The 115,343-nt window shown below is 29.6% G+C and carries 99 protein-coding genes, 2 tRNA genes, 1 pseudogene and 1 riboswitch (1 of these 103 running past the window's edge); of the genes and pseudogenes, 40 read left to right on the top strand and 62 right to left on the bottom strand.

All coding sequences use genetic code 11. The annotated features are described in order from the left end of the window. The 3 genes in view from XO10_RS10085 to XO10_RS10075 are tightly spaced (at most 34 nt apart) and all read right to left on the bottom strand, a layout consistent with a single transcriptional unit that may run on beyond the window. Positions 1-2, bottom strand: a 2-nt sliver of a protein-coding gene (locus XO10_RS10085) for a hypothetical protein (RefSeq protein WP_175418570.1). It extends 1,435 nt beyond the left edge of the window; just 2 of its 1,437 coding nucleotides fall inside the window; its start codon straddles the left edge of the window (only 2 of its three bases are visible, at positions 1-2); the stop codon falls past the left edge of the window. A gap of 34 nt (positions 3-36) precedes the next feature. Further along, complete coding sequence (locus XO10_RS10080) at positions 37-804, bottom strand: outer membrane lipoprotein-sorting protein (protein ID WP_014297478.1); 768 nt, start codon at positions 802-804, stop codon at positions 37-39. Further along, on the bottom strand, positions 801-3,533 hold the full coding sequence (locus tag XO10_RS10075; protein ID WP_175421461.1) for an RND family transporter: 2,733 nt from the start codon (positions 3,531-3,533) through the stop codon (positions 801-803). The genes XO10_RS10080 and XO10_RS10075 overlap by 4 nt, the downstream gene beginning before the upstream one ends. Positions 3,534-3,699: 166 nt before the next feature. Here XO10_RS10075 and XO10_RS10070 point away from each other — a divergent pair, with 166 nt between their 5' ends. Next, complete coding sequence (locus XO10_RS10070; RefSeq protein WP_014297476.1) at positions 3,700-4,449, top strand: transposase; 750 nt, start codon at positions 3,700-3,702, stop codon at positions 4,447-4,449. Positions 4,450-4,481: 32 nt separating this feature from the next. On the opposite strand, the gene XO10_RS10065 is transcribed toward XO10_RS10070, so the two are convergent. Together XO10_RS10065 and XO10_RS10535 are read right to left on the bottom strand one after the other, a co-directional pair. Continuing rightward, on the bottom strand, positions 4,482-5,822 hold the full coding sequence (locus XO10_RS10065) for an NCS2 family permease (RefSeq protein WP_014297475.1): 1,341 nt from the start codon (positions 5,820-5,822) through the stop codon (positions 4,482-4,484). Between the two features lie 164 nt (positions 5,823-5,986). Beyond that, positions 5,987-6,088: riboswitch (purine riboswitch) on the bottom strand. Between the two features lie 8 nt (positions 6,089-6,096). After that, positions 6,097-7,806 carry an HD-GYP domain-containing protein gene (locus XO10_RS10535; protein ID WP_217671720.1) on the bottom strand — a complete coding sequence of 570 codons (1,710 nt, stop codon included), beginning with the start codon at positions 7,804-7,806 and terminating at the stop codon, positions 6,097-6,099. A gap of 225 nt (positions 7,807-8,031) precedes the next feature. On the opposite strand from XO10_RS10535, the gene XO10_RS10055 reads away from it, so the two are divergent. The 8 genes from XO10_RS10055 to XO10_RS10020 all read left to right on the top strand — a co-directional run bounded on the left by XO10_RS10055 (position 8,032) and on the right by XO10_RS10020 (position 17,503). Then, complete coding sequence (locus XO10_RS10055; protein ID WP_175418568.1) at positions 8,032-9,126, top strand: CheR family methyltransferase; 1,095 nt, start codon at positions 8,032-8,034, stop codon at positions 9,124-9,126. Positions 9,127-9,136: 10 nt separating this feature from the next. Next, positions 9,137-9,880 (top strand): hypothetical protein, encoded by a 744-nt coding sequence (locus XO10_RS10050; RefSeq protein ID WP_014297472.1) that lies wholly within the window; start codon positions 9,137-9,139, stop codon positions 9,878-9,880. A 5-nt stretch (positions 9,881-9,885) separates the two neighbouring features. Continuing rightward, positions 9,886-11,643 (top strand): response regulator, encoded by a 1,758-nt coding sequence (locus XO10_RS10045; protein WP_014297471.1) that lies wholly within the window; start codon positions 9,886-9,888, stop codon positions 11,641-11,643. After that, positions 11,644-12,189: a chemotaxis protein CheB gene (locus tag XO10_RS10040; RefSeq protein WP_175421488.1), complete on the top strand. Its 546-nt coding sequence runs from the start codon at positions 11,644-11,646 to the stop codon at positions 12,187-12,189. Between the two features lie 4 nt (positions 12,190-12,193). Continuing rightward, positions 12,194-13,594: a diguanylate cyclase gene (locus XO10_RS10035; RefSeq protein ID WP_014297469.1), complete on the top strand. Its 1,401-nt coding sequence runs from the start codon at positions 12,194-12,196 to the stop codon at positions 13,592-13,594. Positions 13,595-13,596: 2 nt separating this feature from the next. Continuing rightward, positions 13,597-14,886 (top strand): methyl-accepting chemotaxis protein, encoded by a 1,290-nt coding sequence (locus XO10_RS10030; RefSeq protein WP_014297468.1) that lies wholly within the window; start codon positions 13,597-13,599, stop codon positions 14,884-14,886. 124 nt (positions 14,887-15,010) lie between these two features. Then, the gene (locus XO10_RS10025) at positions 15,011-16,672 is read left to right on the top strand and encodes a formate--tetrahydrofolate ligase (RefSeq protein ID WP_014297467.1); all 1,662 of its coding nucleotides are present in this window, start codon (positions 15,011-15,013) and stop codon (positions 16,670-16,672) included. Between the two features lie 18 nt (positions 16,673-16,690). Next, positions 16,691-17,503 carry a bifunctional 5,10-methylenetetrahydrofolate dehydrogenase/5,10-methenyltetrahydrofolate cyclohydrolase gene (locus tag XO10_RS10020; protein ID WP_014297466.1) on the top strand — a complete coding sequence of 271 codons (813 nt, stop codon included), beginning with the start codon at positions 16,691-16,693 and terminating at the stop codon, positions 17,501-17,503. A 30-nt stretch (positions 17,504-17,533) separates the two neighbouring features. Here the strand turns inward: XO10_RS10020 and XO10_RS10015 are convergent, their stop codons facing one another. Further along, entirely contained in the window at positions 17,534-18,799 is a 1,266-nt protein-coding gene (locus tag XO10_RS10015) for a hypothetical protein (protein ID WP_014297465.1), read from the bottom strand. Position 18,800: 1 nt separating this feature from the next. Then, the gene (locus XO10_RS10010; protein ID WP_175421460.1) at positions 18,801-21,959 is read right to left on the bottom strand and encodes a hypothetical protein; all 3,159 of its coding nucleotides are present in this window, start codon (positions 21,957-21,959) and stop codon (positions 18,801-18,803) included. A 164-nt stretch (positions 21,960-22,123) separates the two neighbouring features. Between XO10_RS10010 and XO10_RS10005 the strand changes: the two genes are divergently transcribed. Continuing rightward, positions 22,124-24,712, top strand: a complete 2,589-nt coding sequence (locus XO10_RS10005) for an ATP-binding protein (RefSeq protein WP_175421459.1) — start codon at positions 22,124-22,126, stop codon at positions 24,710-24,712. Further along, the gene (locus tag XO10_RS10000; RefSeq protein WP_175421458.1) at positions 24,709-25,065 is read left to right on the top strand and encodes a response regulator; all 357 of its coding nucleotides are present in this window, start codon (positions 24,709-24,711) and stop codon (positions 25,063-25,065) included. The genes XO10_RS10005 and XO10_RS10000 overlap by 4 nt, the downstream gene beginning before the upstream one ends. Before the next feature lie 29 nt (positions 25,066-25,094). On the opposite strand, the gene glmM is transcribed toward XO10_RS10000, so the two are convergent. Beyond that, entirely contained in the window at positions 25,095-26,411 is a 1,317-nt protein-coding gene (glmM, locus tag XO10_RS09995) for a phosphoglucosamine mutase (RefSeq protein ID WP_175418565.1), read from the bottom strand. Between the two features lie 113 nt (positions 26,412-26,524). Between glmM and XO10_RS09990 the strand changes: the two genes are divergently transcribed. After that, positions 26,525-28,012, top strand: a complete 1,488-nt coding sequence (locus XO10_RS09990; protein WP_175421457.1) for a carboxypeptidase M32 — start codon at positions 26,525-26,527, stop codon at positions 28,010-28,012. 39 nt (positions 28,013-28,051) lie between these two features. On the opposite strand, the gene fliD is transcribed toward XO10_RS09990, so the two are convergent. From fliD to rsmH, 9 genes are all read right to left on the bottom strand, one after another. Then, positions 28,052-29,920: a flagellar filament capping protein FliD gene (fliD, locus tag XO10_RS09985; protein ID WP_014297459.1), complete on the bottom strand. Its 1,869-nt coding sequence runs from the start codon at positions 29,918-29,920 to the stop codon at positions 28,052-28,054. Between the two features lie 18 nt (positions 29,921-29,938). After that, complete coding sequence (locus XO10_RS09980) at positions 29,939-30,331, bottom strand: flagellar protein FlaG (RefSeq protein ID WP_014297458.1); 393 nt, start codon at positions 30,329-30,331, stop codon at positions 29,939-29,941. 82 nt (positions 30,332-30,413) lie between these two features. Next, on the bottom strand, positions 30,414-31,241 hold the full coding sequence (locus XO10_RS09975; protein WP_014297457.1) for a PHP domain-containing protein: 828 nt from the start codon (positions 31,239-31,241) through the stop codon (positions 30,414-30,416). Positions 31,242-31,243: 2 nt separating this feature from the next. Continuing rightward, a complete protein-coding gene (locus XO10_RS09970; protein WP_014297456.1) occupies positions 31,244-35,245 on the bottom strand; it encodes a diguanylate cyclase in 4,002 nt (1,333 codons plus the stop codon). 20 nt (positions 35,246-35,265) lie between these two features. Then, positions 35,266-36,354: an HD family hydrolase gene (locus tag XO10_RS09965; RefSeq protein WP_014297455.1), complete on the bottom strand. Its 1,089-nt coding sequence runs from the start codon at positions 36,352-36,354 to the stop codon at positions 35,266-35,268. A gap of 4 nt (positions 36,355-36,358) precedes the next feature. Then, positions 36,359-37,324, bottom strand: a complete 966-nt coding sequence (locus XO10_RS09960; RefSeq protein WP_175421456.1) for a DNA polymerase III subunit delta — start codon at positions 37,322-37,324, stop codon at positions 36,359-36,361. Next, complete coding sequence (locus tag XO10_RS10640; protein ID WP_014297453.1) at positions 37,321-39,000, bottom strand: penicillin-binding transpeptidase domain-containing protein; 1,680 nt, start codon at positions 38,998-39,000, stop codon at positions 37,321-37,323. The genes XO10_RS09960 and XO10_RS10640 overlap by 4 nt, the downstream gene beginning before the upstream one ends. Positions 39,001-39,004: 4 nt before the next feature. Then, the gene (locus XO10_RS09950) at positions 39,005-39,280 is read right to left on the bottom strand and encodes a hypothetical protein (RefSeq protein WP_014297452.1); all 276 of its coding nucleotides are present in this window, start codon (positions 39,278-39,280) and stop codon (positions 39,005-39,007) included. 16 nt (positions 39,281-39,296) lie between these two features. Next, entirely contained in the window at positions 39,297-40,184 is an 888-nt protein-coding gene (gene rsmH / locus XO10_RS09945; protein ID WP_014297451.1) for a 16S rRNA (cytosine(1402)-N(4))-methyltransferase RsmH, read from the bottom strand. A 264-nt stretch (positions 40,185-40,448) separates the two neighbouring features. Here rsmH and pulA point away from each other — a divergent pair, with 264 nt between their 5' ends. Beyond that, on the top strand, positions 40,449-43,043 hold the full coding sequence (pulA, locus tag XO10_RS09940; RefSeq protein WP_075780773.1) for a type I pullulanase: 2,595 nt from the start codon (positions 40,449-40,451) through the stop codon (positions 43,041-43,043). A gap of 41 nt (positions 43,044-43,084) precedes the next feature. On the opposite strand, the gene XO10_RS09935 is transcribed toward pulA, so the two are convergent. The 6 genes from XO10_RS09935 to XO10_RS09910 form a co-directional block, all read right to left on the bottom strand. Next, a complete protein-coding gene (locus XO10_RS09935) occupies positions 43,085-43,360 on the bottom strand; it encodes a hypothetical protein (RefSeq protein ID WP_014297449.1) in 276 nt (91 codons plus the stop codon). 82 nt (positions 43,361-43,442) lie between these two features. After that, positions 43,443-44,594, bottom strand: coding sequence for a 23S rRNA (uracil(1939)-C(5))-methyltransferase RlmD (gene rlmD / locus XO10_RS09930; protein WP_175418558.1), 1,152 nt, complete (start codon positions 44,592-44,594; stop codon positions 43,443-43,445). A 15-nt stretch (positions 44,595-44,609) separates the two neighbouring features. After that, a complete protein-coding gene (gene bcp / locus XO10_RS09925; RefSeq protein WP_014297447.1) occupies positions 44,610-45,086 on the bottom strand; it encodes a thioredoxin-dependent thiol peroxidase in 477 nt (158 codons plus the stop codon). 304 nt (positions 45,087-45,390) lie between these two features. Further along, positions 45,391-47,265 carry a tRNA uridine-5-carboxymethylaminomethyl(34) synthesis enzyme MnmG gene (mnmG, locus tag XO10_RS09920; protein ID WP_175421455.1) on the bottom strand — a complete coding sequence of 625 codons (1,875 nt, stop codon included), beginning with the start codon at positions 47,263-47,265 and terminating at the stop codon, positions 45,391-45,393. Between the two features lie 41 nt (positions 47,266-47,306). After that, positions 47,307-48,002, bottom strand: coding sequence for a rhomboid family intramembrane serine protease (locus XO10_RS09915; RefSeq protein WP_175421454.1), 696 nt, complete (start codon positions 48,000-48,002; stop codon positions 47,307-47,309). Positions 48,003-48,092: 90 nt separating this feature from the next. Beyond that, the gene (locus XO10_RS09910; protein WP_175421453.1) at positions 48,093-48,752 is read right to left on the bottom strand and encodes a phosphatidic acid phosphatase; all 660 of its coding nucleotides are present in this window, start codon (positions 48,750-48,752) and stop codon (positions 48,093-48,095) included. 252 nt (positions 48,753-49,004) lie between these two features. Between XO10_RS09910 and XO10_RS09905 the strand changes: the two genes are divergently transcribed. The 6 genes from XO10_RS09905 to XO10_RS09880 all read left to right on the top strand — a co-directional run bounded on the left by XO10_RS09905 (position 49,005) and on the right by XO10_RS09880 (position 55,774). Next, positions 49,005-49,853: a 50S ribosomal protein L11 methyltransferase gene (locus tag XO10_RS09905; protein ID WP_175418556.1), complete on the top strand. Its 849-nt coding sequence runs from the start codon at positions 49,005-49,007 to the stop codon at positions 49,851-49,853. After that, positions 49,820-50,341 (top strand): DUF501 domain-containing protein, encoded by a 522-nt coding sequence (locus tag XO10_RS09900; protein WP_175418555.1) that lies wholly within the window; start codon positions 49,820-49,822, stop codon positions 50,339-50,341. Before XO10_RS09905 ends, XO10_RS09900 begins: the two co-directional genes overlap by 34 nt. Then, positions 50,289-51,110 carry a GGDEF domain-containing protein gene (locus tag XO10_RS09895; protein WP_014297441.1) on the top strand — a complete coding sequence of 274 codons (822 nt, stop codon included), beginning with the start codon at positions 50,289-50,291 and terminating at the stop codon, positions 51,108-51,110. The genes XO10_RS09900 and XO10_RS09895 overlap by 53 nt, the downstream gene beginning before the upstream one ends. Then, complete coding sequence (gene uvrC, locus XO10_RS09890; RefSeq protein WP_175421452.1) at positions 51,100-52,833, top strand: excinuclease ABC subunit UvrC; 1,734 nt, start codon at positions 51,100-51,102, stop codon at positions 52,831-52,833. Before XO10_RS09895 ends, uvrC begins: the two co-directional genes overlap by 11 nt. Positions 52,834-52,848: 15 nt before the next feature. Then, entirely contained in the window at positions 52,849-54,315 is a 1,467-nt protein-coding gene (locus XO10_RS09885) for an ATP-binding cassette domain-containing protein (RefSeq protein ID WP_014297439.1), read from the top strand. A 79-nt stretch (positions 54,316-54,394) separates the two neighbouring features. Further along, positions 54,395-55,774 (top strand): Do family serine endopeptidase, encoded by a 1,380-nt coding sequence (locus XO10_RS09880; protein ID WP_014297438.1) that lies wholly within the window; start codon positions 54,395-54,397, stop codon positions 55,772-55,774. 23 nt (positions 55,775-55,797) lie between these two features. Here the strand turns inward: XO10_RS09880 and XO10_RS09875 are convergent, their stop codons facing one another. Then, complete coding sequence (locus XO10_RS09875; protein WP_014297437.1) at positions 55,798-56,508, bottom strand: tetratricopeptide repeat protein; 711 nt, start codon at positions 56,506-56,508, stop codon at positions 55,798-55,800. Positions 56,509-56,655: 147 nt separating this feature from the next. Here XO10_RS09875 and XO10_RS09870 point away from each other — a divergent pair, with 147 nt between their 5' ends. The 14 genes from XO10_RS09870 (at position 56,656) to XO10_RS09810 (ending at position 70,723) form a co-directional block, all read left to right on the top strand. Further along, the gene (locus XO10_RS09870; protein WP_014297436.1) at positions 56,656-57,096 is read left to right on the top strand and encodes a Fur family transcriptional regulator; all 441 of its coding nucleotides are present in this window, start codon (positions 56,656-56,658) and stop codon (positions 57,094-57,096) included. Positions 57,097-57,419: 323 nt separating this feature from the next. Beyond that, positions 57,420-58,196 (top strand): transporter substrate-binding domain-containing protein, encoded by a 777-nt coding sequence (locus XO10_RS09865; protein ID WP_175418554.1) that lies wholly within the window; start codon positions 57,420-57,422, stop codon positions 58,194-58,196. Positions 58,197-58,199: 3 nt separating this feature from the next. Further along, positions 58,200-58,940: an amino acid ABC transporter permease gene (locus tag XO10_RS09860; protein ID WP_254871474.1), complete on the top strand. Its 741-nt coding sequence runs from the start codon at positions 58,200-58,202 to the stop codon at positions 58,938-58,940. Beyond that, entirely contained in the window at positions 58,937-59,635 is a 699-nt protein-coding gene (locus XO10_RS09855; protein ID WP_014297433.1) for an amino acid ABC transporter ATP-binding protein, read from the top strand. Before XO10_RS09860 ends, XO10_RS09855 begins: the two co-directional genes overlap by 4 nt. Before the next feature lie 83 nt (positions 59,636-59,718). After that, complete coding sequence (locus tag XO10_RS09850; protein WP_175421451.1) at positions 59,719-60,984, top strand: AAA family ATPase; 1,266 nt, start codon at positions 59,719-59,721, stop codon at positions 60,982-60,984. 72 nt (positions 60,985-61,056) lie between these two features. Beyond that, positions 61,057-62,133 (top strand): RNA-binding domain-containing protein, encoded by a 1,077-nt coding sequence (locus XO10_RS09845; protein WP_217671718.1) that lies wholly within the window; start codon positions 61,057-61,059, stop codon positions 62,131-62,133. A gap of 17 nt (positions 62,134-62,150) precedes the next feature. Then, positions 62,151-62,465, top strand: coding sequence for a hypothetical protein (locus XO10_RS10530; RefSeq protein WP_217671716.1), 315 nt, complete (start codon positions 62,151-62,153; stop codon positions 62,463-62,465). 369 nt (positions 62,466-62,834) lie between these two features. Continuing rightward, positions 62,835-63,959, top strand: a complete 1,125-nt coding sequence (locus XO10_RS09840; protein ID WP_175421450.1) for a citrate/2-methylcitrate synthase — start codon at positions 62,835-62,837, stop codon at positions 63,957-63,959. After that, on the top strand, positions 63,952-65,199 hold the full coding sequence (locus tag XO10_RS09835; protein WP_175421449.1) for a 3-isopropylmalate dehydratase large subunit: 1,248 nt from the start codon (positions 63,952-63,954) through the stop codon (positions 65,197-65,199). The genes XO10_RS09840 and XO10_RS09835 overlap by 8 nt, the downstream gene beginning before the upstream one ends. Before the next feature lie 2 nt (positions 65,200-65,201). Next, on the top strand, positions 65,202-65,699 hold the full coding sequence (locus XO10_RS09830; protein ID WP_075780825.1) for a 3-isopropylmalate dehydratase small subunit: 498 nt from the start codon (positions 65,202-65,204) through the stop codon (positions 65,697-65,699). A 6-nt stretch (positions 65,700-65,705) separates the two neighbouring features. After that, positions 65,706-66,485: a pyrroline-5-carboxylate reductase gene (gene proC, locus XO10_RS09825; protein ID WP_175418543.1), complete on the top strand. Its 780-nt coding sequence runs from the start codon at positions 65,706-65,708 to the stop codon at positions 66,483-66,485. Between the two features lie 14 nt (positions 66,486-66,499). Next, positions 66,500-67,744 (top strand): glutamate-5-semialdehyde dehydrogenase, encoded by a 1,245-nt coding sequence (locus XO10_RS09820; protein ID WP_075780758.1) that lies wholly within the window; start codon positions 66,500-66,502, stop codon positions 67,742-67,744. A gap of 3 nt (positions 67,745-67,747) precedes the next feature. After that, positions 67,748-68,797 (top strand): glutamate 5-kinase, encoded by a 1,050-nt coding sequence (proB, locus tag XO10_RS09815; RefSeq protein ID WP_014297420.1) that lies wholly within the window; start codon positions 67,748-67,750, stop codon positions 68,795-68,797. An 813-nt stretch (positions 68,798-69,610) separates the two neighbouring features. Further along, positions 69,611-70,723, top strand: coding sequence for an NADP-dependent isocitrate dehydrogenase (locus XO10_RS09810; RefSeq protein WP_175421448.1), 1,113 nt, complete (start codon positions 69,611-69,613; stop codon positions 70,721-70,723). A 39-nt stretch (positions 70,724-70,762) separates the two neighbouring features. Here the strand turns inward: XO10_RS09810 and XO10_RS09805 are convergent, their stop codons facing one another. The 10 genes and pseudogenes from XO10_RS09805 to XO10_RS09765 form a co-directional block, all read right to left on the bottom strand. Continuing rightward, positions 70,763-71,947, bottom strand: coding sequence for an ABC transporter ATP-binding protein (locus XO10_RS09805; RefSeq protein WP_014297418.1), 1,185 nt, complete (start codon positions 71,945-71,947; stop codon positions 70,763-70,765). Further along, positions 71,947-72,954, bottom strand: coding sequence for an ABC transporter ATP-binding protein (locus tag XO10_RS09800; RefSeq protein ID WP_014297417.1), 1,008 nt, complete (start codon positions 72,952-72,954; stop codon positions 71,947-71,949). The genes XO10_RS09805 and XO10_RS09800 overlap by 1 nt, the downstream gene beginning before the upstream one ends. A 17-nt stretch (positions 72,955-72,971) precedes the next feature. Further along, positions 72,972-73,835 (bottom strand): ABC transporter permease, encoded by an 864-nt coding sequence (locus XO10_RS10755; RefSeq protein WP_368494265.1) that lies wholly within the window; start codon positions 73,833-73,835, stop codon positions 72,972-72,974. A gap of 396 nt (positions 73,836-74,231) precedes the next feature. Further along, positions 74,232-74,342, bottom strand: a pseudogene (locus tag XO10_RS10750) (ABC transporter permease); the annotation flags it as partial. A gap of 10 nt (positions 74,343-74,352) precedes the next feature. Further along, positions 74,353-75,390 carry an ABC transporter permease gene (locus XO10_RS09790; RefSeq protein ID WP_014297415.1) on the bottom strand — a complete coding sequence of 346 codons (1,038 nt, stop codon included), beginning with the start codon at positions 75,388-75,390 and terminating at the stop codon, positions 74,353-74,355. Positions 75,391-75,531: 141 nt separating this feature from the next. Beyond that, positions 75,532-77,367 (bottom strand): ABC transporter substrate-binding protein, encoded by a 1,836-nt coding sequence (locus XO10_RS09785; protein ID WP_175421447.1) that lies wholly within the window; start codon positions 77,365-77,367, stop codon positions 75,532-75,534. A 235-nt stretch (positions 77,368-77,602) separates the two neighbouring features. Continuing rightward, positions 77,603-79,459 carry an ABC transporter substrate-binding protein gene (locus XO10_RS09780; protein WP_175421446.1) on the bottom strand — a complete coding sequence of 619 codons (1,857 nt, stop codon included), beginning with the start codon at positions 79,457-79,459 and terminating at the stop codon, positions 77,603-77,605. 28 nt (positions 79,460-79,487) lie between these two features. Next, entirely contained in the window at positions 79,488-80,291 is an 804-nt protein-coding gene (locus XO10_RS09775; RefSeq protein WP_175421445.1) for a L,D-transpeptidase, read from the bottom strand. Positions 80,292-80,305: 14 nt separating this feature from the next. Beyond that, positions 80,306-81,466, bottom strand: coding sequence for a diaminopimelate decarboxylase (gene lysA / locus XO10_RS09770; protein ID WP_175418541.1), 1,161 nt, complete (start codon positions 81,464-81,466; stop codon positions 80,306-80,308). A gap of 17 nt (positions 81,467-81,483) precedes the next feature. Beyond that, positions 81,484-82,554, bottom strand: a complete 1,071-nt coding sequence (locus XO10_RS09765; RefSeq protein WP_075780756.1) for a D-alanyl-D-alanine carboxypeptidase/D-alanyl-D-alanine-endopeptidase — start codon at positions 82,552-82,554, stop codon at positions 81,484-81,486. A gap of 269 nt (positions 82,555-82,823) precedes the next feature. On the opposite strand from XO10_RS09765, the gene XO10_RS09760 reads away from it, so the two are divergent. Further along, entirely contained in the window at positions 82,824-83,468 is a 645-nt protein-coding gene (locus XO10_RS09760) for a class II glutamine amidotransferase (protein ID WP_254871480.1), read from the top strand. Positions 83,469-83,509: 41 nt separating this feature from the next. Here XO10_RS09760 and XO10_RS09755 read toward each other — a convergent pair whose 3' ends face one another. The 20 genes from XO10_RS09755 to metG are packed head-to-tail and all read right to left on the bottom strand — an operon-like array spanning position 83,510 to position 102,096. Then, on the bottom strand, positions 83,510-85,777 hold the full coding sequence (locus XO10_RS09755) for an outer membrane protein assembly factor (protein WP_175421443.1): 2,268 nt from the start codon (positions 85,775-85,777) through the stop codon (positions 83,510-83,512). Beyond that, the gene (locus tag XO10_RS09750; protein WP_014297407.1) at positions 85,778-86,326 is read right to left on the bottom strand and encodes an ATP-binding protein; all 549 of its coding nucleotides are present in this window, start codon (positions 86,324-86,326) and stop codon (positions 85,778-85,780) included. Beyond that, positions 86,314-87,039, bottom strand: coding sequence for a PHP domain-containing protein (locus XO10_RS09745; RefSeq protein WP_175421442.1), 726 nt, complete (start codon positions 87,037-87,039; stop codon positions 86,314-86,316). The genes XO10_RS09750 and XO10_RS09745 overlap by 13 nt, the downstream gene beginning before the upstream one ends. A gap of 4 nt (positions 87,040-87,043) precedes the next feature. Further along, complete coding sequence (locus tag XO10_RS09740) at positions 87,044-87,376, bottom strand: hypothetical protein (RefSeq protein ID WP_014297405.1); 333 nt, start codon at positions 87,374-87,376, stop codon at positions 87,044-87,046. A 10-nt stretch (positions 87,377-87,386) separates the two neighbouring features. Further along, entirely contained in the window at positions 87,387-88,322 is a 936-nt protein-coding gene (locus XO10_RS09735) for a CBS domain-containing protein (RefSeq protein WP_175421441.1), read from the bottom strand. Beyond that, positions 88,322-88,690, bottom strand: a complete 369-nt coding sequence (locus tag XO10_RS09730; protein ID WP_014297403.1) for a DRTGG domain-containing protein — start codon at positions 88,688-88,690, stop codon at positions 88,322-88,324. The genes XO10_RS09735 and XO10_RS09730 overlap by 1 nt, the downstream gene beginning before the upstream one ends. Beyond that, positions 88,687-89,370, bottom strand: coding sequence for an FAD-dependent thymidylate synthase (thyX, locus tag XO10_RS09725; RefSeq protein ID WP_014297402.1), 684 nt, complete (start codon positions 89,368-89,370; stop codon positions 88,687-88,689). The genes XO10_RS09730 and thyX overlap by 4 nt, the downstream gene beginning before the upstream one ends. Further along, positions 89,357-90,559: a lipopolysaccharide assembly protein LapB gene (locus XO10_RS09720; protein WP_014297401.1), complete on the bottom strand. Its 1,203-nt coding sequence runs from the start codon at positions 90,557-90,559 to the stop codon at positions 89,357-89,359. Before XO10_RS09720 ends, thyX begins: the two co-directional genes overlap by 14 nt. Positions 90,560-90,569: 10 nt before the next feature. Continuing rightward, a complete protein-coding gene (locus XO10_RS09715; RefSeq protein WP_014297400.1) occupies positions 90,570-91,949 on the bottom strand; it encodes a DUF342 domain-containing protein in 1,380 nt (459 codons plus the stop codon). A gap of 3 nt (positions 91,950-91,952) precedes the next feature. Continuing rightward, entirely contained in the window at positions 91,953-92,363 is a 411-nt protein-coding gene (locus tag XO10_RS09710; RefSeq protein WP_014297399.1) for an ATP-binding protein, read from the bottom strand. Between the two features lie 11 nt (positions 92,364-92,374). Beyond that, positions 92,375-93,175 (bottom strand): epoxyqueuosine reductase QueH, encoded by an 801-nt coding sequence (locus XO10_RS09705; RefSeq protein WP_014297398.1) that lies wholly within the window; start codon positions 93,173-93,175, stop codon positions 92,375-92,377. After that, positions 93,168-93,689, bottom strand: coding sequence for a ComEA family DNA-binding protein (locus XO10_RS09700; RefSeq protein ID WP_050899167.1), 522 nt, complete (start codon positions 93,687-93,689; stop codon positions 93,168-93,170). Before XO10_RS09700 ends, XO10_RS09705 begins: the two co-directional genes overlap by 8 nt. After that, positions 93,676-94,458: a hypothetical protein gene (locus XO10_RS09695; RefSeq protein ID WP_014297396.1), complete on the bottom strand. Its 783-nt coding sequence runs from the start codon at positions 94,456-94,458 to the stop codon at positions 93,676-93,678. Before XO10_RS09695 ends, XO10_RS09700 begins: the two co-directional genes overlap by 14 nt. Next, entirely contained in the window at positions 94,455-95,453 is a 999-nt protein-coding gene (locus tag XO10_RS09690) for a 3-dehydroquinate synthase (protein WP_014297395.1), read from the bottom strand. The genes XO10_RS09695 and XO10_RS09690 overlap by 4 nt, the downstream gene beginning before the upstream one ends. 7 nt (positions 95,454-95,460) lie before the next feature. Beyond that, complete coding sequence (locus XO10_RS09685) at positions 95,461-96,429, bottom strand: histone deacetylase family protein (protein ID WP_014297394.1); 969 nt, start codon at positions 96,427-96,429, stop codon at positions 95,461-95,463. Then, a complete protein-coding gene (gene rpiB, locus XO10_RS09680; RefSeq protein ID WP_014297393.1) occupies positions 96,426-96,869 on the bottom strand; it encodes a ribose 5-phosphate isomerase B in 444 nt (147 codons plus the stop codon). The genes XO10_RS09685 and rpiB overlap by 4 nt, the downstream gene beginning before the upstream one ends. Continuing rightward, on the bottom strand, positions 96,847-97,311 hold the full coding sequence (locus XO10_RS09675) for a helix-turn-helix domain-containing protein (RefSeq protein WP_075780755.1): 465 nt from the start codon (positions 97,309-97,311) through the stop codon (positions 96,847-96,849). The genes rpiB and XO10_RS09675 overlap by 23 nt, the downstream gene beginning before the upstream one ends. A gap of 2 nt (positions 97,312-97,313) precedes the next feature. Then, the gene (locus XO10_RS09670) at positions 97,314-97,688 is read right to left on the bottom strand and encodes an archease (protein ID WP_014297391.1); all 375 of its coding nucleotides are present in this window, start codon (positions 97,686-97,688) and stop codon (positions 97,314-97,316) included. After that, entirely contained in the window at positions 97,681-100,110 is a 2,430-nt protein-coding gene (gene gyrA / locus XO10_RS09665) for a DNA gyrase subunit A (RefSeq protein WP_014297390.1), read from the bottom strand. Before gyrA ends, XO10_RS09670 begins: the two co-directional genes overlap by 8 nt. A gap of 21 nt (positions 100,111-100,131) precedes the next feature. Further along, positions 100,132-102,096, bottom strand: coding sequence for a methionine--tRNA ligase (metG, locus tag XO10_RS09660; protein ID WP_175421440.1), 1,965 nt, complete (start codon positions 102,094-102,096; stop codon positions 100,132-100,134). A 187-nt stretch (positions 102,097-102,283) separates the two neighbouring features. Between metG and XO10_RS09655 the strand changes: the two genes are divergently transcribed. The 3 genes from XO10_RS09655 to XO10_RS09645 all read left to right on the top strand — a co-directional run bounded on the left by XO10_RS09655 (position 102,284) and on the right by XO10_RS09645 (position 104,264). Continuing rightward, a complete protein-coding gene (locus XO10_RS09655; protein ID WP_175418546.1) occupies positions 102,284-104,035 on the top strand; it encodes a proline--tRNA ligase in 1,752 nt (583 codons plus the stop codon). Positions 104,036-104,064: 29 nt separating this feature from the next. Beyond that, positions 104,065-104,154, top strand: a tRNA-Ser gene (locus XO10_RS09650). A 33-nt stretch (positions 104,155-104,187) separates the two neighbouring features. Beyond that, positions 104,188-104,264 (top strand) — tRNA-Arg (locus tag XO10_RS09645). 410 nt (positions 104,265-104,674) lie between these two features. Here the strand turns inward: XO10_RS09645 and XO10_RS09640 are convergent. The 8 genes from XO10_RS09640 to XO10_RS09605 are packed head-to-tail and all read right to left on the bottom strand — an operon-like array spanning position 104,675 to position 112,418. Beyond that, complete coding sequence (locus tag XO10_RS09640) at positions 104,675-106,096, bottom strand: HD domain-containing phosphohydrolase (RefSeq protein ID WP_175421439.1); 1,422 nt, start codon at positions 106,094-106,096, stop codon at positions 104,675-104,677. Positions 106,097-106,107: 11 nt separating this feature from the next. Beyond that, positions 106,108-107,427 (bottom strand): sensor histidine kinase, encoded by a 1,320-nt coding sequence (locus XO10_RS09635; protein WP_175421438.1) that lies wholly within the window; start codon positions 107,425-107,427, stop codon positions 106,108-106,110. Between the two features lie 10 nt (positions 107,428-107,437). Continuing rightward, positions 107,438-108,865, bottom strand: coding sequence for an ABC transporter substrate-binding protein (locus XO10_RS09630; RefSeq protein WP_175421437.1), 1,428 nt, complete (start codon positions 108,863-108,865; stop codon positions 107,438-107,440). 45 nt (positions 108,866-108,910) lie between these two features. After that, positions 108,911-109,696: a peptide chain release factor N(5)-glutamine methyltransferase gene (gene prmC, locus XO10_RS09625; RefSeq protein ID WP_171814215.1), complete on the bottom strand. Its 786-nt coding sequence runs from the start codon at positions 109,694-109,696 to the stop codon at positions 108,911-108,913. Between the two features lie 35 nt (positions 109,697-109,731). Beyond that, positions 109,732-110,037, bottom strand: coding sequence for a metal-sulfur cluster assembly factor (locus tag XO10_RS09620; RefSeq protein ID WP_014297383.1), 306 nt, complete (start codon positions 110,035-110,037; stop codon positions 109,732-109,734). Then, a complete protein-coding gene (locus XO10_RS09615) occupies positions 110,021-111,061 on the bottom strand; it encodes a peptidyl-prolyl cis-trans isomerase (RefSeq protein WP_014297382.1) in 1,041 nt (346 codons plus the stop codon). Before XO10_RS09615 ends, XO10_RS09620 begins: the two co-directional genes overlap by 17 nt. Continuing rightward, the gene (locus XO10_RS09610) at positions 111,058-111,756 is read right to left on the bottom strand and encodes a MazG family protein (protein ID WP_014297381.1); all 699 of its coding nucleotides are present in this window, start codon (positions 111,754-111,756) and stop codon (positions 111,058-111,060) included. Before XO10_RS09610 ends, XO10_RS09615 begins: the two co-directional genes overlap by 4 nt. Further along, entirely contained in the window at positions 111,756-112,418 is a 663-nt protein-coding gene (locus XO10_RS09605) for a ribonuclease HII (protein WP_014297380.1), read from the bottom strand. The genes XO10_RS09610 and XO10_RS09605 overlap by 1 nt, the downstream gene beginning before the upstream one ends. A gap of 154 nt (positions 112,419-112,572) precedes the next feature. Between XO10_RS09605 and XO10_RS09600 the strand changes: the two genes are divergently transcribed. From XO10_RS09600 to XO10_RS09590, 3 genes are all read left to right on the top strand, one after another. Continuing rightward, positions 112,573-113,760 (top strand): pyridoxal phosphate-dependent aminotransferase, encoded by a 1,188-nt coding sequence (locus tag XO10_RS09600; RefSeq protein WP_014297379.1) that lies wholly within the window; start codon positions 112,573-112,575, stop codon positions 113,758-113,760. 11 nt (positions 113,761-113,771) lie between these two features. Then, on the top strand, positions 113,772-114,404 hold the full coding sequence (locus tag XO10_RS09595; RefSeq protein WP_014297378.1) for a class II aldolase/adducin family protein: 633 nt from the start codon (positions 113,772-113,774) through the stop codon (positions 114,402-114,404). A 111-nt stretch (positions 114,405-114,515) separates the two neighbouring features. Beyond that, on the top strand, positions 114,516-115,343 hold an 828-nt coding region (locus XO10_RS09590), incomplete at its 3' end, for a cache domain-containing protein (protein ID WP_175418536.1).

The following is a 115,343-nucleotide window of genomic DNA, read 5'->3' as shown; positions in this document are numbered from 1 at the left end:
ATACTCTCGCCTCCAAAATCTTATTTTTTATTTTTATTATTGATACTTCAAAACAGGTTTTGAGATATTTCTCTTGTTAAAGAATTTCTTTGTAATTGGAATATCAAATTCAACATTTTTAATAATAAGTATTGTTGAGTGATTTTCTTCAATGTTGTTTAATTCTATTCTTGTTGCGAGAATATGACCCGAATAATCTTTTACATCGCTAAATGTCATTACCTTTATTAATTCTCCATTTTTGTTATAAAAATCTATTTTTTTAAAGAGCATGTTTTCTTTTTCTATTAACGCTACTATCTTTCCATAATCACTGTCCTTTTCATGTGGAATTATTTCTACTGTATATGATTTATCATCTTCATTTATAAGATTTGCATCGTAATCGCCGTTTTGTTCGTTGTATAATAATGAAATATCGTTGTATTTAAAGTCTGAACCTACAAATTTTCCATTTTTTGCACCGCCGGAAATCCTCTTTGTTTTTCTATATGCTGGCATATAAAGGTAAATTTCATCGTCTGATAATGTGAGCAATGTAATTCTTTTTACTTCTGATGGCTTATTAAATCTTACAAGCGCAAGTGTGTCGTCGCCATCATGCATAATATACATATCAAATTCCCTTTCCCTGATATTTCCATTAGCGTCTTTTAACTGCATGATCACAAGTGATTTTTCTGTTTTGAAATTATCGTGTGCATCTTTCAATTGATCCAATACTTCCTGCCCTGTAATTGCAAATGCGGAAACAACTGTTAAAATAATTACTGTGAGTAATACCAATCCCTTTTTGTAGTTCATGCTTTCTCCTCCTCCATTTTTAATTTTCTTTTTAGTAATGATTCTTTTGAGAATTTATTTAAAAGATTTTCATTAAGCATTGTCATTAATATAGGGAATATTGTTAAAGTCAATATAGGAGCCACTAACATAGCTGTTGCAGTTAAAATACCAAACTGACTTAACATACCTATTTCTGAGAATATAAATGTTGCAAATCCAAGAATAACTGCAAGAGAGTTAATTAATATAGCCCTTCCAGAGGTTGCTGATGTTCTTATTGCAGCCTTAAACTTATCCTTTGTAAGCCTATATTCTTTCTTAAATCTTGTTAAATAGTGTATTGTGTAATCTATACCTGTACCAATAGTAATTGATGCAATTGTTACTGTTGCTGCATTTAATGAAATACCTGTTAGCCCCATTATTCCAAAGTTGACAATTATAGTAAGAGTAATAGGAATTAATGCGAGTATTCCAAGAACCACAGAATGCATTTGAATTGCAAATAATATAAATACAAGTGCATAGGCAAGCATCATACTTTCTTTTTGATTGTCAAATACCATATCATTAACCTTGTTTGTTAATACCGGAATACCGGTAACCCTTACCAATAACTTCTTATTTCCCCCTGGAATTACAACTTCCTCATCATTTACATATTGTGAAAGTTCTTTTATATAATTTTCTTTTAATCCTGTATTTAATGATTTCAAAGTATTTTCCACATATAATGCCTTTAATGTTGGTTCGTAATCATATACAAAATATTCATAATATTCTGAAATATATTCATCCACTGATTTTGGATCTTTTAAATATGCATTGAATGTATTCATGTCAATTGTTTCTTCACCATATTCAGCAAGATAATTATTAAATAGATTTAATATCATTGTTTTATCCATTCCTGAAATTATCTCGTTTATATCAGCCTTTCTTGCTTTTAACATTGTATTTAAAACTTCTTCTGTATATGTTCCATTTCTTGCTGCTATGAATTGTTTAAGTTCGTGTTCAAATGCTTTTATGTGTTCTGGATTTCCAACGTCAAATTCTTCTGTATTGTAATCTGTATAGATATAATCATTAATATATTTTCTTAAGTCATTTTCAAGGATTTTAACCTTGTTAAAACTCTTGGTGTTTACCATCATTTGAGAAATTCCCTCGTTCTTTTCAGCGGATAATATCTTATCTATTCCTTCACTACCTTCAATCATCATATAATCCTGTTCCATTGCTGCGTTTGAACCAGGAATGTACTTTACGCCTGTAAATCCTTCTGTTAGATTTGCAACAACATCACCTATATTTGAAATCTGTGAAATAACATCATAATTCTTTGCAAATAATGAAATATCTCTAATAGATCTATTAAAGTAGAAATCCCTGAATGTATTGTCTCCTTTAGCCACTAAATCAACGAATATATAATCATTTCCACCATAATTATTTCTTAAGAACTTAGAACTTTTAACCATTTGTGTTTTGTCGCTCATGAAATTTTCTATTTGCATATCAGATTTGATTTTTGGAATATAGAATGTTGTAAATAATACAAGAATTGCTATTATGGACAATGTAATGGCTCTATGATGTACAATCTTATCTGTAAAGTTTCTTAAAAACGGACTTTCTCCGTCTTCAGATAATGTTACCTTCGACTTTGGCTTGAAAATTAAAAGCATTGCTGGAACAAATATAGTTGCCATTAGTAATGCTAAAGCTATACCAAGTGAGGTAAATATTCCCAATTGCCACACAGGAGTAAGATCAGCTGTTAACAATGATAAGAATCCTGCGATAGTTGTTAATGCACTTAAAACAACTGCTGTTCCTACATGCTTCAATGTTTCATTTACAGCTTTTTCTGCTGAAATACCCTTATGCAATTCTTCATAATATTTACTGATAATATGAATTGAATATGCTGTTCCTATACCAACAACTGCAATTGGCACTGCTGATGTTGTTATGTTAAAGTCTATTCCCAACAATTCCATTATTCCAACTGTCCATATATCAGCAAGCAAAACTGAAATGATAGGCAATAACACACCTGCTATGTTCTTATAACTAAAATAAAGAACAGCCATAACGAGAATTAAAACAATAGGAATTAACTTTAATAAATTATCTTTTACTATTTCCTCTATTTCTCTATTCGCAATTGCTGTACCAAAGATATAATAATCAACACCTGCATCTTTAAATACATTTTCAACCTTTAAACCTGCTGATTTCTCTTCAACATCCTTTTTTAATCCAATTGCAAATAATACGCTTTTTTCGTTATCTGATATAAATTTTCCTTTAATCATATCATCGTTTTTTAATTCATTTTTCAATTCTTCTGGACTATACGATTTAATGCTTGAAAAATCAAATGTTGATTCAAGGTTTCCAACTGAAATATCTCCATCTTCTGTTGTGCTAATCCTTGGAGCATTAACAGGTGAAATAACATTATCAACTACATCAAGTTTCTTTAATTCTTCCGTGAGTTTATATATCTCTGGAAAGTGTTTATACACATCGTCATACTTTACTGCTGTTAAAATCATGCCGTTTAAACCAAATGTATCTGCCACTTCGTCATAAATCACCTTGTCAGGATCATCTTTTGGAACATAACTTGATATATTATCATGAACACTGACCTTTGCTGCATAAATACCAAAAACAATTGTTAAAACCGCTACAAGAATAACTATAAATATAGAATTTTTACGGTTTAACTCCATCTTATCTCCTCCTCCTTTTGGTGGCAATTATTGAATACTTATCTTCACGTTTATAATATATACTCCTCAAATGTTTCAAAATTATTTAAGGATTAAGAATTTTTTGGTGGCAGATAATTAAGACTTAATTAATGTGGTAAAATATAAAATGAAAGGAGAGATAAAAATGGATTTGATAAAAAAATTAAAAGATGATAGCAGCGCAGAAAGATTTTTAATAGAAGCTGGAATATTGAATATAAAAAGCGAATGTCCATATTGCGGAAGCAAAGAAGTTTATACAATAAGAAGAAATCATTTTAAATGCAAATCATGCAGGAGAGAATGGTCAAGATACAATGGTACTATTTTCAAGGATATAAGAATTAAACCTTTGAAGTTTGTAAGAATTGTTCATGAATTAGCCGAAGGAAAAATGATAAAAAAAATCTCTGAAGATTTAAATGTTTCCTATAATACCGTTTTAAAAATACGAAAGCTTATTTTAAAACGATTTATAAAAAGGATATTTGGTGTCGAAGATGTAGGAGATTTTTTTGCTGTTGGTATAAAATATAAAGATAATAATATAGATATGAAATATTTCGAGGAATGTAATATTGAAAACTTAAAAAATATTGAAAACGAAAAGCTTGGAAGGTTGTATATTTTTAAAGATATAAATAATTACGATGTTTTCATAATCTTTTCTGAAAAACCCATTAAAATACTCGAAAAAAATTCCAAAAAAATTAATTTACAGGAAGCTCGTAAAGAATTCCATGAGTTTATAAAACATTTCTCAGATAGCGTGGTAAAAGGAAAACTATCCAATGGTAATTCACTGTTGTTTGCACTGGCACAATCTCATGTTGTAAGCACTCATGGTAATGAACGCTTATTCTATATTTTTTTAGAATTATTAAAACAAAAATAAGGGCTGTTTCAAAAGAAACAGCCCTTGATTTATTAATGTTGTAAATATATAAGGTAATATACAAATGCAATTGCAAGTACCCAGTTTAACCAGTGAATTTCCTTACCTTTTCCTGATAATACCTTAACTAATGGATATGCTATTAAACCAAGAGCAATACCATTAGCAATAGAATATGTCAATGGCATCATTATAATTGTTATAAATGCTGGAACAGCTTCTGTTGTATCTTCCCATCTGATTTTTGTTAAGTTTTTCAACATTAAAGAACCAACAAAAATCAATGCTGGTGCTGTTGCTGCAGCTGGAATTGTTAATCCTAAAGGTGAGAAGAATAACATAAGAAGCATTAATACAGCTACAGTTACTGATGTTAAACCTGTTCTTCCACCCTGTGCAATACCTGTTTCACTTTCAATATATGTTGTAACTGTTGAAGTTCCAAATAATGCACCTACAGAAGTACCTATAGCATCAGCCATATATGCTCTATTTGATCTTGGGAAGTCTTCTCCATCTTTTATAAATCCAGCACTTTGAGCTAAACCTGTTAATGTACCAAGTGTATCAAAGAAGTCAACAAAGAAGAAGGTTAATACCACAACCCAGAATGAACCACTTACTAAATCACCCCATGAAAGTTGAAGTTTCATAAATGTTGGTGAAATATCAGGAATCTTTCCGATTATTCCCTGATAATGTGTAACTCCAAAAATTGGGAAAGCACCTATTATTGTTGATATAATAATACCAAGAAGAATCGATCCTGGAACTCTTAACGCAAATAAAACAGCTGTTATAATTAAACCAATTATTGCAACTAATGCATTTGGATCAGTTAAATCTCCCAATCCAACAAATGTTGCAGGATTAGCTACTATAATACTTGCATTTTTCATACCGATAAATGCGATAAATAAACCTATACCTGCACTTGTGGCAAATTTTATATTTTGAGGAATAGCTTTTACAACAAAACTTCTTGCCCCTGAAGCTGTTAATAAAATAAATACAAGACCTTCAACAAAAATTGCACCCAATGCAACCTGCCATGGAATCCCCATTTTCAAAACTACAGTATAGGTAAAATATGCATTTAAACCCATACCTGGAGCAAGAGCAAATGGATAATTAGCATATAATCCCATTACCAATGTTGCAGCTGCTGCACCAAAAATTGTAGCAACCATTACAGCACCAAAATACTGAGTATAAACATCGCTTCCAACTTCTGCACCTGGAGCCATAGCTGTTACCAGAATACTTGGATTAACAAATAAAATATAGGCCATACTTAAAAAAATAGTAATACCAGCAAGGATCTCAGTTGTTACAGTTGTACCGTTTTCTCTTAACTTAAAGAACTTTTCCACCCCATAACACCTCCTGAGTTTTAAAAAATATAATATACCTTTAACATTATTGTATAAGTAATAGTTTACAAAATTATTTCTAATTTATTTAAATTAAATAAAATTTAATATTTTAATCATAAAAAACAAAAGCATCCCCCAGGAAGAGAGATGCTTTATTACAATTATATTATCTCTCTTCCTGTAGTCAGACAGTTTACGGCTGTCTGGTAGAGACTCCCAAGCCATATTCCCGGGATTATACAGGAAGAATCCTTGTTCACCTATTTACTTTTCATACCTTACCATTTTCTGTTTCGCCATGATCTTTTATATCATTATTTTTTTCCTTTTTAACTTCATATTTTTCCTGATATTCTTCAAAAATTTTATTAAATTCTTCATGATACTTTTTAAACACTTCTAATACCTCTGGATCAAATATAGAAGGTTTGGTTTTAAAATCACCGTTAACTATAATATTATAAGCTTCTTCATGAGAGTATCCAGCTTTATACGGTCTATCGCTTCTCAATGCATCATAAATATCAGCAAGCGCAACAATACGAGCTTCAATAGGAATCTCCTCTCCTTTTAACCCAAAAGGATATCCAGAACCATCATATTTTTCGTGATGATATAATGCTATATTTTTAGCCATCTGGAAATATTCATCATTTCCAAATATTTCTTCAGCATATAATGTATGTTTTTTCATTTCCTCGTATTCTTCAGCCGTCAGCCCTCCAGGTTTATTCAATATATCATGATTTATCATCAATTTACCAATATCGTGTAAAGGTGCGTATGTTTCAATATCATTTACAAATTTCGCATCAAAACCCATTTTTTCTGCTATTACCCGCGAATATTTTGCAACCCTATCAATATGAAAACCTGTTATTTCATCATATTTTTCAGCTATTGCAGAAAGATGCGAAGAAAATTTTCTATAAGAAACCCCAAGATCATTATATGCATCTTCCACCTGATTATATAAATCTTCAAGTTCTTTATTTGTAGCTTCTAATTCTTCTGTTGATGCACTAATTTCATCAAATAATTCTATCATTTCTTTTATAGCTAAAAATTCAACTTCTTTTAATTCTTCTAATTCAGTAAAATGGAATTTTTCTTTTTTTATTGGTTCCAGAATATTCACAAAATCATTTTCAGACAAAATCATAAAACTCTGTCTATCCATAATTCTTAATTCTTTTAAGAAACTTTCCATGCTCTTTATTATTTTATTAAATTCCTGTTCAAAGGTTTCCATAAGACTTAAATTTCTTTTTTTGAACCACAAATTCACATAAATCAATAATAATATAATTATCGAAATAAAAATATTGTATATAACATATTTTGTAATATCAATAGAGGTCACAAGAGTTATATTTTTCCATTTCTTCTTTAAGTTAAGATATATCCTGAAGTTATCAGTTGTAATAAAATTAAATTTATTAATATTCAAATCAGATAAAATCAATTCTCCTGATTCATCAATTATCGAAAAATAGTAAGTTGAATTATGCAGTAAATTTAAAGCATTTAATTCACCTATTAAATATAAGGAATTATATTTACTTACAATATATATTTTCTCAGGTTCATTTGAAAATAGCTCAGTTTTTAAAATTAATGTATCCATATTCTTCATATTTTGCAGTTTAAAAAGAAGTATCTGATTAATATATTTATCTTCAAACAATTCATCTGGTAGCGTTTTTCTAACCTTTCCTGTTTGTTCAACAGCATAAAATCTTTTAATGTTAATGTCTTTAAGCAACTTTTCATCATCAATAATGCTAATATACTTTAAATGATAAAAATAATGATTCATAACATCTGAAAAAGCGTCATAATTATTCTGCGAGTAATTAGAAAGATTGCTATATGACATATAAAACGAAAAAGTCCAGATTAATATAATAATTGCGAAAAATACAACATTCTGGATAATAGATTTTTTAATATAACTATGCAAGATATCTCCAAACTTCATTCTTGAGCCCCTTTGATTTTTATATTAATATATCATTGATATATTAATTCAGTGTAAATTATAACAAAATCCCCCGCAAAAAAAATTACGGCATGGAAACAAAAAATTTAAATCTGTTCCAAAAATAGAAAATATTTTCTTTTTTATCTATTTGCAAAAATAATTTATTATTTTTAATATTCTTGGTATAATAGAAGTGGAGATGAATTTTTAGAGGGGGATAATATGATTGATACTAAATTAAAACATATAATAAATAAATATAGCTTAAGTTTTGATGAAAAAAAATTTCAAAATGTAAAAAAAATTATTCAATATTTAGGAGAATTGGACGAAGAAATACTGGAAAATATAATTCTTGAAAATTATACCATTGGAGAATCCTATTTTTTCAGAGATGAAAATCTATGGAATATATTAAAAAGAAAAATCCAGACAAAAAATAATTGGGATATTTTAAGCCTTGGTTGTTCAAGGGGAGAAGAGGTTTATACAATGTCTTTTATATTAAATGATTCTGGAATAAATTATTCCATAAAAGGTGTTGATTTATCTTATGAACGCATCCAACAGGCAATAAAAGGGGAATACAAATTCTGGAGTGTTAGATTTCTTAAAAAGGATTTAATTGAAAAATATTTTGAAAAAAAAGATAACTTTTTTTATGTAAAAAATAATTATAAAAGGGATATATCCTTTATGCAAAGAAATATAATATTGGAAGCAAAGGATAATTCGAAAACATATGACATTATATTTATTCGTCGAGTTTTAATATATTTTGAAGAATATCAAATTAGCAAAATTTTAAATGATTTAAAGTTACTATTAAAAAAAGATGGTTATTTAATTCTGGGTAAAGGGGAATTTTATCCAGAATTGTTGGAATTATTTGAACCGGAATTTTATGATGATATTGTTCTGTGGAAAAATTCAAAAAATAAAATATTAAAAAAGAATACTAAAACTTCGCTATTTAAAAATAAAATCAACTTAAAATATCTGGAAAAAAAGAATTTACAACCTTCAAAAAATAATATTGAAAAAAACATTTTAAAAGACAAAATATTAAAAACATATACTCATGTTACTTTAGAAGAAGAGCTTGAAATAATTGAAGAAATGCTTAATAAAGAAAATTTCATTATGGCCTATGAAAGAATCTCACATGCTATTGAAAAATATCCTTTAAATTATCTTTTATGGAAATACAAAGGTTTTGTAGAATTAAGGCTTGGAAAAAATTTTAAAGATTCAATATCAAAAGCTATATATTTAAATCCTGACGATCCAGAATTATGGCATTTAAAAAATAGTTGAGGTGTTATAGATGGAATATTATATATGTGAAATAAAGGATATTGAAAACAGAACACGAAAAATAGCTATCGAAAATAATATCATAGGGATTTCAACATCTTTTATCCCTGAGGATACAGGAAAACAGTTTATAGGTTTTTCAGAATTTAACGGGAATTTATACCCTGTTGTAACCCTTCCGCTGGAAGAAAAGCTCGTTTTAAAAATCTTTCTAATATATGAAAAAATGGCTTTTGGCGTAACCTCAATAATAAAAAAAACAAAAATCGACAAAGTGCACATTATTTCTGAAAAAATGCTTGAATTATTCCCTGAAATGAAAATATATTCCGGATATTTTGAAGACGAAGGGGAAGATATACTTGTATTTAATATTGAAAATGCATTAAAACAGGATATGCCAGACGTAATAGTAAAAAACAGAAAAATTAAAAGAGGGACACATCAAAAATTATTACAGGATTTCTTTATTATAGATGGCAAATATGCTGTTGAAAGATACAAAATACTTAATATTTCCGGTATTGAAAAATTTGCCCCTTTTTCATTTAAAGAATTTGACGGATTTGTTGAATATAAAAATGAAATTTTCCCTGTATTGAAAACTGACGAAGAATTTAAATGGCTCGTTATAAAAAAAGGTTTTAGCCTTTTATGTAAAAATATCCAGACAACAAATGGTGAAGTTATATCAGATGAAAAGAATAAAAAGTACTTAAAAGTTGGCAAAAATATATATGAAATTCTGGAGTGATATAAATGGAAATGGATTTTTCTCAGATATATTTTGATGAAATGGAAGAACGATTAAACGAAGCTATTGAATTATTGAAAAAATATCTTGAAACTCATGATCCCATTATAATAAAGGATTTACATAGAATCTTTCATACACTAAAAGGTTCTGCTGGGCTGGTGGGATTAAATAATATACAGAGCTTTATGCATGTTCTCGAAAGTGAATTTAAAAAACGTTTAGACAATGAATTGGAAGAAGATTTTGTTGCCAGGATAATGAAGATTTCAGCTGAGATTGTAAATAAAAAAAAGGATTTAACTCCAGATGAAGTTAAATATTTTTCTTCAATTCTTGAGGGTAAAGAAGATATTGATAGTTCATCTGGAAGAGTTTCCATTGACTCAGTTCACATAGATTACTTTGAAAAAATCTTCGAAGAAATACTTAAAGCAGAAAATCTATTAATTCAGGGAAATAAAAATAGCGCTTTAAAAAATTTAAAACAACTTAGAAAATCCATACAAAAAATTATAGAAGATTCGAAGTTCATTTCTTTAAACAAAGTACTTGAAGATTTTGAAAATCTTGTTTATCAGGAAGCAGTTTTTAATAAAAAGAAAGTCCGTTTAGAACTTTTTGTGGAAGATGAAAAAATAGGAAAAAAAGACGCAAAATTTTTAAGAAATATTCTTGTACATCTTGTAAAAAACGCAATTGCACATGGCATTGAATTACCCGAGGAAAGAATTAAAAATAATAAAAAAGAATACGGAAAAATAACCATAAAAAGCTATTCAAAAGGCGAATTTTTATATATAGAGGTCACAGATGATGGTAAAGGTATAGATATAGAAAAAGTCAAAGAAAAAGCAAAAGAAAAAGGAATTACTTATGAAGATCCATACGAAATAATTTTTGAATCTGGATTTTCAACAAAAGAAACTGCTGATTTGTCTTCTGGAAGAGGTGTTGGTCTTGATTCTGTAAAAGCTTTTGTAGAATCAAGAGAAGGATTTATAAAGGTAAAAAGCACTCCTCAAAAAGGAACAACATTTATAGTTTCATTTAAAACAGAATTAACTTCAAAAAAAGTTTTAATTGTAAAAAGGCAACATGAAATCTTTGCAATTTTTTCAAATGAAATCCAGGAAGTCCTTAAAGATGCCGAAATTATTAATGACGAAAAAATAAATTACAAAGGAAAAATTATGGATTTAATAGACTTTAAAGAAGGTGATTTTAAATTTATAATCGCCGGAAGAAATAAAGCTATTGCTGTAGATGAAATAATAGGTTATTTTGAAACATTTGTACTACCATATGAAAAAGATTACATTGTTGGGTTTGCCAAAAATATATTTTCTTATCCCGTTCCAATAATTTCAATTGAAGAAGTAAACATTAATAAAAAACGCATTTCAAACAAAGAAAAAACTATTCTTGTTTTAGACGACTCCACATTAACCAGATTTGTTATTTCAAAACTAATAAGAAACGCTGGATTCAGAGTAATTGAAGCAAAATCTGGGGAAGAAGCAATAGAGAAAAAAGGATATGATGCCGCAATATTAGATGTTGAACTTCCTGGAATTTCAGGTTATGAAGTTGCCAGAATATTGAGAAATAGAAATAAAGATTTACCAATTATTATGTTAAGTACAAAAGACTCACCAGAAGATATCAAAAAAGGTCTTGATTTAGGAATAAATGCATATCTATCAAAAAGCGATGATCCAGAAAAAATCGTAATATTATTAAAAAAATTTCTGGAGGTGTAAATTATAAAAAAAATTGTAATAGGTGCATCTGCAGGCGGACCAGATACATTAAAAAAGATATTTGATATAAAAGAAGAATTAAAAATACCTGTTGTACTTGCAATGCATAATCTTTCAAGTCAGGTGGAAAACTTTAAGGACTTTATTGAAGATTTCACCAAACAAAAAGTATATATTATAAATAACATAACCTCCTTAAATGCTGGAATATACATTCCAGAAGGCGGGAAAGACATTATTTTTGTAAATGAAAATACAATTTCCGCAGTTGATTCACAGGATATCATTGCACCTTCAATAAACCATCTATTCAAGAGTTGCGAAAGCTTTGTAAATGATGACTTTTATTTTATACTCCTTGGTGGATTGGGGCAGGATGGAACAAATGGCTTAAAAGTATTGGAAAAGAAAAATGCAAATATATATATTCAAAAGCGTGCGAAATTTCCATATATGACAAATGCCGCAATGAGAAGTCTCAAAAGATACAACAAATTAGATATAGAGGGTATTAAAAATCTTATTTTAAAAATAAACAGGGGTTGATTGTATGAAAAAAGTACTGGTTCTTGACGATAGTATTTCATGGCGTATTTTCTTAAAAAAAAGTCTGGAACAATATGGGTATGATGTTGAAGTAGCTGAAAATGGACTTGAAGGAATTAATAAATTTTTTGATTTTCTTCCTGATATTATAATTTCGGATTATGTAATGCCGCAAATGAACGGAGTTCATCTTTGTAGATTTATAAGAAGCTATGCTGCATTTTCCAATGTTGGAATTATAATTCTAACAGGAGCAAATGAATCAATTAATGAATTTTGGGCAAAAAAAAGCGGCGCAAACATGTTCTTAAGAAAAGACGCTGACCCAGAAGAACTTATGAATAAAATCAAAGAGTTCATTGAAGATGGGAATTATTCAATTGAATGGACAAGAGAATTTCATAAATTTAGAATGGAACCGTTTAGAGAGTTAGTTGATATTCTTGAAGAATCCTTAAAAATGGAAGTAATAAAATCATCGATATTAAATTTAGTAGAAAAAATGGACGATGAAGAACATATAATGAGAGAGATTTATTTAATTCTTGAAGAATTTTTTAATTTTGAAAATGCCTTTTTTATGCTAATTTCTACAAGTTTTGGAAGAATGTATTCCTTTTCAAAAGATAAAAACTACTCATGCAGTGTTTTAAAAGATTTTCTATTTTCGAATTTTAAAAAACCTACCACACCATCTGAATGGATAATAAAAGGAATGTATGATGATGCCGTTTCAAAAGTGCCTGACAATTATTCAGTTTTTAACATTGAATACAACAAAATAGAACAGGGATTAATTCTCTTTGAAAATGTAAAAAATGAACATAATATGGTATATGTTATGAATATGATATCAGAAACGCTTGGTATATTATTCAAAACATTAAACAATTTCTATGATTACAAAACAGCAGCTGAAAATGATGGTTTAACAGGATTACTCAACAAAAAGAACATACTTGACAAATTAAAAGAATTTCTCATTACATTTAGAAGAAAGAATTATCCACTATCAATAGCAATGATCGACATTGATGATTTCAAAAAAATAAATGACACTTATGGGCATGTAACAGGAGATAAAGTTCTCAAAAATATTGCAACAATAATAAATTCAGAAATGAGGGAAAATGATTTTGCCGGTAGATTTGGCGGAGAAGAATTTTTAATACTAATGCCGGGAACCTCCTGCATCGAAGCCAAAAAAGCTCTGGAACGTATATTAGAATCTGTAAGAAATTATAATTGGAAAGATTTAGGTATAAATCTTCCTGTTACATTTAGTGCAGGTGTTGCCTGTAACTATCAAAATAAAAGTGCAACAATATTTATCAATACTGCCGATAAATTATTATACAGAGCCAAGAAAAAGGGTAAAAACAGAATAATTATTGAGGAGGAATAAATATGAAACTTGAACTAAAGTATTCTTTAGCCATTTTAGGGATTTTCGCCATATTCTTTGTTGCTTTTTTCATAATTAGCTGGGATTTATTCTCAAACAACTTAAGAACAGAAATTCTGGATTCGTTTTTGTATTCATTGAAAATTGAAAGATATTCAATAAAAGACATTTCAAAAATTACAGAAGATTATTTTATAGAAGAATTCACAAAAGAAAACTCCGGATATTATTATGTAATAGATGAAAAAGGATATGCAATACTACATACCGACCCGACAAAAGTAGGAATTCATATTGTCAAAGACGCAAAACTTGATGATTTATGGAAATATATGAGAGAAAATGATGCAGGAACATATGAATATATCTTTGAAGGTGAAAAAAGATATGTATCCTTTGTAAAAATCACCTCAGAAGGAAAAACATATTATCTTGCCCATGCAATAACATATGGCGAATTATTTGCTGACTTAATAAAAACCAGATATTATATACTAAACATATTTATAATCTTCATGGTAATATTCTTTATTATTTCATATTATCTTGGAAAATGGCTAACACTGGCAATAAAAAAACAGGTAAAGAGTATAGAAGAATTCTCTGCAAATGTTGCTTCATTTATAGCTGAAAACAGTGCAGCTGCAGCTGAAATGGAATCTGTTACTAAAAACACGCAAAAAAATATAAATGAACTTGACGAATTAATTCAAAACTTTGCATCTGCAATAGAAGAAGGAAGAAGCGAATTAAATTCTATTTTGAACAATGTAAAATCATTCTTCCTGAATATTCAGGACATGACTCAAATGACAATGAAAATAGCAGATTTCATAAATAATCTTTCAGATTTAAACTATAAAATCAAAGATATATCAGAAACAGTTTCAATACTTTCAATAAACTCATCAATCGAAACAAGTAAAGAAGAAATAGACAGAGAGGGTATTTCGAGAATCGCTGATATGATAAACGAACTTGCATATGACGCTAAAAAAACATCAAGAGAATCAGAAAAAGTTTTAAAAAACATTGAGAGCAGCATAACCTCAAGCGTATTGCTTTCAGAAAAAACATTAAAAGAATTATCAAACGTTGAAAATTCCTTAGATTCTATTGATCAGGTTGTCGAAAGCTTTGTAAACAACATCGATACATTATCTTCTTTCTCAAATTCAACAAAAACATTAATAAAAGGTGTTCTTGATGGAATAAAACAAACATTTGAAGCACTCGAAGAAATAAAAAATAACATTGATGAACTTGTTAATATGGCTAAAAAAATCGAATGAAGTGGATTTCCACTTCATTCTTTTTTTAAATAAAAAACCGATAAAAATTATCTTTTTTAAAAAATTATGGTATAATAATATTAGAATGTGAAAAATTCACAAACTAACAGAAGGAGGCGGGAATATGTTAAGTGATATTGAAATCGCAAGAAAAGCAAAATTAAAAAAAATAACTGAAATTGCTAAAGACATCAATATTAAAGAGGATTATGTTCATCAATGTGGAAATTATATTGCAAAAATTTCTCATCACTACTTAAGGGAATTAAAAGACAAAAAAGATGGAAAATTAATACTTGTTACAGCAATTAACCCAACACCTGCCGGTGAAGGGAAAACCACAACAAGTATTGGATTATCAATGGCTATAAACAAATTAGGAAAAAAGTCAATAGTAACCTTAAGAGAACCTTCATTAGGGCCTGTAATGGGAGTAAAAGGCGGTGCAGCAGGTGGAGGATATTCTCAGGTATTACCTATGGAAGATATAAATTTACATTTTACAGGAGATATCCATGCAGTAACAACTGCTCATAATCTTGTTTCTGCTGTAATTGACGCTCATATAAAATATGGAAACGATCTCGATATAGATGAAACAAGAGTATTCTGGAAAAGAGCAATGGACATGAACGATAGAGCTTTAAGGCAAATAGTTATAGCCCTTGGCGGCCATGCAAACGGAAATCCAAGAGAAGACGGATTTATAATCACTGCAGCATCAGAAATAATGGCTGTATTATGTCTTGCTGAAGATATACCAGATTTAAAAAGAAGACTTCAAAATATTGTAGTTGCAAGAACAAGAAAAGGAAAACCTGTAACAATTGGCGATTTAAAAATTGAAGGTGCTTTGGCTGCGGTATTAAAAAATGCTATAGATCCAAACCTTGTTCAAACAATTGAAAATACGCCTGCATTTATTCATGGAGGTCCATTTGCAAATATTGCACACGGAACCAATTCATTAATAGCAACAAAAATGGCTTTAAAATTAACTGATTACGTTGTTACAGAAAGTGGTTTTGGAGCAGATTTAGGTGCAGAAAAATTCCTTGACTTTGTATCTCCAACCGCAGGATTTAAACCAGACGTTATTGTTTTAGTTGCTACAGTAAGAGCATTAAAATACAACGGAGGAACAAAGGATTTCGAACAGGAAAATATGGAAGCATTAAGAAACGGAATAGAAAATCTAAGAGTTCATATAGAAAACTTAAGAAAATTTGGTATTCCTGTTGTTGTTGCATTAAACAGATTCAGCACAGATACTGATAAAGAACTGGAATTTGTTATAAAATTCGTAGAAAATCTTGGAGTGAAAATCGCATTAAATGAAGCATTTGCAAAAGGTTCTGAAGGTGCCCTTGATTTAGCAAAAAAAGTTTTAGAAGAGTCAGAAAAAGAAAGCGAATTAAAACCTATATATAACTGGCATGACCCACTTGAAGTAAAAATCATGAAACTTGCAAAAGAAATATACAGAGCTTCACATGTAGATTATGAAATGGCAGCAAGAAATAAAATTAAATTCTTCAAAAAATATGGATATGATCATTTACCTGTTATAGTTGCAAAAACACAATATTCAATTTCAGATGACCCTAAAAAACTCGGAGCTCCTTCAAATTACAACTTTACAATCCGTGATTTTGAACTCTCAGCTGGAGCAGGATTTATCGTTGCGCTTGCTGGAGAAATTATGAGAATGCCCGGATTACCAAAAGTCTCAAATGCAGTAAATCTTGATGTTGACGCAGATGGAAACATAACAGGATTATTCTAATAAAAGAGGTGATTAATTATGATAATAGATATTGAACCTCTTGCTGAATCCATAAGAAATAAAATATCTGAATTTACAAAAAATCATGAAGTAACTCTGGCAAGTATTTCATGTAATCCAGATCCTGCAACAAAAGCTTATTTAAAATCACAAAAACGTCTATCAAAAAAATTCCGTATTAATTACATATCAATTGAAACAAAAAACAAAGAGGAAATGATTAAATCTTTAAAAAATCTTTCTCAGGATAATAATATTGATGGTATATTTATTGCGCAACCTTTACCATTTGATATTAAGGAAATTATAGAATATCTCAATCCTCAAAAAGATGTGGAAGGAATACACCCATATAATCTTGGTAATTTAATATATGGCAATGCTTATTTCAAACCATGTACCGCTGACTCTGTTGTAAGGATAATAAATCATTTTACCAATCCTGATGGTAAAAAAATCACAGTAATAGGACGTAGTGTAATAGTTGGAACACCAGTTTCCATTATGTTATCTGGTCATGAAAACAACGCCACTGTTTCTATATGCCATAGTCATACAAAAAATATTGAAGAATACACAAAAAAATCTGATATCATAGTTTCCGCAGTGGGAAAACCGGCATTTATAACAAAAGACCTGGTAAACGAAAAAAGCGTTGTAATAGATGTTGGAATAAATGTTGTTAATGATGAGATCGTTGGAGATGTTGATAAAAACTTATATGATTATATTTACGTTACCGAAGTGCCTGGTGGTGTTGGCGAAATAACCTCCTTAATACTCTTAGAAAATACAATAAAAGCTTATAAATTAAAAAGAAGAGATAGCTAAAAAGCTATCTCTTCTTTTTAATTAAACCCATTAAATTCCAGCTGCTACATTAACTTTAACTGTAAACCCTTCAAACTTCCACATTCCACCAAAAGTATCTGAAGCTGATCCTATTGTAAAATTAACATCTGCAAGATGAATATTTAGCCCAAATCCTGTATTTAACGACCATACATTCTGATTCTTGCTTATATCCATCCAGAATGGAATTATCCAGAGATTTCCATCAATTGAAACTCCATAATCAAGTCCTTTTCCCATATAATACTGAAAATGTGGTGTAAAATCAAATAACATATGCGTTGTAAAGAAATAACTAATGCTCATAGGCATATCTTCTGGTGAATTTGGATATTCCATAACCAATGCATCTTCATCCTCTTTAAGCATTGTACTTCCTTCTTCTGTTTCTATATTCATATTTTCTATTGTTATAGAAGATGTTGAAGAAAGGGTATATGCATAATCTGCCTGAGCTGGTTTTAAAACAATATCATTTATTGCTATTCCCCATTTTGCCTTTCTATTATAACCATTAACATATCCTATACTCATTTTAAATCCTGCGCTTTCACTCTTAAATGTTTCCATTAAATCCTCATTTAAATCTGGGCCATAATAATCTTCAGAATCTCCTAATAGTGAAGATAAAGATTGCAAAGAACTATTTACATTTCCAACAACAGCATAATCTATCTTCATAATTCCCTTATCTGCATCTGCAGTCTGCGAAAAATCTATACTGCTTCTCATAATCATAACTGGATAAAATTTAGATAACATTATTCCGTATGAATAATTCTTATTACCAAATGAATAATAATTACTTGACTGAGCTATAATATCAACATTAAATATTCCATCTTTACCTTCTAAATCCTTAAATTCTCCATCCTCAACATTTCCCTCTGCAAGAAATTCCACTATTGCATTTGGAATAGACACATCTATATTTCCATCAATTGAATATTCTTTGGCATATGAAAAAGACCATAAATGCAACTTTAAATACAATCCTGTATCAAGATCAAGGGTTATAGGCAATGGATTTCCATCTAAATTATCATATATTTCATTTAAATCTATAACTATCTCTTCTTTAAACAAATCACCCATGGAAATAACAGGATTTGCCAAATCAAGATTTGCGTTTACTCCTATATCTATAAAGTTTCTCGTGCCAAAATCCAATAAAGCTGGATTAAATTTATAATTCCATGGTTTATTTATATTGGGATTTGCAAACAATGAAATGGAAAATATAAAAATCAAAAGTAATATATATAATTTCTTCATATTATTCACCACCTTCCATAAGGTCCATATCTACATCTGTTTTTACTTCTAACCATATTTTTATATCTACTTTTCCATTATCAAGAAAACTCTGTAAATCACCTGGATTAATTTGAACTTTCGTATCGAGATAATACGGAATTGTATTCATAATAGTTTTTATATCTTCCGATTTAATTTCAATAACATCTTCATGAGAACCGTCCTTTAATGTAAATGTTTTTTTCATTAGCTGTTTATCAAACTTATTTCTTCCTATTAAGATAACTTCCGGTGAAAGACCTGATGTATTATTATATTTTATATGTATCTTAATTGATCCATCATCTCCTAATATAGAATTAATTAAAGTATCATCGCTTTCAGAATTTTCATCTCTGCCCAAAACATCATTTTCGCCTTTTATTTCCAAAAGTGTTAATGGCTCATTTCCTAAAATAGTAAAACTCAAAGGTACTGTCATATCAATTTTAAATGAGAATTTAAAATTATTCAGAGATGTAATATTTGCAGTAATATCATTTGATTTCATTGACATTACAACATCTTTTCCTTTTAAAACTTCCAGCAAGAACTCAGTAATATCTTTTTCTATATTAGTTTTATCCAATACAACATCAACTGATTTAACCTTTTTAACATTATCAACTGTGTATGTTGCTGTTAAGGTTATTTTATTATTTGCACTAACCAGATCCTGAGGAATATTTCCAAGTATCTTTGCTGAAAAACCATCTAATTCTATATCATTTAATGTGAGTGTAGTCTCTTCAGAAATTGGAATTTCAAAATTCAAAGGATTATCCTCTGTAATTATATTTGTATTAATTGGTTTTACACTTGCATTAAGATTATAATCAAGAGAAACTGTTGCTTCAAGTGTATATTTAGATCCCATTTCCAAATAATCATCTTCATTTGAAATATCTATTGTAAGAACTTCGCCATCGTAATTTTGCGGTGATGCCTCAAAGGTAAAGTTTAATCCGTTATCAAGATTTACTTCTCCACTAAAATTAATAACTTTCTTTGATTTACCACTAATCACAAAACTCTTTTCATCATTAAGTTCAGTCAAACCCGTAGTTATTAAAAGCATTGCATTAATATCAACTGGTAATTTATTATCCCATTCAATTAAAATTGCTGATGTTGATGTAAAAGTTATGGAATTTAAAACCTCTTTTAATCCTGCAAAATCTACAAATTGAGACTCTGAAATATCCATACTATCGGATGATTTTATTTCCACATGTTTTATTTTTGGTTCTTTTAATTCTACGTTTGCAGTAATGTTATCTCCAAGAGATATACCTGCATCTGACTCAATAGCAATTGAAGTAATGTTTATTTCAGCACTTGGTGCTCCTAATTCCAGATCTGTCATATCTATCGTTGCAGATCCTTCTGATGTAAGTTGAAGAGGTGTGCTATTAGTCTGATATATTAAATTACCACTAATACCTGTAAATTTAGCATTTAATAATGTTATTTCTATTGTACCAGAACCAAAAATAACGCTTTTAATATCCTCTGGAATTGGGATATCCTGTTTTATTTCTTTATTTACTGTTACTCTGGAAATTTTTGGCTCTGAAAAGTTTACCTCTGCATTTAATGTGTCTGAATTGCCTGAATCAAAATCAAGTGAAATTTTATCGATTAAAACTGTTGCATCAACTGATAAATTTCCAGACATGGTAATACCTGCTAAATTTAAAGTTGCTTCTCCAGTGTCTTCCACATTAAAATATACTTTATCTGTTGTTCCATCTCCTTTGTTGTATTCAAAGGAGGCTACTATAGAAGCAATCTTTGTATCAGTAATTTTCAATTCAAAACTTCCACTCATAAATGTAACAGATTCTATTTCATCTGGCAAATCCATAGTTTGTGTATTTTCAACCTCAAAGCCTTCTATTGAATTAATTGTTATATCAGGAGTAATTGTAAATGTTGGCGAATCTTCAAAATTTACATTGGCTTTTTGACCTGATTCATTTGTATATGTTGAATCTACTGTAAATTTAAAAACTCCATTTGCATCATATGGTATAGAAACATTATCAAAATTAAGAGGTCCATTTTCTGAAACATCTTTATGCGCAATTAAAATTTCCTTTGTATCATTTGAATATGAATATACTATTGTTGCTTCATATTCTGTTGAAATATTTTGCCATGTTGAAGGGAATTGAATTCCAACGTCAAAGCTACCGCTTATTGTAACTGTGGAAAATTTTGTACTTCCAAAACCGGGATTAATTTCCTGGGTTATTGATTTTCCAGTTTCAAACTCAATACCTTCTGCTGCTTTGATTTTAGTGTCTGGAGAAAAAGATAAATTACCTATCTCTAAAGTCCCACCTGCACCTGTTCCACTTTTAATTTCAGCTTCAACTTTCAACTCAGAATTATCCATTAAATATTTGTCTGTTAAATTTATTGATATTACTTCTTTTGTTCCTTTCTCTACTAAAACCGGATCAGCAGTTAATATTGATCCATCTGGATTTTCAATAGAAATTGTAATTTCAACATCTGCACCCGTATCATTATTTGTTGCAGTTAAAGTAAGAGCTCCAGTTGAAAAAGTTAATTTAGAAAAAGTTCCGTTAGAATCAATAGGCTCACTTCCTGAAAGTTTATAATTTGCAGTAGCATTATTAGGTATAGTAATTTTCAAATCAATTTTAGGTAATGAAACGCTATCTGGAATAGAAATAGCTCCAATATTTGCCTGGGTAGATTCAGGAGTTGAACCAAGATCGGGAAGATTCATAGTAATTGATTGAGGATCAAAATCCATGGAAGGAACTTCAATATTTATTGGATCTATATCATCAATAGAAGGAATGGAGATTTCCTGTATTATTGAAGTACTGAAAGAATCTATTTCTTTAAACGATTCTCCTCCATCTACAACCAATCCAGTTGCATAACGTATTGCCTTTGTTCCATCTACAGTAATTATTTCAGCACCTGGAAGAACGGATTTTATTCCATCTTCAATACCAACTGTAAAATCACTAACTGCTATACTTGTAGCCGAAACTGGAACACCTAAATCCGGTTTGGCTTTTACTTTTACATTTTGCACACATGACGCTAATAGTACCAGCATTAAAATCATAATTCCAATGATAATACTCTTTTTCATAAAATCACCTCTCTTTAAAATTTCTTTTTTTATATTATATCACATTTTCATTAAGTGTTCGCTTTATAACTTTAGACTTATTATATTTTACTAAGTTCTTAATATAGCCATATTTTATGGTATAATATTATATACAGATATAATATAGTAGTTAGGGGGATAATATGTTAAAAAAATATTCCTTATTTTTCTTTTTGTTTTTATTATTTTTCACTTCAGCTTTCTCATATATTAAGTTATATGATGGCTGGGAATATAAATGGGAATCCGAAAAAGAATGGCACAAATATGAAAATCCCGGTATCCCCATTGAAAATAAGGGCGAAGAACTTTTGCTTCGTTATAAGCTTCCAGATGTGACCTTCGAGGAACCTGCTATTTATATACGCGGAATCCTGAATTTTTTTACCCTTTATATTGGTAATAAGGTAATATATAGCAATATTTCTGAAGAAAGTTATTTTAGCCCTAAAAGCATTTTTAAAATCCCTGATAACTTCCAGAACAAATATCTTCTTTTAAAGATAACTTCTAAAAAAAGGGATGTTGGTTTTTTTGGAGAATTTTTACTTGGCAACGAAAAAGAATTATTAACTCATCAAATAGTTTATGAATCGGATAGATTGATTTTAATAGCATTTAATATCTTTATTGGATTTTTGGCTTTTATTTTTGCCATTTATTTCTGGACAATGAATAAAAGCTTAAATGAAGGAAAATTATTTTTATATCTTGGAATCTTTTCTATTTCTCTTTCAACATTTATTATGGGACAAAATCAAACCTTTAAATACTTTTATGATAATCCTGTTTTCTGGGCATATTTAATGGATATTGGAAAGTATTTATCTCCAATTGGCATTCTGAGATTTTTTTATAATATATTTGACTATTCATCAAAAAAATATATTCGAATTCTCATAAAGGCTCATCTTATTATTTTTGCAGGAATTACATTAATTCAGATTTTTACAGGAATAGAACCAAATTATTATGTAAAATATGTATTATTGCTATATTTATTGATGATTATTGATATAATGCTGATGATATACTATATGTATATTGGAATTTCCAGATTTAAAGATAGAAAAGCTTATATTTTTTCTTTTTCAATTGTTACTGTTTCTATTTTTACCATTTATGAAATTTTAGGGGATTTTAGAATAATAAAATGGGAAAGGCCTTTAATACAGTGGTCCATTTTTATATTAATAAATTCAATGATTATTATGTCCTTAAAAAATATAAAGGATTTAAACCTTGAACTTTCTGTAAAAAACAAAATTCTGGAAATACGGAATGCCGATCTTGACAAAGAAGTATCAAAACGAACAAAAGAGATTAAGATGTTACTTGATAATTCTGGTGAAGGATTTCTGGTTTTTGACGAGAATTTTATAATTGATGATACATATAGTAAAGAGTGCCTTAAGATTTTTGATGGAGATATAGGAAAGAAAAATATTCTGGATTTATTGTTTTCTGAAGATAAGGATTTTGTAAAACGTATTTTTGAAGATATTTTTGCTGAAAATGATTCTTTAAGAAAAGAAGTTTATTTTTCATTTCTTCCTGAAGAAATATTATTTAAAGAAAAGTATTATAATCTAAGATTTAAAGAAATAGATTTTGATGATAAGAAAAAGATAATGCTTGTATTAAAAGATATTACAAACGAAAAAGCACTTGAACAGGCAATTCAAACAGAACGAGAAAATTTAAATAAAATTATAATTGTTATTCAAAATTACGATGCTTTTATGTATAACTTAAAGGATTTCAAATATTTTATATCACATGGTTATATTGAGATTTTTGAATCTAAAAATTCAAAAAATGAAAAGAATTTTGAAATACACAGAGCCATTCATACATATAAAGGAGTTTTTGCTCAATTTTATCTAACTCAAATCTCATATACTCTTCATTTAATCGAAAATGAGATTATAAAGGCTATTGAAAAGAAAACATTTTCTCAAAAATACTTTGAAAAACTATTATTTGAAAAATTCAACATTTATGAAAAGTTATCCTCTGAATTAGATATTTTGAAAGAGGCTCTGGGTGAGGAATTTTTAAATGACGAGGAAAAACTTAAAATACCAAAAAGCAAGATTATAGAATTAGAAAATAAAGTATTAAAATACTTTGAAAATGAAAAGGCTAAAAAAATATTAAAGGATATACGAAAATTAAGATACAAAAAAATCGATGATTTATTAAAACCTTATTTGCAATATTCTAAAGAATTAGCAACTCGCTTAGGTAAAGTTATAAACTATCCTCAAATTATACAGGATGAAGATGTATATATCGATCCGGATAAGTATTTTGAATTTATAAAATCACTTGTTCATGTTTTTAGAAATATTATAGATCATGGTATTGAAATACCAGAATTACGTATTGAAAAAGGGAAAACTGAATATGGAAATATTACAATACGTATTTTTAAAGAAGACGGACTATTGAAAATTGATATTAAAGATGATGGAAGCGGCATTGACAAAAACCAATTAATTGCTGTTGCCAATCGAAAAAATATCCCCTATGACAAAGAGAAAATTTTTGATATAATATTCCATGAAGGTTTTTCTACAAAGGTTGAAGTTACTGAAATCTCTGGAAGAGGTATTGGGTTAAATGTTGTAAAAAAAGAGGTTGAAAAACTCAACGGAAAGGTATATGTCGAAAGTGAAATAGACAAAGGAACAATATTCCATTTTGAAATACCGGAGGAAGATATATGAGAATACTTATTGTAGATGATGCACCATTTATAAGAAATCAATTAAAAATGATATTAGAACCTTTAAAATTTGAAATTATAGAAGCTTCTGATGGTGAAGAAGCTGTTGAAAAATATAAGCAATTCAGGCCAAATATAGTTACAATGGATATTACAATGCCTAAAGAAAACGGTTTAAAGGCACTACAAAATATTTTAGCTTTTGATCCAAAAGCTAAAGTAATTATGGTGACCTCTTTGGGGCATAGAACAAGAGTTTTAGAAGCTATTGAAAAAGGTGCAAAATATTATATTGTAAAACCTTTTTCTCCAGATAAGGTTAGAGATACAATTTTAAAGGTATTAAATTCGTAAGCCCCGAATTATCGGGGCTTACGTTTATTTTAATATTTTTCTATTTCTTCTATCATGGCATATAATTCATTAACAACATCATGCACTAATTTTTTATCTTCACCTTCAGCCATTATTCTAATTTTATGTTCTGTTCCAGATGGTCTTACTACAAGTCTGAAATTATCAAGTTTTGAAAATTTCTCTATTGCTTCTATTAAGTTTTTATTCCTCATAACAGCTTTCTTATCTTTCACAGAAACATTTTTTAATAATTGAGGATATTCTGGAATATCTTTAATAAGTTCATCGATATTTTTGTTATAATGAAGCATTGTTTCCAGAGTTTCAAGCGCTGTTATTATCCCATCTCCTGTTGTAGCTTTATCGAGGAAAATAATATGTCCCGATTGTTCCCCACCAAGATTTGCCTTTGAAGCTAACATTTCTTCCAATACATATTTATCTCCAACTGCTGTTCTCATTAATGAAATATCATGTTTTTCAAGAAACTTTTCTAAACCTAAATTACTCATTATTGTTGCAACAACGAGATTACCTGATAATCTTCCTTTTTCTTTTAATTTTAAAGCATTTATTGCCATTAATTTATCTCCATCAATTAATTTACCATTTTTATCAATGAATAAACATCTGTCACCATCACCATCAAATAATATTCCAAGATCATATCCTTTTTCTTTTACTATTCCTGCAAGAACTTCTGGATGCGTAGAACCACATTTTTCATTGATATTTAAACCGTCAGGTTCATTAAAATACAAATCATAATCAATATTAAATGCACCAAAAATCTTATCTATTACCGCACCTGTTGCACCATTTCCAACATCAACAGCAATTTTATAATTTAAATTATTTATTTCAAATAAAGATACTATATATCCTGTATATTTGTCCTTTAAATGCGATGACGTCATCTTCCCTATTTCGCCATATGGAACATAGTCAGGATGTTTTTCAAGAATAATATTTTCTATATCCACTTCATCTTCATCTGATATTTTAAATCCTTCTGCAAGAACCTTTATTCCATTATAATTTGCAGGATTATGTGACGCTGAAATCATAACTCCCAGACTTTTCTCGCTTTTGGTTAAATATGCCAAAGCCGGTGTTGTTATAACACCGCAAAATTCAACATTTAAACCGGCAGATAATGCTCCAGCGGCTAAAGCTGCTTCAAACATTTCTCCTGAATTTCGTGTATCTCTTCCAATTAATAATTTTTCATATTTACCTGCATACATTCTTCCCAATGCATTTCCCACTTTATATGTTAAATCTACAGTTAACTCTTCATTTACCAAACCTCTAATACCATCAGTTCCAAATAATCTTTTCATAATCCACCTCCACATAATTTATATATATAATTATATCATATATTTATATTGACAAAGAAAATTTAATGTAGTAATATAATATTATATGAAATTTTTTTCAAGGGGGTATTTTAATGAGCGCATTAGAAGATTTAAAAAAACGATTAAGATTAATATCGAGGTATAACACAGCCGCTGCATTGCTTGAATGGGATTTTGAAACTATGATGCCAGAAAAAGCTGCTGAAGAAAGAGCTGAGGTAATTGGTGAAATTTCAGGTCATGCTTTTGAAATGTCTGTTTCTGATGAAACATGGAATCTTGTTTTAAATGCAGAGAGAGAACTTTTAGAAAGCGAAGTTGATAAAGCTATAGTCAGAGTTGCAAAAAAGGAACTTGAAAAATCTAAAAAAATTCCTCCAGAACTATACAAAGAATTAAGTATTGAAACCTCAAAAGCTCAGGCTGCATGGGAAAAGGCAAAAACAAATAATGATTTCTCTATTTTCCAACCACATCTGGAAAAAATTGTTGAATTGACAAAACAAATTGCCGATAAATTAGGATATGAAGAAAATAGATACGATGCCTTATTGGATATGTATGAACCAGGACTTAAAACATCAGAACTTAAAAAGATTATTGAACCTTTAAGGGATTTTCTGGTAAATTATCTCGCTAAACTCGAAAAAGGCGAAAAACCAGATAATGAAATTTTAAAGCAATTTTTTCCTGTTGAAAAACAGAAAGAACTATCTATACGTGCTTTAAACTTAATGAATTATGACTTTAAAGCAGGAAGAATGGACGTGGCAATGCACCCATTTACAACAACAATAGGATTAAATGATGTAAGAATCACAACAAGATACAACGAACACGATTTAAATGATTCATTATATAGTACAATTCATGAAGGAGGACACGCATTATACGAACAGGGAATCCCTGCAGAATTTTCAGGATTACCTATTGGTGATGGTGCTTCAATGGGAATTCATGAAAGTCAATCAAGATTCTGGGAAAACATTGTAGGAAGAAGCCCGGAATTCTGGGAATATTTTTATAACGATCTTGTTGATGTATTTCCAGAATTAAAGAAATATACACCTGAAGATATTTTCAGAGCAACAAATTACGTTGAAAGATCATTAATAAGAACAGAAGCCGATGAAGTTACATATAATCTTCACATTATGTTGCGTTTTGAAATTGAGGAAGCTTTAATAAATGATAAAATTAAAGTAGCGGATTTACCAAAAATATGGAATGAAAAAATGGAAAAATATCTTGCCGTTGTTCCTGAAAAGGATAGCGAAGGGGTTTTACAGGATGTTCATTGGGCACATGGCTCTTTTGGATACTTCCCTTCATATATGTTAGGAAACCTTTATTCAGCACAATTATTATATGCAATGAAAAAAGATATTCCGGATTATAATGAAACTATTAGAAAAGGAGATTTTAAACCTCTTCTTAAATGGTTAAGAGATAAAATACATTCAAAAGGAAAGATGTATGAACCAGGAGAATTAATAAAAATGGCAACTGGGGAAGAATTAAATCCAGAATATTTCATGAAATATATAGAAGAAAAATTTAATAAAGTTTATAAAATCTAAAATAAAAAGGGCTGTTAAATTTAACAGCCCTTAATTTTATTATTTTGCAAATGCTCCTAATATCCATGAACCCTGTGATTGCATTTGAGATACAGATTGCTCCATAGCTGAGAATTTCTGCCAGTAATATGCTTCTTTTCTTTGAAGTTGATCTACAAGCGAAACCATTCTTTTTGCTATATCTCTCATTTCAAGTCCAATAGTGCCTGTGGTTCCAGAAATTTGATCTATAGTTCCACCAAACTTTGTTGTATCCCATACATAATCCTTAAACTGTATTGCTATCCCTTTATTATTATCATCTTCATATGCAAACAATTTCCATACTTCTTCTGCATTATCCTGTATAGCAGCCTTTAATTTATCCTCATCAATTGAAAGAACACCTTTCATTGTATTTTCATACGTCCCACCAGCATCACCAGAAGATATTCCTATATCATATAAAGAACTATATTTTCCTTTTACATCAGAAGTCCAATCAACAACTCCATATGCAATATCTCTTAATTTATAAAAGATATCTCTTAGATTTTGATCATCTTTTAAAACACCTTTCATTTTATCTTCTTCGCTTAATTCTTTCCCTCTTTCTGGTTTTACTGGCTCTTCATTTAATTTTTCATACACATAACCAATTACTTCATTGTATTTATCTACAAATTCTTTTATTTTATCATATGTAGCATCTGCATCCTGTGTAACCTGAACATTTACCCAATCTGTAGATGTTGATTTCAAATCAATGGTAACATTATTATATTCAACTGTATTACCCCATGTTGTTTTTGTAAGATCAGCTACACCATCGCCATCTATATCTATTTCAACATTTGCAGCGGTACCAGGAGTTACTTTTCCCATATAATTTCCTGTTGCATCTACCCAGGACAAATCATCTAAAACATTAGTTTTATTATTTCCATCTGCATCTCCATCCTCTATTGTAATAGACTGTGGACCGCCTTCTTTATTTCTTATCATTAATTTATCTTCATTCTCATCATACCATGCAATAACCCCTGCATTTGAAGCATTTATTCTTGAAATTAAACTTCCTATTGTATCATCTGCACTTACTGTAATTTCTGTTCCGTTTATTCTGATTATTCCAGAAGTTACATCAGAACTTATATCTGACAATGTTGTTCCGGTATTTACTGCACCTGCATGTACAGTACTTTCAATATAACCAGCACTTCCACCACTGCCAGCAACATAATCAGCACCCTCAAGATTGAATACTTCTGTAAAATTACTTGTATCAGAAGCATCGCCCAATAAAATATTTGCAACGGAACCTTCCTGTCCTGCCTTTTCATGTATTTTTAATTTTCCATCAACTAATTCAGCTGTAAAATATGTGGAATTTGAATCGATTTTATTTATTATATCCTGTATTGTATCTGTACCTGCAAAATCAATATTTACTGTTTCAAGTGTATTACCATTTGAATCTAAAGCTTTTAATGTAAATGTCCCTGCTACCGGTGTTGTCCTTCCAGTTAATTTATAATATTGCGTATTTAAATCAGGTACATCACCTAAAGTATTATCCGGAGTTAAAATTGTTGATGAGGATAATGAATTAACCTTAACTTTGAAACTTGAATTTGTGGCTGAAGTTGCAGCTGTGGCACTTAATACATTTTCATCACTTACACTTACACTTTTTGGAATAAGTTTGCTCTTTAATTTAAAAGTTGCAAGGAAATCCCAGAAGTCACTTAATTTTTCATCTAATTCCTTCCACGCCTTTTGCTTTAATTTTAAATTTTCATAATCATTTTGAAGCCTTTCTAACGGCTTTCTTTCAACTTCCATTAATTTATCTATCATACTTGCTGTATCAAGACCACTGGCAACACCGCCAAATTGAAATGATCCAAGATAACTATTTTCACTCATTTAAATCACCTCCGCGCTTTAAGCACGTTCATCTAATAATATTCCCTCCAACTTATCAAGCATTTCTGCAATTTTTACTGCAGTTTCCGGAGGAATCTGTCTTATAACCTTTTTGGAATCTTTATCTATTATTTTAACTATAACCATATCAACATCATTGTTTACTTCAAATTTTACTTCACCTTTAAAGATTTCTCTTAATTTATTTAACTTTTCTTCTATCATTTTTGATAAAACTTCCGGATCCTTAATTTCATTGTTCTTCTGTTGATTCTGATTACTCTGTACTCTTTGATGCTCTTCACCAATGTTATTATTGTTTTTCGATAATCTTCTGCTATTTTCGGCATCTCTTGTTATTGAATCTATAAAACTTCCAAAGTCCCCACTTATTCTGTTTAAGTCTCCCATAAAAACACCCCCACAGAGATTGAATATTTCTTCCCTACCATTTCTATTATCGGCTATTTTTATAATAACATAAGTTATTTTATTAATATTTTGTAATAAAATAGTTAATTGTATCTTGCAGAATAAAATCTTCAACAAAAACTCCAAGGGATACAAATGGTTTGTTAGTACCGTGAAAATCACTTCCAGCAGTTATTAAAAGCCCCAATTTTCTTGCTAAATCAATTAGAAAATTAGTATATTCTGGATCACTGGAATAATGAAATGCCTCTACTCCATCCAATCCATAATCTTTTAATTCATTTAAAAGCGTCTCAACCTGTATTTTTGATAATCTAAGTTTTCTTGGATGAGCTAAAACTGCAATTCCACCTGCTTTTTTTATAGCCTTTATGGTTTTTTTGGGAGAAAATTTAAATCGTTCAACATAGCATTTTTTTCCTCTTGTGAGATATGTATTAATTATCTGACTTACCGATGTTCCATAGCCTTTTTTTAATAGCATACGTGCAATATGGGGACGACCTATTGTATGAAGAGAAACTCCTTCAAGATCTTCAATATCAATATTAAAACCTTCTTCTTTCAGCAGTTCTATCATTAACCTGTTTCTTTCTATTCTTTTTTCAAATATTGTGTTTAGTATATTTAACAAATAATCATTATTTATATCTATATTGTATCCAAGAATATCCATTAATGTAGGAAATTCTGCATTTATTTCAACACCTGGTATATAATTGAGATTGAGTTGCTTTGAATACTCAATTGCTTCCGGTTGAGCGTTTATTGTATCGTGATCAGTAATGGAAAAATATTTTAATCCAAGATTTTTGGCTTTTTTTATTAAAGATTTTGGAGAACATGTACCATCAGAATATGTGCTATGACAGTGTAGATCCAGTAACATCGCTAATCTCCTCTCGATATAACAACTTTATTTTTTCCAGTATTCTTAGCCTTATACAATGCATCATCTGCATTTTTTATAAGATGTTTTGCTTTTGGTTCTTTCATTATGTTTTCTATAGATGAAACTCCAAAACTGCATGTAATATCAAGACCTGTTACATCTAATAAATCTCTATTTACCTCTATTCTTAATCTTTCTGCTATTTTTCCGGCTGCATTTAAACTGGTATTTGGAAGAATAACTATAAACTCTTCTCCACCATATCTACATACTATATCAAAGTCCCTTAAATTATTTTTCAGACTTCTTACAAGTTCTATTAATACTTCATCACCTTTTTGATGCCCGTATGTATCGTTTATTCTTTTGAAATTATCAATATCAAGCATTATGATGGAGAATGTAAATTTGTATCTTTCATTTAATCCTATTAATTCATTTAATTTATTTTCAAGATATCTTCTTGAAAATGCAGATGTTAATGGATCAACTATACTGTTTTCATAATGTACTATTTTATCAAGTATAGAAGTTAACAATTGCTCAATTATAATTAATGAATCAAGTATATAATTAGCTTCACTTTTTTCTAATTCTATATTTTTATTGGCAAAATATATATAATAGGTAAAATCTTTATATTCAGCTTTAAATGAGACAGTCAATGGATTTAATAAAAATATATCGTTTTTATACATAACAGGTTCTCTTGCATTAAATGCATATTCAACGTCATATAAATCTGTTTTTAATTTTAAAAATACAGTATCTACAGGAAAATTATTCTTTAAAAAGTTCCCTATTTTATTTATTACGTATTTCGGAGAATTTGATTTTAACAGATTTAAAGAGAGTTCATTTATTTTTTCATAGAAGTTAATTTTATTCTGTAATTTTTCAAATATTTTTCTGTTAGTTTCATCTTCAATTTCAATATCTGAAAAATCAAAGGCAAAACTTGGCATATTAAATTTATTCGTTAAATAATCATTTATTTTATCAAACTTGTTTTTCATAAAGAACATTTCATAGTTCATTTGAGCTGTTCTTAAATATTTCAATGACTTGAGTTTTTTTCTTTTTATATCGTAAAAATATCCCAGACCTTCATAAATTAATGTTAAGGATAATTTTTTCTCTTTTAACTCTTCTTCAAGAGATAATGCCCATTTTTCAAATTCATCTGCAAATGAATAATGCGCAATCTTAGGAGCAAGTATATTTATTAATTCTTCTTTTAAATACAAAAATGGATTATTTTTGAAGAATAGCCAGTGTTTATATACTTTTTCTTCTTCATCTTCTTTTAGAAGATAATAAAAATGCCTATAAAAATCATCTTTTTCAATAAACTCCATTAATTTCTCATCTTTTAATGTATCAAAATCATGTTCATAAAAAGCCTTTAAGATTATTATATTATTAATAACGTTTTCTATTCTTTCTTTTAAATAATAATTTTTATTTAAAACATTCAATGATTTAATAAGTGTATTTAAATTTGAAAAATCTATTCCATATAAATAATATATATTTTTTAATTCATATATTGAAATAAGATTTTCATAATCATTGTTTATTCTTGAATATTCTTCCGCTTTATTAATTAAATAAAAGAAGTCTTTTACATTTCCTTTGTATAATTCAGTATTTGCAATACTTACCAATGTTCTATTATAACTTGAAAAATCCCCTATACTTTTTGAGATTTCAAGCACCTTTTTAAAATAATATTCATTTAAAGGTGAATTTAATACTTCATATAACGAAGCCATATTGCTATATAAAACCTGCAATAATCTATTATATTTAATTTCCTTAGCTATTCTCAATGCATCGTTGAAATAATTTAACGCCAGATCAGGTAAATCTTTCTGCATTTTTAACGCAAGTATATTTAATAATAATCCTTTTAATGTCTGAAATTTCCTTAAATTATGATGTTTTGAAAACACATAGCTTTCAAGATATAAATAATAATCATAAATTTCTTCTCTTTTTAGCTCATCAAATTTAAAATAAAAATAGAAATAAGTATATAGCGCTTTTTTATAATCCGCTATACCTTTTTTGTTAATTAAAAATTCAAAGTGTTCCTTTGCAACATCAGGATTTTTAAACTTAAAGAATATTATATATATATAATTATAAACCTTCGAATTTTTTAATTTGTCAAGATAAACTTCGAGTTCTTGAGAATACTCATTTAAAAAGAATTTCTTTGTTAAATAAAGGGCTATAGCTGAATTTGGTATATCTTCCACTAAATCTTTTAAGCGTTCAAACCATATCTCTATTAAATTTAAATCTTCCCAGTTAAAAATCTTCTTTTTCATTTCTTTTATTATAAGAGCTGCTGCATTCTTATTTTTTCCCATACTAACAAGATGGAATATCTTCTTATCTATGTCCTTTGTTTTACACAACAAATATCCATGTACATTCTCTATTTCTTCCTGAGAAAGCATTTGATGCAATCGTTCTTGATATACCAGATTAAAGAATTTATAATTTTTCCCTTCTACGAGAATAATTCCTTTTTCTATTGCAAAATCTATTACTTCTTTAAAATCTTTGTTCAGAAAATCAGAAAGAGTTTTTAATTCTTCGCTATTAAACATAAATCCCAGAGTAGAAATATATTTTAAGCAATTTATATATTTTTCGGGAATATGTTTTATCTGTTCGAGAATAAAATCATATATCTTCCTGTTTTTTATCTTTTCTATATTAAATACCCATTTTTCATTTTTATATTCCAGAATATTCTGTTCATAAAAGTTTTTTATTATATGGAACATATTCCCCGGTAATCCACGAGAATATGAATATACAATTTCCACAAAATCAGGATTTTCTTTTATAAATTCACTTGATAATATTGTTTTCAAAAATATAGTTGCAATTTCCTTTGAAAACGGTTTAATTTCTAAATATTTTATCTTGTCGTTATCAAAATCAAACTTTTCATGAGAAATTATAAATATAGAAAATGGGAAATCAAATTCTTTTAATATCAAGGTTTTTATAAAATTTTTAAATGTTGTGGATGTACTCTGATAATCATCTATTAATATTATCAGTTTAAAGTCTTCATTCTTACCTTTTAAAGCCTTAAGAAACTCTATAAAATGAAATATATTCATAGAATTTGTCATTGTTTCCGGTAAACCAGGAACAATATCCTTAAAGTTTTTAGCATATATAACTTCATACCCCAATTCTTTGAATTTTGGGGTCAGAAAATTTATAAGTTGTGTTTTTCCAACACGCTGTTTTCCATAGATATAAAAATGTGTATTTCCTTTTAAATTTTCAAGGATAAAATTTCTTTCTTCAACTCTATCCAGAAAATGTGGTATCTTTAATGGATGTATTTTTTTTGAAATATAATAATTGGATAATATAATATAAAAATCATGAACACATTCAAATTTATATTCTTTTATTTCCTTGATAAAGTCTTTAACTGTTTTATTTTTAGATTCCAGAAGATTATATATCTCAAGTGTAGCTTTTTTTAAAATGTCAATTACACCTGCTTCTGCATCTAATTCACTTGTTATAATATATTCATTTTCTTCTTCTGTTTCAAAAAAAGGTAAAATTATTGAGACATTTCCCAATTCATCTATAAATATATCTTCCAGATATATATAATCAACATACCATTTTGTTGCATGAGTAATTCGATCAAATAAATCGTATAATGTATATAAAACCTCAAAAAATTCATTTTCTGTTAGTTTTTTTCTTGTTATTGAAACTTCATTCCAGTAATTAAAATAAATCTCATATGTTCCATTTGTATTTTCTATTTTAACAGGCAGGTCAACACCAAAGTCTTTTAAGGAATATATATCATTATATATCTGATAATATAAAGTATTATCAAAATTATCGCTACTTGTTTTTCTAACGCGATATGTCTTATTTTCTATTATTTTTAAATAATCAATTCCAAAAGCATTTTTATTCAAATAAGTGGTAAGTTCATCCATAATATAATCACCTCAAAAGGTTAAAAAAAGGTTATTTTTTCTATTTCATCTATTAAGTCATACATAAAATCAAAATTAAATCTTTTTAATTCCTTTTTAATACTGAAAAATGCTTCTCTAAATAGATTCTGTGAGTTTCCTGTTTTTATTTCTATTGCACTTTCAAGAAATGCATTAAATAGATCTGCAGCTCTAACATATCTTCCATATTCCTTTTCAAATGGCATAATCATATAATCTTTTAGATTTTTAAATAACTCTTCTGTATCCTTTTCTTTCTTTAACCATTCTTCTATCATTTCATTTTCCACATCTGTAATTATTTCTTCAAGACCTTCTACTTTTTTCTTTGTAGGAGTTATAACATCTCCTGTAAACGCTTCTGGAAAATCATGCAAAATAGATGCAATTATTATTTCATTAAGCAGATTTTCATCTTTCTGATTATCAAGATAATAAAATACAATCGCAGTGGAAACAACCATAAATGTATGCGCAGAAACAGAACTTCTTACATTTCTATGATTTTTGTTCCATCTATACATAGTTGTCATTCGAGTTGATGTCGTTAAAACATAACTGAGTATATTTTCAAGTTCATCAATATATTCAAGGTTTCTTAATTCTTTTATTTTGTTTTCTGTTTCCGTTTTGGGTTCACTAAAATATTCAGGAAACACTCTATAATTCACTTCAATTTCTTTCAATGCAACCATTAAATCTATAAAACTTGAATACTTTTCAAATTTTTCATCATATTCTGATTTAAAAATATCAACCACAATGCCTTCTTTTAGTTCTTTATAACTTTTATCGAGTACTTTATCCCAGATACTTTTATCTTTTTTTAATATTCTTTTCTTTGTATCCAGCGAAACATCGGAGAGTATTATCTTCGGCAATTCCTTATAAAGTTTTGCCTTGATATTTTTTGATATGGATAATTTATACCCATGATTTTGATTTAAGTATTCAAGAGCAATTAATTCAAGCAACAAACTGTGAAAAACATTATCTGCCTCTGTAAATCTCACCAATGCCGGTCTATTATTCCACCTATATATAGTGAATAAATTAGTTAAATCAAATAAACTTTTACCTATTCCCATACTATCACCCACATATATAAGATATTAAATCAAATATTAATATTTCCTGTTTTTCCCCAAGCTTTGCTTTTCTATCCATCTCTTCAAGTTTTATAATGATATCCATAATATCTTTTTTTGAATATAATACGCTATGATTGGCATAAAACTGTGTTTCATTCTTAAACTTTACTCCTAAAAACTTTTTTACGCGCATTTTATTTACACCGGAAATTTGTGATATTTTTTGCACTTCAGGCCAGCTAAATCTTTTTTTAGGCTCTATATTTATTATAACACGATAAAGGTCAAAAAAGTATCTAAAAATATAACTTATAAAAGAAACTATATTAAAATCATGCATCTGTGAAAAATTTTTAGCCATATTTATAACTTCATCACATCTTTTTGTGGATAACATATAAGCAAACTCTTCAAAATTAACATTTACAGCTGCAAATCCTATTTCATTTATAGCTTCTTTCGTTATTATACCTTCAGAATAAATAGATATTTTTTTCATTTCTTCATATAAAATAGTATCTGTATATCCATAAATATCCAGAATGTATTTTATTGTTTCATCATTTTCAAATTTACACTTTAAGTCTTCTGCAAGTTCTTTTATAAATTCAATCCATTTATCTTCTTCCCAGGGTTTTGGTAAATTGCATTCCTTTTTTTCTTCAACTTCCACCTTAACTTTTGATGATGCTGTAATAATAATATTTTCTATACTTTCAGAAGATACCTGAGATAATAATTTTGTAATTTCAGTAAATTCTTTTTTCTTAAATTTATCTATATTATTTATAATTAATACTTTTTTTCCACCGAAAAGGGAATTTGAAAATAAATTATGTTTTAAAATTTCTACTGCATCCTGCACAGAATTATCTATTTTTACCACTTCTGCATCTTCTATCAAATAATTTTTTATCTCAATACTCTTTTTTATTTCCGAATCTCCATATATTAAAATTCTTCTCATTGTTTTTCATCTCCTAAATATAAAATTACTATATCTGTATCTTCAATTTTTTTTGCTTCTTTTGGATATTGCGAAATAATATATCTACCATTACCTTTTATAACTATCTTCCTACTGTCAACACCTATTGTTTCCAATTCAAATAAAGCTTCATAAAGAGACTTATTAACAAGGTTTGGAATATACCCTTCAACAATCTCAGGTTTATTATTATATTTGAAATTTTCAAGCCTATAAAAAATATTTGTAGCAATAGGAGCTGCAACTTCACCACCATAATACTCGTGTTTTGGATCATCAACAATAGAAACAATTGTATATTTGGGTTTTGATGCTGGATAAAACCCTACAAATAATGAATAATATTTTTCCGAGTATCCTTTTCCCGCTTCAGCTTTCTGTGCGGTTCCTGTCTTTCCGGCGATTAAAACTCCGGGTTTATATGCTTTTCTTGCAGTTCCTTTTACCATTGTATATCTCAACCAATCTTTCATCAAATCCGCCGTTTCAGGTGAAAATATTTGTATATCTTTTCCTTTTTTATTTTCAAGAAAGGTTGGCTTAATATATTTTCCTTCATTGGCAAGTATATTAAATATAGAAACAAGCTGTATTGGAGTTACACCTATTCCCTGCCCAATAGCTATCTGATATGGTGTAATTTTATACCATTTATCCGGCGGCATAAAAACCCCGGAAATCTCTTTTGAAAATTCAACCCCTGTTTTTTCACCCAATCCCATTCTTTTGAGTTTATCATATAACCATTCTTCTGAATAATTCTCAAGTATTTTCTTCATTACCATTGTAACTGCTACATTGGAAGAATAAGCAATTGCATCCTTTACATCAACGCTATTAAAATAATGACCTTCAACTTCAGAAATAGTAAAATTTACATCAGGAACAGGTTTTATTCTCGGCTTTAAATTAAATTTTTGATATGGAGATATAATATTTTCTTCAAGAGCTATTGAATAAATTATTGGTTTCATTGTAGAACCGGGTTCAACATAACCCATAAATGCCATATTATAAGGATAATTAGAAGCAACCGCTCTTATTTTCCCTGTTTTAGTCTCCATTATAATTACAGTTCCACCAACCGCATCCTGTTCTTTTATTGTTTTGGATAATTCTTCATAGGCTATCCTTTGCATTTTTAAATCTATTGTCAATTTAATTTCAGATTTATTTATCATATTATTATTTTTCAAATATGGCTCTATTCCATATTCTGTTTTATTTATTTCACCAATATTCTTTCTCATGCCATATGAAGTATTATATATTCGCTGATACGTCTTATAAATCCTTGAATATTTTAATATTTCAGCTGGAATATATGTTTTTACTTCCAGCATGTCTTCATATTGTCCAAGATCAACAAAATCTCGCTGTAAATCCTTTTCAGAAACATATCTTGAAAGAAGCATCTTCATTTTATCCATTTTTCCTCTTTTTCTAATAGTTTTTAAATCAAGCCACACTTCATAAATAGGTTTATCAATAGCAATAATGCGACCTTTACTATCCAGTAAGGTCGCTGTTTTTTTATTTTTTTCATTAATTACATATGAGCTTTTTGAATTTTCAACATTTAAAAACAAAACATAGGAAATTATAAAAACATACAGAATTATTATAACGAGAAAGGTTAATCGTATACGTGCCACAAGGTTATTCATCCTCCATTACAACAAGAGCCTGTTTATATATTTCTAACTCTGTAGAAACAGTTTGTATCTTGTTTTGATAATCAAGAATCCTTTGATTTAACGCATAAACGTTATTTTTAAGATTTTGAATTTTATTTCCAAAATTCAATGTAGTTGATACAAATAATACAGCCACAATTAATAAAGCTGAAAATGTAACAAAAGCTATAGATATATCCTTTGCCTGCTGTAACGTTCTTTCATTAACAGTTGAAAGATATTTAATTCTCTTTTCCATAAGCTATGGCCCCCTTTCAAATCCTTTCGGCCACCCTCAGTCGAGCACTCCTTGCTCTTGGGTTTTCATTCACCTCTTCTTCAGAAGGTAATATCGGCTTTTTTGTGACTAACTTTAATTTTTCATTATTTCTAAAGAAATTTTTTATTATTTTATCTTCCAATGAATGGAATGATATAACGCAAATTCGACCACCTGGATTAAGAAAATCAGGAAATTTTTCAAGTGCTGTTCTGATATTATCAAATTCCTTATTTGTTTCAATTCTGATTGCCTGAAATGTTTTAGTTGCAAAATGCCTTCTTTTATTATAAACAATCTTTGCTGGCAAAGCCTTTCTAATTGCTTCTACAAGCTCAAAAGTTGTGTTTATTGGTCTCGAATTAACAATGCTTCTGGCAATTCTTCGTGCAAACTTAAATTCTTCCCCATACTCAAAAATTATTTTCGAAAGCTGTTCTTCAGGATATTCATTTACAACATTCCATGCATTAAAATCAGAGTCAGGATCCATTCTCATATCAAGCGGTTCATCTTTTCTAAATGTAAAACCCCGATTTTCACCTTTTAACTGAAACGTTGAAACGCCTAAATCCATTAAAAAACCATCAACCTTTGGAATTCCCAATCCATGAAGAACAATATCAATATCTCTATAAGAAGCTTTAAAAAATTCTATATCATCAGTAATTTCTTTGAGACGAGTTTCAGCTATTTCAAGAACTTCATAATCCACATCAACACCTATTATTTTTGCTTTTCCATTAGTTTTTTCATAAATAGCTTTAATATGTCCTCCTTCACCTGCTGTACAGTCTACATATATACCATCGTCTTTAGTTACTAAAAACTTTAGTACTTCTTCCACCATTACACTTTTATGATAATCTTCATATTTTCTCATCTCTTCTCTCCCTTTCAAATCCTTTTATGCTCAAAAAGCTATAGTATACTTGATTATAACGTAAAATCGAAATAAAGTCAATTATATAACATCGAAAAATCAAAGTTTGTTTTCATTATAATAAAAGTCAATTATTTGCGTTTATTTCAGAATTATCATTAATTATCTCATTATTTCTTTATGTAATAACAGATATTACCGCTTTTTTCATTTATATTAATTGATATAATTTTTATATAAAAATTTAATTATAGGAGGGTTTTTATGAGAAAAAAAGCATTTTTAATCATTTCATTACTTATCTCTGTTTTTATTTTTGCTACATTTCCTTCTTATTCTCAGGGAAAAAGTGCTGAAGATTTCAATGCAAAAACAGTATTAATTATCCATTATCATCGTTTTGATAATAATTACAACGGATGGAATTTATGGATATGGCCACATAAACCACAATCACTTGAGGGACACGCCTATCAATTTACAGGAAAAGATGATTTTGGTCCATATGCAATTATAACTTTTGATGAAAAATATACAGAACTTGGATATATCATAAGATTAAATGAATGGCAGGCAAAAGATGTTGCAAAAGACAGATTTGTTAAAATTCCAGAATCTGGAATTGCCGAAATCTGGGTTGTTACCAGTGTAGAAGAACCGTATTTGAAAGCTTCTGACGTTGATATACGCCCAAGAGTATTAAGCGCAATAATGGATTCTTCAACTGAAATCAAAAGTGTATTAACCACTCCTTTTGATATAAAAGATTGGAAAGGGAAAATAAATGTAATTTCAAATGGAAAATCACTTGAAATAAAAAATGTTGAAAAATTGGATCCTACTGATATTTCAAAAACCAATAAAATAAAGATTATTTTGAAAAATCCTTTTAAAGAAGTAGATTCAAATATAGAAGTAAATATAAATGGATACGTTGGGAAAAATGTAATAATGAGAAATATATTAAATGATTTTTATTATGATGGAAATGATTTAGGAGTTACCTATACTCATGAAAAATCTGTATTTAAAGTCTGGTCTCCAGTTTCAAAAAGCGCTGAATTATTATTATATAAAAAGTATAATTCAAATACTCCTGATGAAAGATATAAAATGAAGAAAGACAAAAACGGAGTATGGAGCATCTCAATTAATAAAGATTTACAAGGCTGGTTCTATAAATATAGATTCTATTCATACGGAAAATATAGAGAAACTGTAGATCCTTATTCAAAAGCTGTTTCAATTAATTCTGAAAAGTCAGCAATAATCGATTTAAATGAAACTAATCCAGATAATTGGAATAAAGACATTAAACCTCCATTCGTAAACCCCGAAGATGCAATAGTATACGAAATACATGTAAAAGATTTTACAATCAATGAAAATTCAGGTGTCTCCGAAAAGCTAAGAGGCAAATACCTTGGACTTGTAGAAGAAAATACTAAAGGTCCCGATGGAGTAAAAACAGGTTTATCTCATTTAAAAGAATTAGGAATAACTCATGTCCATATTATGCCAATTCAGGATATATACTTTATCGATGAAACGAAATTCAGCGAACAATACGGTTGGGGATATGATCCAAAATTATATAACGTTCCAGACGGCTTTTATTCAGTAAATCCATTTGATCCAAAATCAAGAATATATGAAGTAAAGGAAATGGTTAAAAAATTCCATGAAAACGGTATAAGGGTTGTTCTTGATGTTGTATATAATCACACAGCAGTTGTAGGAGAAGGTTCTGCATTTGATCAAACTGTTCCTTACTATTATTATAGAACAGATGACATGGGACATTATACAAATGGATCAGGTGTTGGAAATGAAATTGCAACAGAAAGACCTATGGTCAGAAAATTCATTGTAGACTCAGTAAAATACTGGGCAAAAGAGTATCATATTGACGGTTTCAGATTTGATTTAATGGGATTAATAGATAAAAAAACCATGGCTAAAATTTCTGAAGAATTACATAAAATAGATCCTGATATTTTATTATATGGTGAACCATGGACAGGAGGAGGAAAATTATTATTTGGAAAAGGAGATCAAAAAAATCTTCATATAGCAGTATTCAACGATGACATAAGAAATGCTATTAGGGGTAGTGTTTTTGATGCAAAGAAAAAAGGTTTTGGATTAGGTTCTCTTGGAAAGGAAACAAAAATCAAAAGAGGTGTTGTAGGCTCTATAACTTATGATTCAAGAATTAGATTATGGGCTGCAGATCCAGAAGAAACAATAAATTATGTTTCAAACCATGATAATCACACATTATGGGATAAAAATGCAATTGCACTTGGATATGAGCCATGGAAGGAAAAAGTTCCTGAAAACATTGAAGAAAAACTTAAAAAATCACAGAAATTTTCAAATGCGATAATCTTAACTTCACAGGGAATTGCATTTTTACATGGCGGTGTTGATTTTGCAAGAACAAAAATGGGCGAACACAATCCTTATAACAAACAATTACCAAATGAATTTGACTGGTCACGCAAAGCAAAATATTATGATATTTTTGAATATTACAAAGGATTAATTCAATTGAGAAAAGAACATCCCGCATTTAGAATGACCAATGCAGAAATGATTAAACAACACCTTGAATTTTTAAAAACTCCAAAAAAGAGAATGGTTGCATTTATCTTAAAAAACAATGCAAATGGAGATAAATGGAAAAATATACTCGTAATCTACAACGCTAATTCTTCAAAGGTATCTTTTAATTTACCTGAAGGAAAATGGAATATAGTTGTAAACGGAGAAAAGGCTGGAACAGAAATAATCAATACCTCAGAAACCAAAATCACCTTAGAACCTTTATCAACATATGTTTTATATCAACAATAAAAAAATGGCAGGTCTAAAAACCTGCCATTTTTATTTATTATTTAATATATGTATTTTAATCTATAATAATTTTCACCACTTACGACATATAAGGTATCGTCTTTATTTAATTTATATGGATTCTCATTTACTTTAACTTCTGTTTCTAATAGTTCGCTAATTTTTTTTGCACATTCTGCATCTCTTACGTGACTTTCAAAACCTTCTTTTATCCCGTGTTTTAATTCTTCAAGCGAAATTCTTTCAACTCTTAAATCTTCCACGGGTTTTACTAATATCAAATCTAAATCAACCCTATCAGCAACGTATTTAGCCATATATATCCCTCCCTGATTAATTTTGACATATATATTATACCACATTTTAATGAAAATGAAAAATTAAATTAAAAAAAGATTTCTAAGCTTTTTTCTTCAGGAGCGCTACTGATTCAAGATGTTTAGTGTGAGGGAACATATCTACAAAAACAAAATTTTCAATTTCATACAATTCTTTAAGCATAATCATATCCCTTACAAAGTTTTTGGGATTACATGAAACATATACGATATTTTCAAATTTATTGTCTAAAAGGAATTTAATAACATTTTTATGCAATCCTGCCCTTGGCGGGTCAACAACTATACTATCAAATTTAATATCCAATTCCTTTACTACATCCTTTGCATCTCCAAGATAAAATTCAACATTTTCAACATTATTATTTTTCGCATTTTCCCATGCTGCATCAACAGCCTCTTTTATTATTTCCACGCCAACAACCTTTTTTAATGTTTTTGCCATTAACAATGTAATTGTTCCTGCACCACAATAAAGGTCTAATCCTGTTTCTGCAGTTTTGTTTAAATATTCCAGAACTTTTGAATATAACACTTCAGATCCCAATGTATTTGTTTGCAAGAAAGAAAAAGGACCTATTTTAAAGGTTAAATCAAGTACTTTTTCCTCAAAATAATCCTTTCCATAAAGTTTTCTTACTTCATCAGGTCTGACTACCGTTGATTTTGCATCTGTAATGGTATGATATATACTTACTATATTTCCTTCAAGTTCTATTTTTCTTACTTCTTCAGCCCATTTTTCAACATATGAATGAAAATCTTCTGAAGATGTTGCAATATTTAAAAGAATCTCATTGGTTTTAAATCCTTTTCTCATAACAAGATGTCTTAAATAACCAGTATGTTTTCTATAATTTCTAAATGGTATATCCTTAAAAAACTCTTCTGAAAATTCTATTATTTTCCCAAAGTCTTTTGGGGCTATTTTACAGTCTTTAGCAGAATAAACATCATAAAATCTCCCTTTACCTCTTAAACCTATTGTAAGGGGACCGTCTTTATATTCATTACCAAATGAATATTCCATTTTGTTTCTGTAATGATATTTAATAGGTGAAGTAATTACACCTTCATAATTTTTTATTTCCATTTTGCTTTCATTGAAAAGTTCTAAAATCTCTTCTGTTTTTTTCTTCAATTGCTCATTATAATCTATATCTAAATAAGTACATCCTCCACATTTACCAAATGCATTACATATATTTTCCATCAATAAACCTCCACTTTATTTTTGTAATTCTTTTAATTTGTTTAAAACATCTTCCACATGCCCTTTTACTCTAACCTTTTCCCAGACATGTGCAATTTTTCCTTCAGGATCTACTAAAACTGTTGTTCTTACAACACCATAATATTCCCTGCCATACATCTTTTTCAATTGCCACACACCAAAATCTTCTAAAACCTTTTTTTCTTCATCACTTAATAACTTAACCTTTAGATTATGCTTTGTTTTGAATTTTTGATGTTTATCTATACCATCAGGACTTATACCAACAATTTCTGCATTTAATTTCTTGAATTCATCAAGCATTTCTGTAAAATCTATTGCTTCTGTTGTACAGCCTTTTGTATTGTCTTTTGGGTAAAAATACACAACAACCCATTTTCCTCTGTAATCGTTTAATTTAAATTCCTTTCCTTCATCATCTAATAATGTAAAATCAACAACATCACCTACATTGTATTTTAAATATTTCATGAAATCCCCCCTTTAAATTTTTACATGTTGATTTTTTTGAAAATGTGCAATTAAGTTATATATGTAAGAAAACCTCATAAAAAGATTCACTCATGCAGCTTGATTGCTAATCCTCAAAAATTACTCGTTCTTGGGGGTCGTTGCAGACTCACATCCATGTTCGTCTTCACTCAAAATCACATCCATGTGATTTTGACCCCCGCCACTCGCAATTTTTTCGGGCAATCTTCGAGCATTCGTTCATCTTTTTATTCGGTTTTCTTCTCTGAATTAATAATTTTTTTGTTTACAGATATTTTTAATTTTATTTTGCCTTTAAGTACATGGTTAGGTTCATGATGTCTGATGGTGTGATGCCCGGTATCCTCATTGCCTGGCCTACAGATTTAGGCCTTACCCTGGATAATTTCTCAACAGCTTCATATGCAAGGTTTGGCACCTTTGAAAAGTCTATATTCTCAGGTATTTTTTCCTTTTCCAACCTCTTCATTTTTTCCACATCTTCCATCATTCTCTTTATATATCCACCATATTTTATTGCAATCTCAACCTGTTCAAGTAATTCTTTGTCTTTTATTGGCTGTGGATCAAATTCCATAATATCTGTATATAATACCTGCGGTCTTTTGAGAATATCGTATAAACTCATTCCCATTTTTATAGCCGATGTTCCTTTTGAAACAAGAATATCGTTTATTGTATTATTTGGTTTTACTTTTATATTTTTCAATCTTTCAATTTCTTCATCAATATTCCTTTCTAATTTCAATACCTTTTCATAGAATTCCTTTGGAATAAGACCGTACTTATATCCATACTTCGCCAATCTCAAATGTGCATTGTCATGTCTTAATAAAAGCCTGTATTCAGCACGTGAAGTAAGTAATCTATATGGCTCATTTGTTCCTTTGATTATCAAATCATCAATTAAAACTCCTATATAGGATTCGGCACGTGAAATAATAAACGGTTCTTCACCTCTTAATTTAAGCGCAGCATTTATACCTGCAATTAAGCCCTGCCCTGCAGCTTCTTCATATCCACTGGTTCCGTTAATCTGCCCGGCAAAATATAACCCTTCAATAATCTTTGATTCAAGCGTATGTTGAAGTTGATCTGGATATGCAAAATCATATTCAACAGCATATGCAGGTCTTACAATTATTGCATTTTCCAAACCAGGTACACTTCTCACCATTTGTATCTGAGCTTCATAAGGTAAAGAGGTACTTAAACCATTTATATAATATTCCTGTGTATTTCTTCCTTCCGGTTCTACAAATAATTGATGTGAATCCTTATTAAATTTTACAACCTTATCTTCAATTGATGGACAATAACGTGGCCCTATACTTTCAATTAATTTTACTTCACCATATAATGGAGAGAACATCAGATATTTTTTTATGATATCATGTGTTTCTTTTGTAGTTCTTGTAAGCCAGCATGGAAAATCTTTTTCAAGAACCTTCGGTTCACTGAAATATGAAAATGCCAATGGTTCGTCAGCAGTATCCTGTCTTTCCATTTTTTCAAAATTAATACTTTCTTTTAAAACTCTTGCTGGAGTTCCTGTTTTAAACCTACCGAGTTTTATGCCATGCTTTTTCAATGATTCGCTTAATCCATTAGCAGGAAAATCTCCCATTCTTCCTGATTCAAAAACACTTCTTCCAACAAAGATTTTCCCTCTTAAAAATGTCCCTGTTGTTAAAATTACAGCTTTTGCTTCGTACTTTGCGCCGAGTTCAGTTACAACACCTTTTATCTTTCCATTTTCCACAACCAATTCTTTTACAAGACCATATCTTAATAATAGATTAGGTGTTGTGTGAAGTATATTTTTCATTCTCTGTGAATAGTCATATTTATCTATCTGCGCTCTTAATGCTCTTACAGCAGGTCCTTTTTTGGTATTTAACATTCTGATATTAATCATACTCTGGTCAGTTACCTGCGCCTGTAATCCACCAAGCACATCTATTTCTCTTGTAACTATACCTTTAGCTGGACCACCAATTGCTGGATTACATGGTGCCCAACCAACATTATCAAGATTTATTGTTAGCAATAACGTTTTCATTCCCATTTTAGCGGAAATATATGCAGCCTCTATTCCAGCATGTCCGCCACCAACAACAATAACATCATAAATCAGGTCATCTTCAAACTTTCTCACAAAAGGTCCCTCCACTCTATAATTTTATTTTTAATCAATACCTATAAATTATCGTCAAAATAAATCTTCCATTTATATTTTTTAGCCAGATGTGCTCCATATACAAATCCACCTATATGAGCCCACCATACTACTCCCGAACCATAATAAGGCCCTATTAGCGATAATACACCATTAAATATCTGGGACATAAACCAAATTCCAATAAATATAAATGCAGGAATATCTATAAAAAACGGAAATACAATTATTATGAATAACGTCTGTATTTTTGCAAATGGGAATAATACAAAATACAATCCTATTATTCCTGCAATTGCACCTGATGCACCTATGGTAACCACAGGAGAAGTTATATTAAAAATATAATGTGTAAATGCTGCTATATAACCACTTATAATATATACCATTAGAAATTTAAAATGTCCCAATGTATCTTCCACATTATCCCCAAATAACCACAACGACCACATATTTCCCAAAATATGCAAAAAACTTCCATGCAAAAACATACTTGTGAAAATCGAAAATAGGTTTAATATTATATATTGAATATTTCCTGTTACTATTCCTTTTGTTAATTCCCCAGGAATAAAACCATAATAGTTTATGAAATGCTCTCTTATTCCAGAAGGTAATGATAACTCTACAAAAAACACTATGGTATTTATGATAATCAAAGTTATAGTAACTACCGGGATTCTTTTACTGGGATTTATATCTCTTAGTGGAAACATTTTATTCTCCTTTCGTCATATCAGATTAATTTATTTTATTTCATTTACTTAATGATGTTTATTATAGGAAAAAGACTAATGCAAAAAGCATTAGTCTATATATTCTGAAGCGTATTTTTTACTTTTAATAATGCCAATAATATCAATCTCGTAGATTACAAAATATAATATAAAACTCAACGCTATTCCATAAATTATATCTATAATTGAATGCTGTTTAATCATAACCGTTGAAGCAATTATTAAAGACATTATTACAAAAGAAACGCTTCTCATTATCTTATTATCTTTAAATTCATTGCTTTTTATTATACTAAAATGCACTGCCAATGAATCCAGAACATGGATGCTTGGAGCTGTATTAGTTGGTGTATCATTTAGATAAATATTCTTTATTAAATTTGAAAAAAAATCATTTGATTGAATTACAGGTCTTAAATTTTGACCATTGGGATATATCATATAGATAAAATAACATGCTGTCATTCCCACAAACATAAAAGAAATCAATCTATAATAATCTTCTTTTGATTTAAAACCAAAATAAATTATTGCCATAAGTATATAGATATACCAGAATAAATAAGGAACTACCATTTCTTTAACAAAAGGAATATAATAATCTATTTTAGAGGATATTACATACTTTGGAACAGCATTTATTGTTTCTGTATATTTATACAAATGATAAATAACTATATAATATAATAAAAATAAGAAATGACCATATTTTCTTAGTTTATCTAGCAATGTGGTAATCCCTCCCATAACAGAAATTATAAAAATTTATTCATATATAAAAAAACTGCAATTTTTATTATACAACATTTTCTTTTCATTTCGTAATAATGTTTGTGAAAATTTATTTTTCACATATATTTAAACAAGCTTCTCAATAGAAATTCCATTAATAACAACAAATTTCATCTTATCTTCTGAAAAATTTTAAAAGATAATGATATACTATAATTGAAGAGATTTTAAAAATAGGGAGTTGATAATATGAATTTTATAGAATATATTTTCATTTTACCAGAAAATCAGGAGGAAGATGTAGAAACTTTCCTTGCAATTAATGAATTTCAAAATTACTATATAGACAAACCAACAAAAGGTCAGGAAGCTATAAAACTATATATAAATCCCAATTATCCAGAACAAGAAGTTTTAAACTTTTTTGAAGATAGATTTGAGCTCATTTCCAAAAAAGAAATTTCAGAGCAGGAATGGCTTAAACCCTGGGTTGAATCCTTAAAACCATTTGAATTTTTGGAAAATATCTGGATTTTACCTGATCCGGAAAAATCTGAAGGTGTTCCCAAAAATGCAAAAATAATAAAAATTATTCCCGGAACAGCTTTTGGAACCGGATTGCATCCTACAACAAAGTTAGCTGCAAAAAATTTACTAAAGGTTATAGGTGAAGGTGCAGAAGTATTGGATGTTGGCACAGGAACTGGAATATTGTCTATCATCGCATATTTATTTAACGCAAAAAACATTGTAGCACTTGATTACGATATTCTTGCTGTAGAAAAGGCTATAGAAACATTTAATTTAAACGGAATAGAAAATATAACAGTTAAGCAATCTGATTTACTTTCAAATATAGACAATTCCGAAAAATTCGATATTATAATTGCCAATATAGTTGTTCCAATTTTATTGAGATTATTAGATGACGAAAAGCTCGACAATATTTTAAATGACAATGGTTATTTAATTCTTTCTGGAATTAATGCAGAACGCGAGAATGAAATTCTTTCAAAAATAACAGAACACGAATATAATATAATTTCAAGAGAGGAAGATGCTGGATGGATATCAATTCTCCTACAGAAAAGGATTTAAATATAATAGAAAAACAGATAAACAGGAAACCTCATAAGGTTATTGACATACCTAAACGCTGTTCTTATGGTTATCCTATAGTTATAAAAAGTTATCCTGTTAAGGATAATGAACCATTTCCAACATTATACTGGCTTACATGTCCTCATTTAATTAAAGCTGTAGGAAAACTTGAATCGCTTGGTAAAATCAAAAAATGGGAAGAAGAATTAAAAAATAACGAAGAATTATTAAATTCTTATCTTAATGCCCATAAAGAAGAACAGGAAGAAAGACTCAAAATCCTGGATAATAACACAGAAGAATGGATTAAAAATGCTTTAAAAAAGGTAGGAATAGGTGGCATTAGAAATTTTGAAACGATAAAATGTTTACATCTGCATCTTGCATCGTATTTAGGAGGAACACCAAATCCAATTGGCGAAAGGGTGTGGCGTGAAATTGAAAAAGAGGCGGAATGTCCGAACTGCATCTGTTGTTTATTATAGGGATTTTAGAACACATTTTGTAATCTTCATATTGATTTTATTTGGAATATTATCTATAGTTAGAAATATTCTATTAAATGACTATACAGCTGCTATGAATATTGGCATGAAATTCTTTGCCTTATTAGTAGCAAGATTTGGTTTGTATATAACTTCACCTATGACAGATTTTTCCATTTATACCTTTAGTATATTAAATCTATTTAATATCAACACATTATATCTTGGAGATATATCCTTTTTTATGGCTTTTGCATTTACACTTCATGACATGCTAAGGGCAAGAAGATATATATTCACAGATTCATTGACTGGACTTCTTAATAGGCGTTATTTTGTTGAAATTGTTCCAAAGGTTGTTAAATTAAAGGAATATATTGGAAAAGACTTTGGAATTATTGTTATTGACGTCAATAACTTTAAACCTGTAAACGATAAGTTTGGCCATAAAACAGGAGATTATGTCCTGAAAAAAATTGGTGAAATAATCGCTTCTTCTGTGAGAAAAAGCGATTTACCAATTAGATACGGCGGTGATGAATTTTTAATAATAGTATCTTCAGATAAAGAAGAAGTTCTTGATGAAATTATTGAAAGAATCAACAAAAAAATAAAAGATACTTTAAAAGCTTCCTTTAATGTATCAGTTGCCGCTGGAAAATACATAAAAACCAAAGACGATAATATTACTTTAGAAGAGATGTTTGAAACTGCTGATAAAAATATGTATATAGACAAAAGAAGGAGCAAAAGAGAAGATGCTCGATAGAAAGGTTTTGAAAGATATACCAAATGAACCTGGAGTATACATATTCAAAAACAAGGATTCAAAACCTATTTATATCGGAAAAGCAAAAAAATTAAAAAACAGGGTTTCATCATATTTCAATCCTTCAAATCAGGAAAAAAATGAAAAGATAAAATTAATTGTTGAAGAAGCCGAATTTCTTGATTATATTGTAGTTAGAAATGAAGATGAAGCCTTGATTTTAGAATCAAATTTAATATTCAACCATAAACCTAAATATAATATCTTATTAAAGGATACACGTGTTTATCCTTATATTGCTATTACAAAAGAGGATTTTCCCCTTATAAAACTGGTTCGTACCAAAAAAGGGGAAAATGCTTTTTTTTATGGACCATATTCAAATGTATCAATGGTCAGGGGGATAATTGAAATAATTCAATGGGTATATAAGGTAAGAACCTGCGAAAGAAATTTAAACAAAAAGTCCAAACCATGCTTTTTATATCATCTTGGAAAATGTTTTGCACCATGTTATGTTGACGTAGATAAAAAAGAGTATAATAAAGCCGTTAGGAAAGTTAAGAAATTCTTAAACGGAGACGTAAAATCAATAAGAAAATATATTGAAGATTCAATGAAACAATATGCCAAAATACTCAATTTTGAAAGAGCTGCCCAATTGCGAGATTTATTATTTAAACTCGATAAGCTTTTCATGCCTATAGGCGTTGAAATAGCCCATAACAAAGATGTTGATATAATAGCCATTGATAATGAATACCCTATTGCCGTTTTAATAATAATAAGGCATGGATATGTGATATCAAAACTGACCTTTACAATAGAAGGAAACATTAACGATTTTCTTCATCAGTACTATATCGTAAGAAAAAATATATTACCAGAAGAAATATGGATTAAAGACCTCAACATAGAAAAAATAGATAAGGACATAAAACATTTCTTTATTTCCAACGGAATTAAAGAACTTTCCAATCTTTCTGAAAAAAGCTCCGAATTACTTGAAATAATAAATAGAAATCTCGAAGAAGAAGTAAAAAAACAAACGGATTTAGGCAATACGTTAAAACAGGCAAAGGAAATTTTATCCCTTAAAAAAATCCCATATAGAATGGAAGGCATTGATATTTCACATTTACAGGGATTATATACCGTTGCGTCATTAATTACATTTGAAAACGGAAAGCCTAAAAAAGATGATTATAGAAGATACAGATTAGACGAATTCAAAGAACCAAACGATTTTGAATCAATAAGAACAGTAATTAAAAGAAGATACACAAAACATCCTTTACCTGACTTATTATTTATAGACGGCGGAAAAGGCCAGGTAAATTCCGCAGTTGAAGCTTTAAAAGAAATTGGTTATACACTTGATGACGTTGATGTCGTTGGTATTGCAAAAGAAGATGAAAGAATAGTCTTTCCAGGAGACATTGAAGATTTACATTTGCCCTTAGACCATCCTGTACTAAGAATGCTTATATTCATGAGAGATGAAACACATAGATTTGCCATAACCTTTAATAGAAAACTCAGGGCAAAAAGATTTGAACGTTCAAAATTAGACGATATTCCAGGTATTGGTCCAAAAAGAAAGAAGGCTTTAATAAACCACTTTGGAAGTATTGAAAATATTTCCAAAGCTTCCTGGCAGGAAATAAACAAGGTTATAAACAATGAAAAGGTCGCAAAAAAAATAAAGGAATTCTTCGATTGAGGTTGGGGGGATATAATGAAAAAATATTCTATTTTAGGATTCTTAATTATTTATCTTGTCTGGCACATGGCTGCATATTATTTGCATAATGAATTACTCGTTCCATATCCTCATAATGTCTTTTTAAGATTATTATCTTTTTTCAAAACAAAAGATTTTTATATTGACTTATTCAGTACAATTTCAAAAATTATCCTTGGATTTATAATCTCAACAATAATAGGCATTCCATTTGGAATATTATCTGGTTTAAGTGAAAAATTCTTTAAAATCTTTCGACCAACGTTAATGATTATCCAAAGCTCTCCTGTTGTTTCATATATTGCCATAGCCATGTTATGGTTTGGAATAGGATTTTACACACCTGTTTTCGTTTCATTTATGGTAGTCTTCCCTATTGTAGTTTTAAACATATCAGAAGGCATAAAATCTACAGACAAAAAATTGCTCGAAATGGCAAAAGTTTTTGAAATTCCAGACAAAAAAATACTTACAAAAATCTACATTCCATCTCTCGTTCCTTTTCTAAAATCCACGTTAAACCTTATTTCGGGAAACCTCTGGAAAGCTGTTGTTATTGGTGAATTTTTAGCTGGTGAAAGAGGCATAGGTGTTGGTCTTTCTTTCAGTAAAATAGCCCTCGATACAGAAGGTGTCTTTGCCTATTCTGTATTACTCGCTATTTTAGGATTATCTTCAGAAAAACTACTTAAAAATCTCTCTCATCTTAAACGTAAAGATAGAGGGAAAATACCTCATATTAAGAATTCTATTAACATAAAAAAAGAAAGAAATTTACAAAATATTATCATAGAAGATTTGAACAAACAGTTTGATGGCAACGTCATATTGCAAGGATTCAACATTACTTTCTATCATAACAAAATAAACATAATGCTTGGTGAATCAGGAATTGGAAAAACAACTATTTTGAATCTCATAGCGGAACTTTTAAAACCCGATAAAGGAGTTATTATAAAAAAAGGAAAAATTGGATATATATTTCAGGACGATCGTCTAATTCCATGGCTTACAGTATATGAAAACCTTGAGTTGGTAAATGAAAAAATCGACACAGAAGAGCTGGAAAAACTGCTGGAATTTCTAAATCTATCAAAAGATGTATTGTTAATGTATCCCGATGAATTATCTGGAGGGATGAAAAAACGAATAAACATATTACGCGCTATAGTATATGAACCGGATATTATATTAATGGACGAGGCATTTTCTTCACTTGATATTTCAACAAAATACAAAGTAATGAATGAATTATTAAATATACAAAAAGAAAGATTATATACCATAGTAATGGTTACCCATGATCCATTTGAGGTTTCTGTTTTAGGTGAAATTGTATATATCTTAAAAGAAAAACCCATAAAAATACACAAAAAATTCGAATTCAGAGAAAGTTATAAAAGAAATTCCGAAGAAAATCATCACATTCTTTATGAAATCAACAAAATTTTGTTAGCGTAACTTAATCTGATTCTAAGTTTTTTTTAAGGAAACTGCGCAAAAATAATTATGGTAATGATTGCAACAGGAGGTGGTAGTGATGAAGAAATTAGTAATGGCATTGATGATGGTAGTTCTAACAGTATCAACTTTTGCTTTTGTTAATCCAGATTATGTTTCACCAGTAGTAAAAGTTGTTAATGAAGCTGCACCTGCAGTGGTTAATATTGAGGCAGTTGGGCATAAAAAGGCTTCAATAGACCCTTTCTTTGAAGATTTTTATAAAAGATTCTTTGGAGAAACACCATGGACACAGGATAGAGAATTTAAAGCTTTGGGAACAGGTTTTATCTTTGACAAAAGAGGATATATATTAACAAATTTTCATGTTGTAGAAGATGCTGACGAAATCACAATTACAACACTTGAAGGGAAAAAATACAAAGCAAAATATGTTGGTGGAGACAAAGACCTTGATATCGCAGTATTACAGGTAAAAACAAATGATAAGCTTCCTGTAATTGAATTAGGTGATTCAGATAATATTCAAATTGGCGAATGGGCAATAGCAATTGGTAATCCTTTAGGATTTAAACATACAGTAACCTTAGGCGTTGTAAGTGCTGTTCATAGAAAATTGCCTAAACCAGATGGACAGGGCGCATATGCTGATTTAATCCAGACAGACGCAGCAATAAATCCTGGAAATAGTGGCGGACCATTATTAAATATTCACGCACAGGTAATTGGTATTAATACAGCTATAGTTAATCCACAGGAAGGACAAAACCTTGGTTTTGCAATCCCAATTAATTTTGCAAAAAGATTCGCTGAAGCTTTAATTAACAATGGTAAAGTTTCAAAAGCATATTTAGGCGTATATGTTCAGGACGTAACAGAATCACTTGCCAAAACATTTGGATTAAATACAACAAAAGGTGCTTTTGTTAGCGATGTTGTAAAGGACTCACCTGCTGAAAAGGCTGGTATAAAACCAGGAGATGTTATCTTAAAAATCGACAACAAAGAAATTGACAGTGCTGATGAATTGGTATATATTGTAAAAACATATCCAGCTGGAGAACATATCAAAGTTGTTGTAAACAGAAAAGGTAGAGAAATTGAATATGAGGTAATACTTGCTGAAAGAGAAGAATTTGCAAAGACAACAGATAAATACTATCTCGGTATAAAAGTAAGAGACTTAACACCAGAAGATATAAATGAATTAAACCTTCCAAAAGAAATGTACGGTGTAATGGTTGAAGATGTAGCAGACAACTCAGAAGCTCAATATATCAATATCAAAAAAGGCGATATTATCATGGAACTTTATATAAACGGAAAAGGTATAAAATTAAAATCAGTAAAAGACTTCCAGAAATATGCAGCAAAAATCAAAAAAGGCGATTATATTGGGTTCATCTTATATAGAGATGGATATAGAAGATCAATATACTTCAAATATATGGGCAAATAATAAAAGGGGCGTTCTGCCCCTTCTTATTTTAAAGAATCCAATTCTTTTTTAGCATCTATTTTTGCCTGTTTTCCCTGTTCAATCCAATCAGGATGTAATGGCATTTCAATAACCTTTTCAAACATTTCTCTTGCCCTGTCATATTTCTTCCATACCTTATACAATACACCTAATTCATAATAGGCATTTACATATCCTGGTTCTATTTCAGCAGCCTTCTTCAAATAATATTCCGACTTTTTATAATTATTCATTGGCCATGGAACATCTCTATATCTCATTCCCATTGCAATATATGCTGTATATAGAGATGGATCAAGTTCAATAGCTTTTGAAATATGTTTATCAAAATCCCCAAGCATAAATAAACTTTGAACTATTCCTTTAAACTGTGCCAACCTTCCAATAGCTGCTCCTAAAACATAATGCGCATAACCATTATCAGGATCAATTTCTACTGCCTTTTTACCAACTTCAACAGCCTGAGAATAAATTTTTTCCTTTTCTTCCTCTTTCACACCCCAATTGGCATATTCTGTTAAAGCATTACAGTAAACTGCTAAAACAGATGCATCAGATGTTTCTTTGCTTAATTCATCAATTAATATTTTTATCTTCTCTACATCATGCAAACTATTTGCATTTTTAAAATCAGTATAATATTCTGTAAAACTTTTACCAAAAAGGCTTGAAAAAAGAAAAAGTAGTAGTAAAATAAAAGTAGCTCTCTTCATAGTCCCCCTCCTTTTCAAAATATTTTATTAATACAATTATATCATAAATTTTAAGTTTTGATGACAGGACTTGATTTTTTAACGAAAATGGTATAAAATTAATATTGAAATAAAAACAAAATAAAAATCAAAAAAGGAAGTGGTTTTATGAGTGAACAGGAAAAAATTGAATATATCAGTGAAGTGTTAAGAAGCCACAAAATATCCCCTTCATTACAGAGAATTCAGGTTTATAAATTCTTAATGGAAAATCATATACACCCCAATGTTGACACTATTTACAAAGAACTTGTTGTGAAAATCCCAACATTATCAAAAACAACCGTTTATAACACATTAAAACTTTTCCAGAGCAAAGGGATTGTCTCTGCTATCACAATTGATGAAAATGAAGTTAGATATGATATTAACACACATCTTCATGGTCATTTTAAATGTATTAAATGTGGTAAAATTTTTGATTTTGATATCCACGAAATTAAAATTGACTCCAATTTGGAAAAAGAAAACAAAATCCTTGATCAACAATTGTACATTAAAGGCATTTGTAAAGAATGTCTTGCAAAAGAAGAAAATACAGATGAATAATATTATTAAGGCTCCCATTGGAGCCTTATTTTATTTAAGAAATTTATATTTCATTTTAATTACTATTATCTTAGTGTTGACAAACAGGAAAAATTATGTTATACTTACAAAAAAAATTCTGAAGGAGGATATTAACATGATGAATTTAATAAATACATTAAATATAAATTCAATAATATTAAGACATCACTCAAGGTGTGGCCTGAGGCTAACACCTTGAGTTGTCGTATTAACTCAAGGAATCCAGAGGGCCACACTTTAAAAAGTGTGGCCCTTTTTTATTATCAAAAATTCTAAATTTTTATATATGGGAGGGAGAGATTATGAAAAAGGTATTTGTTATGATGGTTGTTGTAATTTTAAGTATGGTGATATTTGGAGGAAAAATTGAGGAAATTCAAAAACGCGGTGTGTTACTAATTGGTCAGGATCCTGCTTATGCTCCATTTTACGGTGTAAACACAAAAGGCGAAAGAATTGGTTATGAAGTTGAACTGGCAAAAATGATGGCTGATGTTTTAGGTGTAAAAGTAAAATTTGTAATTACTAATTGGGACGGTATTATTCCTGCATTGTTAGCAGATAAATTTGATTTCATTTTAGCTGGAATGACAATAACACCTGAAAGGGCTTTAAAGGTTAATTTCACAACTTCTTATTATGAAACAGGTCAGATTATATTCTACAATAGCGATAAATATCCCGATGGTTTAACTGAAAACGATCTTAAGAAAATGGGAAACAAAGCAAAAATAGCTGTCCAGCTCGGTACAACAGGGGAATTTGCAGCAAGAAAGTTTTTCCCGGAAGCTAAAATTCTTACATTTGAAACTGTTGATGCTGCAGCATATCAAATAATCACCAAAAAAGCTGATGCTATGGTCTTTGATGAATTATACTACGGCTCTATATCAAAAAAATATCCTGCTATAAAAACAACAGAAAATCTTTTAAACAAAGAAAAATTAGGAATTGCTGTAAAAAAGGAAAATATTGATCTATTATTATGGTTAAACACATTTATAGAATGCGTAAAAACAGACGGAACATTAGATCAATTAAAACAAAAATGGATGATTGAATACGATTGGGGTGAATAAACTTTGGACAGAAGATATATGAAAAAAATATTCACATATTTTGTTATAATAATGATTTTCGCACTTTTCTATTTTCAGATGTCAAAAACCTATCCTTTTAATTGGAGCAAGGTGCCTTTTAAATATATGAGTCTTTATCTTGACGGATTCTATATGACTTTAAAAATTTCAGTTTTCTCAATCTTTTTTGCATTGATAATAGGTGTAGTAGTGGGAATAATGAAAACATCAAAATTTGAACTCTTAGAAGATTTTGCGAATACATATACAACCATATTTAGAAATATTCCATTACTTGTAATAATCTTAATAACCTATTATGGCGTTGGTTCAATAATTGATATAAGTGCATACGTTGGAGCAATAGTATCTCTCGCATTATTTGAAGGTGCCTATATTTCCGAAATAATCCGTGGAGGTATAGAAGCCGTTCCAAAAGGACAGATAGAAGCAGCAAAAAGTATAGGACTAAACACATTCTTCTTATACATTGACGTATTATTGCCTCAGGCATTTCGAACAACATTACCTGCATTAACAGGACAATTTATCAGTCTTGTAAAAGACAGTTCTTTAGCATCTGTAATTGCTTTACAGGAATTAACGATGGTTGGTAGGCAAATTGCCACCTCCTCGTTTGCTTCCTTTGAATCATATATCACAATAGCCGCATTTTATTTCACGGTCACAGCCTTATTACAACTACTTGGAAAATATTTTGAAAGGAGGTTCGCAATTCCATGATAATAAAAATTAAAAAACTTGTCAAAAGCTTTGGAGATTTAGAAGTATTAAAAGGAGTGGATTTAACGGTATTAAAAGGTGAAGTTCTTGTAGTTATGGGACCTTCTGGCTCTGGAAAATCAACATTATTAAGATGTATTGCCGGTCTTGAACCATATCAAGATGGAATAATAACCCTGGAGGAAAAAAATATATTAAATTACGATAGAAAAAAACTTGTTCAAAAAATAGGTTTTGTATTTCAGCAACACAACCTATTTCCTCATTTAAAAATTATAGACAATATCTCATTGGGATTAATAAGAACAAAAAAAATGACAAAAAAAGACGCTTATGATATAGCTTTGAAAGTGTTGGAAGAAGTTCATTTAAAAGATAAAGCATATAATTTTCCTTCACAATTATCTGGCGGACAACAACAACGTGCAGGAATAGCAAGGGCTTTAGCAATGGATCCGGAAATTATATTATTTGATGAACCCACATCAGCACTTGACCCAAGTCTGGTATATGAAGTAAAAGAAACAATGGTAGAATTGGCAAAAATGGGAAAAACCATGATAGTTGTAACCCACGAAGTAGATTTTGCAAAAAAAGCAGGAAACAGAATTATATTTATGAAAGACGGAAAAATCCTTGAAAATATGGATCCTGAAACTTTTTTTAAAACAGAAATGAAATATGAAATTGCATAATACATAATCAATATCCCCTATATAAAGCAATTATGATATAATATAGATAAGTTATAATGTTCTTATTTTTGGAGGGGATTAAAATGAAGAAGAAAATACCATACGGAGAACAGAATTTTGAAAGATTAAGAAAAGATAATTATTATTATATAGACAGGACACAATATATAGAAAAATTAGAAAACTTAGATGAAAAATATATAGTATTTTTAAGACCAAGAAAGTTTGGAAAAACATTATTTTTAGATACACTTGGAAAATATTATGATATCAATTATAAAAATAAATTTGAAGAATTATTTGGAGATTTATATATTGGCAAAAATCCAACACCATTAAAAAATGAATATTATATTTTAAAAATGAACTTTTCTGGAGTTCAGACAGAAAATAAAGATATATTAGTAGAAAGCTTTAAAAATAAAGTTATAAGAGCGCTTAAAAATTTCAAAAATGATTATAATTTAAAAATAAAAATAGAAAAAGAGTTAACAGAACCGGCAGATATAATAGGTTCATTTTTAGATGATGTAAAGGAAGAAATAAACAAACCAATATACTTATTAATAGATGAATACGACCATTTTGCAAATGAGTTATTGAGTTTTAATCTCGATTTATTCAGAGATAGCGTAACAAAGCATGGATTTGTAAGGAAGTTCTACGAAGAAATAAAAAAAGGAACGCAAACAATAATAGAAAGAATATTTATGACAGGAGTAAGTCCAATAATGCTAGATTCATTAACCAGTGGGTTTAATATAACAATGAATATTACAATAGAAAAAGATTTCAATAGAATGTTGGGATTTACAAAAGAAGAAGTAATTCAATTACTTGAATATTATGAGATATATTCAGAAAAACTTTTTAAAATAATAAAAGAATATTATGGTGGATATAAATTCAGCTGGGATGCAACTGAAACAGTATATCATCCAAACATGATATTTTATTCTATTAAGGAGTATTTATCTAAAGGAAAAATACCAGAAAAAATAATTGATGATGATACAGAAAAATATTATGAAAGAATTAAAAATCTTTTTGAATTTGCAATATATTCAGATGATGAAGAAGAAAAATCTAATATTCCATTAAAAGAATATGGATTGAGAAGAATAATAGGAGATAAGTTAAAGGAAATATGTGAAAAAGAAGAAATTTTTATAAACGAGCTTGCAACAAAAATTTATTCTGATTATATGCCGAATGCAAAAGAAATAAAATCATTGTTGTTTTATGAAGGATTCCTGACTCTTGAAAAAGAGGGAATAAAAACGTATTTAAAAATACCAAATCATTCAATGAAAAATGTATTTTTAAAATTTAGTGAAAAATATTATTGAAAATTTAATCTTTGTTGGAAAAGAGGCTAAATTTGTTGAGGAAGTGAAATAAAATTACAGTGGGTGAGTCAAATGCTTTTAGATGAAATAAAAAAAGGTGAAAATAAGAGACTTGAACTGAAAGAAAAGCTTCCTTCAAACGAAGCTATCGCCAAAACTGTTGTTGCATTTAGCAATACCAGTGGCGGAAAATTAATTATTGGAGTAAATGATAACAGAGAAATAGTAGGGATTGAAGAAGACAAAATTTTTGAATATGAAGAAAAAATTTCATCTATCATTAATGATTTATGCTATCCGACTATTTTACCAGAAATTTACGCTCAAAATATTAATGGCAAAGTAGTTCTGGTTATAGAAGTTTTTCGCGGTTCATTATTGCCATATTATCTTAAAAATAAAGGAAAATTAAAAGGAACATATATAAGAATTGGCTCAACAAACAGAATCGCAGATGAAAATATGATAGCAGAACTCCAAAGACAAAGACTTAATAAAAGTTTTGATGAAGAAATAAATTTTGAATTTGAAATCAAAGATATTGATTTAAATATCATTTATAACGAATTCAAAAAAATAAATAAAAAATGTGATTATGACAAATTAAAAAATTTAAAACTCATAAAAAATATAAACGGTAAAGATATGCCCACAAATGCACTTTTAATAACTCTTGGAAAATTTGATAATACAATGATAAAATGTGCGAGATTTAAAGGGATCACAAAAGAAATATTTATAGATAAAAAAGAATTCGATGGAAATTTATTTTATAATCTGGAAAACACCATTAAATTTTTACAGAACCATCTTAATTTAAATGCAGAAGTTGAAGGATTACAATTAAAGGAAGAGCTTGAAATTCCACTTTTGACTCTTAGAGAAGTGCTAATAAACGCAATAATTCATAGAGATTATTTAAGAAACAGTGATATTAAAGTAGCTATTTATGATGATATTGTGGAAATTGTTTCACCTGGAGGATTTCCAAATGGATTAACTTTAGAAGAAGTAATGAATGGAAGAAGTGAAATAAGAAATAAAGTTTTGGCTAATCTTTTTAGAGAATTAAATTATGTAGAAACCTGGGGAAGTGGAATTGGAAAGGTTAAAAAAATTTGCGAAGAAAAAACATCAAATTTGAAATAAATGAAACAGGGAATTTTGTGAGTATTGTTTTTTACAGACCAAAAATAAATACCGTTGAAAAACCAGCGAATAACCAGCGAAAAACCGACGGAAAACCGACAGAAAACCGACGGAAAACCGGCGGAAAACCGACGGATTTAACAATTCAAGAAGAAATAATTTATGATTTTGTAATTAAAAACAAAAAAATTAATGTAAAAAATGCTGAAAATATATTAAATATAAAATCAACAAGAGCAAAGGAAATTCTTAAGAATTTAACTAAAAAAGGTATTTTAGAAAAAATCGGCAAAACAAAAGGTAGTTATTATATCTTAAAAAATCAACATTAAAAAATAAAATCCTCCTCTTCCTGGATAATAGAAACAACTCAGGAAGAGGAGGTTTTTATAATACTTCTTTACAACATTATTGATTTTTATATACAGAAATATTATTGTAAAAAATCACTTGACAATTCATAATTTATATGTTAGAATTTATTCAAATAATAGTATGGAGGAGTTTAGTATGTTTTTGAGATCGCTATTAAACACAATAAATAACAATAAAACATTAAATAATCAGCCCGAACCCAAAGGTGTGGTCTTTACACAACACCTTAAGTTCGGTGTATAATGCTATTTGTATAACTTAAGGGATTAATGTAAAGGCCACACTATAAAAAGTGTGGCCTTTTTTCTATATCAGGAGGTGATTTGATGAAAAAAGAAGATTTAAAGCACGGTCTTGAGGGTGTTGCTGTTGCAATAAGTTCCATATCTTATGTAGACGGTGAAAAAGGTAAGCTCGTGTATAGAGGATTTGAAATAGAAGATCTCGTTGAAAACTCATATTTTGAAGAGGTAGCATATTTAATCTGGTTTGGCTCTTTGCCAAATGAAAATGAAGAGGATTTTATAAAATCAATGTTATCAAAAAAGAGAAATCTTCCAGAAAACATTGTGGAAATGATGAGGTTATTCCCGGAAAACGCTCATCCCATGGCTGTTTTACGAAGTGTTGTTTCAATGCTTGGAATGTATTCAAAAGAAGATAATTCAACGCTTGAAAATGCTATTAATTTAACGGCAAAGATTCCAACAATTATTGCATATTGGTATAGGATAAAAAATAATTTACCTATTATTTATCCTGAGGAACATCTCAATCATTCTGAGAATTTCCTGTATATGATGTTTGGTGAATTACCTGAATATTCAAAATGTTTTGATAAGGCTTTGATACTGCATATGGAACAGGGAATGAACGCATCAACCTTTGCTTCAACGGTAACCTCATCAACATTGTCTGATATTTATTCAGTTATCACAACTGCAATAGGCACATTAAAAGGACCATTACACGGCGGAGCAAATGAAAAGGTGCTTGAAATGCTGGAAGAAATAGGAGATATAGAAAAAGTTCCTGAATATATTGATAATCTCATTAGAAACAAGAAAAAGATAATGGGATTTGGACACAGAATTTATAAAACATATGATCCAAGGGCAAGAATTCTAAAAAAATGGGTTCAGGAAATTTCTGCTCATGAGAAGGTTGATTTTTTTGATATTGCCGTAAAGGTTGAAGATGTTGTGGTAAAAAGGTTTAAGGATAAGAATATTTATCCAAATGTGGATTTTTATTCTGGTATTCTCTATAACCACTTTGGCATTCCAAAGGAATTTTTCACAACGATTTTTGCCATGGCAAGAATTGTAGGTTGGACTGCACATGCAATGGAATACAGAAAGAATAACAGAATTTTCAGACCGCGCTCTATTTATAATGGACCAAAAGATTTGAAATATAAGGATATGAAGGGAGTTGAAATAAATGGGTAAAACACTTGCAGAGAAAATACTCAGCATGCATGTAGGCAAAGATGTAATACCCGGCGAAATTATAATTGCCAATGTTGATCTTGCTTTTGTTCAGGATGGAACCGGGCCTTTAACCGTTGATCAATTTGAAAATATGAATTTTAAAAATGTAAGCACTAAATCTCTCGTTTTTATAGATCATGCTTCACCAAGTCCAAGAAAAGAACTTTCAAATACGCAGAAAAAATTAAGAAATTTTTGTAAAAAAACAGATGCGGAAATATATGATATTGGCGAAGGAATATCACATCAAATTGTAGCTGAGGAATATGCAAAACCAGGAGATTTAATTGTCGGTGCCGATTCACATTCATGTACCGCTGGGGCATTTGCTGCTTTTGCAACAGGAATGGGTTCAACAGATATTTCTCTTGCATATGGTCTTGGAAAGGTATGGCTAAAGGTTCCTGAAACATATAAGATTGTATTAAAGAATAAATTAAACAAAGGTGTATATGCCAAGGATATAATTCTTTATCTTATAGGCATGATAGGTGCTGACGGCGCCACTTATAAGGCTTTAGAGTTCTCAGGCGATGGTATAAAAACATTATCAATGGAATCAAGACTAACCATTTCAAATATGGCAGTTGAAGCAGGTGCAAAGGTTGGATTGTTCCCTGCTGATGAAATTACAAAGGAATATATGAAAAATCAGGGGAGGGAAGATGAATTCAAGGAATTATTCCCCGATGAAGATGCAAGTTATGAAAAGGTTATTGAAATTGATCTGTCTGAAATAGAACCTCAGGTTTCATTCCCTCATACTGTAGATAATACAAGAAATATAAACGACGCAAAAGGTGTTAAAATTGATCAAATATATATTGGAACGTGTACAAATGGAAGGATGGAGGATTTGAGAATTGTTGCTTCAATATTAAAAGGAAAGAAAAAAGATAAGGATATTAGATTAATAATAGCCCCTGCCTCAAAAAAGATTTATTTACAGGCATTACAAGAAGGCTTAATTTCCACATTTATTGAAGCAGGAGCTACTATATTGCCTCCAGGTTGTGGCCCATGTGTTGGCGTTCATGCTGGCGTCCCGGCTGACGGTGAGAAAGTACTATCAACACAAAATAGAAATTTCCACGGAAGAGCAGGAAATCCTGATTCTGAAATATATCTCTGTTCTCCTGCAACAGCTGCTGCCAGCGCATTAACAGGGTATATTACAGATCCAAGGGAGGTAATATAATGATTTTTAAAGGAAGAGTATGGAAATTCGGCGATAATATTTCAACTGATCATATAGCACCGGGAAGATATTTCCATTTAAGATCAAATCTTCCGGAATTGGCAAAACATGTTTTAGAGGATGCAAGAGAAGACTTTGCAAAAAGTGTTGAAAAAGGAGACATTATTATTGGTGGAAATAATTTCGGGCTTGGTTCTTCAAGGGAACATGCACCAAGGATTATAAAGGTTGCAGGTGTTTCATGCGTTATTGCAAAATCATTTGCAAGGATTTTTTACAGAAATTCAATTAATATTGGACTGCCTGTTATTGAATTAAAGGAAGTCGATGAATTTAACGAAGGGGATATTATCAAGGTTGATACAAAGCTTGGAGTTATTGAAAATATTACTCAGGATAAAAAGTATCATTTTATTCCTTTTCCTGAATTTGTTAATAAAATACTCGAAATTGGTGGAATTGATGAATATATAAAAAAATATGGAGATTATGGAGTGTGATATGATATGAAGATTGGAATTATAGGCATTGGTAATATTGGAAGTATGCTTGTAAAAAGATTTTCAATTAATAAAGAATATGAATTGTATATCTATGATGTAAACAAAGAAAGAATTAAAAAATATGAAGGTGAAAATATACATATAGAAGATGAAATTTCAAAGGTATACGAAAAGGCGATATTTACTTTTGTTTCTGTAAAACCTGTTCATTTAAAAAATGTGTTTGATAAAATCAAGGATTTATCAGAAGAGAACAGATATATTATCAGCACCGCTGCTGGAAAGACTCTGGATGATTTATATGAATTATCAGGCAAAAAGAATATTTTCAGAATAATGCCAACTGTTATTTCAAATTCAGGATTGGGCACTACTGCAATTGCATATAATCCTGCAATACCGGAAAATATAGTTAGCGATGTAAAATCAATACTTTCAAACCTCGGAGAAGTGCTTGAAATTGAGGAAAAGAAGTTTGATGCATTTACTGTTTTAAATAGCAGCGGTCCTGCTTTTGTTGCATATATAATAGAAAGTTTTCTTGAAAGCGGTATAAATATTGGATTGTCCCACGATGATTCATTAAAGATTGTAGCAAATACTTTTATGGGAACATTGGAATATTTAAAAAATGAAGAGTTAAAACTCTCGGAGTTGAAATATATGGTTTCTTCACCAGGTGGGGTAACCATAAAAGGATTATATGAAATGGATAAAGCGACAGTAAAAGGTTCAATAATGAAGGCAATTGAAGAGGCATATTTAAAAAACAAAAAATTGTAAGCGAGGTGATTATAATGAATGAATTAATAGAAAAAGCAAAGAATTTAAAATCTGCTTCTGATTTTTTAAAGAAAACAAAGGCCAAAGAAAAAAATGAAGCTATTCAACAAATTGCTATAGCTCTTGAAAAAAATATGGATTATATATTGTCTGAAAATAAAAAAGATGTTGACATTGCAAGAAAAAATGGCGTTAAAGAAGCATTGGTTGACAGGCTTGCCTTAAATGAAAAAAGGATAAAGGGCATGATTGACTCATGTAATACGGTTATTAATCTTAAGGATCCTGTTGGTGAAATATTTGATTCATTTTTAAGAGAAGATGGAATTAGAATAAGCAAAATGAGAGTTCCACTTGGAGTAATTGGAATAATATACGAGTCAAGACCTAATGTTACTGTAGATGCCACAATTCTTGCTTTAAAATCAGGAAATACAGTTTTGTTGCGTGGGGGTTCCGATGCAATTAATTCAAACAAGGCACTTGTTAAGGTTATTAAAGAAGGGTTGAAAAATTCCGGCATTCCTGAAAATTCTGTTGAATTAATAGAAAATACCGACAGAGCATTGGTAAATGAAATGCTTAAATTAAATGAGTATCTTGACCTTGTTATTCCAAGAGGCGGAAAAGGGCTTATTGACTTTGTTGTAAAAAATTCTACAGTTCCTGTTCTGGAAACCGGCGTTGGAATATGTCACATTTTTGTTGATGAAAGCGCTGATGTTATGAAATCCATTGATATTATAGACAATGCAAAGACACAAAGACCTGGAACATGCAATACAGTTGAAACTGTGCTAATTCATAAAGATATTGCTTCAAAGATATTGCCTGATTTGAAGAAAAGGCTTGAAGAGAAGAATGTTGAAATAAGAGGATGTGAAGAGGTATTAAAACATATTGATGTAAAATCTGCAACAGAAGAAGATTGGGCTACGGAATATCTCGATTTGATTCTGTCAATTAAGGTTGTAAATGATTTAGATGAAGCTATATCGCATATCAAAACCTATTCAACTGGACATTCTGAGTCAATTCTTACAGAAGATTATTTAAATGCTATGAAATTTGTGGAAGAAATAGATTCTGCAGCTGTTTATATAAATGCTTCAACGAGATTTACAGATGGCGGTGAGTTCGGAATGGGTGCAGAAATGGGAATTAGCACTCAAAAAATGCATGCAAGAGGTCCTGTTGGATTAAAGGAACTTACAACATATAAGTTTGTTATACAGGGCAATTATGATGTGAGGGGTTAATATATGGAAAAGATTGTGATAAAGGTTGGAAGTAATTTATTAATAAAGAATAATGATATAAACAAAAAGTATATAATAAAACTCAGTTATATAATCTCAGAACTAATAGAAGAAGGCAAAAAGGTTGTGCTTGTTTCTTCAGGAGCCAATGCGGCGGGATTGCAGTATTTAAAGTTGCATCCTTTAAAAAGCCTTGCGCAAAAACAGGCTTTATGTGCTGTGGGCCAGGTACAATTAATGAAGATATATGAAAATGCTTTTGATTTTCATAATAAGAAAATCGCCCAAATTTTATTGACTGCAGATGATTTTTATAATAGAAAAAGATTTATAAACCTGAAAAATACACTCATTGGATTAAATCAATTTGGAATTATTCCTATAATAAATGAAAATGATACTATTTCAACTGATGAGATTAAATTTGGCGATAATGACAGGCTTTCTTCACAATTTGCAATTGGCTGGGGTGCAGATGGATTAATGCTTTTAACCTCTGTTGATGGCGTATTGGATGAAAATGGAGATGTAATTAAGGTTTATGATAAAAATATTCAGATAAAAGAGTTTAAAAAGACATCTTTGGGAACAGGAGGAATTTCAACAAAAATCGATGCAGGTTTATCTGCAGCAGCTTCTGGAATAAAGACATGTATTTGCAATGGAAATAAGCTGGAGAATATAAAGGAGTTTGTTTCAGGTAAAAATGTTGGTACTGTTTTTATGCCTGATAAAAAATTGAAAGGGAAAAAAGCATGGATTGCTTTTTTGTCAAAAAGCAGAGGAAAGGTGTTTATCAATAAGGGCGCAAGGGATGCGTTGATGAATAAGAAGAGTTTGTTGCCTGTTGGAATTGAAAAGATAGAAGGAAATTTTGAAAAGGGTGAGCCGGTGAATATTTATTTTAATAATAAGCTTATTGGGAAAGGGATTCCTAATTATTCTGCTGAGGATGCTGTTGTGATTTGTGGAAAAAAAAGCGGGGATATTGCTAAAATTGGAAATTTTGATTATGATGAGTTTATTCATGTTGATAATATGGTGATTTTTTGAAATCGTCAATGGTCGTTCTTTTATTTTCAAAAAGAAATAATAATATTCGTTCAGACAGGTGAAATTTTTTATCATTGTGAAAAATAAAAACTCTTTCAGACAGCTCGAACGCTGATCCTCAAAAACTGCTCATATACGCTGGGGCGCTCAGATTCCCCATCCCTGGGGAAGCTTCGCTCAAAAAAACATCCTGTTTTTTTGTCCCTCTTCATTCGCAGTTTTTTCGGGCGTTCTTCGAGTCTTCATTCGTTTTTATTTTTCCCAATATTTTTGTTGTTCCGGCTCACGCAATATCTCCGTTCAGGAAATTTCAAGCCTTCACTCATATTATTATTTCTATTTTCTTATTATATAATTTTCCGCAGTGGAAATATACAAATAAGTTGAAAAAAATAAAAGTGAATGAATACTCGCAGAGCGCCCGATTGTATATATAAAGAAAAAAGAAAAATAATGTGAATGAAAACTAAGAATTTCCCGCAGCGGAATGCAGAAAATTCGGGTTGGAAAAACAGGAGGTTTTGGAAAGCGAAGCACTTCATGGACGAAGTGTCTGAGCGTGCCCGAATTTTCAAATGGAGCAAGGATCAGAAATTCTTGCCGTTTGAATGAACATTATTTTTCTTTTTTCAAAAATATTTTCAAAGATCAACACTCAAGTCGTATGAATGAACTTTTATTTTTTCAATCTACAACCAAAAGGGCGAACATGGAGGTGAGTCTGCAACGGCCAATAAGTTTTTATTTTTCTACTTTCAAAGAGCATCACAACTTTTTTTGGAAAAAATTTCCAATTTTAGGGAGGGAGAAAGCATGGAGATAATTGATATTGTTTATATAGAAGGAGACGGTATTGGGCCGTTTGTTATGGAAGCGGCTATGAAGGTATGGAATGCTGCTGTTGGGTATGTTTATAATGGTTCTAAAAAGATTAACTGGATAGAGGCTTATGCCGGGAAAAAGTCTTTAGAAAAAAATGGTTCTTTGTTGCCAGATGAAACGCTTAAAAAATTAAAAGAGGTTAAGGTTGGAATAAAAGGACCGCTTGAAACACCTGTTGGAAGCGGTTATAGAAGTTTAAATGTGGCTTTAAGGCAAAAACTCGATTTATATGCATGTATTAGACCTGTGAAATATATTCCCGGTATAAAAGCTCCTGTTAAATCTCCAGAAAATGTGGATATTGTAATTTTCAGGGAGAACACAGAGGACGTTTATGCTGGAATAGAATGGGAAGAAAACAGCAAGGAGGCAATTGAGGTTATAGAATTTCTTAATGAAAAATTTAAGATTAATCTGCATAATGCCTCAATTGGAATAAAGCCAATAAGTGAGTTTAGAACAAAAAGACTTATGAAAATGGCGATTGATTATGCAATAAAAAATAATAGAAAAAAAATAACTATTGTTCATAAAGGAAATATAATGAAATATACAGAAGGTAATTTCAGAAAGTGGTGTTATGAGGTTGCTGAAGAACATAAGGATTTAATAGATAAAAATTCAATTGAGATAAATGATGTAATTGCCGATAATATGTTCCAGCAATTATTGTTAAAACCCGAAAAATACGATATTTTAGTTACTCCAAATTTAAATGGTGATTATCTTTCTGATGCAGCGGCTGCTCAGGTAGGTGGAATTGGTATTGTTCCGGGAGGAAATATTGGCGATGAAATTGCCCTTTTTGAACCAACCCACGGCACTGCACCGGCAATTAAAGATCCAAAAATGGCTAATCCAACTTCATTAATATTATCAGGGGTTATGATGTTTGAATATCTTGAAATGAAAGAAGTTTCGAGTTTAATTGAAAATTCGTTGAAAAAATGTATAAAATCAGGCATTGCAACAAAGGATATTATGCCTGATAATCCTGTGTCTGCAGTTAAATTTGCTGCGAAGATTATAGAAAATTTTAATTAAAAAAATAACTCCCGATTTTTTCGGGAGTTATTTCTATTATTATCCTTTAAATTGTCCTGCGAAGTGACATGCAACCTGATGTCCATTTTCAAGTGTAACAAGTGGTGGTTCTTTTTTAGCACAGATGTCTTTTGCAATTGGACATCTTGGATGGAATCTACAACCACTTGGTGGATTAATAGGACTTGGAACGTCCCCTTTAAGTATAATTCTCTTTTTCTTGTATTCAGGATCTGGAATTGGAATTGCTGACATAAGTGAAACTGTATATGGATGCATTGGATTGTCAAATAATTCCTTTTTATCAGCAAGTTCAACGATTTTACCGAGATACATAACTGCAATTCTGTCACTGATGTGTTTAACAACTGCTAAGTCGTGAGCAATAAATACATATGTTAATTTAAATTCTTTTTGTAAATCTTCTAATAGGTTTATAACCTGTGACTGAATTGAAACGTCAAGAGCTGAAACAGCTTCGTCAGCTACAATAAGTTTTGGATTTAATGCAAGTGCCCTTGCAATACCAATTCTCTGTCTTTGACCTCCTGAGAATTCGTGTGGGAATCTGTAAAGGTATTCTGAGGATAATCCAACCTTTTCAAGAAGGTCTTTTACTATTTCTGTTGCTTCTGCATTGCTGCTTACAAGACCGTGTGTGTGCAATCCTTCAGCAATTATATTTTTAATTCTCATTCTTGGGTTTAACGATGAATATGGATCCTGGAAGATGATTTGCATATTTCTTCTGAACCATTTTCTTTTATCTCCTAAATCTGAGAGCATTTCATGTCTTAACCCATGTGCTCCTTTATCAAAGTAAATCTTTGCATATTTTCTATCAAGTTCATCATCTAATGATTTAATTACTTCATCTTCTGTTTTCTTTTCGTGTAATAATTTATTGAATCTATCTACATACCATTCTTTGATGTATTTGTTTGCCCTTGATCTTGGTAAGAATAATGGTGTGGTATCAAGGCCATCAACTATTATTCTACCTGCTGTTGGGTTTAATAATCTTAAAATTGTCATACCAGTTGTACTTTTACCACAACCTGATTCACCAACGAGACCTATTGTTTCTCCTTCATATACTTTAAATGTAATATCATCAACAGCTTGAACATGTGCAACTACTCTTTTAAAAACACCTGCTCTTACAGGGAAGTATTTTTTTAGATTATCAACCTGTAATAATACTTTTTTATTTTCCTGAGACATTAATTTTCACCTGCCCTTGCTTTTTCCACTTCTTTAACCAATTCATCGATGTAGAAACATCTTGAATAATGGCCTGGTTCTACTTCTACTAATTCAGGCATTTCATCCTTACATCTTTCTTTAGCAAGGAAACATCTGTTTGAAAATCCACATCCTTTAGGGAATCTTCTTGGATTTGGAACTGTTCCCGGAATTGAAACCAATCTATCTACTTCTTCATTGATTTTTGGTATTGATCTCATTAATCCCCATGTGTATGGATTTCTTGGCTTTTTGAATATGGATACAATATCACCATATTCAACTATTTTACCTGCATACATAACTGCTGCTTTATCTGACATTTCAGCAACAACACCAAGGTCGTGTGTGATGAAGATAATAGCCATTCCATATTCTTTCTGTAATTCCTTCATTAATTCAAGAATTTGAGCCTGAATTGTAACGTCAAGCGCTGTTGTAGGTTCATCGGCAATTAATACCTTTGGATTACATGAAAGAGCCATAGCAATCATTGCCCTTTGTCTCATACCACCAGAAAGTTCATGTGGATATTGGTCAACACGTTTTTCTGGTTCAGGAATACCAACCTTTCTTAAAAGGTCAATTGCTCTTTCCCTTGCAGCCTTTTCGTCAAGGCCTAAATGCAACATAACCATTTCTATTATCTGATCACCAATTGTAAATACAGGGTTTAAAGCTGTCATTGGTTCCTGGAAGATCATTGCAATTTCTTTACCTCTAATATGTCTCATTTCTTCGTCTGAAAGCTTTGTTAAATCTGTACCTTTATATAATATCTGACCATCTGCAATTCTTCCATTTTCATCTAATAATCTCATTATACTCAATGAAGTTACAGATTTACCGGAACCTGATTCACCAACTATAGAAATTGTTTCTCCTTCATATACTTCAAAAGAAACGCCTCTTACTGCTCTTACTTCTCCGTCTTCTGTATCGAAATATGTATGTAAATTATCGACCTTTAAAATTGGGTCTTTCATTGTTTGCCTCCTTTCAATTATCCGCGTAATTTCGGATCAAAGATATCCCTTAATGCGTCACCAACAAGGTTCCATGCCAAAACGAATAATACCATTGCTGTACCTGGATATGTAACAGTATACCAGTACTGCAATGCACTATCAGAACCACCTAATATCCAGTTTCTTGCATAGTTAAGTATTGATCCCCAGTCAGCATATCCCTGTGGAGCACCAACACCCAAGAAACTCAATACAGCAGCTGTGATAACCATAGAACCAATTCTCATTGATGCCTGAATTACAACAGGGAATATTGTATTTGGAAGAATGTGTTTTATGATTATTTTCCAGTCAGGTACACCAAGTGCTTTTGCAGCTAAAACATATTGATCATTTTTAGCCTGAAGGATATTACCCCTTATAAGCCTTGCTGAACCCATCCATCCAAATACAATCATGGCAATCATAACTTTATCAAGACCTGTTCCAAGTATTGTTGTTAAAACCATAGCTGATAGCATAAATGGAACTGACATAAAAATATCTGTAATTCTCATTAATATTTCATCAACCCATCCACCGAAATATGCGGATACTGAACCTATAAACAAACCTATTATTGTTGCAATGGTAACAACTGTCAAACCAATTTTAAATCCTGTTCTTGTACCCCAAACAACACCATAATATATGTCCCTTCCATTACTTATACCAAATGGATGTTCTTTTGATGGTGGCACTGGAGCACTTTCATATGTAATAATAGGCATAATATATGGATCGTAATTAAGACTTTTTATATAGTCCTTTTTGAGTTTTTTAAAGTATGACTTAACTGCTGGAAGGAATTTATCAACTGATGATTTTTTTGTTTTTAATTCATCTAATTCTTCACTCATTTTTATTGCAATATCATATTTTTTCTCAAATGAAGTTATAGCTTTTTCAAGATCCTTTATTGCTGCATTTAATTCTTTTGGTTTATCAACATTTTTTTCAATATTTTCAATATATGATGTATCGAGAATATAATCTTCTGTTAAAGGTGTGAGTTGTTCTATAAGTTTATTATAATTCTTTTCGCTTTTTGTACTTTGATATGCTTTTAATGTTGATTTTAAGTTTTTAATATCATCTATATAATCTCTATAAAATCCATATGTAAATTCATAATAATCATCAAATGATGCAATTAAATCATCTATAATTGCAGGATCCTTTTTCTCTTCAAGCTGAGAAATCATGCTTTCCATATTTTCTATTTCAGGATCTATTGGTATTTGTGGTGGAGCCAATAATGGTGCAAATGCTGCAACAAGAATAAAGAATATTAATAATATTAATCCCAACATCGCTGAAGGGTTTCTATAGAACTTTCTTAACGATCTCTTGATTTCTTCATTCACTTCAATCACCTCACTCGTATCTAATTCTTGGATCGATTAATGCGTATGATATGTCGATTATCAAATTACCAAGAATCAAAATCAATGATGAAAATAACAACATACCCATTATAGATGCATAGTCAAGTTGTCCTGCTGCTTTTGCAGCAAAACTTCCTATACCAGGTCTTACAAAAATTGTTTCAACGATAATAACCCCCATTATAAGACCGATAATCATTGAACCTGCAACGGTTGCAACAGGGATTAATGCATTTCTTTTAGCATGTTTGTGAATAACAACCTTTTCTGGTAATCCTTTTGCCCTTGCAGTTCTTACATAATCTTTTCTTAATACTTCCATCATTGATGAACGAGTGATTCTAATAAGATATGCCCACCATAAATATGATAATGTGAGGATTGGGCCTATTAAATGTCTTAAGCCATCCCAGAATATATCAAATCTTCCATTTAATAATGCATCAATAGTTACAAGCTTTGTATATTGATGAAAGTCCGGGGAGTTAATAACTCTTTCTGCCCACAGACTAATTTTTCCAGGGGGGAACCATCCAAGAACACTATAAAATACGAGAATTATAAGCAAACCAAATACAAAGTCTGGAAATGACCACCCTACAATTGAAAAAATTCTTATAACGTGATCCTGCCATTTATTATGATGCAGTGCCGCCTGAACACCAAGCCATATACCAACTCCAATTATTGGGAATATTGCGTATAATGCTAATTCAACTGTAGATGGTAATCTGTGTAAAATAGCGTCTTTAACTGGTTCTTTACCAACTATTGACCAGCCAAGATCACCTTTTGCTACACTTTCCATCCATTTTAAATATCTTGTTACTGGATCCTGATCAAGCCCATATTTGTGTTTGATCAATTCCATTTCTTCAACAGACATTTTATCCAATGTATTTGGATCAACATATGCAGCAAGTAATTGGTCTTCACCAAGAAGCTGCATCATTCCGAAAACTATTAATGTTACCCCAAATACTATAAGAGGCAACAATAATAATCTCCTTATAATATACGCCGTCATAACTACACCTCCATCTTAATAAATTAAAAACCATTTTATTATATCATATAAACATAACATTAAAAATTCAAAAAAATAAGGAGAGGGTTCAACCCCTCCCCTTTATACGAATTTAATTATAAATAATGAAATATTTTTCAATTATTCGTCTGATTTGTAATATCTGTAATAATCGTCACCTGGTCTAATTGCGTTTGGATACCAACCTTTTAACCATTTTCTGTGTACCCTTACACCAATTGGCTGAAAAAGAGGTACGCCTAATCCTTCTCTAATTACAAATTTCTGAATCTTAATGTATAGTTCTTCCCTAACTTTTGGATTTGTTGCAGATGCAGCATCGATAATCATCTGGTTCAATGATTTACCGCCAAAGAATGCCTGTGGTTTGTTTGCAAATTCTGCATATTTGTCTCCAAAGTAGTAACCAAAGTCACCATCACTGTGGTAGAATGGGTAAATAAAGTTGTTTGGATCTGGATAGTCAGCTAACCATCCAAGTAAATACAGTGGCATTTTACCGTTCTTTTTTGCATCTAAGAATGTTGGCCACTGAACACCTCTTGCTTCAACCTGGAATTTAGGATTGATTTTCTTTAATGAGTCTGCTAATAATTCTGCTGATTTCTGTCTTGTTTCGTTACCTGTGTTGTAAAGAACTGTCATTTTGAATCCTTTTCTCCAGAGTTGCCCTCTGAATGCTCTCTTGAAGTATCTTGTTGCTGCTGTTAAGTCATATTTTGGTTTTGGTAAGTTATCGTCGTAACCCAAGAATCCTTTTGGTAATGCTGTAGGTACTAATTCACCAAATCCGTTTAATACTTCATCAATCATCTTCTGGTAATCAAATGAAGCAATGAAACCTAATCTTACGTTTTTGTCTGCAAAGAAGTCTACAGGAATACCCTGTCCGTCTAATTTTCCGCTTCCGATATATGGTGAATCTGGTTTTACCTGCCAGTTGAAGTTAAGTGTTGTAACTGATACGCTTGGTAATCCTTCAATAACTTCTAAATCAGGATTTCCTCTTACCTGATCTAAGTATTGTGTTGGAACTGCTGCGATATCTGCTTCACCTTTTTCTAACATAGCTTTTCTTGTTGACCATTCGTCAATACCCCAGATAACTACATTCTTTATCTTAGCTGGACCTCTCCAGTATTCATCGAATGCTTTTAAGATAACTTTCTGTTCTGCTCTGTTCCATTCTACTAATTCATATGGACCTGAACCGATTTCTTTTGCGTATAATGGTGAAGATTCTTTTTTCCAGTCGTGGAATTTCCACCATCCATCTGCTTTACCGTCCCATAATCCTAAGTCCTTAGCAGCTTTGCTGTCTAAAATTGCTCCCCATGATGAACCCTGAGCAATAATGTTTAAGAAATAAGCTTTTGGTGATGCTAAATGGAAAATTACATAATCTCCCTGAACTTCAACTTTTGAATCGATGTATTTTTTGTAGAAGTCTAATAAGATCTGTTTTGCTTCATCGTTAACAGGTTCTTTTGTTTCTGGATTTACTAATTCATTCCATGAGTGACCTGTTAATCCTCTAACTGCTGATTTTAAACTGAAGTAATCTCCGAAGAATACTTCGTAGAACATCCAGATAGGTCCTCCGTTAGGATTTCCTATTAATGCTCTTTCGAATGTGTATTCAACATCGTATGGTGTTAATTCGTTTCCGCTGTGGAATTTAACACCTTTTCTAATTTTAAATTTAACTGTGTTTCCGTTTACTTCCCATGATTCAGCTATTCTTGGAGCAAATTCGCTCAAGCTTGAACCAACATATTCAATAAGGTTGTCATAAACGTTAAAAATAACTTCTCCACTAGCTGTATCATAAGCCTGATGTGGATCTAATGTACTTGGTTCCCCGATTGTTAAGTCAACGATTGTATCGGGGTTCATAACTGTAGCAAATGCAAACACTGAAACTACCACTAAAAGTGCCACTAAAAGTTTCTTCATACAGTCCCCTCCTTGTATAAAATTTATTCCGGATATATTTTACCACAAAAATTCAAAAATTACAAATACTTTATCAAAGTTTCTTATAGATTAAGAAGGGACAACATTATTTTCGTTCGTATTTCATTATAATAAATCTAAATAAATTAAAAAAACTTATTATAATGAAATTTCTTTCATATTCTCCTTATTTTATAAAAAGAGGCGGATTTTCCCGCCTCTTTTGCGTTAAAAATTATTTATCTGATTTCCACATTTTGTAATAATCGTCACCTGGTCTTATAGGATTTGGCACCCAACCTTTAACCCAAGATCTCTGAACTCTTACTCCTATTGTCTGGAATAATGGTGCTCCTATACCTTCTCTTATAACAAATTGCTGAATTTTTACATACATTTCCTGTCTCTTAGCTGGATTTGTTTCTGCAACTGCATCTTCTATCATTTGATTCAATGATTTTCCACCAAAGAATGCCTGTGGTTTATTTGCAAATACCTTATATTTTTCTCCAAAGAAACTTCCATATGTTCCATTGCTGTGATAGAATGTGTAAATAAAGTTGTTTGGATCTGGATAGTCTGCAACCCAACCACCTATATAAATAGGTATTTTACTGTTCTTTCTTGCATCAAGATATGTTGGCCATTGAACTCCTCTTGTCTCTATCTGGAATTTTGGATTTATCTGTTTTAATGTATCTGCTAATAATTCTGCTGTTTTCTGTCTTGTTTCGTTTCCTGTGTTATACAATACTATCATTTTAAATCCTTTTCTCCATAACTGACCTCTAAATGCTCTCTTGAAGTATTTTGTTGCTTCTTCAATGCTAAATCTTGGTTTTGGTAATGAATCATCATATCCCAAGAATCCTTTAGGCAATATTGCAGGTACAATCATACCATATCCATCCATAACATCATCTATTATCTTCTGATAATTTATTGACCTTAAGAATGCCAATCTTACATTTTTATCTGAGAAGAAATCAAGTGGTATACCTTTACCGTCAAGTTTTCCACTTCCTGCATATGGTGAACCTGCTTTTACCCGCCAGATAAAACTTATTGTATTCACTGTTGCTCTTGGTAAGTTATCTATTATTTCTATATCCGGATTATCCCTTAATTGTGACAAATACTGGGTTGGAGCTATAACAACATCTGCATCACCTTTTTCAAGCATTGCTTTTCTTGTTGACCATTCAGATACAACCCATATTACTATATTCTTTAATTTTGCTGGTCCTCTCCAGTAGTCTTCAAATGCTTTTAATATAACTTTACCTTCTGTTCTATCCCATCTGTCAAGAATATATGGTCCTGAACCTATTTCTGTTAAATGTAACGGTGAATCTTCTTTTTTCCAGTCATGATATTTCCACCATCCGTCTACCTTTCCATCCCATAATCCAATTTCTTTAGCCTTTTTACTATCTAAAATTGCACCCCAGGAAGAACCTGTAATAATGTTTAAAAAGTATGCTTTTGGTTCTGCTAAATGAAATACTACATAATCTCCATCAACTTCTACTACAGGATCGATATATTTTTTGTAGAAATCTTCAAGAATCTTTTTTGCTTCAGGACTTGTTGGTTCTCCGGTATCAATATTAACTAATTCTGACCAAGCATGACCTGTTAATCCCTTTACAGCATCTTTTAATCCAAAGTATTTACCAAAGAATACTTCATAGAACATCCAGATAGGTCCTCCCCCTGGATCACCTATTAATGCTCTTTCAAAGGTGTATTCAACATCATATGGTGTTAATTCGTTTCCACTGTGGAATTTAACACCTTTTCTAATTTTGAATTTGTATGTTTTTCCATCTGGTGAAATTAATCCATTTTCAACTGTTGGCACTTCTTCTGCTAATCTTGGCAAAAATTTGCTTAAACTGGATCCATCATATTCAAGAAGCATATCATAAACATTGTATATAACCTCTCCACTTGCAAGGTCATATGCCCTATGTGGATCCAAAGTACTTGGATCACCAATAGCTAAGCTTACTAATGTTTCTGGATCCTTTACTGCAGCAAAAGACAAAATAGCAATAATCAAAACCCCTACCAATAAAAACTTTCTCACTTTTACCCCTCCCTTTTTAATATGGCACTCAAGGTATCCTTCTTTTTATGAATACAATACCTGTATAAAACTCCACATATTTTGTTGGCATTATATATGGATGTTTTATTTTTTCTATCATTATTTTTTGCACTTTTAGTACATTATCGTTATGCATTACAACGCAACCATGAGATCTTCTTAAATCCTCATTTGTAGTTCCTGAATGTATTAATATTCCATCTCTGTTTACCTTATAAATATCATATGCATATCCATATAATGGATACCATAATCTAAAAAGCCCTCCTGGACCATAATCTTTCACATTATTTTTTAATATCCCTGATTCATATGAAGCGATATATATACCTATTGGAGTGTCTCCATCTTCCATAGCCTGACTTTTCTGTGTTTCAACGTTATGTTGTCCATGCCCCCTAACCTTACATGAAAACAACATATTGCCTGTATTATCATATAATTTAAATATTCCTGGATTTTCTCTGTTATCAGGAAGTTCAACTTCAACGAAGAAATAAAATTCTTCGTTAACATTATCAAGGAGTTTTTTTATTGCCTCTCTGTTTATAATTTCTGAATTTATATTATTTTCTTTCATAAAATTTTTAAAACTACTAAAGAAATTTTCATCAAGCTCATTGTTTATAATGTAATCTGTCCCTTTTCCTTTATAGAATAGATATCGTGAATATAAATATTTTAACCTCCATACATCTGATCCTTTATCTTTTAAGTTTAGCTCACGATAGAAAGGTTCATATATATTAAATCCCGCTATTTCCTTTTTAAAACCAAATGTTTCTTTTTTATCATAAAAATATTCATTCATTGTAATCCCCTCTTTTAAAGTATTATATTTTTGTATAAATCTTCATAGCTTTCTCTTTTTCTTATTAATTTTATTTCTTCATTTTCGGTAATAAGAACTTCTGCAGGTTTTAAGGTTGAATTGTAGTTATTAGACATTGAAAAGCCATATGCACCTGCGTTTTTAAAGTAAACAAGAGAATTTTCTTCTGGTATTGGCAGCTCTTTATCCCATAATAACTTATCTCCACTTTCGCATAATGGTCCAACTATGTCTATTTTAGCTTTTTTGCCTGTTGGATTTAAGAATACCGGTTCATGATATGCATTGTATAACACCGGTCTTATTAATAGATTCATTCCTCCGTTAGTTACAACAAATACCTTATCAATTCCCTGTTTTACACGTGTAATGTTGAGCAATAATATTCCTGATGGTCCCATTATATATCTTCCCAATTCCAGTATTACTTCATCATAATATTTTAAGATCGGAATAACTTTTTCTTTGTATTCATTTAAATTAATTTCTTTTCCATCATAATTTATTCCCCAGCCTCCGCCTATGTTTATTTTTTTGAAATTATATTTTTTTGAAATTTCCAATCCGATTTTAAACGCATCTATAAATGGTGAAATTTCAGTAATTTGAGATCCTATATGAAAATGTATTCCTTTTATTCTATTATCGTTATATTTGTTCATAAATTCTTCCAGTTTAACAGCTGGAATACCAAATTTATTTTTCTTTAAACCTGTGGAAATATGCGGATGTGTTTTTGCGTCAACATCTGGATTAACTCTTAAAAAGAATTCAATATTTTCTGTTTTAATGTTTTTCCATAATTCCATTTCTTCAAAGGAATCTATATTTACATACTTTATCTTATCTTTTAGAAATTTCATATCTTCTTTGCTTTTACCATTTCCATTCCATACTATTTTTTCTTTTGGAACTCCTGCTATTTCTGCTCCTTTGTATTCACCAACTGTAACTATATCTGCCCCAAAACCAGATTCGTACATAATTTTAATTAAAGCAGGATTATTGTTTGCTTTTAATGCAAATGTTGGTATAAGGTTTATTCCTTCAAAGACTTCCATAACATTTTTAATGCGATTTTTTATTTCCTTTTCAAAATATACATAAACAGGCGTTCCATATTCACTTTCAATCTTTTTTAATATTTCTTCCATGTTAGCCCTCCCGAAATTTAAAAAGTATTATATAAATAGTTAATTATGTCATTCTCAAAAGTTTTTCCATAAGTTTTTTCATAAACATAATTATTTTCAAATAATGAAAAAATAAATTTTCTCCCTTTTTTGGTAATCAGTAATCCAGTTAATCCTGAAACACCTGTTAAGGTCCCGGTTTTTCCCCATACATCAAAATTAAATCTATTTTCCAGTGTTCCATAACTTTTGGTATATGCAAGAATGTTTAAAAATCTATCCCCGTATCTTTCCAGCATATATTCAAATACTTTTACTGCTGTTAATGGTGAAATCAGATTGTATCTTGATAATCCTGCTCCATCTGTAATTACATAATCTTCTTCATATTCGAGACCAAGATTCTTATATAATTCTTCTTTTAAAACTTCTATACTTTTTTCAATTTCGCCCTTGCCATATTTTTTTACAGATAACATTCTAAAGAACATTTCTGCAATATAATTATCACTGTTTTTCATCATAATTTCTGTGATTTTATCTATTTCAGCAGATTTATGAATATAAAAAGGAGTTTCTTTTTCTTCTACATTACCACTGTTAATACACTCAATTGGAAATCTATGTTTTATAAACAACGGTTTTAATAATTCCAGTAATTCTGCATAATAGTTATTTTCCGGAACAAAGTCTTTTATATTAAATGGCTTTATATAAGGATTTTCTTCATCGTTATACATCCATCCATATCCAAAAAATTCATTGTTATTAAATAGTGAATCATCTATTACTAAGGTGTCAAAAAAAACCTTTCCTGATCTTTCTTTTATTTTGTTTAAAATCATATCAAATGTCTTTAAATCAATAGTTGGATCTCCACACCCCTTTACTATAAGATCGCCATTTGTGAAATAAAATTTTGTGCTAAATATATATTCTTTTTTAAAAATTTCAAATACCGCAAATGTGGTAAATAACTTTGTCACAGAAGCAGGTGTAAAGAATTTATTCTCATTATAAGAATAAATTATTTCATTCTTTTTTAAATCTTTTACTAAAATACCACAAAATCCCTTGAATTCTTTTATCTTCTTTTCAATATAAGTCATTTGAAACCCCCAAATAATATTAATAGTTATATGATAATTTTAATTTTTATTTAAAAGAAGGTTAATTAAATCTCCCTAAGATGATAATATCCTTATTTTATTTTTAATTCAACCTCAAAAATCTCTGAAATTTATCCAATATTTCCAATAAAAATTAAAATACTCTTACTTTCTTAAATTTTCGTATAATTTATTATTTTTTTACATTTTGTAAAGAGAAGATAAAGTTGTATAATTCAAAACTAAAAGGGGGGATTTTTTTGTGTAGAATGATTGGTTATTCATTTAAAAAAAATGAAAATATAAATTTTTTGTTTAATCATTTGAAGACTATGGCGAAGGATGGAATTAAAGCTCCTCATGATGATGGCTGGGGGATTGCAACTTTTGTTTCTGATAAGGAAGTGGTTTTTCATAAATCCATGCAACCGGTTTTTAATGAAGATGATTTAAATATAGAATCATACCTTGGTATGATTCATGCAAGGAAAGCTTCTGATAATCTTGAAAAAACTTTTTTACAGTTGCATCCATATTTTATAAAAGATACCTTTTTTTCACATAACGGGACAATATATCTCGATAAGATAGATAATGTTTTTGGTACAGATAGCTTTGAATATTTTAAGGCTTTGTATGATTTTAACAATTTCAATGATTTAAAGGAAAAGATTAAGGAGTTTATTTCTAAAAATTCTTATTCGGGTATAAATTTCTTAATGATTAGAAATAATGAATTATATGTATTTTGTAATTATACACGCACAGAAGATTATTTTACTCTGTGGTATACAGAAAATGATACAGGGTTTATTGTTGCTTCTGAAAAAATGGATAATTCATTTATCCCTTTTGAAAATGGTATGCTGGCAAAAATAGTTAATGGAAAAATGGAAAATATTCTTTATATTTAATTAAAAAGGGTTGTTCTTTCGAACAACCCTTTTTCTTTTTATTAAAATACAGGACCAAATCCAAATGCCCATTTAAATTTATTTTCTTTATCAAATACACCTTCAAATCTAACTGGACCTATCATTGGTAAAGTAATTTTTATACCAGCGCCATATGCCCATAGAGGATCATAATTTAGATTGTCCCCAGCATTTCCTATATCAAAGAATATATATGCATCTACTGGAACTGCCTCTTTCTGTATTTGATATTGAATTTCAGCATTGTTTAAATACATGATATTTCCTTTTCTTTCTGAGAAATTATATCCTCTTACTGTATACATTCCGCCTATATAAAAATCGTATAGGTTAAAGTCATCTTTTACATATCCTGCTTTTAATCTGTCAGCAAATGTAAATTTGTATAATGTATAGAATTCTTTAAATTCTGTATATCCACCATAATAATATTCTTCTGTGTTTGATATATTTAAACCACCAAATGATTGTAATGTATAATATGTTCCATTATATGGTCTAAATGGATAGTCGAGACGTGAATATGTGTATCCCAGACCACCTGAAATCTCTTCTTTTTTGTCTATTATTAGTGAATTGTATTTTGTTTTACTATAACTTAAATTCATATTTAAATTATTAAAGCTATTAAAGCTATATGATGGAGAAAAGCCTATTGAAAATTTATTTGTTACTGTAGCTAATCCGCTTATATTCTCTTCGGGAATACCTGCATTTTCATCATATAAACCATAATTGAAGTTAACTTTCATGGATAAAGGTGTATTATTTATTTTGGTAATACCATAACCCAAATTGAATAAATATGTTTTTGAAAGAGGATTTATATTTGTTGTTATATTGTAAGATTGTCCATATCCAAGAGGATTTTTCCATTGTAATTCTAATTGACCAAAGAATCCCATATACCATGGTGCATTTTCAGGCATGGTATATGTAATACCACCTACAAATTTTCCAGGTTTGTTTTTTTCTGTAATATCAATTTTAAAGTCTATTTTGTCTTCGTGTTGAGCATACGGATATACATTTACTTTATCAAAAAACCCTGTTCCTGATAAAGCATAATATGTATCCTGAATTGCTTTTGTAGTAATAACTTTACCTGTTTTGAGTTTTATTCCTGAATTTATTAAATAGTCTTTTGTTTTCTTTTCTGGAGATACATTTATATCGATATTTCCAACTTTGTATTCCAATATTTTAATAATAAGCTCTCCATTTTCAAATGATGTATTTATATTAACAAATGGATATCCAGAATTTGTATAATATTCTTTTAATCTTTTTATTCCATTTAAAACTGTTATATTATCTACTGTTGCATTATTACTAATTCCAACTTTATTCAATTGTTCTAATAATTCAAATGTTTTTAAACTTTCATTATTTATAATTTTTATTTGTTTTATCTTTTCCGGTTTTTCTATGATTTTTTTTAATTCACCACCAATTACCAGTACAAGATCTCCTCCTGGAGTTTTTGAAATATTTGTGGCATTCATGGTTATTTGTGTTTTTTCAGAAAAGTATGGTAATTCTCTTAATTTCTGGAATATTTTTTGCATATCTTCCATTGAAGGATATGTTTCTTTTGAATCTTCCCTGAATAAGAAAAACTTATTTTCCCAATCTTTTCTAAATTCAAAACCAAATTCTTTTTTTAATTCTTTTTTATCAAGTTGAGAAATTTCATCCTTTAATTCTATATCCCAGAGATCATATTCTTTTATTACATATACCAATGTATTTTTATCTGTTTCTTTTTTGTCTATCATCGTTGATTCCAATGTCAACGAATCTGAGGAGATTTTTATATTACTTGATATCTCAATGTATGGATATCCCTGTTCATTATAATATTTCTGTATTTCTCCAAGCCCTTTTTTATATTCATTTAAATTTAAAGGTAATTCTTTTTCAGTATAAACTTTTGTGGCAATTTTGCTTAAATCCAATAATTTATCTCCAAGAACCTTAAATTCCACTTTTTTTACAACAGGATTTGTTTTGAAAGTAAAGGTTAATTCACCACTTTCTTCATCATATTTATAATTTATATATGAAAAATATGGATATTTTTTTTGAATACTTTCAATGGCCAATTTTAAGTCTATATCTCCCACTATAGAACCATCTTTAATATCATAATCACTTAATACTTTTTCAATATCTTTTTTGAGGAAATCAACATTTCCATCATATACAACTTTCTTTACATTCATAAGAGCAAAAACGTTTAAAGCTCCTATAAGAAACACAAGAATCAACAATAAGCTTTTCTTCATCTAAATACCTCCCTTTATTTCTTTTTCCAGTTCAATTATATATTTTTTTAATGTCATTATTTCTTGCGGTTTTGTTAAATCAAAGTTATCATTTATTATTTGAGAATTTAAATAATATCCTTTTTTTTCATAATATCTATAAATCTCCCAATTAAATTCATATGACATGGTTAATACATTAATCAGCATTGATGGGATATCACCTATTGGCTGGCAATCTATATTTTCGAGATTAAAATCCGCTATTACAGTTGTCCCAACGTCTTTTTTTGAGTTTATTATAAAAGTTCCATCTGTTTGTTCCAATGATTGTTTTAAAAATGCAAGTCCTAATCCGAATTTTTTCTTCCTCTGTTTTTTAGTAGTATAAAATGGATCAAGAGCCTTTTTTAATGTCTCCTGATCCATCCCTCTTCCATTATCTGAAATTGTAAATCGAAAATGATTTTTTGTTTCAATGATTATTAAATATCCTTTATTTCCTCCAGATTTAACTGCATTTTCACCAATATCCATAATATGATCTGCTATTGTTCTTAAGGTTGCCAAAGTGGTTCCACCTTTCCATTTAATAATGCTTTTTTAAATTCTTCATATGTTCTTCTTTCCGATTCTATTATACACGAAGGTATAAGCTGTTCTGGAAAATGTGCATCGGTGTTATGTATAAATCTATTAAATCCCAATTGTTTTGCCATCTGTTTTTCTTTTTCAGATTTTACTTCTACGATTTTTATATTTATATTCTCAGGAGGTAACCCAAGATTTGTTATCAAACCTGCATATCTAAATATATGCGCAGGAATAAACATACTTTCATATTTTTTAGATAGATTATAAACCTCTTCTATTGTTAAATCTGTTGAACTGCCTAAATACGGCGTCTTAATTATTTCTATTAACTCACCTTTTTCATTTGCCAATACCTGATACCCAAGTTTTTCAGGGTCATATTCTTTTATAATAAGTTTAGATTCTATTATTTTACCAAATTCTTCTGCATCATCAATTTTTTTAAAATAAACAAGTATGTGTATTTCTTCCCTGGTTGTAACTTCAATCCCGGGAATAACCTTAACATCTATTTTAGATAAAACGTTTTTATATGTTTTTATGTGTTTTGTTGTATTATGATCAGTAATTGCTATCCAGTTTAAGGTTGTTTCAGAAAATTTTTCAAGAAAAATGTCTGGAGTCATTGTAATATCAGCACATGGTGATAAAACTGTATGTATATGAAAGTTCCCATAAAATTTTGCCACTTTATCACCTGTTAATTAAGTTATATATTTCACCAGTTGTTTCGAAAATATTCTTTTTGCTTTTTAAAAGGGTTATTTGATTTTCTTTTGCCTTTTCAATTGTTTCTTCAGCAAAGTTAAATCCTTCTGGAATTATAATAACTTTTGCTCCAACAATAGAAGCAACAGCTATTATATTAGGATGTGTTTGATGGGTAAGCCATATGCTTTCTTCTGGCGCATTTCTCATTATTTCGCTTAATAAGTCACCTATATATCCATTCTTCACTTCTGTTTCTTCATCATGAACATATATTTTTTCTATATATTCTCTTTTTAATATATCTTTTATTTTCATAAAATCACCCCTATTTAAAGAATAACATTTCTATTATTACCCCTTTTCCACTTTCTGATATTATTGTCATTTTATCAGAAAATCTTTTCATGTTTGGAAGACCCATTCCTGCACCAAATCCCTGCGCTCTTACTTCTTCTGTTGCTGTTGAATATCCTTCTTGCATTGCCAGTTCAACATTTTCTATTCCTTTTCCATAATCTTTTATAAGCAATCTTATACTATCTTCAAGCTCCCAACAATATATTTCACCATATGATTCAGAATGTATTACAACATTTGCCTCTGCTTCATATGTAGCTATGGAAATTTTTCTCACTAATTTTTCATCTATTCCTTTTTTCTTTAAAAATGATTTAAGTCTTGTTGCTCCTATTCCTATTTTTGTGATATCATTATAATCTATTTTAAATTCAAAAGACGCCGTTTTATTCTGTAATATATCTCCTGTAAGTTTGGATATATATTCTTCCATGTTAAGAACCTTTTCACGTCTCTGATCATGTACGTATATACTTCCTAACTTACCAAATAACCATGTTATTACATCATATTTGGTAATTATCCCAACAACCTTCCCTTCATTGTTTAAAACAGGATATCGACCATATTTATGGCTTTGTGATAATTCAACAAATTTTGATAATGTATCCTCTTCATTTATTGTTACTACACTTTTTGTCATCCATTTTAATACAAAATCTGATAAGTTTCCTTTTTCAAGAACTTTTATTATATCTTCAATGCTAATTATCCCAACAAGTTTTAACCCTTTTTTTACAACAGGTAATCCGGATATTTTCTTTATTTTCATAATATCCTTTACCTGTCTTATTGATGTTTCAGGAGTTACTACTATAGCCGGTGATGTCATTATTTCACCTATTTTGGTGTTTGAAAATATTTGCAATAATTTTTCAACTAATTCCGTTGGTTCGCCGGGCATTATAAACTCTCCTCATCTGTTTTCATTGCATCTTTTATTCCCAATTTGTATAATTTTACACAAGCATAAAACATTGAATAATCTGTTGTTAAGAGAGGTATTTCACAATCTTCTATATTTTCTAAAAATGTTTTAGGTATTGTTTTACCTCTTACAAATAATATAGCTCCTGCCTCTATTACAGAGGCAGTGGTTAATGTTTGTGGTGTTGTTAAACCAGTAACAAGCAGCATTCCCGGTGTTGAGAATGCTAAAAAGTCACTCATTAAATCTGATGCTCCTGCAAATTTTATATCTATATCTTTATAATTTTCAGGTATATGTATAAACTTCGCTTTTAGTTCTTTTGCAAGTTCTTTTAGTTTCATTTTAACAAATCCCCTCTATATTCAAATTTCATAAATGCCTCATATGTCCATGGAAGTTTTTCTTTAAATATTTTTGCAACAGCTATTGCGTATTGTTGTATTTCCCATTGAGCATGAGAATCTGCCCTTAAATTTAAGAAATTCATTAAACTTCTTGTATTTACTGTCCAGTAAAACTGCGTGTATTGTCCAACAGGCAAAACCATTCTTGCCATTTCCCTTGCAACACCTAATTCCATTAATTTATTATATGCATTATATGTTTCTTCATATATTTTTTGTATTATATCCAGAGCTTCTCTGGTTAAATTTTCATCTTCAATTTTATTTGAACCCTGTTTATTTTTTGTATCCTGAACTCTGATATGGTCAGGAATATAAAATTCTTCTGCATATTTTGTGGTATATCTTCTTGAGATTTCATTATAACTGCCTATTCTATGTCTCATCCATTGTCTTGCAATAAATATTGGTGTTTTTATATGAAATGTAAATACCTGATGTTCAAATGGACTGTGATGTTTGTGTTCCATTAAATAGAAAATAAGCTTTTTATCTCTTTCATCTGTAGATAACTCTTTTCCGTATGAAACACGTGCTGCTCTTACTGCAGCTCTATCGCTACCAAGCATATCAACAAGTTTTACCAATCCTTTATCTAAAATCTTAATTTCTTCCATCTTCGTTTTCCCCTTCTATTTCATTTTGAAGTTTTTCCATTTCTTTTTTTTCTTTCCATTTTTCATAGAATATTATTATCCCCAATGCCACTACAACAAAAAGAACAAGTGGCAGAACATAATTTAACATAACATGTATTTTAATTTCATTTCTCAAATCTTCTAACGCTTTTTCTGCTTCATCTGATAGTTTTCCATCTATTGTTAATGCTTTATTTAACGATATTCTTGCAAGTGTTTTGTATTTTTCTCTATCAACTTTTAACATTGCAAGAGCCCATTTTGACAATACCCTTCCATTATCAGGTATTATTTGAAGGGCTTTTTTATAATAATTCATTTTTTGTGTATATGTTTCTGATATATCACCCAGTAATTCATAACTTAAAGCAAGTATTTTGGAATTACGTGTATTTGGAATAATTATTTCTTTTAAGGTTTTTTCAGCTTTTTGTGTATCATTAAGGTAAATATAGTAATTAACTATTATAAGCATTAAATCCATTGAAGGTTCTGGCATGTCTATATATGTATGAGCTATTTCTCCAAATAATTCTTTATCTTCTTTATATTTTTCAAGATATCCAGCTATTTTTATATAAGTTTCTATTATTTTTCTATTATCCGGATATGTTTTTACACCGTTTTTTATAAGATTATATGCATCTTCTTTGTTTCCATATATTCTGGATTTAAATAAAAAATTCGATTTATAATAAATCGAAAATGGTGTGTTACCATATTTTTTTTCAATATATTCTATTTTATTTAATATTTCTTTTGCTAATTTTGGATCCCCTGTTATTTTCCATTGTTTATATTCAAATTCCAATAATAATATGTTTATAAGTGGATCATCTGGATATTTTTTTAATAATTCTTTAAATCGTTCTATTGGCTTTAATGTTGTTATTGGATTTACACCGGACATTATATCGAATATTTCTTTTTCTCTGTAGGTTAGAAGATTGTTGTATTTTGCTCTTAATTCATTTGCAGCTTTTAAATACCCGCTATAATTTTTTTCGTAATAGAGTTCAAAATATGCAAATGTTTTTACCGCTACATTTTCAGAATCCATTAATTTTGTTATATCAAATGTTTTTAAATATGTTTCAGCAATGTTTTCAGCATTTATCCCTATAACCACATACACCGTTATTAATAATAATAAGAACGCTTTTTTCATACCATCCCCCTTAACTCTCGCTGTATCCATACATTTGAATTTTATTGTCTATATTCATAAGTTTAACCTTACTAATAGGTTTTTCTGTTGTAAATTTCTTATTATTAATAGTAACTTCTACCCCAGGATATAACATCTTCCTTGCAATTACAACACCTGCATTTTTTGATTCCTCTATCGCCTTTTTTAATTCAAGAATTCTCTTTTTATTTCCTTCTATTTTTGCTTTTAATAATGTTGCTCTATCTATCATTTTTTTAGCATACATTATATTTTCATTTTTTACTTTCATCTTTTTTATTTTTGACATTATGCTGTTTAGTTGTGGAGTTATTGCTTTAAGTTCTTCAGCGTTTTTCTTTGTAATCTCAATAAGTTGTTTATATTCATTATATAATTTAGGATCAATCCCAACTTCTATTACTGTTCCAACACCCATAGGACTTCCTAAATAATATGCATCAACCATATTTAAAGCTTTTATTTCACCACCAACTATTTTGCTGTTGTAACCATCGAGTATAACCTCTTTTGCAGAAGTTACCTGACAATTTATAAGTGATTTATCTATTTCTATTTTTTCTTCAGCTTCTAAAATAGCATTTTCCGCAAATTTCGCTGTAATATTTTTTGCTTTTATAAAACCTTTATTTCCACCTTTTATTCCATTTATTTTTACATTTTTCTTAGATACAACTTTTGCAGCTTCTACTTCTCCATATATTTCTATATCTCCTTCAGCTTCAACAATAAACCCCGGTTTTACTGAGCCTCTGATTACAACTTTACCCGGGAAATTGATATTTCCTGTACTAAAATCAACATCACCATTAACTTCATATACTTCTTCTATTTCAATATGAACTGTTCCATCCATATCTTTGCTTATTCTTAATTCTCCTGATGCCATTGCTATAATATTTCCATCTTCATCTTTATCCACATTTTTTTCAAGAACGACTTTTGCTTTAGGTCCTGGTAATCCCGGTATTTCTTCGCCGGTTACATCTTTCCCGGGTTCTCCCAGCGTAGGTGGATGAATTACCCCTATCTTATCACCTAATTTTACTGTAATTATATTTTTTGCAAATTCCCTAAAGTCTATTTTTTTATTATGGGTTAAATCCTGTTTTTCCTCTGAGAGATCAAAGATTTCAACATATCCAGGTTTACCTTTTTTTGGGGGTATTGCTTCAGCAACAACTATGCTCTCGTTATAGGTTGGTTTGAGAGCCAGTTCTCTTAGAACATCATATTTAATACCATGCTTTATGCCTGCCTGTTGTAAAGCACGCAATAATTCGCCGTCTGATGAAATTCTTCCATCGTATATTAGAGTAAGATATGCTTTTAATCTGTCATCTGATATTTTTATTTTAGTTATAGCCATTTGTTAATCCCCCAGACTTTTTTCTAAAATTAGCAAATTCCCTTCCTCATTTATATCTTTCCACATCATATGGTCAAAAACCTGAGAAATTATGTGTACTCCCAATCCATGTTCCTTAATATCGTCTAAATCCCTTGATTTAACCTCTTCCAGATTTATTTTTTCTCCATAATCTCTAATATATACTTTAAAATTTTTATTTTCAATTTCAAATATTATATCGACTGTTTTTGTATTATCATAATTATAAGTATGTTCTATTACATTGGCTACAGCTTCATTTAAAGCCAATTCCATAAAGAATATCTGTTCTTCATCTTCATAATCATTAAACTTTAAAAAATACTTCATGGCTTCTCTTAAAATTTTTATATACTTCACATCGCTGTTTATAGTTATTTTCAATCTTTCCATACCTATCACCTTTAAATTACTATAAATTTTGATTTCCAATTTCCTATTTTATTTCTACCATTTTTGATCTTTAAATCTCTCGCTATATCCTTTTTTATAATGATTATTCTTGGTTTTAAATCCTTTATTATTTCAAGACCGTTTTCATATAAATATTTAGGATATAGTTCTTCAGGGATTTTCAGAAGTTCTTTGTTCATTAGATGCTCAAAATCAAAATCAAGCACTTTTTTGAGTCTTTCCTTTCTTTGTTCGTAAGACTTTTTTCTTAATTGTTCTGCTTCAATTAATGAAAATTCACATCCACAATATTGTTGCCTGTATATATTATTAGCCTTACAAAATTTTGCTCCCTCTGAAATAGCATTGTTTGATCTGAAATTATTGTAATAGAACATTATATTATACTTGTTGGCCAGTTCATTACCTATTCTTTTTATTTCATCATGGCTTTTTCGGGGGCTTGACAGCAATGTTGTGGAAAATATTTTATATCCTTTTTCTTTTGCAAGTTGAGCTGTTTTTTCCATCCTTTGATACATGCATTTATAGCATCTTTCTTTTTCATTTTTTACATCAACATTTTTCATTAATTCTAAAAATTCTTCATGATTATATTCGCTTTTTAATTCTTTAAATTTCCACATTTTTTTTAATTGTTTAAATGCTTCATATCTTTTTATGTATTCTTTTTCAGGATATATATTGGGATTATAAAAAAAAGTATCGTATTCGATATTTTCTTCTTTTAATCTTTTATGCGCAAGAACAAGATCCGGGGCACAACATACATGTAATAGAATTTTATTCAAACTCTACAACCCCCTTTAATTTGTTTATCTGGCTATTTGTAAGTCCTATATTTTTTAAGTCTTCTTCATTTCTTATTTTTGTGTATTTTCTGTATTCTATAATTTTTCCGGCACTTACCGGTCCTATTCCCGGTATTTCAATTAATTCTTCATATGTAATATTATTTATATTTTTTTTCTCTTTTTTCTTTAAAATGATTTTGCTTTTTGAAAGATATACGTATTTCCTTATTTTTTCATATGTTTTTTCACCTATTCCTTTTATTTTCATTAAATCTTTTACTGATGAAAAACCATATTTTTCTCTGTATTGAATTATTTTTTTTGCTGTTTTAGGACCTATTCCTGGAATTTTTGTTAATTGTGTTTCACTCGCTGTATATAAATCTATTTTTATTTCACCGTTTAATTCTTCTGTTCTTTTATTCCCAGTTTGAATATAAAATATTCCCCCAAATATTGTTAAAAAGAATATAAGACTTATGATAAAAATTGTTTTGCTATTCCTGAACACCATTCTCACCTATTAATGTAAAACTCTTTAAAAATCTATCTTTTACACTTATACCTGTTAATTGTTTTATTTTTTCATCATCTATGCTTTCAAGATAATTTTTGGCAAGGGTTATATCAGGAAATAATCCTGCACAAATTGCAAAATAACTTTTCCCACTGTTTTTAAAATGCCCTTTGTAAACAAAAACAGGAATTCCAGCATTCCTTAATGTTAATGTCGTGAAAAATGCATCTTCTTCTTTTAAATATAATCTCATTTGAACTGTAAATACTTTTTGAATATTATCGTTATTTTTGTTTTTTATGCTAAAATCTTCCGAATATACTGAATATAGGTTTGTTGCTATATTGGTGATAAAATATTCTTTATTGAATTCAAGGTTAGATACACTTTTTCTGAAAGCTTCTTCATAATTCATTAATTTTAATCCACCAAATGTATTATCTTCGAAACTACTTTTTGCTTTTTTTACAAGATAAAAATAATCTATTTTCTGATTTTCATAGATTCCTTTTGGTTTTATATTTAAAAATTTTTCTATTTCTTCTATATTTAATTCGTAGTTCATATTATTTTCTATTTTTTTATTTCTTCCATTACTGGAAATTATATCTTTATCTTTTAATTCATAAATTTTTAATTCGAGATTTTTTATTTTGTATTTTAGATATATTGTATACGAAGTAAGCAATGCGACAAATGTTGGTAATAATATAACCATTATTGTTATAAATATAAGAGCATAATTTTTTTGTTTTTTTATCACAAAAATCCACCTCTAAAATGGTTCTTGATTTCTTTTAAAACTATATTAAGTTCATCATATGTGGTTTTATAATTTATTATTCTTCCTGAGGATGTAAATAAAACAAACTCATTGTTGAAATTTGCTTCGTCAAAATTAAGATATTCTATATTTTTGTATTGTATATCAAAATTCTCTATTAATTCCTTTTTTATTTCTTCAAATAATTCATATTCTAAAAATCCAAAATACCATGACATGTATAACTCTATTAAAAAGCTCAATCCAAAAATATCAAGAAAATTTCTATTAATACCTGTTTTTTTATTATAAAATAATTTAATTATATTTTCCCCCGGAAAAACTTTTGACTCATTTTCTATATAATATACCCATTGTTTCAGAGAATAATATATAAACTCCTCCAGATCTATATCGGAAAAGTTTAATTTTGAATAATTTAGAGCTATTTTAGATATTCTGGAATTTAAAACCCTTCCCAATAGATAAGGAATAACAAATCCTTTTTTTAGTTCCTGCGGAGATAAGCTTTCAAAAAAGGTTGTATCTATTATTATTGCATCAGGATATCCTTTCTGCACTAAAAAATCCTTTTTCCAGTTAAAATTTAAATAATATTTTCCTCTTAACGGTGGCATTATTGCTGATTGTAATGTTGAAGGAAAATATATATATTCATTTCTTCTTTCAAAGCTTTCCATGGTATATCCAAGTAAATCTATTACGCTATATCCTCCTACTATCACAACATTTTTTATATTTTTATCAGATAATTTCATTATTAAAGACAGATATTTATCAAAACTCTTCAAATTTTCATTACCTATTACAGAAATGCTGTTAGAAAGATTTAATTCATCTATGAGTTTTATTTTTTTATCATATATAATGATATTACTTTTCTTGACGTTTATATATTCTTTGTATTTCCCCTTTTTTATTATTATTGGAATACTTTTTCCTGTACCAGGGTTATAATAAATACTTTTCAACATTTCCACCTCATGTTTTTAATCCGTCCATAAATCTGGTTATAACTTTTTCATTTATATTTATATTAAAACCACCTTCGTGTACAATTAATTTTGGTACATTTAAATACGAGAGCATATTTCCCATTTCTTTATAATCCTCTTCTTTTAAGTTAAATGTGGTATCTGGATCTTCATAATGTGTATTTGTTCCAAAAGAGATTATAAGAAAATCTGGATCAAAATCATCTATTTCCAGCAATGCTTTTTCAAGCACTCTTAAATATACTCTTCCATTTATTTCATCTTTTAATGGAAAATTTATATTATATCCTTTTCCTTCACCTTCACCAATTTCCCATTCATAACCCGAAGTATACGGATAATGGTTTGAAGGATTTCCATGTATACTTATTGTTAATACAGTATTGTCTTCATAGAAGATTTCCTGAGTTCCATTGCCATGATAGAAATCCAGATCAAGTATTGCCACGTATATATCTCCGTTTTTTTGAAGATATCTTGCTGCCAATGCTGCATTATTGAAGTATGAATATCTTCCACAATGGGCAATACCTGCATGATGCCCCATTGGCCTTGAAAGTGTATATACAAGTTCTTCGTCTTCTAAAAGATAAGATGCGCCTGTTAGTGCACATTTTGCACTAATCCAGGCCATCTCAAATGTATTTTTGCTTATTGGTGTAATTGAATCCATACACATGTCATATCCAACTACTGTTGAAAAATATTCCTGATTTTCATTTAAAGTATATTGTTTTTCTTTAAGCCAGCTTACATAATCCGAAGAATGCACAAAGTATAAATAGGATCTTGAAAAATCCCTTGTACTTTTAATGATGTTGCCATATTTTAATTGAATTACTTCTTTTATTACTTCAACTCTTCCTGGTTTATCTTTATTATCTACTATTTCAAATCCATTAAATTCATTTTTGGGAGAATAAAATACATGACGGGGATCATAGATTACTTTCATAAGTTTTCCTCCATTTCGGATATAAGGTTTATCCTTCTTTCGTGTCTCCCTCCTTCAAAATCTGTTGATAAGAATGTATCTACTGTCCATTCTGCCAGTTCAAAACCCATTGTTCTTCCACCAAGAACCAATACGTTTGCATTATTATGTTGTCTTGCTAGTTCTGCCATTTTTGGATAGTATGCAAGTGTAGCTCTAATCCCTTTTACTTTGTTAGCTGCTATAGACATTCCTAAACCTGTTCCACACATTAGTATACCATAATCAACTTCATTATTTACAACCTTATCACAAACTTTTTTTGCATATACAGGATAATCCACTCTTTCTTCTGTTTCCGGTCCCATATCAATTACTTCAATACCTTTTTTTGATAAATATTCTTTTAAATGTTCTTTCATTTTAAATGCTGCATGATCAGAACCTATAGCTATTTTCATCTAAAATCACCTCACTAATTTTTATTGTTCCTATTATTTCAAGATTTTCATTTACAATTAGAATAAAATCGCTACTAAAATCTTTATATTTTTCAACTACAAAAACATTATAAAAATTATTGATTTTTCTTATTGTTAAACTACTTATAGTTTTAAGGTAAAATGGTGTGGAATAAAGTTTTAATTTATTTTCAGCAATTTCTCCATGAACTTCTATAAATCCACTTTTTTCGTTCTTTAATATATTTATTCCTCTTGATTTTCCTGATAATTCTATATATCCTTTTTTTTCAAGGGATTTTAATTGAGAATATACCGTCGATACGCTTTTTAAATTTAAATATTCCGCTATTTCCCTCATCGACGGTGGATATCCCTTTACATTAATATAAAAATTGATATATTCATATATTCTCTTCTGTTTCTCCGTTAATCCTTTCATAATCACACGTCAAATATTACCCTGATTTTTTTGCTTTCTTCATCAATTATTTTTGGATATGCTACAGCTTTAATTTCAATGTCAGAATTTATTTTATATATTTTTGAATATGAAATTTTTATAATTTCATTATCAGTTTCTATTTTTGAAGGAAATTCCCCTTCCATTATCGCTCTTAAAAATTCATTCCCAAGGTCAAATAATATATCATCTATTTCTTTTTCGCTGATAGTATATTCATTTTCTCTATTTATTCCTTCGACAACTGGACTATAGATTTTATTTAATACTTCAACGAAATCTTCTAATATTTCTTTTATATCTTCACCAGAAATTTCATACATAATATCTGCTGGATGTTCTAATTCTTTATTCATCTTCTATCACCACTGCTGCATCTGCTACTATATCTTCTTTGTCAAGCCTTATTGCTCTTACACCTATGGCATATCTACTTAATGAGGAAATTGTTGACACCTCTTCTCTTATAGCCTTTCCAAGCTTGGTAAATACTATTACATGACTTTCATCTGTAACTGCAAGTGCTTTTACTATATCACCTATTCTACTTGTTTCTTTCACACATTTTAATCCTACACCACCACGATTTTGAAGCCTGAAATCTTTAAAATCTACTCGTTTGGCAAATCCATATTTTGTAATTAGAAGAAGACTTTTTTCATTATCAACCATTACTGCATTTACCACTTCATCATTTTCCCTTAATTTTATGGATCTTACACCTGCAGCACTTCTTCCCATAGGTCTTACATCACTAACCCTGAATCTTAAACTCATCCCTTTTGCACTTATTACAAGAACTTCATCCTTTTCTTCTACAATAAGCGCATCTACCACTGTATCATCTTCTTTTATTGTAATTGCTTTTAATCCATTTCTTCTTATATTAGAAAATTCTTCAAGCGCTGTTCTTTTTACCGTTCCTTTTTTTGTAAAGAGCATTATATATTTATTTTCTATATCTTTTTTGTTTTCAATTGGAATTATTGTTTTTATCTTTTCATCATTTTCAAGATATAGATATGTGCTTATATGCTTTCCTTTTGTATCTTTGCTGCTTTTTTCTATTTTATATGCATTTAACTCAAAAGCCTTTCCTTTTGAGGTGATAAATAACAATTTTGAGAGACTATTTGTCTGTAATACCTGAATAATAAAATCATTATCTGATTTTTTTATAGCCTTGGCACCTTTTCCGCCACGATTTTGAACTTTATATTCACTGCTTTTCATTGCTTTTATGTATCCCCATTGGGTTAAGACAATTACAAGATCTTCTTCTTCAATGTTGTCTGATTCTTCTATTTTTGCCCCAGAATTTGTTATTACCGTTCTTCTTTCATCACCAAATTTTAGTTTTATTTCCTCTGTTTCTTCTTTTATTATTTCCATTAATTTTTCTCTGTTGTTTAATATTTCAAGTGCGATTTTTATTTTTTCTGTTAATTCAGCATATTCTTTTTCCAATTTCTGTCCTTCTAACTTAGAAAGGCTTATTAATCGCATATCAACAATAGCATTTGCCTGTTCTTTTGTTACATTAATTATTTCCATTAAGCTATTTATTGCTTCTTCTCTTCCTTCGGACTGTCTGATTATTTCAATTACCGCTTCAATTCCTTCTGAAGCTTTCATTAAACCTTCTACAATGTGTGATCTTTTTCTTGCTTTATCAAGTTCAAATTGAGTTCTTCTTGTAATTACATCTACCCTGTGATTAATAAATGCCTGAAGTATTTCCTTTAAATTCATTACCCTTGGTTTTCTGTTATCTATAACAGTCATCTGAACAGGGAATGAAATCTGCATTTGTGTATGCTTTAATAATTGATTTACAACTCTCTGTGGATTTACATTTTTCTTTAACTCTATTACAACTCTTATTCCTTCTTTATCTGATTCATCTCTAATATTTCTTATTCCTACATCTTTTTTATTTTCCTTTTGCTTTGTAACATAATTTGCTATTTGAGTTATAAGATCAGCTTTTGAAACACCATATGGTATTTCTTTTATAACTATGCTCATTCCATTTTTGTTTTCTTCAAATTCGTACTTTGATCTTATATGGAATGTTCCTCTTCCTGTTTCATATATATCTTTTAATTTATCTCCATCAACAATAATACCACCAGTAGGAAGATCAGGTCCTTTAATAAATTTCATAAGTTCTTCAACTGATGCATCTGGATTATCTATAAGATATTTAATTCCTTCTGCAAGCTCTGTAAGGTTATGTGAAGGGATATTAGTTGCCATTCCAACAGCAATACCGTTTACACCATTCATTAGCAAGTTTGGTAATCTTGTTGGCAATACCCATGGTTCCTTTAATGAACCATCAAAGTTGTCCATCATTTCAACGGTATTTTTGTCTATATCCATTAACATATATTCTGCAAGTTCATGCATTTTAGCTTCGGTATACCTCATTGCTGCAGCAGGGTCTTTATCTATTGACCCAAAGTTTCCCTGCCCTATTACAAGCGGATATCTAAGGCTAAATGGCTGCGCCATTCTTACAAGAGCATCATATATTGCAGCATCACCATGTGGATGATATTTACCCATAACTTCTCCAACAATACGGGCACATTTTTTATATGCTGCATTATGTTTTAAATTCAATTCATCCATAGAATATAATATTCTTCTTTGAACAGGTTTAAGGCCATCCCTGACATCCGGGATAGCCCTGCTTGTAATAACACTGAGAGAGTATAACAAATATGACTCTTTTAACTCTTCTTCAAAGGATTTATTTAAAATTTCGCTCATTTATTGCTTACCTCCTGGTTTTTACGATATTTTTGCTCCCGGTTCTATATCTTCATCTGTTGTTAAGAGGGTTAATTTATCCCCTATTTTTGCTGCCAATAACATTCCATTTGATTCAATTCCCATTAATTTTGCTGGTTTTAAATTAGCAACAACTATTATTTTCTTTCCTACAAGATTTTCAGGTTCATAATAATTCGCAATACCTGCTACAATCTGCCTTTTACCTAATTCTCCAAGATCAAGCTGTAATTTTACAAGCTTTCTTGATTTTTTTACTTTTTCTGCTTCTAAAATTTTAGCTACCCTTAAATCAACCTGCGCAAAATGATTTATATCAATTAAAACATTTTCTGTTTTTTCTTCTTCTTTCTTTACTTCTTTTACTTCTGTTTTCTTTTCTTCCATTTTCTTCTCCTCCTTCATTTTTATAACTTTTTCCCATTTTTTTACATCTATTCTTTTGAATACTGGTTCTCCAATATTTACCTTTACACCGCTTTTTAATAATCCAACTTTTATATTTTCATCTTTTATGTATTCTTCTACATTTTCAATACCTAATTTACCAAGTATTTTCAATGCTGTATCTGGCATTACAGGTGAAATTAATAATGCAATTATTCTAATTGAATCCATGAGGTTATACATTACAGTGCCAAGCCTTGATTTTTTGCTTTCGTCTTTTCCAAGTAACCATGGTTCTGTAAGATCTATGTATTTATTTGTAAATCTTACCAATTCCCATAAACTTTCAAGCGCATTGGTGAATAAGTATTTATCCATGTAATTTTCGTATTTTTCCACTGTTGAGTTAATGAGATCTTTAAGTTGATTGTCAACTTCCTCCGTTTCACCGATTTCCGGTATAACTCCATCAAAGTATTTATTAACCATGGATAATGTTCTATGAACAAGATTACTTAAATCATTTACAAGATCAGAATTGTATCTTGTAATTAAATTATCTTCTGAAAAATCTCCATCTTTTCCAAATACAATGTCTCTTAATAAATAGTATCTTATTACATCATTTCCATATGCTTCAACAAGAATTCTTGGATCAATTGCATTTCCAAGAGATTTTGATATCTTCTGTCCATTTACAGTAAGCCAGCCATGAGCAAATATTTTTTTAGGTAGAGGCAATCCTACTGACATTAACATTGCCGGCCAGATTAATGAATGGAATCTATTGATTTCTTTTCCAATTAAATGTAAATCAGCAGGCCAATATTTTTCAAATTTTTCCATATTTTCCGGATAGCCCAATGCACTTACATAATTAATTAATGCATCTACCCATACATAAATTACATGTTTTGGATCATCTGGCATTGGAACGCCCCAATCAAATGTGGTTCTTGTGATACTTAAATCTTTAAGACCGCTTTCAAGTATTTTAAGCATTTCATTTTTTCTAAATTCAGGTTCAAGAAAATCTGGATTCTCTTCAAAATGCTTTTTTAACGGTTCATTGTATTTTGATAATTTAAAGAAATAATTTTCTTCTTCAACCCAATTTACTTCTCTTCCACATGAAGGACATACTTTTTTGCCGTCTTTTTCTTCAATTTCATCTTCTGTCCAGTATGTTTCACATGGAACACAATACCAACCTTCGTATTTTCCTTTGTATATGTCACCATTTTCAAGCATTTTTTTCACAAAAAATTGAACTGTTTTCATATGTTGCTCGTCTGTTGTTCTTACAAAGTAATCATTGGTGATTTTTAAATCTTTCCATAATGTTTTAAATTTTCCCGATAATTCATCACATAATTCCTGTGGTGAAATCCCTTTAGCTCTTGCTGCCTGAAGGATTTTTTGACCGTGTTCATCTGTTCCTGTTAAATAAAATACATCGAATCCTCTCATTCTTTTATATCTTGAAATTATATCTCCTACTATTGTGGTATAACTTGATCCTATATGCGGTTCTGCATTTACATAATATATAGGCGTTGTTACATAGAATTTTTTCAATTTAATCCCTCCTAAAAAAGTTTTTTGTCAGTTATACGTATTATATCACTTTATAATTAAGAAGATTTTAAATTTTTCAGCAAATTATTTTTCGAATTTTCGTAATATAAACGTTATCTTTTTATTCAAGATTATATGTTAAAATTAAGGAAAATCAAAAATAATCGATTTAAGGAGGTTATACATGATGCGAATGTCAAAATATTACGCACCAACATTAAAAGAAGTTCCAAATGACGTTGAAATAAAAAGTCATGAATTGTTAATTAGAGGAGGTTTTATAAGAAAAACAGCTTCTGGGGTATATACATACTTACCTTTAGGAACAAAGGTATTGAAAAAGATAGAAAATATTGTAAGGGAAGAAATGGAAAAAATCGGCTCTCAGGAAATATTAATGCCTATAATACAACCTGCTGAAATATGGCAGCAAAGCGGAAGATGGGATGACTATGGACCAGAAATGATGAAGTTAAAAGATAGACATAATAGGGATTTTACATTAGGTCCTACACATGAAGAGATGATAACTACAATAGTAAAAAATGAATTGAGATCATATAAACAATTGCCAATTTCATTATTCCAGATTGCTAACAAATACAGAGATGAAATAAGACCACGTTTTGGAGTTTTAAGAGCAAGGGAATTTATAATGAAAGATGCATATTCTTTCCATAATTCAGAAGAATCACTCGATAAAACATACGAAGATTTTTACAGGGCCTATGAAAATATTTTAAAAAGACTTGGTGTGGATTATAGAGTAGTTGAAGCAGATACAGGTGCAATTGGTGGAAATAAATCCCACGAATTCCAGGTATTGGCAGAATACGGAGAAAGCACTATATATTATTGTGATTGCGGATATTACGCAACAGATGAAAAAGCAGAATCAAAACTTACATTTGAAGTAGAAAATGAAGAAGAAAAAGAAATTAAAAAGGTTTCAACACCTGATGTAAAAACAATTGATGATGTTGCAAACTTCCTTAACTCTTCAAAAGAAAAGATTATAAAATCCCTTTTATTTAAAGGAAGAGATGGTTGGGTACTCGCTTTGATTCGCGGCGATTATGATCTTAACATTGCAAAATTAAGAGGATTATTAAAGGATCAAACACTTGAAATGGGAGCACCTGAAGAAATAAAAGCGGAATTTGGTGTGGAAACTGGATTTATTGGTCCTGTTGGAATTAAAAAAGATAATTTGAAAATTGTTGGCGATTTAAGCATTAAAGGTATAAAAAATGGTATCACAGGTGGCATGGAAAAGGATACACATTATGTTAATGTGAATCTCAATAGAGATTTTAATGTGGACATTTTTGCTGATATTAGAATGGTTAAAAAAGGAGAACCTTGTCCAAAGTGCGGAAAACCTTTAAAAGAAGCAAAGGGAATTGAAGTTGGACAGGTATTTAAATTGGGAACAAAATATTCTGAAAAACTTAACGCCTATTATACAGATGAAGACGGTAGATCAAAACCATTTATTATGGGTTGTTACGGTTGGGGTGTTTCAAGAACTTTAGGTGCTATTGTTGAACAATTACACGACGATTATGGCATGTTATGGCCAAGAAGTATTGCTCCATTTGAAATTGTTATTATACCTGTTTCAATGAAAAAACCAGAGCTTGTAGAGAAAGCGGAAGAAATTTATAATCTTTTAAAGGATAAATACGATGTATTATACGACGATAGAGATGCATCACCAGGATTTAAATTTAAAGATGCAGACTTAATAGGTATTCCAATGAAGGTTGTATTGGGTAAAAAGATGAAAGACGGTAAGGTTGAAGTGAAGTTAAGATATGAAAAGAATGCTGAAGAGGTTGAAATTACAGAATCTTTCGATAAATTATTAGAAATCATTGATAAAAAATTAAAGGAATACGACCCAAAAATTTACCTTAACAGTATTGACAAAGAATAATCTTCATGTTATAATAATGATTGTGCGTCGGAGAGGTGGCCGAGCGGCCGAAGGCGCTTGCCTGCTAAGCAAGTGTGGGGGTAACTCCACCGTGGGTTCGAATCCCACCCTCTCCGCCATTTTTTTTACCAATTTTTATAGTTTTTACAAATGTGCCCGTAGCTCAATTGGATAGAGCATTGGACTGCGGATCCAAAGGTTGCTGGTTCAAATCCAGTCGGGCACGCCAAAACTCCCTCATTTTTGAGGGAGTTTTTATCTTTTATGATGAAAAAAAGTTTTCTCGAATACTTCGAACGTTCCTCTACAAAAGTCTTTTCGAAAAATAGAAATAATAACATTTGCTCAGGAAAGTGAATTTTTTTATAATTGAGAAAAATAATGTGAATGAAAACTAAGAATTTCCCGCAGCGGGGATTACAGGATAGTTGGAAAAAATAAAAGCGAGTGAAGGATCGCAGAGTGCCTGAGAAAATTGTGAGTGGAAGGGGTCAAAATCACACGGATGTGATTTTGAGTGAAGACGAACATGGACGTGAGTCTGCAACGACCCCTGAGAACGAACAATTTTCGAAGATTAGCACTCAAGTCGTATGAATGAACTTTCTATAAAAAAAGACTCACCTAAGTGTGAGTCTTTTAAAATTTATCAACAATTTTACTTAAGAAAATATCCAGCAATTCGGGATCAAATTTTTTACCTTTCATATCCTTCATATACTTTATAACCTTTTCCTTCGGCCAGCCAGGTCTATATACTCTATCAGAAATAAGCGCATCATAAACATCTGCTATAGCTGTAATTCTTGCTTCTATTGGTATTTCTTTTCCTTTTAATCCTTCAGGATAACCACTTCCGTCCCAATTTTCATGATGATATTTTGCAATTGATGCAGCTATTTTAAATATATCTTTATTTGAAGATGCAAGTATTCTATAACCTATAACTGTGTGTTCTTTCATTATTTCAAATTCAGAGTCTGTAAGCTTCCCTGGTTTATTTAGTATATAATCAGGTATTCCAATCTTTCCAATATCGTGTAACATAGAAGCTATTTTAAATTCAAATGCCTTATGTTCTTCTATTCCTGCAGCCTGTGCAATATCATATACAATATTTGAAACTCTTAAAACATGTTCTCCTGTTTCTTCAGAACGTGATTCAAGTAATTCACCAAGGGTAAATATTATTTCATATAGCGTTTCATTTAATTCATTCGAAATTCTCATTTTTTCAACAGTAGTAATTATATGCAACAAGAAAAGGTTTAGCAGGTTTTTTAAATTTTCAGGAATTGGTTTTTCCGAACTTACACAAAATACTTTTTGCCTTTCTGTATCAGAATTAAATATAACAAAGAACTCCTTCTCATTTTCCCAGTGTATAAAATTCTTTTTATTACTATGAAACTCCGGATAATCTTCACATATTTTTGTATTTAATATAATATCATAGTTTTCTGCCATATTTCTTACCACTTTACATGAACTCTCTAAAAATATATCTTCATTGGTTTCACTGGTTGATTCTGTAGCAAATCCAAATATTGTTTTCAAAGATTCGGCTTCTTTTTCCAGATTTACTATATCTCTATATGACCTTAATCCGGAAAGGATTACTGTAATTAGTCGTTCTGATGTTAATTCTGTTTTTTCTCTATAATCGTTTATATCATAATTTAAAACAACTTCTTTGTTAGGGGCATATCCCGGCTGTCCTGTTCTGATTACAAGACGTGTTTTATGATTTTTTAAATTTTCACGAATATATTTTACAAGATCAAGACCTGCATGTTTATCTTCCATTACTACATCAATTATTGCAAGTGCAATATCTTTATCTTTCCTTAAAATTTCAAGCGCTTCTTCTTTAGAATATGCACTGATTAACTTTATAGGTCTTCCTTCAAAGGTTAGTCCTTTTAATACTATTCTTGTTACTCTATGAACATCTTTTTCATCATCAACAATAAGTATTTTCCATGGTTTTGATTCTATGACATTTTCAGCAGTTTCAGCATCATTATCTACGAATTTTATAAACTCTTCATTGAAGTCCATTGTATCACCCCCTATTTCGACTCAGAGACAACCTTTGGAAGAATAACTGTAAATTTCACACCTTTTCCCGGAGCGCTTTCTACATATATTTGGCCCTGCAACACAGTGTTTACAAGGTTATATACGACATTCATACCTATACCACTGCTTTCACCGGAATTGTCAGTGGTAAAGAATGGTTCAAATATGGCACTTTTAGTTTTTTCATCCATACCCTTACCATTATCTGAATATACAATTTTCACACTATCTTTTTCATTAAATACCTCTATATTTATTCTACCATTTTCTTTATAATTTTTAAAACCATGCTTTAAAGAATTATCAATAAAATTGGTTATTATTTGAGCAATAGCTCCAGGATATGTAACCATTTCTATATCATCAGGACATTTTAAACTTATTTTATGTGATGTTTTTCTGATAACAGGGTTTAATGATTTTAATATTGCTTCTAATTCCTCTTTTAGATTTACTTTTAATTTTATGTTGGAAACTTCCTGCGCTGATACTTTTTTAAGACTTTTTATTAAATCAGACATTCTCATTAAATTGGCAAGTATAATATCCAATAATTCGTTTCCTGAATTTAAATAATCTTCAAACAGTTTTTTAGATACCTGCCCGGATATATATCCTTCTTCAAGTTTTTTGAAATCTTTCATTAATTGTGTAACCGATGTATATGCAATTCCAAGAGGTGTATTTAAATCATGAGAAATATTCGCCACAAGTCTACCCAATGACGCCATTTTTTCTGAGTTTATAAGCAATTCCTGCGTTCTATTTAGATTTTCTATGGTATTTTCCAGTTCTTCAAGCGTATCTTCAAGCTCTCTATTGGATTTTTCAAGCTTTCTTTTTGTTTCATTTATAACAACCATCTGATTATATAAAAAGGCTAATAATACATAAATTAAAAACCCCAACAATTTTACATAAAAACTTCTATTGACCATTTTTACATACATTTCACCTATATATATTCCATTGTTGTCCAGTGATTTAGATAATGAAACTTCATGAATAAAATTCATTTTTTCAAAAAAAAGATCTATTTTATTTAATTTTTTGGGATTTTCCATTTTAAAGAATAAATTCCCAGACTCATCATAAACAGCTATTTCTCTATATTCAACATTCTTAAAAATTATATTAGATATATCTTCCATAGCCTTATCATTATATTCCCACAGATAATTTTTAAATAACAGGCTTATGTAATTATAAAAATCATTTATATAACTTTCTGTTCTCTGGGTATAATAAAGCATAAATATAATATATAGTAAAAATATCAGAAGATTTATAAATATTGTTTTTAACTTCATTAAATCACCTCTATTGCCATAAATCTTCATATGTAATGTTGTATTTTTTCAATATTTCCCTGTATTCTTCTGTTTTCTTAAATCTTTTTAATTCTTCATTAAACATTTTTATTATTTCTTCAGAGAATTCATTCTTTCTGGAAAGCCCTATATAATACATATTTTTTTTGCTAATTGGATAAAAATAAACCTGACCTTTATAATTAAATTTTTTCAAATAATATAAAGCCACATTTTTATCTATTACATATATATCAAATCGATCATTAATAAACCCCTTTATTCCAATTATATCATCTGATACAGCATAATATTGTAGATTAAAATCTTTTAATCTGTCATTATAATTAAATCCCTTTACATATCCACATTTATAATTGCTTATATCATCTTCAAAGTTTATATTTTTATTTTTATATATAAATACATCTGCACCTGTACTTAATGGTTCTTCTGAAAATAACATATACTTTCTTCTCTCATCTGTAACAGAAAGAGAAAAAGTTCCATCTATAATACCTTTTTTTATATAATCCAATACTCGCAACCAGTTTAAATAAATAATATCCACCTTAAATCCCATGTTTTCAAAAACTCTTTTTAAAACCTCGGTGTCTATTCCTTTCCATTCACCATTTTCATACCATTCATATGGCGGCCAATCAACATTGGCTAATTTAAGATAATTCCCGGGTTTTGCAAATTCCTTTAAACCATATTTTTCCAGTATTTTTTCAACAGTTCCATTAATTACTATTTCTTTTATTTCCTTATCTACAATATTTTTTATATCTTCGGAAACTTTCCTGGAAAATCCTATATAATGATAATATTTAGGCATCGGCATATTAACAATTTTCGAGATTTTTTTTAAAGATTTATTGTAATAATATCCAAGCGTAAGAGAGTTATAAAATACACCCTCTATTTTATTTTTCAAATACGGATTAATTGCTTCTTCTATATTTTCAAATTCAATAGCTTTATTTTTGTTTTTGGTTACCTCAAAAAACAGCTGTTCTGTCTTAGTTCCTTTAATTACACCAAGTTTTAATTCGTTTAGCGATTTATTAAAATCCTTATTTGTAAGAATCATATAGGTTACAGAATATAATGGAAAATCTGAAAAATTCATTATATTTTCCCTATAATCATTTTTTGCTATTCCAATAAAAATATCAATAAATCCTTTTGATAATTCTTCTGTGATATATGTCATGTTTTTAAATTTTCCATCCCATTGAATCTCTATATTATATTTTTCAAGTCTTTTATTAAGCTCTTCATATATTTCATAGCATATACCTTTTACTTCATTATCTTCAATATAATATTTTGGCGGGGCAATTTGAAAGGTGGTCTTTAAAATTATTTTATCTGAAAAAGCCATTATTACAGCTAAAAAAAATACAATTAATACATACACCTTTTTTTTCATATTGCCACCCCCAATATTTATATTGATAACATTATTTAAATTATATCACTTTTTTAATTTTTCAACAAATCTATTAATTTCAAATGAATCTCTGTAAATTTTTATAATTCCAAATTCAGACAAAATCTCTTTTGTTTTTTCTATATTAAATTCAGTTGTTTCAAATAAATAATGCTTTTCAAACAATAAATCTGGAAACTCATTTGATAATCGCAGAAAGAAATCCTGACCATCTTTACCTGCAACCAATGCATTTTCAGGTTCATACTTTAATGAATTTGAGTTTATATAAAATTTTTCCTCTACATACGGGGGATTGGAAACTATAAAATCTACTTTTTTTAAAACTTCTTCTGGAATGTTATAAAAAATATCACTTTCAAAAAATTCTATTTTCACATTAATTTTATCAGCATTTTTTTTAGCAACTTTTAAAGCCTTTTCAGAAATATCAGATGCATAAATATTAATTTCCGGAAAGCTTTTTTTTAATGCTATTGCAATTGCTCCACTACCGGTTCCAAGATCAAGTATATTTTTATATTTATTTTTTTCTATTATTTTCATTGCAATTTTAACAAGATCTTCTGTTTCTATCCTCGGAATTAATACATTTTCATCAACATATAATTCAAAATCCATAAATTCTGCAGATTTGGTGATATATTCCACAGGATAATCTTCAATAATTATCTTATTCAGGAGTAATAGCAATTTATCATCTATTTCAAAATCACGATCAAGGATAATCTTTGAAAATTCTATTTTTTTTATTTTTGAAATTAATTTTGCAACAAAAGAAAGGGGATTAAATATCCCCTTTTTTAACATTATTTCCCTATTATTTTTTATATATTCATTTAATCTCATATTCCAAGTATTGTTCTTACTTCATCTGAAGCTTTTGAAGGATCCCATGGAGGATCAAAGGTTAATTCTACTTTTACGCTTTTTACACCTTCAATTGATCCAACTTTATTTTTCGCATCTTCTGTAATCATCCCTGCGAGAGGACACATTGGTGTTGTTAATGTCATTAATACATGAACGTTATTTTCCTCATCAACATTTACGTCATATATAAGCCCTAATGAGACTACATCAAAACCTATTTCCATATCATATACATTTTTTAAAGCATTCATTACATCTTCTTTAGTTATTTTTGCCATTGCTTTCATCTCCTTTGAAATATTTTGAATTAATTATTACCGTTGAATTTGATTTAAATTTTTCAAATTCTTCAGCGACCAATTTATCAAATAATTTCTTTGCTTTTTCATCTTTTAATTTGTTTATTATTCTTTCCTTTGCCTCATCAATAGTTAAAGATCTTTTAGGATATTTCTTTTCAATCTTTATAAGAGAATAAATAGAGCCACTGTATTTCATTGGTTTTAATATTGCGCCTGGAAAGGAAGATTTTATTTGATTAACCAGATCATTTGTATTATCTTCAAGAGAAATAGTCAAAGACGTTGCTTCTGAACTTTCCAATTTTGTTTTATATACATCATCATATGTATAATACCCATCTATTATTTTCTGATATACAAGAGAAGCCTCTTCACTTGTTTTAAAAAGAATCAAATCCAATGTTGCTCGTTGAGGACTATAATATGAATCTTTATTAGCTTCATACTCCGCTTTTATTTCCTCATCTGATACTTCTACATTTTCAAGAAGATATTGATAAATCGCTGATATTGCTTTTTTATATAACTTTTCATGATATATACTATAAATATATTGCTCTTTATTTTCGAAACCCTTTGATAATAAATAAAGCTTTATTTTATCTTCTGACAATCCTGAACTTTTAAATACATTATTTATATCATTTGAAATGCTATTAAAAAGTTCTTCTTTTTCAAGATTTATCCCTTTTTCTTTTTCTGTAAATTGAATAAATAATATTTCACCACTTAATTTATCCAATTTCATTTTTTCATATTTTTGAATTGTTTGGTTTCCTTCTTTGCTTCCAACGAGCACTTTGTAAAATTCACCATTTAAATTGTTTATTCCTCTTAATAATTCAAGCGTCTTTGCCTGTGATTGGAAATAATCGTAATTTACAGCTTCACCATTGATTTTCACAATGGTTTTATCCTCTAATTCCTGATAACTAACTACACCAAAAACAGATACAATAGCAAATACAATCATCATCAAAATCAACAAACCTTTTTTCATTCCTTATCCTCCCCGTTTTCAAATTTCTTATATTTTTCAAAATATTCCTTTGCAGCCTTTGATAACAGTGAATCTATATTTCTTTCTTTTTTTACAAAATAATAGATTAAATGCGTTAATAATTCTATTTCATTATTTTCGTTACCTTCATTTTCAAGACTTTCCAAATCTCTCTTTAATAATTCAAATATATTTTTTTCTTTATATGGGTCATAATCCACTGCAAATGAATTTTCTATTAATCTTCTTAAATTCATTAATGGTGGAAGTCCTTTATTTATCTCACCTATTTTTGAATATTGCTTTTTCCCTTTTTCTTTAGCCTTTATTTTTTCCCATTGTTCATATGAATATTCCCCTTCATTTTTAAAAACATGTGGATGACGACGTATCATTTTTGAATTAATTCTTTCAAGCACATCAACAATTGTAAATTCATTATTTTCTCTTGCAATTTGTGAATGAAATACAACCTGCAACATTACATCTCCTAATTCTTCAATTAATTCATCCATATTATTTTCGTCTATTGCATGCACCACTTCATATGCTTCTTCAATCATATATGGTTTTAAGCTTTCGTGAGTCTGTTTTCTATCCCACGGACAACCATGTTCAGAACGTAACTCTTCCATTATTTCAAGCAATTGTTCAAACTTTTCTCTGGCTTTATCCCTCATATTATCCCCTTTCATTAAAGTACTCCTATTCTCATTAAACGCATGGTGGAAAATTCTTTTTTATTAATTGAAACGTTTTTTTCAATAATCATCCTTTTTATTGGATTAAAGGTTATTCTATGAAATTCTTTTATTCCATTTTCTTCTATTAGTTTTATATGTTCTTTTGTTGGATATCCTTTATGTTTTTTCATGTTATACTCCGGATATTGTTTATCAAGTTCTACCATTAATCTATCCCTATAAACCTTGGCAAGTATTGAAGCAGCTCCTATTGTTTTAGACTTTGCATCTCCTTTAACAATACATTCATAATTTTCAATACTTAATTTGAAATTCTTGCCATCTATTATAACATAAGCATTTGAAAGATTATATTTTTTTAAATTCCTTTCAATTGCCAGTGTCGTTGCTGAAAATATGTTATAAATATCTATTTCTTCAGGTGTAGCAATTTCTATTGAATAATTAAAGTTTTTTATTAATATTTCATAAATCTCTTCTCTTTTCTTTTCTGATAATTTTTTTGAATCATTTGAAATCTCTTCAAGTATTTTAAGTTGATTCTCATTTTCCACTTCAATTGCAGCAGCAACAACAGGTCCTGCCAGCGGCCCTCGCCCGGCTTCATCAACCCCTATTATTTTACCATATTTTTTTAAATACTCAATATCCATTGCTCTCACTCTTTCATTCTTATATTATTATGTTTTAAGATTTAATAAATGCTACACTTAATTATTACAAATTTATATGAAAAAAAGCTTAACATTTATGGTAAAATTAGTTATGAAAAAAATATCAAAATTTTTAATACCGGGAGGGAAAAAAATGAATTTCTCACAAAGGGTTTTAAACATGCAGGCATCACCTATTAGAAAGCTTGTTCCATATGCAGAAGAAGCAAAAAAAGCTGGAAAAACTGTTTTGCATTTAAATATAGGACAACCAGATCTTGAAACTCCAAAAGCATTTTTTGATTACATTGAAAATTATAAACCTGAAGTTATTGCCTATACTCATTCAGCAGGATTAATGGAATTAAGGGAAGCATTTTCAAAATATTATAATAAGCATGACATTCCATTTACACCAGAAGAAATTATCGTTACTAATGGCGGAAGTGAAGCTATTGTATTTGCATTGGCTGCTATTGCTGATCCAGGAGATGAAGTAATTGTAATTGAACCATTTTATGCAAATTACAGAGGATTTGCCGAAATGATTAACGTAAAACTCGTTCCTGTAAGAGCTTTACCTGAAACAGGATATGCAGTTCCTTCAACAGAAGAATTTGAAAAAGCTTTATCTTCAAAAACAAGAGGCATTATTTTCTCAAATCCTTCAAACCCAACAGGAGCTGTATACTCAGAAGAAGAATTAAAAAGAATTGTAGATTTTGCTAAAAAACACGATTTGTTTATTATTTCTGATGAAGTTTATAGGGAATTTACATTTGACGGAACAAAACATATTTCTACAATGGCCTTTGAAGAATACGATAGAACAATTGTTGTAGACAGTATTTCAAAAAGATATAGCGCATGTGGTGCAAGAGTAGGTGTTTTCGCTACCAAAAACAAAGAATTATACAACCAGGTAATGAAAATGGCTCAATCAAGGCTCTGTCCTCCAATGACAGCTCAATTAGGAACTATAGGACTTCTTGAAATGGATGATTCATACATAAAAGAAGTTTACGAAGAATATGATAAAAGGAGATTAGCTGTTTATGAAGAGTTGTCAAAAATAGAAGGTGCTGTATTTAAAAAACCAAAAGGTGCATTTTATGTTTCTGTAAAGTTACCTATTGACGATAGCGAAGAATTTGTAAAATGGATGCTTACAGATTTTGCTATTGACAATACTACTGTAATGGTTGCACCACTTACAGGTTTTTATGCTACAGAAGGTTCTGGAAAACAGGAAATAAGAATTGCTTATGTTCTTGAAAGTGAAAAATTGAAAAAGGCAACATATATACTCGCTGAAGCTGTTAAGGCTTACAATAATAGGTAGGTGAAAATATATTGAAAAAAGAAATTATTTATGCAATTGAGTATCTGGAAAAAAAAGGGTTAATTAAAGGAACATGGGGAAATGTTAGTATTAGAGACGGAAACAGGATATATATTACTCCATCAGGTGTTCCATATGATGTTTTAAATGTGGATGATATATCTGTTCTTGATTTTGAAACAGAAAAACATATAGACGGTTTAAAACCATCAAGCGAAAAAGCTTTACATCTTGAAATCTATAAGAATTTTCCTGAAATAACAGCAGTAGTTCATACACACAGTCTTTATGCTTCAATTTTTTCAGCTTTGAGAAAACCTGTTCCATGTTATATTGAAGACCAGGCACAAATTATTGGCGGGGAAATACCAGTGGCTGAATATAAGCTTCCCGGAACAAAGGATCTTGCTATAGAAGCAGTTAAAAAGTTTAAGTTAGGAGTTTATGGAATTTTATTAGCAAATCACGGAATTGTGGCAATAGGAAGAACTTTAAAAGAAGCTTTAATAGCAGCTGAAATAACAGAAAAAAGCGCTAATATAGCTTTTAATGTTGAATTAATGGGCGGAGGACATAAATTATCAGAAGAAGATATTAAATGGATGAGAAATTTATACATTGCTTCTTATAGTAAGAACTTGTAAGGATAATTTTTATTATTTATCTTAGATATCCCAAAAAGCTTTTGCTTTTTGGGTAATTTTTTGGGATTAATTTAATTAAAAAAATAACAATCTAACAAAAGGAGGTTAAATATGAAATCATTAAAAGCTCAAATGATAGGTATTATTATCTTAATCTCTATTCTTCCAATGGCTATATTTACCGGAATTAGCACATATAACAACTATAACAAGAGCTTTGAAAATTATAAAAAACATCTTCGTTCAGTTACCGATACCAATGCAAAGTTATTAGAAACATATTTTGACCCAATTATAAACCTTTTAAATACATTATCCAATGACATTAATGTAAAGTCGGCATACAGCAATCAACATGATGAAAGAACCAATATACTTAAAATATTTAAAAATATTGTTGATAATTACCACTATGCAGCAGTATATATGGGATTAAAGGACAAAACTATGTTATCCATCCCAAGTGATGATTTGCCTGCTGATTATGATCCAACATCAAGGCCATGGTATAAGGCTTCAATGAAAACGCCGGGAAAAATCATAATTTCTGAACCATATGTTGATGCAGGAAATAATGACGTATTAATTACTGTATCAAAAACAGTTACAGATCCACAAACAAATGAGATTATTGGAGTAATTGCAATTGATTTATCAATAAAAGAACTGGTTGATACATTCTTTGGTGACGATAAAGTATTTAAGGAAGAATATTCTTACCTTGTAAACAGCGAAGGTATTACTTTAATGCACACAGATCCTGAAAAATGGGGAGTTAATGTTAAAGATTCGGAATTTTTCAGAAAATCCACAAACAATAGCGGTTTAATTGAGTATACTCAAAACGGAAAAAGAATATATACATTTTATTCGAAGGTTAAAGGTATAAACTGGATAATCTACACAGCAATACCTAAAAAAGCAATTACAGACGCAGTA

It is taken from the genome of Marinitoga sp. 1135 (assembly GCF_013363245.1).
In the GTDB taxonomy this organism is placed as follows: Bacteria; Thermotogota; Thermotogae; order Petrotogales; family Petrotogaceae; genus Marinitoga; species Marinitoga piezophila.
This window is presented reverse-complemented; position numbering and strand designations above follow the sequence as displayed.

Coding starts and splice junctions, on each gene's coding strand:
- XO10_RS10070 (WP_014297476.1), top strand. CDS start 3,700: ATGGATTTGATAAAAAAATTAAAAGATGATAGCAGCGCAGAAAGATTT.
- XO10_RS09785 (WP_175421447.1), bottom strand. CDS start 77,367: ATGAAGAAACTTTTAGTGGCACTTTTAGTGGTAGTTTCAGTGTTTGCA.
- XO10_RS09630 (WP_175421437.1), bottom strand. CDS start 108,865: ATGAAAAAAAAGGTGTATGTATTAATTGTATTTTTTTTAGCTGTAATA.
- XO10_RS09950 (WP_014297452.1), bottom strand. CDS start 39,280: ATGGAAAAGAGAATTAAATATCTTTCAACTGTTAATGAAAGAACGTTA.
- XO10_RS09735 (WP_175421441.1), bottom strand. CDS start 88,322: ATGCCCGGCGAACCAACGGAATTAGTTGAAAAATTATTGCAAATATTT.
- XO10_RS09765 (WP_075780756.1), bottom strand. CDS start 82,554: ATGACTTATATTGAAAAGAAGATAAAAGAATTCAAGGGATTTTGTGGT.
- XO10_RS09800 (WP_014297417.1), bottom strand. CDS start 72,954: ATGAAAGACCCAATTTTAAAGGTCGATAATTTACATACATATTTCGAT.
- lysA (WP_175418541.1), bottom strand. CDS start 81,466: ATGGAAGAAATATTAAAAAAGATTGAAAGTGAATATGGAACGCCTGTT.
- XO10_RS10005 (WP_175421459.1), top strand. CDS start 22,124: ATGTTAAAAAAATATTCCTTATTTTTCTTTTTGTTTTTATTATTTTTC.
- XO10_RS10000 (WP_175421458.1), top strand. CDS start 24,709: ATGAGAATACTTATTGTAGATGATGCACCATTTATAAGAAATCAATTA.
- XO10_RS09635 (WP_175421438.1), bottom strand. CDS start 107,427: ATGAAGTTAAAAACAATATTTATAAATCTTCTGATATTTTTACTATAT.
- XO10_RS09685 (WP_014297394.1), bottom strand. CDS start 96,429: ATGAAAGTAATCTATGATCCCCGTCATGTATTTTATTCTCCCAAAAAT.
- XO10_RS09760 (WP_254871480.1), top strand. CDS start 82,824: ATGATTGGTTATTCATTTAAAAAAAATGAAAATATAAATTTTTTGTTT.
- fliD (WP_014297459.1), bottom strand. CDS start 29,920: ATGAGTGAAAATAGTTATCTTGGATCATTTCAATTTGGCGGTGTTGCC.
- XO10_RS09755 (WP_175421443.1), bottom strand. CDS start 85,777: ATGAAGAAAAGCTTATTGTTGATTCTTGTGTTTCTTATAGGAGCTTTA.
- XO10_RS09600 (WP_014297379.1), top strand. CDS start 112,573: ATGAATTTCTCACAAAGGGTTTTAAACATGCAGGCATCACCTATTAGA.
- XO10_RS09720 (WP_014297401.1), bottom strand. CDS start 90,559: ATGAAAAAAGCGTTCTTATTATTATTAATAACGGTGTATGTGGTTATA.
- XO10_RS09835 (WP_175421449.1), top strand. CDS start 63,952: ATGGGTAAAACACTTGCAGAGAAAATACTCAGCATGCATGTAGGCAAA.
- XO10_RS09915 (WP_175421454.1), bottom strand. CDS start 48,002: ATGTTTCCACTAAGAGATATAAATCCCAGTAAAAGAATCCCGGTAGTT.
- XO10_RS09960 (WP_175421456.1), bottom strand. CDS start 37,324: ATGAGAAGAATTTTAATATATGGAGATTCGGAAATAAAAAAGAGTATT.
- XO10_RS09740 (WP_014297405.1), bottom strand. CDS start 87,376: ATGAAAATAAAAGATATATTAAAAAGAGAATATATAGAAAAAATATAT.
- XO10_RS09850 (WP_175421451.1), top strand. CDS start 59,719: ATGAAGAAGAAAATACCATACGGAGAACAGAATTTTGAAAGATTAAGA.
- XO10_RS09710 (WP_014297399.1), bottom strand. CDS start 92,363: ATGGAAAGATTGAAAATAACTATAAACAGCGATGTGAAGTATATAAAA.
- XO10_RS10010 (WP_175421460.1), bottom strand. CDS start 21,959: ATGAAAAAGAGTATTATCATTGGAATTATGATTTTAATGCTGGTACTA.
- XO10_RS09655 (WP_175418546.1), top strand. CDS start 102,284: ATGCGAATGTCAAAATATTACGCACCAACATTAAAAGAAGTTCCAAAT.
- proC (WP_175418543.1), top strand. CDS start 65,706: ATGAAGATTGGAATTATAGGCATTGGTAATATTGGAAGTATGCTTGTA.
- pulA (WP_075780773.1), top strand. CDS start 40,449: ATGAGAAAAAAAGCATTTTTAATCATTTCATTACTTATCTCTGTTTTT.
- XO10_RS09885 (WP_014297439.1), top strand. CDS start 52,849: ATGAAAAAATATTCTATTTTAGGATTCTTAATTATTTATCTTGTCTGG.
- XO10_RS09805 (WP_014297418.1), bottom strand. CDS start 71,947: ATGTCTCAGGAAAATAAAAAAGTATTATTACAGGTTGATAATCTAAAA.
- XO10_RS09605 (WP_014297380.1), bottom strand. CDS start 112,418: ATGGATATTGAGTATTTAAAAAAATATGGTAAAATAATAGGGGTTGAT.
- XO10_RS10030 (WP_014297468.1), top strand. CDS start 13,597: ATGAAACTTGAACTAAAGTATTCTTTAGCCATTTTAGGGATTTTCGCC.
- uvrC (WP_175421452.1), top strand. CDS start 51,100: ATGCTCGATAGAAAGGTTTTGAAAGATATACCAAATGAACCTGGAGTA.
- proB (WP_014297420.1), top strand. CDS start 67,748: ATGGAAAAGATTGTGATAAAGGTTGGAAGTAATTTATTAATAAAGAAT.
- XO10_RS09870 (WP_014297436.1), top strand. CDS start 56,656: ATGAGTGAACAGGAAAAAATTGAATATATCAGTGAAGTGTTAAGAAGC.
- XO10_RS09975 (WP_014297457.1), bottom strand. CDS start 31,241: ATGTTACTGGATCTACACTGTCATAGCACATATTCTGATGGTACATGT.
- XO10_RS09810 (WP_175421448.1), top strand. CDS start 69,611: ATGGAGATAATTGATATTGTTTATATAGAAGGAGACGGTATTGGGCCG.
- glmM (WP_175418565.1), bottom strand. CDS start 26,411: ATGAAAAGATTATTTGGAACTGATGGTATTAGAGGTTTGGTAAATGAA.
- XO10_RS10080 (WP_014297478.1), bottom strand. CDS start 804: ATGAACTACAAAAAGGGATTGGTATTACTCACAGTAATTATTTTAACA.
- XO10_RS09675 (WP_075780755.1), bottom strand. CDS start 97,311: ATGAAAGGATTAACGGAGAAACAGAAGAGAATATATGAATATATCAAT.
- gyrA (WP_014297390.1), bottom strand. CDS start 100,110: ATGAGCGAAATTTTAAATAAATCCTTTGAAGAAGAGTTAAAAGAGTCA.
- rsmH (WP_014297451.1), bottom strand. CDS start 40,184: ATGAGAAAATATGAAGATTATCATAAAAGTGTAATGGTGGAAGAAGTA.
- XO10_RS09855 (WP_014297433.1), top strand. CDS start 58,937: ATGATAATAAAAATTAAAAAACTTGTCAAAAGCTTTGGAGATTTAGAA.
- XO10_RS09905 (WP_175418556.1), top strand. CDS start 49,005: ATGAATTTTATAGAATATATTTTCATTTTACCAGAAAATCAGGAGGAA.
- XO10_RS09900 (WP_175418555.1), top strand. CDS start 49,820: ATGGATATCAATTCTCCTACAGAAAAGGATTTAAATATAATAGAAAAA.
- rpiB (WP_014297393.1), bottom strand. CDS start 96,869: ATGAAAATAGCTATAGGTTCTGATCATGCAGCATTTAAAATGAAAGAA.
- bcp (WP_014297447.1), bottom strand. CDS start 45,086: ATGAAATATTTAAAATACAATGTAGGTGATGTTGTTGATTTTACATTA.
- XO10_RS09970 (WP_014297456.1), bottom strand. CDS start 35,245: ATGGATGAACTTACCACTTATTTGAATAAAAATGCTTTTGGAATTGAT.
- XO10_RS09875 (WP_014297437.1), bottom strand. CDS start 56,508: ATGAAGAGAGCTACTTTTATTTTACTACTACTTTTTCTTTTTTCAAGC.
- XO10_RS09820 (WP_075780758.1), top strand. CDS start 66,500: ATGAATGAATTAATAGAAAAAGCAAAGAATTTAAAATCTGCTTCTGAT.
- XO10_RS09845 (WP_217671718.1), top strand. CDS start 61,057: ATGCTTTTAGATGAAATAAAAAAAGGTGAAAATAAGAGACTTGAACTG.
- XO10_RS09980 (WP_014297458.1), bottom strand. CDS start 30,331: ATGGGAGACTTAAACAGAATAAGTGGGGACTTTGGAAGTTTTATAGAT.
- XO10_RS09730 (WP_014297403.1), bottom strand. CDS start 88,690: ATGAAACTAAAAGAACTTGCAAAAGAACTAAAAGCGAAGTTTATACAT.
- XO10_RS10035 (WP_014297469.1), top strand. CDS start 12,194: ATGAAAAAAGTACTGGTTCTTGACGATAGTATTTCATGGCGTATTTTC.
- XO10_RS10755 (WP_368494265.1), bottom strand. CDS start 73,835: ATGAGTGAAGAATTAGATGAATTAAAAACAAAAAAATCATCAGTTGAT.
- XO10_RS10020 (WP_014297466.1), top strand. CDS start 16,691: ATGATAATAGATATTGAACCTCTTGCTGAATCCATAAGAAATAAAATA.
- XO10_RS09840 (WP_175421450.1), top strand. CDS start 62,835: ATGAAAAAAGAAGATTTAAAGCACGGTCTTGAGGGTGTTGCTGTTGCA.
- XO10_RS10015 (WP_014297465.1), bottom strand. CDS start 18,799: ATGAAGAAATTATATATATTACTTTTGATTTTTATATTTTCCATTTCA.
- XO10_RS09615 (WP_014297382.1), bottom strand. CDS start 111,061: ATGAAAAAAGGTTTGTTGATTTTGATGATGATTGTATTTGCTATTGTA.
- XO10_RS10055 (WP_175418568.1), top strand. CDS start 8,032: ATGATTGATACTAAATTAAAACATATAATAAATAAATATAGCTTAAGT.
- XO10_RS09715 (WP_014297400.1), bottom strand. CDS start 91,949: ATGGCTATAACTAAAATAAAAATATCAGATGACAGATTAAAAGCATAT.
- XO10_RS09690 (WP_014297395.1), bottom strand. CDS start 95,453: ATGTTGAAAAGTATTTATTATAACCCTGGTACAGGAAAAAGTATTCCA.
- XO10_RS09935 (WP_014297449.1), bottom strand. CDS start 43,360: ATGGCTAAATACGTTGCTGATAGGGTTGATTTAGATTTGATATTAGTA.
- XO10_RS09790 (WP_014297415.1), bottom strand. CDS start 75,390: ATGACGGCGTATATTATAAGGAGATTATTATTGTTGCCTCTTATAGTA.
- XO10_RS10535 (WP_217671720.1), bottom strand. CDS start 7,806: ATGAAGTTTGGAGATATCTTGCATAGTTATATTAAAAAATCTATTATC.
- prmC (WP_171814215.1), bottom strand. CDS start 109,696: ATGTTAAAAAAGGGGATATTTAATCCCCTTTCTTTTGTTGCAAAATTA.
- XO10_RS09610 (WP_014297381.1), bottom strand. CDS start 111,756: ATGAAAGGGGATAATATGAGGGATAAAGCCAGAGAAAAGTTTGAACAA.
- XO10_RS09775 (WP_175421445.1), bottom strand. CDS start 80,291: ATGAATGAATATTTTTATGATAAAAAAGAAACATTTGGTTTTAAAAAG.
- XO10_RS10050 (WP_014297472.1), top strand. CDS start 9,137: ATGGAATATTATATATGTGAAATAAAGGATATTGAAAACAGAACACGA.
- XO10_RS10075 (WP_175421461.1), bottom strand. CDS start 3,533: ATGGAGTTAAACCGTAAAAATTCTATATTTATAGTTATTCTTGTAGCG.
- XO10_RS09670 (WP_014297391.1), bottom strand. CDS start 97,688: ATGAATAAAGAATTAGAACATCCAGCAGATATTATGTATGAAATTTCT.
- XO10_RS09620 (WP_014297383.1), bottom strand. CDS start 110,037: ATGGCAAAAATAACTAAAGAAGATGTAATGAATGCTTTAAAAAATGTA.
- thyX (WP_014297402.1), bottom strand. CDS start 89,370: ATGGAAGAAATTAAGATTTTAGATAAAGGATTGGTAAAACTTGTTGAT.
- XO10_RS09880 (WP_014297438.1), top strand. CDS start 54,395: ATGAAGAAATTAGTAATGGCATTGATGATGGTAGTTCTAACAGTATCA.
- rlmD (WP_175418558.1), bottom strand. CDS start 44,594: ATGGAAAATATATGTAATGCATTTGGTAAATGTGGAGGATGTACTTAT.
- XO10_RS09965 (WP_014297455.1), bottom strand. CDS start 36,354: ATGGGAATAGGTAAAAGTTTATTTGATTTAACTAATTTATTCACTATA.
- XO10_RS09865 (WP_175418554.1), top strand. CDS start 57,420: ATGAAAAAGGTATTTGTTATGATGGTTGTTGTAATTTTAAGTATGGTG.
- XO10_RS10045 (WP_014297471.1), top strand. CDS start 9,886: ATGGAAATGGATTTTTCTCAGATATATTTTGATGAAATGGAAGAACGA.
- XO10_RS09990 (WP_175421457.1), top strand. CDS start 26,525: ATGAGCGCATTAGAAGATTTAAAAAAACGATTAAGATTAATATCGAGG.
- XO10_RS10025 (WP_014297467.1), top strand. CDS start 15,011: ATGTTAAGTGATATTGAAATCGCAAGAAAAGCAAAATTAAAAAAAATA.
- XO10_RS09640 (WP_175421439.1), bottom strand. CDS start 106,096: ATGGACTTCAATGAAGAGTTTATAAAATTCGTAGATAATGATGCTGAA.